We start from the raw sequence: 112041 nt of genomic DNA on the forward strand, positions 1-112041 counted from the left end.
ACTCTCGACTCTCACGTCTCTGGGACGTGCCGTGCGCGCGTCGGATCGAGGGGTTGTATACGGTATCGGCCGCGGTTTCGGTGCTCCGAGTGCTTCGTCTCTTCGTCGCTCTCGTCGCTCTCGTCGCGATCGCACTCGGGATTGTCGGTGTCGTCCATCCGAAGCGCCTGCCTGTGCGTTGGTCACCGACCGCCGCCGAGAATCCCCGAAGGACCGATTTCGAGGCGCTCCTCTGTCGACTCTGGGGGCTCTTTGCGATATTCGCCGGCACCTACCTGTTGTACGGATGGATCTTCTCCAATCCATCCGCGTGAATCGATTCGTCAGTGGGTGTATCGTAGCGTCTGCAACTGACCGCTCATCCGATCGAACGCTGTCGTACGATCGAGTGGTGAGGACGTGCAAACGCTACGATACTAGTCTCGGTCTTATTCGCGTCGCGTCCGACAAGGTGAGGTTGCTGCGGCCGCAAGCCCACGGCAATGACCGACGACACCCGACGCGAGCACGGAACCGACGGCGGGCTCTTCGAGCTGACCCGCGATAAACTCCTCGTGGCCGCGCTGCTCTTCGTCGGCATCGCGGGCTCCGGCGTCGCACGTCGACTGCTCGGCGAACTCGGCTACGACGGTCTCGGTGCGGTCGTCTTCGTACTCGGCTACGGCGGGATGATACTCACGATCTGGTACGCGTGGATCCGGCCGATGGAGATCACTGGCCCCAACTGATCCGGACGCGACGCTGACCGAGCGCTCGCCACGTCCACGAAGAACGGAACTTTAATACTCGATTCGCGCCGAACCACCGCATAAGGATGCTCCCCCTACAGCTCGTCGACAGTTTTCTGCTCGATTATCACGTCGGGCACGCGCTCCTGCTCGTTTTCGTGTTAGCAACAGTGGGTGTGCTCCCCCTGAAATCCCAGAAGGTACTGGCGATCAACACCATCACGTTCGGCGCGATCTTCGCGCTGACGCCACAGTCGCTCGTGCCGATTCAGTTCCTGTTCTTGGGCCTCGCGCTTCTCGTCATCGGCCCGCTCCTGTACACCACCGCGAGCAAGTGAACGGCCCGATCACTACGTTTGCGCGCGGATACCCGATTCACCAGAGAAGTCGAGAGCGCGACGTTTAACCGCCGGCGTCGACAACGACGGGTATGGCACAACCGCAGGTTCCGGGTGACGGCGGTGAGACACTCGAGTTACCGTGCGGCGAGACCCGGTCGGTCCGGTCGTTCGATCTGGGGATGCGAGAGTTCGAGTGCGCCTGCGGGGAGCGACACGCGATCGTGATGGACGCCCATCCCCCCGAGCGATTCCTCCCCGAGTTCCTCGTCTCGGTGCTCCAAGAGGCAGTCGAGACGACGAGCGAGGAGATGCCGGAGTTCGGCACCGCGCACCTCCTCGGCATCGTCCTCGAAGAGTTCCCTCAACAGGTCGCCTCCGCCGACGTGAGCGACGACGGCGACGTCGGCGCGGGAATCCTCTGGGTGACCGACTTCGACTCGCGGCGGCTCCACGAGATCATCGTCGAGCTCGTCGTCGAGCTGATGGAGCACGCCGTCAGCCACGCCGACGACGAGTCGGCGGTCTCGGCGTTCGAAACGCAGATGCTGGATTTCGACGTTCGCGAGTTCGTCGCGGAGTACCGCGCCGAGCGAGACCTCTCCGAGGACGACGTGTACGCGTGAGACGTTGTCTGACGTCCGTCGCACTGAAACATAAGCGCCGCCGCCGCGTACTCGTGGTATGATCGCGACCCGGCCACCCGGGTTCGAGCACCTCCTCGACGTCCTCGCCGACGCCGACGGGCCGCTCACCGCACGGGAGATCTGCGACCGACTCCACGAGCGCGACGTCGACGACTTCGAGACGCCGTATCGGGTCGCGACCGTCCTCGGACAGGTCGTCGAACGCGGCGGTCCGATCGTCGTCGTCGACGGGAGCCCGTACCGCTACCGACTCGCCGCGCCCGAGGGCGGGCACTAACGCTTCGGGCGCGAGCATTACGCCTCCGATGCAAGCACTAGCGCATCTGACGCGGACACTGACGTCTCTGATACGAGCACTGACGCTCCGGGTTGTGGCCTTCTGACGCTCTGGGTCGCCACCGTCCGCCGTTCGCTACGAATTTCGAAATCGACTTTCGCATCTCGTAGTATTTCGCCGGGCTTATTACGATGTACGGACTTCGTCTCACTGATGACTGACGAGGACATCGCGACAGACGGTGGTGCAGCGTCCGAAGACCGGACGATACTGCTCATCGGTAGCGGACCCATTCAGATCGGACAGGCAGCCGAGTTCGACTACTCCGGCGCGCAGGCCTGCCGAGCGCTCCAAGAGGAGGGGGCGCGAGTCGTCCTCGTCAACTCGAACCCCGCGACGATTATGACCGATCCCGAGATGGCCGACCGGGTCTACATCGAGCCCATCACGCCCGAGGCGATTTCGGAGATCATCCGCGATGAAGAGCCCGACGGCGTCATCGCCGGGCTGGGCGGACAGACCGGCCTGAACGTCACCGCCGAACTCGCAGAGCAGGGAATTCTCGAAGAGTACGACGTCGAAATTATGGGAACGCCGCTGGACACCATCTACGCCACGGAGGATCGCGACCTCTTCCGCCAGCGGATGGAAAAGATCGGCCAGCCCGTCCCGTCGTCGACGACGATTTCGCTCGACGAAGGCGAGGAGGTCCAGAGCCTGACGGAGGACGATCTCCGCGACCGCGTCGACGACGCCGTCGATTCCGTCGGCGGTCTTCCCGTCATCGCACGCACAACGTACACGCTCGGCGGCTCCGGCTCCGGCGTCGTCGACGAGAAGGATGAACTGTACGAGCGCGTCCGCAAGGGGCTGCGTCTCTCGCGCAACAGCGAGGTACTCATCACCGAGTCGATCTCCGGCTGGGTCGAACTGGAGTACGAGGTGATGCGCGACGCCGACAACTCCTGTATCATCATCTGCAATATGGAGAACATCGACCCGATGGGCATCCACACCGGCGAGTCCATCGTGGTCACGCCCTCGCAGGTCATCCCCGACGAGGGCCACCAAGAGATGCGCGACGCCGCGCTCGAAGTGATCCGCGAACTCGGCATTCAGGGCGGCTGTAACATCCAGTTCGCGTGGCGCGACGACGGCACGCCCGGCGGGGAGTACCGCGTCGTCGAGGTGAACCCGCGCGTCTCCCGCTCCTCCGCGCTCGCCTCGAAGGCGACCGGGTACCCGATCGCTCGCGTGACCGCGAAGGTCGCGCTCGGCAAGCGCCTCCACGAGATCGAAAACGAGATCACCGGCGAGACGACCGCGGCGTTCGAGCCCGCGATCGACTACGTGGTCACCAAGATCCCGCGGTGGCCCAAGGACAAGTTCGACGACGTCGACTTCACGCTCTCGACGGCGATGAAGTCGACCGGCGAGGCGATGGCCATCGGGCGGACCTTCGAGGAGTCGATGCTGAAGGCGATCCGCTCGACGGAGTACGAGCCCGCGACCGACGTCGAAGACGTCGCCGACGAGGTGCTCGAAACGGAGCTTCTCGCGCGGCCGACGCCCGACCGCACCTACGCCATCTTCGAGGCGTTCGACCGCGGCTACTCCGTCGACGACGTGCAGGAACTGACCGGCATCAAAGAGTGGTACCTCGAACGCTACCAGCGCGTCTCCCGTGCGATGGACGCCGCCCAAGAGGGTGACTTCACCACCGCCGCGACCGCCGGCGTGACGAACGCCGAGATCGCGACCTCGACCGGCAACGCGGTCGGCGAGGTCGAGACGGCGGTCCCCGGCCGGACGTACAAGCAGGTCGACACCTGCGCCGGCGAGTTCGCCGCGCAGACGCCGTATTATTACTCCTCGCGCAAGCCCGAGTTCTACAAGGGCCCCTACGAGGGTGACGCCGCCGCGGGCGAGCTCCGCGTCGACCGCGACGTCGAGAGCGTGGTCGTCGTCGGCGGCGGCCCGATCCGTATCGGCCAGGGCGTCGAGTTCGACTATTGCTCGGTTCACGCGGTGCAGGCGCTGCGCGAGATGGGCATCGACGCCCACGTCGTGAACAACAACCCCGAGACGGTCTCGACGGACTACGACACCTCCGACGGCCTCTTCTTCGAGCCCATTACTGCAGAAGAAGTCGCCGACGTGATCGAGGCGGCCGACGCCGACGGCGTAATGGTCCAGTTCGGCGGGCAGACCTCCGTCAACATCGGCCACCCGCTCAAATCCGAGATCGACCGCCGCGGCCTCGACTGTGAGGTCCTCGGGACGAGCGTCGACGCGATGGACCTCGCGGAGGACCGCGACCGCTTCAACCGCCTGATGGACGACCTCGGCATCCTCCAGCCGGAGGGCGGCTCCGCGACCAGCGAGGAAGAGGCGCTCGAACTGGCGAACGACCTCGGCTACCCCGTGCTCGTCCGCCCCTCCTACGTCCTCGGCGGTCGCGCGATGGAGGTCGTCCACTCCGACGCGGAGCTGAAGGAGTACATCGAGGAGGCGGTTCGCGTCTCCCCCGATAAGCCGATCCTCATCGATCAGTTCCTCGCGGACGCGATCGAACTGGACGTCGACGCCGTCTCCGACGGCGAGCGCGCGATCATCGGCGGCGTGATGGAGCACGTCGAGAGCGCGGGCGTCCACTCGGGTGACTCCGCGTGTATGATCCCGCCGCGCTCGCTCGACGCCGACACGCTCGAACGCGTGCGCGAGGTCACCGAGGACATCGCGACCGCGCTCGACACGGTCGGGCTGATGAACGTCCAGCTCGCGGTCAAGGATGGGGACGTCTACGTCCTCGAAGCCAACCCGCGCTCCTCGCGGACCGTCCCGTTCGTCTCGAAGGCGACGGGCGTGCCGATCGCGAAGCTCGCGGCGAAGGTGATGGCCGGCGAGACGCTCGACGACCTCGCGGTCGAAGAGCAGATCCCCGAGGACATAAGCGTCAAGGAGGTCGTCCTGCCGTTCGACCGCCTGCCGGGCTCGGATCCGCGCCTCGGCCCCGAGATGAAGTCGACGGGTGAAGTGATGGGGACGGCCTCGACGTTCGGGAAAGCCTACGACAAGGCTCAAGACGCCACGGGGAAGGCGATTCCGGAATCCGGCACCGCGTGGGTCGACCTCTCCGCCGACGAGTTCCCCGACCCGGACACGGAAGACGGGCAGGCGCTGACCGCCGGCTTCGACGCGCACTTCGATCTCGTGGAGTTCGACGACGAGGAAGACCTCGTCTCGGCGATCCGCGCCGGCGAGATCGACCTCGTGGTCTCTCGCGACCGCGACGCGCTGGAGATCTGCGTCGAAGAGGAGATCACGTACTTCTCGACGACCGCCTCCGCGTTCGCCGCGCTGGAAGCGCTCGACGCGAAGGACGACCCGATCGACGTCGAAGCGGTCTCGGACCGCCCGCGCCGCGTCCAGCAGTGGGGCGCGCCCTCGGACGACTAGCTCCGCGAACTCCCTTCTGACTGCGTTTTCTCTGCCGATTTCTCGCCAGCCGAGGGTTTATATCCGAACCCGCGGCCAGACGCGCCGTGAGCTAACGACAGCCCCGCGTCGCTTTGCGGTTGCTCGGCACTTCGACGCGGGGACAAAGACGACGCCGAGACGGGGACGTCGTCAACGGCGGTGTGCCGACTGTTCGCCAACGAGATAGCCGCGGCGCTGCGATGGTGACCTGTCTCAGCGAGTCGACGGCTGACCACAGAACCGCTTGGGTGGGAGTCCGCGAGTGGAACGAGCGGGAGGTCGATGGACGCGGAGCGTCCATCGGAAATGGAAGGGGCCGCGCGCTCGTCAGCTGAGACGACGTAAGCACTGCAGGAGCGAACGGAGTGAGCGACGAAGCGCGCAGCGAGTCGCAAGCAGCGAGGGATCCGGATCCCTCTGGCAGTCGGCGCTTAGCGCCGCCGACGACGAGCGCGCGGGGGCTTCCGAAGTGTCCATAGTCGTGACGTCGGCGTCGACGGACTTCGCTGAAAAGCATCAGTCGTAAACGCGTGTCATTCAAGTTCCGTCGGTCCTAGGAGCCGATAATGAAGCTCCGTCAGAACATCCGCCACTTCGCGGCGAAGAAGGCGCTGACGATGCCGGTCGTCGGCGACATCGCGACGGACAAACTCGTCGACCTCCACGTCCGCGTGTTCGGCGAGAAGGCCGACCCCGAGCACCGCGAGGAGCGCGAGCCACATATGGCGACGTTCTTCGAGTTGACGTTCGACACGTACGTCCGCGCGCTCGAAGAGGGATACACCGAGGCGGCCGCGCGCGAGATCACGCACGTACAAGCGAACTTCGACTTCTACAACCACGGCTGGACGGAGATGATGGAGTTCCCGGTCGAGGAGCTCGAAGCGCACTACGAGCGCTACGAGGAGTTCTTCGAGCGCTACGACATCGACATCGCGAACCCGCTCGGCGATTTCCGCACGAAGGACGTCCCGGACGCGCCCTCGACGCCCGAGCGGCTGGACGATCCGGGACACCCGCACGCGGAGGGCGGCTTCGCCGACGACGTCTACGTCGAAGACGAGAACGGAGAGCTCCGCGTCGGCGGCCGCGAGGAACCCGACGACGTCGACGTCGGCGTCGCGCCCGGCTTACAGGACGTCGAAGGCGACGCCGAGACCGACGAGTCGGAAGCCTGAATCACTGGTCCGCGACCGGCACGCTACGGCTCCGCCCCGCCCGCGAGCGACGCGTCGATCCGGTCGGCGACCTCGTAGCCCGCGACGATGCCGCCGTTGAGCGACCGTTCGGGATACTGCGCCGCCGAGGCCATCCCGGCGTAGTAGACGCCCTCGCCGACGTCTTCGTCGAGGTGGTACGGCACGACGAGATTCCGGTAGCCGCACTCGTAGATCGGCGCGGCGCGGGGGTTGCGCGCGACGCGGAACTGGGTGATCGAAGCGCGGTCGAAGTCGGGGAACATCGACTCGATCTCCGCGAACCACGTCTCTCGAACCTCGTCGTCGTCCATCCGCCAGAGCTCCTCCTCGGCATCTTGGACGTACGACGCGACGTAGAGGAGGTGGTCGCCGCCGTAGCGCTCGCGTTCGATAAAGTTGGTGTGCTCGATGAGTGCGCCGAACGGCGCGTCGTGCGCGACGTTCAGCCAGTAGGTGTCCAAAAGCGATTCGTCCATCGTGGCGAGTCCGCAGATCGCCCCTTGGAAGTCGATCTCGCAGGAATAGCCCGTCAGCGACTCCAGTACGTTCGGCATCGTCGCGACGACGGCGACGTCGACGTCGTGGGTGGTTTCGCCGGCGTCGTCCCCGTCGTCGCCTCCGCCGACGGTCAGCGACCGCACCCGGCCGTCTTCGACCGTGAGGTCCGTCACGAACGCCCCCGTCGTGATGTTCTCGCGGCCGACCGCGTCGACGAGCGCGTCCAGCAGGACGCCGAAGCCACCGTCGAAGTAGCCGAGGATCTCCCCGCGCAGGAGGTCGCGCTCGCCGCGGAAGCGGACGCGGCCGAGGAACCACGCCGCGGAGATGTCGCCCTTCCGATCGCCGTATTTCCCGTCGAGAAGGGGATCGACGAAGTTCTCGTAGACGCTTTCGGTCGTGTGCTCCTCGACGAATTCTCTTACTGTTACGTGCTCGTACTCCGCGAGGTCGTCGTAGGCGTCGAAGTCGGGAACGAGGCCGCGGACGTCGATCCCCTGCGTGAGCATTCCCAAGCGGAACTTGTCGTAGAGACTCATATGCGGGTACGCGAGGATCTCCCACGGGGTGTCGAGCGGGTGGACCACGCCGTCGACGTAGTAGCCGTTGGTGCCGACGCGCCACTCGATTCGGTCGCCGAGTCCCAACTCCTCGGCGAGTTCGACGATCGTCTGCTCGGATTTCGAGAGGTGATGATAGAACTGTTCGATGTCGTCGCCGGCGGTCTCGTACGTGGCCGCGAGCCCCCCGAGTCGGTCTGCGGCCTCGAACACCTGTACGTCGTGCCCGCGCTGCTGCAATCGATAGGCGGCCGCGAGTCCCGCGATCCCGCCGCCGACGACGCCGATCATACGCGCCCTACACGACTTGCGGGAATAGTGCTTCTGTTCCTGTTCGGACGATCCCCGCGCACCCTTACTGCTCCCTCGTTCGCTACCTTTTTACCGCCGTTGGGCAATCTGACGCGTATGCAGACGGTCAGGGCCCCGGCGACGAGCGCGAATCTCGGCAGCGGATTCGACGTGTTCGGCGTCGCCCTCGATCGTCCCGCCGACGTCGTCCGCGTCGAAAAGGCCGAGCGGACGACGATCGAGATGACCGGCGTCGGGAGCCAGTACATCCCCGAAGACCCCGAGAAGAACGTCGTGGGCGCGGTCGCGGAGGCGCTGGACGCGCCGGCACACATCGAGATCGACAAGGGCGTCCGTCCGTCCTCCGGACTCGGCTCGTCGGCGGCGAGTTCCGCGGCGGCGGCGGTCGCGCTGAACGCGCTCTACGACCGCGGGCTCTCCCGGGAGGAGCTCGTCCCGATCGCCGCGGAGGGCGAGGCAGTCGTCTCCGGCGAGGCCCACGCCGACAACGTCGCGCCGGCCCTCCTCGGCGGCTTCACGGTCGCCCGCGGCGACGCGGTCACGACTGTCGACGCCTCGATACCGCTCGTCGCCTGTCTCCCGGAGATCGCCGTCTCGACCCGCGACGCGCGAGATGTCGTCCCCGAATCGGCGTCGATGGAAGATGTCGTCCACACCGTCGGGTCGGCGGCGACGCTCGCGATCGGGATGTGCCGGAACGACCCCGAACTCGTCGGCGTCGGAATGGACGAACGCGTCGTCACGCCCGCCCGCGCGGAACTCATCACCGGCTACGACGCGGTCCGCGAGGCCGCGTTCGACGCCGGAGCGACGGGTGTCACCGTCTCCGGCGCGGGACCCTCGATCCTCGCGCCCTGCGGGGAGTCGGACCGGCGGCACGTCGCCGCCGCGATGGTCGACGCCTTCGCCGACGCGGGCGTCGAATCGCGCGCGTACCAGACGCGCGTGAGCCGCGGCGCGACGCTGTACGAGTAGTCGGACTGCGGAATCCCGCGGCTCGAAGCACCGAGCGCGTCGGAACAAACCGCGAAAATATGGTTTCTGACCGAGCCGTCGCGTCCCGGAGTTAGACGCCGCGACCCTGCAGCTTCTCCTCTTCGGGCAGGCTCGTGTTGGCCTCGCCTTTCATCCCCGCGCCGAGGTTCGAGGCGATCGCCGCGAGCTCGTCGGGGTCGTCCCAGTTGTTGACGGCCTCGACGATCGCTCGGCCCATCGCCGGGGGGTTCTCCGCGCCGAAGATCCCGGAGCCGACGAAGATGCCGTCGCACTCGTGGTGCATCATCAGCGCCGCGTCGGCGGGCGTCGCGATGCCGCCCGCCGCGAAGTTCACGACCGGCAGCCGCCCCATTTCGGCGGTCTCGTGGACGAGCTCCGCGGGCGCTTCGTGCTCGCGGGCCCACTTCTCGCGCTCCTCGTGGGTCTTGCCCTCGAGTTCGCGGATCGCGCCCTTGATGTTGCGCTGGTGGTGAACGGCTTGGTTCACGTCGCCGGTGCCCGCCTCGCCCTTCGTCCGGATCATCGCCGCGCCCTCGTCGATACGGCGGAGCGCCTCGCCGAGGTTGCGTGCGCCGCAGACAAACGGCGCGGTGAACTCGCGCTTGTCGATGTGATAGCGCTCGTCGGCGGGGGTGAGCACCTCGCTCTCGTCGATCATATCGACGCCGACCGACTGGAGGATCTCGGCCTCCTTCGTGTGACCGATCCGGGATTTTCCCATCACCGGAATCGAGACGGATTCGACGATTTCTTTGACGTCCGCGGGATCGGCCATCCGCGCGACGCCGCCGCGCTTGCGAATGTCCGCGGGGACAGCTTCCAGCGCCATCACCGCGACTGCACCGGCCTCTTCGGCGATTTTCGCCTGCTCGGCGTCGACGACGTCCATAATGACGCCGCCCTTCTGCATCTGTGCGAACCCGCGCTTGACGAGGTCGGTCCCGCGGCGGAGTTCGGAGAGATCGGTCGCTTCGGACATACTGGTGAATTGCGGTCGGATGCACTTAAACCGTTTAGTCACGGCCGCGTCGGCGGTTCGGGCGTCGCTTGCTCGGGCTGTCCACGCGTCGCCACGGAACCGATGTCGCTTCTCCGCTCGTCGCGCTCGGATCACGAACCGGCACCACTTTTTCGTCTGCATCCGAGCGTCGGGTATGGCATCGTCTCGCGCGCCGTCGACGCTCGGCGCACTCGTCTCAGGCGACGGACTGCCGGAGCCCGAGAACCTGCCGCGGTGGCTCGCGCCGCTGCCGACGTGGGTGGAGAACGCCGGCCTCCGGCTCGTCTGGGCCGTCGTCGCGATCAACCTCCTCGGCACGGCGTTCGGCTTCTGGTATTACGGCTTTCACCCGCTGCCGCTTTCAGATCCGCTCATCACGTGGCAGTTCGCCGCCGAGCCGATCGTGATGTGGCCGCTCGTCCCCGACAGCCCGATGGCGACGCTCTTTATCGCATTGGCCTTCGCGAGTTGGAAGCTCGGACGGACGAACGAGTACCTCGCGGCGCTCGCGTTCTTCGGCTGCTGGAAGCTCGGCCTCTGGACGCCCTACGTGCTCGCGGTGTTCTCGGACGCCTTCCTCCGGACGACGTGGCTGCCGCTCTACGTCTTCCTCTTCGTGAGCCATCTCGCGATGGTCGTGCAGGCGTTCGTCCTCCACCGGATCGCCGATTTCCCCGTCCGCGCCGTCGCCGTCGCGCTCGCGTGGTACGCGCTCAACGACCTCGTCGACTACTTCGTCCCGATCGTCGGTGATCCCCATCACACGTCGCTGCCGCTCGCCGATTCGACGGTCGTCGACGTCGGCGGCGGGACGACGGTACTTCTACTGGCTGCGGTCGGAGCGGTGCTTCTCACCTTTGCGGCGACCTTCTTCGCGCTCTCGACGCGCGTGAAGAAGTTGGAGCTTCGGCTGCGGACGGATTGATCGGACTGGAGTTGTGACTTTAGGCGGACTGTCAAATGGCCGCTGCGGGCGGATCGATCGAACGGCGACTGCGGACGGATCGGCCGTCGGGTCCGACCCGCCACACCGACTACCCACGCTTTTCCCGCCGCCGCCCCACCTACTACGCGATGAGTGATCTCTTCGACGCCATCGCCGACCTGCCGCTGTCGATCGAATCAATCGACCGAACGCGGCGCGAGCGCGATACTTCGAGCGGTTTCGTCCGGGCGACGACCACGGTTCACCTCTCGGGGCCGGTTCTCGGGGACGCGGACGCGAGAGACGAACCGCACGTCGGCCGCGGCGAGGACGTCACCTACGACACTGAGGACCACGACGCCCTCGCGGACGCGCCGCCGTTCGATCTCGCGGGCGAGTACACGTTCGCCGAATTCTCCGCGCATCTCGACGACGTCGAGCTGTTTCCGACGAAACCGCCGGAGCGCGAGGCGTCGCGTCACTACCGCCGCTGGGCGGTCGAGTCGGCGGCGCTCGACCTCGCACTCCGGCAGAACGGTCTCTCGCTCGGCGAGGCCGTCGATCGAATCCCGGACCCGATCCGCTTCGTCGTCTCGACGCGGTTGGGCGATCCGCCGACGACGGAGCGCGTAGCGGCGATTCTCGACGCGTACCCCGACACCGAGTTCAAACTGGACCCCACGTCCGAGTGGAGCGAGGCCCTCGTCGAAGACGTCGCGGCGACCGACGCCGTTCGGATTCTGGACCTGAAGGGACTCTACGAGGGAACGGAAGTCGATGCCGAACCCGATCCCGACCTCTACGCGCGCCTCCTCCGCGCGTTCGGTGACGCCGTGATCGAGGACCCGGCGCTGACGGAGGAGACGCGCCCGCTGTTCGACGGCGAGGAGGGGCGCGTCTCGTGGGACTACCCGATCACGGGCGTCGAATCGGTCGAGGCGCTGCCGTTCGAGCCCGAGTGGTTGAACATCAAACCCTCCCGGTTCGGCACCGTCGAGTCGCTCTTCGAGACGATCGAGTGGGCCGAGGCGCGCGACGTCAGCCTGTACGGCGGCGGCCAGTTCGAGTTGGGCGTCGGTCGCGACCAGATCCAATTGCTCGCCTCGCTGTTCTACCCCGACGGGCCGAACGACGTCGCACCCGGCGACTACAACGACCCGGACGTCGTTTCCGGGTTACCGACCAGTCCGCTCGACGCGCCCGAAAACGGGGTCGGACTGGACTGGGCGTAGTTCCCGGACGCGCCCGGCCACGTCCTGTCGGGAGTCGAACCCTACCGCGGCTAGCGTGTCTATACTAACGACAACGTCGACCATACGGAACCGTATGGCGAACGTACAACGGGCCGCGGCGGAGTACGAGATCCGTCGCTACTGTCCCCGAGACCGGGCCGGATTCCTGTCGCTGTACGAGTCGGTCTGGGGACGACCGAAGGGGCGCGCGTGGTTCGACTGGCGCTTCGAGTCGAACCCCTACGCCGACCGCGTCGAAATCATCGTCGCCGAACACCGCGGGACGGTCGTCGGCGCGGAACCGCTACTCGCGTTCCCGCTCGCCACCGACGAGGGATCGATCACGGCCAGACAGCCGGTCGACTGGATCGTCCATCCCGATCACAGACGCAGGGGCCTCTTCACGCGGATGACCGAGGAGTTGCTCTCGACGGCGGCCGAGCGGACGCCGCTGCTTTTCAACTTTCCGAGCGCTCTCCTCCGACCGGGACTCGAAAAGTTCGACTGGACGGAGCTGGGCTCTGTGCCGACGAGGTATCGGCTTCACAACCTGACCCGCTTCGCGCCGGAGGACGGGGGGCTCGTGCCGCGGGCGATCGGCGTCGCCGCCCGGGCCGGCTCCCCGGCGCTTCGGACCTGCCTCGGCGCAGTCGAACGGGCGACCTCGCGATCGACAGCCGTCGACGTCGACCGGGTAGACAGGGTCGACGTCCCGGCGGTCCGCGCGGTCTACCGCGACACCCGCCCGGACGCGATTCACGTGCCCCGCGAGGAGCCGTTTCTCGCGTGGCGGTTCTCGAACCCTCGGTGGGAGACGACGACCTACGTGGCCCGGGAGGGCGAGCGACCGGTCGCGACGATCGTCGCCGCGACGGAACGGGTCGACGACTCGGTGCTCACACGAATTCTCGACGTCCAGCCGATGGGGGGCGACGGAGAGCGGGCGGCAGCGTTCGAAGCCGCGCTCTGCGCCCTCGTGAGTGATCACACGGCCTCGGACTGTCTCGAAGCGGCCGCGACGCCCTTCCCGGAGGTCTTGCGCCGCCACGGGTTCCTGAGCGACGCCGGATTCCCGCTCGCTCACGTGTCGACGCCGACGACGCACGCCGTCCGTCCGCTCACCTCGGACGTCGACAACGCGCTCGGGTGCGACGTCCTCGACGCCGAGGAGTGGATTCTCGCCATGGGCGACCGCGACGTCGCCTGATATCGTGACAACGCCCGGCGCAGCGGACCTCTCTCCTGATCCGTTTCGCCTCGTTTACGCGTCCTCGAACCCGTCCTCGAAGACGAACGTGCCGTTTCGCTGGACGGTCTCGCCGTCGACTTCGATCACCGAATCCTCGCTCATATCGACGATCATATCGACGTGCTCGGCGCTCTCGTTGCGCTCGTTGCCCTCGCCGACGGTCTCCGGGTACGCCGACCCGACGGCCATATGGACGGTATCGCCCATCTTCTCGTCGAAGAGCATATTGTACGTGAACCGGTCGATCGCGCGGTTCATCCCGATTCCGAGTTCGCCGAGGTAGCGCGCGCCCTCGTCGGTCGCGAAGATCCCATCGAGGACTTCCTCGTTTCGCCCCGCGCTGTAGGACTCGACGCGACCGTCCTCGAATCGCACGCGGACGTCCTCGATCTCGCGTCCCTGCCGGTACAGCGGCATATCGAAGTACACCTCGCCGTCGACCTCGTCTCGCACGGGCGCGGTGAACACCTCGCCGCCCGGGAGGTTCTTCTCGCCGAAGTCGTTCAGCGTCTCGTTCCCCGCGAGACTCATCGTCACGTCCGTCTCCTCGCCCGAACGGATGCGGATTTCGTCGGCGTCGTCGAGGATCTCGACCATCCGCTGTTGGTGCTCGCGCTGGGCGTCCCAATCGAGGCTGACGGCGTCCCAGACGAAGTCTTCGTAGGCCTCTGTGCTCATCCCAGCGAGCTGGGCGTTGCCGCTTGTGGGAAACTGCGTGAGACACCACGTCTTCGAGAGCCGCTCTTGGAGCACTGGCTGCATCGCCCGGCGGTACGCCGCGTTGCGCTCGGGGTCGACGTCGGCGGTCTCGGTCGCGTTGACGTCGCCGCGGACGGCGATGTAGGCGTCCATCTCCTCGTACATCGCGAGCAGGTGCTCGGGCGTCTCGAAGTCGCCCTCGCGGTTCCGAAGGAACGCGCGGGTCGCTCGGGAGTCACTGTTGATCGACACCGGGTGTGCGCCGCGCTCTGCGCACTCCTCGTGGAGCGCGACCACCAGATCTTCGGCGGCGGCCGGCGCGCTGATCACGACGCGGTCGCCGGCGTCGATTCCCGTCGAATGGTCGGCGACGATCCGTGCGTGTTCGCGGATTCGCGGGTCCATACTCGAAGATCGGCGGTGCGGACCAAACGCCTTTCGCCACGCCGACTGCTGATTTCTGTCGCGGGGGCGGTACTCGAACCTTGATATGTAGGGCGGTTCGCTTTATGACTCCAGTGCGTTCTTCCGAGAGAGGCACCCTATGATGACCAACCACCCTGATCACCAGCCCGTCGACGACGCCGACGGCGACTCACTCGTCGATTCGGAAACCGCCGTGTACACTCGTGACCCCGACGAGACTCCTTCCACGAGCGTTATCGAGGCAGTCGCCGAAGCGACCGGAACCGACGCCATGGCCCTCCCACCGCTCTACGATTCGATCGACACGGACGCGATCGACGATCTCCTCGGCGGACGCTCGGAGCCACGCACCGCCGGGCACGTCTGCATCACGTTCCGATTCGCCGACTGCGACGTCGCCGTCTACGCCGACGGGCGGACGATCGTCTCGGAATCGACATCCGAATATCGGTAATCGCCACTGACGCTTCGGTCGGCGGAGTGCCGACTGCGCTCTGGGCGTTGATGAACTCTGGCCGTCGGTGCGCTCTCTCAGTCCGACGCCTACTGCGACCCCGCGAACAACGTGGTCAGGAGCTTGCGCTCGGCGGCGTGGATGTGCTCCGAGAACGTGGCCGACGTGATCCCGAGTTTTTCGGCGACCGCTTGACCGGTGGTCTCTCGCGGCCAGTCGTAGTACCCGGCATCGAATGCGGCCTCGATGACCTGTCGCTGTCTGTCGGTCAGGACGTCGTGGAGAATCTGCTGATACCCCGACCGGGTAAACATCGGCGAAACGCCGTCTTTCTCCCGCTTGCTCGCCAGTTCGACGTCCGGATGCGTCGCGAGGAAGGCGTCGATGATCGGCCTCGGATCGTACTGCGCTGGGATCTCAGCGACGATTCGCCCCTCGCCGTCCTCGCCGCGAACGGTGCGTGGGAGCGCGCCCAGTTCGGCGAGGTGGTACGCCGGGCAGTCCCCGGAGACGGTGAACTCGAAGAGGCCGCCGTCCTCGTAGGTACTGAGTAACGCAACATCGGCCGTCTCGTGCTCCGAAGCAAGCGCAGTGATGCGCTCTGGGTCGACTCCCGTCACGTTAAAGAACTCCGCGTACCGGCCGTCACCGCGATCGATCATCTCGGCGAGCTCGAAGGTACACGATTCGGCCTCCGAGAGCCGGACGAACGGGTATCGAGCGCTTCGGAGGGAGAATTCGACTTCCAGCACGGAGTCGTCCCGCTCGCGGTGGGCTTTCTTGGACATCGCTGCTCCCCTGGTACTACCTCGTTTTCGGCTATGAAGGTTTGGTGCGAGGAAGATTTGGTGCGAGCGGCTCCAATCGTCGCCGACGCCACCGGCGGACTACTTCGACCAGTCGCGCTCGCCGGCGTGAACGGCGGTTTCGAGCCAGTTCTCTTCGGGCGGGAGCGGACACGAGAACGCCTCGCTGAACGCGCAAAATGGCGTGTACGCGAGGTTGAAGTCGACGACGACGCTCTCATCGTCGGCGAGACCTCCGTCGGGGTGCAGCTCCAGATAGCGACCACCGCGGTATGTCTCCTGCCCGGTCGTCTTGTCGCGGAACGGGACGAAGATCGGTTCGTCGGCATCCTCGGGGCGCTGTTTGTACCCGTGGAGCCGACGCTGTTGATCGTCGTCGTCGAACGCGAACTCGAAGGTGACGACGCGAACGTACCGGAGCTCCTCGCCGGTGTTCGTCTCCATCGGAACGGGTTCGGGATCATCGTGTTTCGTGACGCCCGCCTCGACGCGGTAGGCGGGGTCCGGTTCGAAGTAGTCTAAGCCGTCGAACCCCTCTCTATCCGCCGGCGGTATCGGCGACTGCGAGTGCGAGCCGAAGAAGTCGTCTTTCTCTCGGCGGTTCGCGCGGAGCGTCTCGACGTAGTCGTCGTCGGCTTCGGTCATACTCGGTCAATTCACGCCGCGCCGTAACGTTTGACGGTTCGCGCCGGTGCGGTTTGATGGGTCGCACCGCACGGTTTGACACTCCGCCTCGGCACGTCCGCTTCTGCGGACTGCCTACGGAACGGCGTCGCCGCCGCGGTTCCCGTAGCCGTGTCCCAGCAGGAGTGCGACGACGTTCGCTCCGAGGAGCGCGAGAAAGACGGTCGGTTCGCTCCCTTCGAGCCCGCCGAGGAGCAGCGGCACGTACAGGAAGGGGAGGGTGACCGCCGTCCAGAACGCGACGAACCGGAGCGGGGCGGCGAGGGCGGTTATCGAGGGCGCGACGGTCGACGACGCTGTGAGTCGTTCGCGAGCGCTGGCGACGCGCTCGGAGCCGAAGAGGTCATGTAAGTTCGACATAACGGGGGGATTCTCCATATTGGACTCACGGCGGTATCCCTCATATAGCCGCCCGAGCGTTGGCGTCGATTCACGTCCGTTCACGGCGTCGAAACGGCGTTAGGCACCTGATTTCGACGCGATTAACGGCGTCGATATCGTTTATCGCGCCCGCTAACGCTTTTTCACGTTTATTGTCATATATTCGACTATATCGGACGCACACGACGTCGCAACCGTCTCGTCTGTCGACGCGTGATGTGCTCCCATCCGTCGAAGCGACGTGCAGTCCAGCGGCTTTTTGTGGTGCGGGGATAAGTCCTCAATGTCTATGACAGACGACGACGTCCCGACGGCGCGGTCGGTCGACAGCAACCTCTTTATCACGGTTTCGGGACCGCCGGGCTGCGGCGCGACGACCCTCTGTGATGGGCTGTCGGCCGCGCTCGACTGCGGGTACGTCTCCGGTGGGGACATCTTCCGCGAGCTCGCCGACGATCGGGATATGTCCCTGTCGCAGCTCATCGCGAAAACCGACGAGACCGACGAGATCGACCGCGCGCTGGACCGTCGCCTCCGAACGATCGCCGAAAAGTGGGGCGCGGCGAACAAGCCGTTCATCCTCGAATCCCGGCTGGCGGGCTGGCTCGCCGGCAACCGCGCGGACCTCCGGATCTGGCTCGACGCTCCCGAGGAAGTGCGCGTCTCGCGAACGCGGGACCGCGAGGAGATGGAAGCGGAGATGCGCGTCCGCGAGGTCAGCGAGGCCGGCCGGTACAAGTCGTATTACGACGTCGACGTCTCCGATCAGTCGTTCTACGACCTCTCGGTCAACACCGCACGCTGGAGCCCCGCGGCGACCTTGGAGATGATCCTCACCGCCATCGAGGAGTACGATCCGGAGGTCGACGAGGGCGCGTTCCGGACGAAAGACATCGAGCTTTAACGGCCAGTTACCGAGCGATGGGGCCCGTGCTACGGTCGCGACACCATCTTCCGGAGCCGCGGCACCTCCGCGCGGATCGCCCGGCGCTTGAGGAGGAGAAAGCCGACGAAGATGACGACGAAGCCGACGACGGTGAAGGCGGTCGGCACCTCGTCGAGGACGACCCAGCCCGCGAGCGCCGCGAAGACCGGCGCGACGTAGGAGACGAGATTTATTTCTATCGCGCCCAGCCGATCGAGCAGATCGAAGTAGATGAGGAAGCCGAGCGCGCTCGCGACGAGGGAGAGATACGCCAGCGCCGCCACCGACTCGACCGTCCAGACGGCGTCGGCCATCGACTCGCCCATCCCGGCGCTCACGCCGTGCATAATGAGCGCGCCGCCGATCATCGACCACGCCTCCATCGTCTCGATCGGGATATCGGCGTCGACGCGGCGGGTGAGCACAGAGCCGAGTGCGAACGCCGCCGCCGCGCCGAAGATCAGGAGCTTCGCGACCGCGCCGCCCGTCAAGAGGTTGTTCGGATCGGGGTTCGAGAGGATCACCACGCCGACGAGGCCCAGCAGTAGCCCGGCGACCCCGACGGCCGTGAGCCGCTCGTCGGGGAGAAACAGACGCGCGAATCCGCTCGTCAGGACGGGGCTGAGGCTCACGATGACCGCCGCCGCCGCCGAGGTGACGGCCGGGTCGGTCTCGCCGATGAAAAGCAGCGTGTGATAGCCGGCGATGAGCAGCGTCGCGCCGATGGCGACGACGGTCCACTGCGCTCGGGTCCGCGGGAGCGGGTCGTCGGTGGCGTAGAACGCGTACGCGAGCATCAGCACGCCCGCGATGTCGTAGCGGAGCGCGGCGAAGAGCACCGGCGGGATGTACGCCAGTCCGGCCTTGATGGCCATGAAGGCCGACCCCCACGCCGCGGCGAGGAGGGCGAATAAGAGGAGATTTCGGTACCGAGTCACAGCGAAACTGTCGCGGCGGTCGTCCTGAACGTTTCGTTACGACGACGCGTTCGGTGGGCGACTCGAGCGCTTCAGACGCTCGCTCTCGCGATGCTCACTCGGCGTCGCCCGCTCGCCGCTGGTCACGAACCGCTCGGATGACGTCCTGCCGGGCGACGATCCCGACGAGTTCCCCGCCGTCGACGACCGGCAACCGGTTGATGTCGCGCTCCTCGTCGGCGAGGAGGTCGAGGATCTCGTCCAGCGACGCGTCGGGTGCGACGGTGACGACGTCGGCGGTCATCACCTTCCGAATCGGTTTGCTCGTGTTCCGCAGCAGGTCGATCCCGAGGTCGAGGTCGTCCCACGAGACGTCGACCGCGTAGGTGAGCGTCTCGAGGAACGGCGGGAAGCCGACCGGGATCCACAGCGTCCGGTCTTTCGTCTGGAACAGTTCGACGAGGTCGTGTTGGGTGACGATCCCGACCACCCCGCCGCCGTCGTCGACGACGGGAAAGCCGTTGAAGTCCGCGCGGGCGAGGCGACCGAGCACCTCGCTCACGTCGTCGTCGGGAGAGACGGTCTCGACGTCCGTCGTCATCAGATCACGCGCTGTCAGCGATGTGATATTCGCCATAGCCGACCTTCGTCGTCCGGCGGCCTAACGATTGTGGCGATGTAACTCGATAGCGTTCCGACAGACTGCGGCACCCTCGGCTGAGATATCTTTATGATCGTCCGCCGATTAGCGATGGTATGGCCGCTCACGGCCGTCCGACCCTCCGTGACCTGTTCGACGACTCGCCGACCCCACACATCGCGCACCCGCCGCGCACTCATCACCGACACTTCTACGTCGCGACCGACGGGTCCTATCGCCGGAACGGCGGCGACGGCGGCCTCGGCGTCGTCATCGAGACGCGGGGCGGAACGCGCGTCGCGCGGGTCTCGCTTCCCGACGTCCCCCCGAACAACAACGTCGCGGAGTACCGCGCGCTGCACCTCGGTCTCGACGTGCTCGCGGCCCGGGCACCGAAACACGCGCGCGTCGGCGTCCTCGTCGACCACGACGATCTCGCGGCCGCGATCAACGGCGAGGTGTTGGTCGACGCGAGTGGGGACACCGGCTGGCGACCGGGTGACGGGCCCCGGATTCCCGCCGGTAGCGAGTCACACTGGCGCGGTATCCGGGCGCGCATCGCGGGGTTCGCCGAACTGCGGGCGGCGCGGATCGACAGTCGGGACAACCCCGCGCACCCGCTCGCGAACGCGCCGGAGGCCTACGCCCACGTGAACCGCAGTGCGGACCGCTGCATTCTCCCGGATCCGACCGACGGCGTCGACAACGTGACCGGCCCGACGGGTGCGGACGCCGAGAGCGCCGATCCGCAGTTCCCGCCGCCGTCGCGGTTCGAGGGTCGCGCGAGCGATTAGCGGATACGACCGCAAAGCGAAAGCGAAACGATCGAAACCGAGCGGACTCTCACTCTTGGGCGTCGACGACGGCGACCCCCGCGAGGTTGACGATGTCCTTCACTTCGTCGCCGCGCTGGAGGACGTGCACGGGTTTGTCCATCCCGACGAGCATCGGGCCGATGGCCTCCGCGCCGCCGAGGCGCTGCAGCAGCTTGTAGCCGATGTTGCCCGCTTCGAGGTTCGGGAAGACGAGGACGTTCGCGGGCTCGTCGAGCTGTGAGAACTCGTAGGTGCCTTCGAGGATGTCCTCGACGACGGCGGTGTCGGCCTGCATCTCGCCGTCGACCGGGAAATCGACCTCGCTGTCGCCGTGGAGCGTCGAGACGGCGTCGCGGATCTTGCGCGTCCCCGCGTTGTCGACACTGCCGAAGTTCGAGTACGACAGCATCGCCGCGCGCGGTTCGACGTTGAACCGGCGTGCGAGTTCGGCGGTGTGTTTGGTGATCTCCGCGAGCACGTCGGAGTCGGGATCGAGGTTGACCGTCGTGTCGGCCGCGAAGATGATGCGATTCTTGAACGTCAGCAGGTAGACCCCGGCCGCGTAATCGGCCTCGGGCGCGGTGCCGATGATCGATAGTGGCGGGCGCAGTGCCGAAGGGTAGTGGTGCGTCAGCCCCGTCAGCATCGCGTCGGCGTCGCCCTGCTCGACCATCACGCTGGCGAAGAAGTTGCTGTCGCCGCGGATCAGCTCGTGGGCCTCGTTCTTCGTGATGCCCTCGCGCTGTCGCAGCTCGTAGAGGCGATCGGCGTAGTGGTCCCAATCGCCGCTGCGCGGGTCGACGATCTCGGGGTCGAAATCCAGCCCGAGCGATTCGGCCGTCCGCTGGATCTTCTTCGCGTTCCCGACGAGAACCGGGTTGGCGATCCCCTGCTCTTGCATCTGGTAGGCCGCGCGGATGATCTTCTCGTCGCCGCCCTCCGAGAGCGCGACCCGTTTGGGATCGGACTTCGCCTTGTTGAGGACGACGCGCATCATCTCGCGGGACTTCCCGAGTCGGGCCTCCAGCCGTTCCTCGTAGGCGTCGGGGTCGACCTCGGTGCGCGCACAGCCCGAGTCCATCGCCGCCTCGGCGACGGCGGGCGCGACGGTGAAGAGCACCCGCGGGTCGAGCGGCTTCGGGATGACGTAGTCGGGGCCGAACTGCAGCGGCTGGTCGCCGTAGGCCTTCACGACCGCGTCGGGGACGTCCTGTCGCGCGAGATCGGCGAGCGCCTCAGCCGCCGCGCGCTTCATCTCCTCGTTGATCTCCGTCGCGCGCACGTCGAGCGCGCCGCGGAAGATGAACGGGAACCCGAGGACGTTGTTCACCTGATTCGGGTAATCGGATCGCCCGGTCGCCATGATGACCGTGTCGTCGCGTGCGGCCTTCGCGTCCTCGTAGGTGATCTCGGGATCGGGGTTGGCCATCGCGAAGACGATCGGGTTCTCGGCCATCGACGCGACCATCTCTTGGGAGACGATCCCGCCGACGGAGAGGCCGACGAACACGTCTGCGCCTTCGAGCGCGTCTTCGAGCGTGTCGTCGTCGGTGTCGGCGGCGAACTCCGCTTTGAACTCGTTGAGGTCCTCGCGGTCGGTGCCGATGACGCCCGAGGAGTCGCACATTACGATGTTCTCGCGCTCGACGCCCAGCGAAGTGTAGAAGCGGGCGGTCGCGATCGCGGAGGCCCCGGCACCGGAGAAGACGACGTCGAGGTCCGAAAGTTCCTTGTCGACGACGTCGGCCGCGTTCAACAGCGCCGCGCCGGAGATGATCGCCGTGCCGTGCTGATCGTCGTGGAAGACGGGGATGTCGACCTCCGACCGCAACCGTGACTCGATCTCGAAGCACTCGGGCGCTTTGATGTCCTCGAGGTTGATGCCGCCGAAGGTCGGCTCCATCGCGCGCACGGTGTCGACGATCTCGTCGGGGTCCTCCAGATCGAGTTCGATGTCGAAGACGTCGATGTCGGCGAAGCGCTTGAACAGGACACCCTTCCCCTCCATCACTGGTTTCGACGCCTGCGCGCCGATGTTACCCAGTCCGAGCACGGCGCTGCCGTTCGAGACGACGCCGACGAGGTTCCCCTTCGCCGTGTACTCGTATGCGCGCGCGGGATCGGCGTCGATGTCGCGGCACGGCGCGGCGACCCCGGGAGAGTACGCGAGTGACAGGTCGCGCTGGGTGTTCGTCGGCTTCGTCGTCGAGATCTCGATCTTGCCGGGCGGCTCCTCGCGGTGATACTCTCTCGCGTCGTCGTCTAGTCCCATAGCGGCGGCTTCCTCACCGGCACAAAAAAAGCTATCTGTCGAATCCTCATTCGACAGACGACGAACTAGCGTTCGACGTTGAAACTATAGTAGCGTCCGACGTCGACTCTTCGGATCGATCTACGCACGGAACGGTCGTCTAGTCCCAACGAGTTACCTCCGAAAGAGCGATTCAAGTAGCTCCGCCCCCGACGTGCGCGTATGGACGCGCGTCTCCGACGGTTCGTCGGCGTTTCCGCCGCGCTCACGGGTATTCTGATGGTGCTCGGCGTGTACACGGCCTCGACGGGTGCAGGACTGACTTGCGCCGGTCGCTGGCCGTTCTGCGACGGCTTTCTGGGGCTGTTTCCCGCGAACTGGAGCAGCTTCATCGAGTGGTTCCACCGGCTCGTCGCGATGATCACCGGCTTCGTCGTCCTCGGTACGACCGTCTCCGCGTGGCGGCGGGATGCGGACCGGCGCGTCCGGCTCGCGCTCGCCGGCGCGACGATCCTCCTGCCCTCCCAGATCATCCTCGGCGCGCTCACCGTGACGACCTACGAGTGGGCGATCCTGCTCGCACACTTCGGAACGGCGGCGATCATCTTCACCGGCGTCGCACTGGCGTTCGCGTGGGCGTACGAGCCCGCGAGCGGAACCGACACGATCGATCGGATCCGCCGCCCGCTCGTCGTCGCGTCCGTTCTGCTACCCGTGATGCTCGTGTTAGCGCCTCACGCCTTTGTCACGTTCGGGCCCGAGGTCCAAGCGACGTACTACTCCGCCGGGCTCACAACGTACGCCGCGCTGCTCGTGGCGGCGGTGTGGATTGCGCCGGCCGCAGGAACCGCCGGCACCCGACCGCGCCGACTGATCCGTCGACTGAGCTCAGTCGCCGCGGTCGCGGTCGTCTCGCTGTTGGTCGTCGGCCGATTGGTATATGGCGGGACGCTCCAGTACGTCTCGATCGGCGGCACGGTCGTCGTACTCGGCCTCGTGGCCGCGGTATGGGTCGCCGCACGCAGTGACGGTGTGGCGGCTGACGCCGGGACGGCTTTCGGGAGCGACTGACGCCCGGCCGGCTTCTGAGAGCGATTGACGCGCGCCGCGTCCGGAAGCGATTGACGCGTCTGTGGGCTCCGCGGTGCCGCGTTAGGGAGAGCCAAACCGGCCTCCGAGGCCCGTATGCGACGTGTGACGGGTGGAAAGACGCAAATCGAAACGACACGTTGTTATATGGCTCTCTATTACGGGGCGATGTTATGGACAGACGGACCTACGTGAAGACCGGCGCTGGCGTGCTCGCTGGCGGTCTGCTCGCCGGATGTACTGGCGGCGGAGACGGCGATCAGACTGCGGAACCGACGACCGAGAGCGGCGATTCCGGCACCGAGTCGACGGAGACCGAAGCAGCGACGACCGAATCGGTCGTTCCCTCGAACGTCGTCATCGGCTCGGACATCCCGTACCGTCCGTTCGAGTATGAGACGACCTCGGGCGAGCTCACCGGGTTCGACGTCGACATCGCGGCGGCGATCTTCGAGGAGCAACTCGGCGTCGACTACGAGTTCAAGCCGACCAGTTTCGACTCGATCATCCCCTCGCTCAACAACAACAACTTCCGGATCATCATGTCCGCGATGACGATCAACGACACGCGGGCCGAGGAAGTGGACTTCTCCGACCCGTACTTCACGGCCTACCAGACCGTCATCGTCCGCGACGACGGCGAGATCTCCTCGAAGGAGGACCTCCGCGGTAACCCGGTCGGCGTCCAGAAGGGGACGACGGGAGCCGGCGCGGCCGAGGAACTGCGAGAGGAGTTCGACGGCGAACTCGACATCAAGAGCTACGACCAGATCAACGGCGCGTTCCAAGCGCTGATCAACGGCCAAGTCAACGCCGTCATCAACGACAACACGGTCAACGCGGGATTCGCCGAGGACCGCGACGACGTCGTCTTCCTCGAAGGCGACGGTGCCGCCGCCGAGAGCGACCAAGAAGCGCCGCCGTACCTCACGCTGACGATCGAAAACTACGGTATCGCCTTCCGACAGGACGACGACGAGTTCCGCAAACGCGTCAACGAGGCGCTCGCCGCCATCAGAGAGGACGGCACGTACGACGAGATCTACTCGGAGTACTTCGCCGGATAATATAACTCGGTTCCGTCCCACAACTTCGCAACTATGGCTGATTCATACTCCGGTGCATCGCCCGAAGCCAACGCAGCCGCTGACGGGCTCTTCGACGATCAGACGCTGAAGTACCTCGGCGTCGGCCTGTCGAGTCTCGTCGCGCTCGGGATCGCGCTGCTCGTGCTGTACATTCTGGCCGTTCAGGTCGATTACGCGCTCATCCCCACGGTCCTGCCGCAGTTCATCGACGCCTACGTATTGGTGCTCGGCATCGTCGTCACGGCCAGCGTGCTGTCGGTGACCTCGGGAATCTTCGTCGGCCTCGCGCGCGTCTCGAAGACGTCGATCACGAGCGGGATCTCGGCGGCCTACGTGCAGTTCTTTCGCGGGACGCCACTGCTGTTTCAGATCTTCGTCGTCTACTTCGGCATCCCGACGCTGTGGCCCGGAACGTTTCCGATCTCGAACTGGGGCATCCCGACGGCGATCATCGCGCTGACGCTGAATCACGCGGCCTACGTCGGCGAGGCGGTCCGGGGCGGAATCGGCGCGGTCCACGACGGCCAGATGGAAGCCGCTCGTTCGCTCGGGATGGGCTACGTCCAAGCGATGCGGGAGGTCGTCATCCCGCAGGCGTGGCGCAACGCCTTGGCGGCGGTCGGCAACGACCAGATCATCTTGGTGAAGGACACCTCGCTTCTGACCGTCATCGCGGTGCCGGAGCTCATCCAGCAGTTCCGCGACGTCAACAGCGCCACGTTCGACCCGTGGACGCCGCTGGTGCTCGTCGCCATCGCGTACCTCTCGATCACGATTCCGATGGGCCGACTCGTGGAGTACCTCGAAGACCGCGCGGACTGGGGCGGTGATTCACAATGACCGACGCGACGCAAACCGACGGCGACGGAGAAACTGCCGGCGACGGGCGAACCGACGAACACGCGCTGCTCGAATTCGACCACGTGGACAAGTACTTCGGCGAGACGCACGTCCTCAAGGACGTCTCGCTCGACATCGAAGATGGCGAGGTGTGCGTCGTCGTCGGTCCCTCCGGTTCGGGCAAATCGACGCTGCTGCGGTGTGCGAATCGGCTCGAAGAGATCCAGAACGGTGAGATTCGGCTGGACGGCCGATCCATTTCGGACCCCGACGCCGACATCAACCGGCTCCGTCAGCGCATCGGGATGGTCTTTCAGTCGTTCAACCTCTTCCCGCACAAGACGGCGCTGGAGAACGTGACGCTCGCGCCGCGGAAGGTCCGGGGAATCCCCGATGCAGAGGCCCAAGATCGCGCCGAAGAACTCCTCGACGACGTCGGCCTGCTCGATCAGGCCGACTCCTACCCGAATCAGCTCTCCGGCGGCCAACAACAGCGCGTCGCCATCGCTCGCGCGCTCGCGATGGACCCGAAAGTGATGCTCTTCGACGAGGTCACGAGCGCGCTGGACCCCGAACTGGTCGGGGAAGTGCTCGAAGTGATGCGCGGACTCGCGGCCGACGGGATGACGATGATGGTCGTCACCCACGAGATGGGCTTCGCCCGCGAGGTGGGCGACCGCATCGTCCTGATGGACGAGGGCCGGCTCGTCGAGAGCGGCGATCCCGAGTCGTTCTTCGACCATCCCGAAACCGAGCGCGGCGAGCAGTTCCTCTCGAAAATCCTCTGAGCTGCGGCGCTATCGCGTTCGGTTCCGTTCGTCGTTCCCGACAAAGCACTTACCAACCGTCCGCGTAGCCCCGCCCGTGACAAACGTCCCCGGGATGGGCTTCGTCGTGCTGCTCGCGATGATCGCGGCGCTCGTCGTCCTCCCCCTCTTGGCCGCGGTGGGCCTGCTCGTCGCCCGAGCAACCGGAATACGGATCGAGTGGACGCTGGTGGGAACGAACGCCCTCGCGATCGTCTGCGGCGTCGCGATCGCGGTCGCCAGCCCGCTCGGGCTCGACGAGTTCACGGTCGGCGCGCTCGTCGGCCTCGCCAAATTCACGGCGGGCGTGCTCGTCGCGGGGCTGTTCTTCGCGACGGTGTTCGAGGGAATACCTATCGCGACTGGGGCCGCGCTGACGGTCGTGTTCCGCGACGTGTCGTGGTCCAGCGCGCTTCAGTACGCGACCGCGGGATACGCCCTCGGCGGGATCGGCGGCGCGCTCGCGGGACTGGTACTCACGAACGCCGCCGAAGCGGCGGCGCTCGGTGCGCTACTGGCAGTTCCCGGCGCGCTCGGGAGCGTCCTTCTGGTGATCGCTCTCTCGAAGTTCCGAGGGGAACGAAGCGTATCGACTCCTTAAACGTCGCCCTCGCGTTTCGCCGCGATCTCACATAAAGTCCGAGAGCCCGGACTGACCGTCGTCCGCTTCGTCTTCGCCCTCGATATCCGCCGCCGACTCGTCGTCTCGGTCCAACACGTCGGCGTCGAGGGTCTGTTGGTCCTCGCTGTCGTCCTCACCGTCGTCGCTCTCGGTACCGGCGGCGTCCGCCGCGTCGACCCGTTCTCGCCCGACGAACGCGTCGCCCGCGTGCGCTTCAACCGCCTCGGAACGGAGTTCGCCGGCGTCCTCGACGATCGATTGGACCTTATTGGTCGTCTCGCCGCTGCCGGTGACGTAGGAGACGGCCGCCTCGTCGAGGTCGTACCACGCGGCCATCGCGACGGTCAGCTTCCGGGGCTTGCAGTGGTGCGTCATCGCCGAGAGAAACGGCAGGACGTCGAGACGCGCGGTCGTCATCGAGAAGCCGCCGGACTCGGCGATCGAGCGGACGACGTCGTCGCGGGTGCTGTCCCGCGTCGAGCGGTAGGGCGCGCCGCCGTACTGCGTCCAGCCGCCGCGAGTGCGATCGCGCGCGGCCGCGACGCCGCCCGCGAGGTTGTCAGTCGCGTAGCGCCACCACGAGTAGTCGAAATCCGTCGAATACACCCGACTCGTCCAGACCTCGGCGTTCGAGAGGAACTCGTAGGCGCGGACGAGCTCCTCGCCCTCGTACACCAACGACACCTTGTCCTCGACCCACTGGAGCAGGTCGTCGGGCGTCTCGTCGACGTCGTAGGCGGTCCGCAGCGCTTCCTCGGCTGACTTCTCCTTCAACACGGCGTCGAGGAACTCGAAGAGGCCAACCGCGCGGTTTCGCGACCCGGTCGTCACGTCTTCGAGCGTCACCTTCTGGCGGCCCTCGGTGGTCGCTTGGAGGTCTTTCACCGCGGCGCGAAGGTCGCCGCTGTTCGCCTCGGCGATGCGTTCGAGCGCCTCCTCGTCGAACTCGACTCCCTCCTTTCGGAGGATGTCCCGCAGGACGGGGACGATCGAGCGCGCGGAGACGTCGCGGAACTCGATCTCGCGGGCGGCGTTGCGCAGCCCGTTCGACATGTCGTAGTACTCGTTGGCGATCAGGACGATCGGCTGGCTGGCCTCCTTCAAGAGACTCGTGACCGCGCGCTTGCCGCCGCGATCGTACTGGTAGTGGATGTTGTCCGCCTCGTCCATAATGACGAGTTGGCGACCGCCGCCGTTGCCGCCGAGCGACCCCGCGAGCGTCGCGTTGCGCGAGGCGCGCCCCGCGAAGCGCTCGATGGCGTCGGCGGTCCGCTCGTCGGAGGCGTTGAGTTCGACGACTTCCCAGCCCATATCGTTCGCCAGTGCGTGCGCCGCGGAGGTCTTGCCGACCCCCGGCGCGCCGTGGAGGACGACCGGCTCGCGGTGCTCAGACCACGTCTCCGCCCACTCCTTCAGGGCGTCGCGGGCCTTGTTGTTACCGCGGACCTCCGAGAGGGTGGAGGGACGATACCGTTCGGTCCAGTCGGTCATTGTCGGGTGAAAGAGCGAGGCCCGTTTAGCTTCTGCGGGTCTCCAGTCGGTCCTGTTTAGTTAGGAACGAACTGGTCGAGATTGATACAGAGAAGGTGACGGAAGCCCCCGCGCTCTCGACTCCCAGAACTCGCTGCGGTCCTCGGCGCTCGCGGTGCTCGCGCCTGCGGTCCTTACGTCGTTCGGGTTCGTCGAGAGCGCGGCCCCTTCCAATCCCACCCATTGGCGGTTTTTTGGCCTGCCATCGCTTAACTAAACACGACCCTCCAGTCGCTGCGTGCGGTGACCGAAGCTGCCACCCCTCCCCCTGCTGCTCGGCTACCACTTCGTTGCGCATACTCGCATTTGTTCTACTTGAGCGACAGTTTAACCGTTCACAGCGCAAACGACGAGTATGACCGACGACGAGAGCGCCGTCGTGCTCGACGACGAAGAAATCGACGAACTGCTCGGGACCGGCGGCGTCGGGGTATTGGCGCTCGCCGACGAGAGCGATCCGTACGCGATTCCCGTGTCCTACGGTTACGACGCCGACCAGCAGGCGCTGTATCTCCGACTCGGCTTCGGGGACGACTCCGAGAAGGAGCGGTACCTCGAACGGTCGGATCGGGCAGCCCTCGTCGTAACTACCGAGGGTGTCGAGGGCTGGGCGTCCGTCGTCGCCCGCGGTCCCCTATCAGAGATTCCGGAGGCGACGATCGACGGGACGGTCGTCGAGGCGATCCGCTCGATCGACATCCCGTTCGTGACGATCTACGAGGACGCGCCGCGGGAACTGGAGTACCGCCTGTACCGACTCGATCCCGACGAACTCACCGGCCGCCAAGAGAAACCGCGAGTCGGCGTCGAATGACAGAGGTCTGAAGCGCTTCGGGAGTAACCAGAAAATACCTATGTGGGCGTGCCGACCTCGCAACGATGTCACGCCCTGAATCGACGACGTCGCGCGGTGGAATCGCACCGAACGGCCGAACGCTCGGTACCGCGACCGTGGCCGGGGTGCTCTCGTATCTCGTCACCTACGCGCTCACCTACGCGATGACCGGGCAGCAGATCGCGAACTCGCTGGCGGCGCGCGTCCTCGAACTCGCGACCGGCGATCCTGGCACGTGGAAACTCGTCGGCTGGGTGTTCTACAGCGCCCACTACGTCACCAGCGAGATCCCCGGCCTGTTCGGATCGACGTCCGTGAACCTCATCAGTCGCGGCGACGCGTTCTCGCCGGCGCTCTTCGTCCTCCCGCCGGTCATCCTCTTGATCGCGGGCGCGCTCGTCGCAGTCGCGGCGCGCGCGGAATCGCCGCTCTCGGGTGCGGTCGGTGGCGCGTCGGTCGCGTTGGGGTATCTCCCGCTCGCGATCGCCGGCGCGCTCGCGTTCTCGATCTCTGTCGGCGACTCGAACGCGGGGCCGACGCTCGTGACTGCCGTGCTGTTAGCGGGGATCGTCTACCCGCTGGTGTTCGGCGGCGTCGGCGGCGCGCTCGGATCGCTCGCATCGAATCGCTGACCGGTCGAATGCCGGTTTTTCCCCGCTTTCCCTCTGTCGTCCGACTACAGTTCTCTGGCGACCATCTCTCCCCAGTGCTCGAAACCGTACCGGCCGTAGAACGCCCGTGCCCGGTCGTTCTCGCAGTCGACGTCGAGCACTAGCCGATCGAGCGGCAGGTCCTGCGACCGGGCGCACGCGAGGACCGCGTCCATCAGGTCGTCGGCGACGCCGGTCCCTCGGTAGTCGGGCGCGACGAAGACCTCGTTGAGGACTGCGGCGTCCCAGACGAACGCCAGCGATTCGGGAAGGACGAAGGCGTAGCCGACGAGGTCGACGTCGGGCGCTCGATCGTCGATCGGTGTCGTCTCCGCTCCCGCCCCGTCGACGGCGACGATCACGCACCCGGGGTCGTCCTCGACACAGCGGTCGACCCAGTCGAGCCACCGCTCGCGGTACCCCGACGTTAGCTTCTCCTCGTAGACTGTGCCTTTCTCGTCGCCGCCGGTCTTCGCGCCGATTCCCAACTCGAAGCCGCGTTTGAGCCCCCAGAGCCCATCGGTGTCGCTCTGTGTGTCGAACGGGCGGACTATAACCGCCGAATCCGTCGAGCGTTCGGTCATCGATCGGTCTCCGGGCGCAGTCGACAAGAGCGCTGGTATCTCGTGCGGGCGACGATTCCGCCCGAGGAGGCGGACACTCCCGCTCCGATATCGGCGTTCGTCGAACCCCTTCTTCGATACGCTTTTGCGGCCACCTCACCCAGATGGGACAGAAATGGACCGAGAGAGCCCGGTTGCCGGGGGCGTTCGAGTATGACGACGGTGCCGAGAGAGGATCTCGCGCGGCGAATCGCCGGAGAAATCACGTTGAGTGACGATCCCGGCGCGACGCTCCGGAAGTGGCGAACCGACTTCGACGTCTCTCAGACCGCACTCGCCGAGCAGCTGGACGTTTCCTCCTCCGTGATCTCCGATTACGAGAGCGGCCGCCGCGAGAGCCCCGGTATCGGCGTCGTCCGTCGGATGGTCGAAGCGCTTCTCGACATCGACGAGTCGCGCGGCGGCGGCCGGATCCGCCAATACGCCCGCGTCATCTCGGCGGGCTTCGAGAGCGACATCGTCCAAGACCTCCGCGAGTACCCCACGTCGATCCCGCTGGAGACGCTCTACGAAGCGATGGACGCGACCGAACTCGTCCGCGGCGATCAGGACCGGATCAGCGGTCACACGGTCATCAACAGCATCGAGGCGATCACGCGGCTCTCTTCGGAGGAGTTCTACCGCCTCTACGGCCAGTCGACGTCGCGCGCGCTGGTGTTCACGGGCGTCACCCGCGGGGAGTCACCGCTGGTGGCGATGCGCGTCGTCAACCCCACGCCGAACGCCGTCATCCTCCACGGCCTCACCGAGGAAGACCTCTGGGAGCACGCCCCGGCGCTCGCGACGATCGACGGCTTCTCGCTGGCGATCTCGAATCGAGACTTAGACGAGATGTTGGAAGACCTCCGGCGACTGCCGTAAGTTGTTCGACGTCGGGGCATCTCTCTCTTTCCTCAACCTCTCTTCTACCTCTCTTCCCACTCGCTCGCTCAGCAGGGTGAGACCTCGGTCCCGTCGAGACGCCGCGTTTCGTTCTCGCTCACGAGATATTTCGCCTCCGACCCGACATCCGCTTCCGTTTCTGCCGTCGAGTACCAGAACGGTTGGCTCACGTCGACGTACACGCCGGCTGACGTCTGATTGATCACCGCGGCTTCTCGCTCGACGCCGGTGTAGGACTCCAGCCCCCAGTCTTCGACGCAAGAGGCGTTCTCGAACTGATCGATGACGTGCGCCTCCTCGGCGGCGAGCGCCCGCTCTTTCGCCTCGTTTGTCGTTATCGAGGATCCGCCGAGACAGCCAGCCGTTAGCAGCATCGCTACGAGGGCGAAGTGTACGGGTTTTCGGGCGTGGAGGGCCATTATGCCAGACTCTGGACCGTTGAGTAAATGCCTTCTGTCGGTTGCTAGATCACAGCCTCGTCGTGTACCTACGGCCTACTCGATGTACTCGTAGCGCCGCTCGTTCATCCGGCCCCAGCCCGTGAAGACGAACTCCGCTGCGGGTTGCGTGAACTCCTCGACCTCGACTTCCTTCTCGTGGTTGTGCACGTCGTGGACGAGTTCGTACTCGTCGTACGAGAGGTCGTACCGGCCGTCGAGTTGGTCGTCGACGTCGACCGCGTCGACGGCTTCTCGCCAGCCGTCTTGGACGGTCTCGGCGTGGATCTCCGCCTGTGCGCCGGAACCGTACGAGCCGACGAGCAGCTTCTCGCCCGCGAGGTCGACGTCCGCCTCGGCGGCCGCTTTCAGCGCCGACAGCCGCGCGACGTGCACGGAGCCGGTGTACCAGTTGCCGACCTGCCCGGCGATCTGGATCGTCGGCTCGATCGCCCGCTCGTACCACTCGCGGTAGCGACGCGTACCCTTCAGTTCGTCCATATACGCGCGGATCGCCTCCTCGTAGTCCTCCCGCGAATCGAAGTCGTCCTCGCGGGGTTGCATCCCGATGTCGTCGGCGAGGATGTCCTCGATCTCGGTGTCGCGCGTGATGTGACGGTAGCCCAGCAACGCGGCCTTGCGGACCATTCCCGGGTACGGCGTGTGGAACGGGAAGTAGACGAAGTCGTCGGGGTGGGTGTCACCCGCGACGGACTCGTAGTCTTCGAGGGCCTCGCGCATCCGCGCGAGGTACACTTGGATCGAGCGCTTGCCGTCGACGCTCGGGAACTGTTGATTGGGCTTCAGAAAGTCGGTCTCGTCGGCGCTGCCGTACCCCTGCTCCGTCGAGAGCGCGACAATATCGGGGTCCTCGTCGATGAGCATCGCGACCGCACCGGCACCTTGGGTCGCCTCGCCGGGGTCACCGCGCTCGTACAGCGCGGTGTCGGTCGCGACCACGAGCGCCGCGCGCCCGCGGTTGCGACCCGCGCGGATCCAGTTGTACGCGTCGTCGATGACTTGCGTTCCGGAGAGACAGGCGAACTTCCGCTCGCCCTTGTTCGCGTGGTGGAAGTCGCCGTCGTAGATTTGCTCTAAACAGCCGGCGATATAGGTGGAAACGGGTTTGGAGTTGTCGAAGGCGGACTCGGTCGCGACGTCGATGCGGCCGATGTCGTCCGGCGTGAGGCCCTTTCGGTCCAGCAGGCGCTTGGCGGCGTTCGCGCCCATCGTAACGATGTCTTCGTAGACGTCCGGCAGCGAGGAGTTCTCGATGCCGATTCCTTTCGTGTACTTCTCGGGGTCTTCGCCCTTCACCGGTGCGAACGTGTCGGCGAGATCCAGCCGGAGCTTTCCGGTCCGGAACTCGATGGCGTCGATGCCGACGGCTGTCATACCTGCGGTATCCCGCGTCGGGTTTATGTCTTTGTCGATGGCTCGCTCGACGATCGTCTACACCCCCGATCGCCGTCGGCTGTCATCCCGGCAGTGCCCCAAAACACCCCATCACTCATCTGCGCCGGAATCGACGACAGCCGCGGGGGCCCCACACCCGAGGCGCGTCAGGACTGTTCGAAGTAGAACGTCTTTCGCGTTCCGTCGGACGCTTCGAGGATCACGTACAGCTCCGCGGTCGACGTCGACGAGTCGGGAGCGTACTGGAGCGTTTCGAGCGTGCCTCTAGCGACGTTGTCCCCGTTGCCGTCCTTGAGCCCTCTGAACTCGACTGCTGGCGTGTCACCCGGGATGATGGTCGCGTTGACGTCGAGCGGATGGGTCGTCCCATCAGCGACGTACGGTCCGCTGTCGGCCTCGCCGTTTCCGAGGCCGAGTTCCAGTTGGTTGCCCGCGTCGAGCGTGTCCACGAGCGTCCCGCCGACGCCGAACTCAACCACCTCGACGTCCGTGCTACCGACGTTCTCGATGCCGAATCTGAACCGTCCATCGTTGCTGCTCTGGATCGTCCCGTTCCCGCCGAAGGACAGCTGATCGGCGCTTCCCGTCCCGTCGCCGTCGCCACCGCCGCCTCCGCCGCCTCCACCGCCACCGCCGGCCTGCACGTCGAGGTCGTACTGGACGTTCTCGACCCTGTCGCCGTCGAAGTCGCCGCCCCCCACGTCGTATGCGGGGTCGCTCGAGCCGACGCGGGAGGTAACCTTCACCGAGTCGTCGCCGGCCGTGCTCGGCGCGGTGTACTCGTATCGGTATCGACCGGGCTCGACGACGACGCCGTCGGAGACGGTCCCGCGGATCGCCCCTGCCTCGACCGACGTCCCGATCGGGTTGTTGTACTTGTCTCGGGACTCGACGGTGAAGGGGTACGCCCGATCGGTGAACGGGCTCGCGGGCGGGTCCTCGACGCTCGTCAGGTACGCGGGTTCGGTTCCCGTGACGTTCGCGCCGACGCCCACCTTCGAGAGTTTGAGCTGATAGGTCGTCCCCGGCTCGAAGAACAGTTCGACGCCGTCGGGTCGGTCGGCCACCCGGTAGACGTACGCGTCGTTCGCCGAGTCCGCGCTCGGATCGTACGCGCCGCTTCGATCGAGGAGGTCGCGCCAGTCGTCGGCCCCGAGTCGAGAGGGGACGTACACCGAGACGTTCTCGCCCGCGTCGGTGACGCTGACCGTTCGGGTCGAGACGCTCACCGCCCGAGGGTCGACCGACAACGTGGTGCTACCGCCGCGAGAGAGTTCTCCGGAGAGCGCGACGAGCGAGATGCGCTTGCCGGCGACGAGCGGCTGGCCCGTCTGCGTGACGTTCCCGCCGTCGAAGCGGTTGTACACGATGCCGTTCTCGTAGACGGTCGTCGGCGCGGCGACGTAGTTCGCGTAACTGGGGCGGTACGAGAGCGTCCGCGTCTCGTAGGTGCGCGTCGTCCCGTTCCAGAAGTCGGCCGTCTCGGGGGAGTCAACCCCCGGAGTGGTCGTGTCGTCGGCCGTCGCGTTCCGCACCTCGATCGATCCCAACGCGTTCGTCGATAGCGTTCCGCCCGGTGGCGCGGGGTTGACGGCAACGGTCCGTGTGGGGTAGCGCGTCCCGAGTTCGATTCCGACGGGTGCGCCCGATCCCGTCGCGGCGACGCCCAAAATCGCGTTCCGCAGTTCGACGAGATCCGACTGAACCTGCTGGTTGTGCTGGAACTCCACCTGCCGGTTCTCCGCGGGGACGACGGTGGCTTGATACAGCGACAGCGAGACGACGAGAAAGCCGAGGAGGAGCACCGCCCCGATCTGGACGGTCACGCCCCTGTCGTCGCCTCGGAGCATCATACTCCGGATTCCGCAGGTCCCGGATAAAAACGTGCCGCCGTGGGGTGTCGAACCGGGGCCGGTGGAGGGGTGTCGGTTCCGCGCGCGCCGGAGGTTCGCGGTTCGATCGCACCCGTCTGAATCCGTCGGCCCGCTGCGCCTGCTCGCTCGGCGGGCGCATCACGGCGAGGGTTTCTCAGTCCTCTTCCTCGACGACTTCGGGGTCGCTCATCGCGCTCTGGAGGCTGTCGAGGCCGTTGACCCACTCGGAGACGAGGCCGTATTCGAGCTCCTCGGCGACGGTCATATCGAGCTCGTCGCCGGCGATGATGCGCGTCCCGGCCTGCACGAGGTAGCCCAGCGCCGCGTCCATATCCTCGTCTCGCTCGGCCGCGGCGGCGGCTTCCACGTACTCTTCGAGGGGCGCTTCCTCGGCCGCGCCCGCGACGATGTACTCCTCGGCCGCGTAAAAGACGCAGACGAGGCTCGTCTGAACGCCGTCGATGAGCATCGCCTTGTCCGCTCTCGCGTCCTCGTCTTCGATATCGAGTTCGGGCTCCGAGAGGACGATCGTCCGGACGCGTTCGAGCTCCTCGATCGCCTCCTCGTCGCCGAGTCTGCTCTCCTCGTACGCGGAGACGATCTTCGCGACCGCGATGGCGGCGTCGTCCTGCAGGTTCAAAAGCAATCGCGCGGAGTCTTCGTTCTCGGGGTCGAGCTCCTCTTCCTCGACGCGCGCGAGCCAGTTCTGCCAGCGGTCTTCGGTGTAGTAGGTCTCCTCGGCCTCGGTCATACACCACCATTCCCGCCGGGATTCAAATGCCTTTCTTGTCGGTAGCCACGTGACGGATGCCACCGGATGCCGCACCGAACGCGAATCTGGACCGTTTCCACGCGTCCGCGACGCCCTCGACCGCCCCGATCACCGCGACAGCGTCGCTCGCGTGTCGATACCGTAGACTCGCTCCGGCGTGTCGACGTGCGCGCGCTCGACCGCGTCGTCTCGGCCCTCGTCAAGTAACCACCGCACGCGACGCGGCACGGTCTTCGGTCCGAGCACCGCGCCTGGTCGGTCCGGGTCGTCGACGAAGTCCGTTTCCATCAGGAACGGCTCGCCCGCGTCGGCCGCGGTGAGCAACCAGTCTTTCTCGCTCATCACGCTCGGCGTCGGCCCCGCGAGCGTCCCGCCCGCGTAGTGCTTGACGACCCGGTGCGCCGGCAGTCCGCGGTCCTCCGCCCACTTGGCCACCTCGCGGAGGTCGTCGGTCGCCTCGGTGTGCAACTGGACGGCGCAGTCGAGTTCGGCACCCAACTCGAAGGCGTGTTTCATCACGTCGTTGGAGGCGTCCCACACCGCGTCGGTCACTTCGTAGTGCGGGCGACCGGATTTCAGCGCGAGCGCGTCGTCCCCGCGAACGAACTCGGCCGCGCAGTCGAGTCCCGCCTTCATCAACTCGCTCGCTTCCGCGGGCGAGAATCCGCGGTCGTCGACGAGTCGGGAGACGAGTCCGGGGTGGACGCCGAGGACGGGCCACGCGCGGCCGGGGAGGGGCCCGTTCGCCTCGCTGACCACCTCGCAGGTCGTCTCGAAGACCGGGCGAAAGTCCGCTCCGGAATCGGGTTCGACCCCGAGGAGCCACGAGGGCTTGTTCACCACGAGGAGGTGCGTGCCGCCGAGGCGAACGAAGTCGTCGACGGCGTCGATTCCCCTGCCGTGTTCGGGATCGAGGTGGAGGTGGTTGTCGAGCACCGGCGTACCGAGGTCTTCCATAGGCGCTGTGACGTGCGCGACGCAAAAAGTCCGCCCGCTTTCAGCGCGGTCGTCTCCGGCTCACTCGGTGGGAGTCGATTCAGCGGTTCGCGCTTGACTCAACCGCCCGTGCCCTACTATTCGTCGTAGCCGACGAGCGTGGGACCGTCATCGTCGCGCTCCTCGATCGTGATCTCCTCGGTCGCCGCGTTCCGCAACGCGTCCGAGCGACCGAACTCGCCGGGCGCGATCGCGAACGTTCGGCAGCCGTAGGCGTTCGCGGTCTCGATCGCGGGCTTGAAATCCGTGTCGCGGGAGGCGATGGCGATGACGTCCGCGCGGTCTTCGATCGCGAACTGGGTCACGTCGATCGCTAGACGGACGTCGACGTCACCGCTCGTGACGACGACCTCGAACCCCCGCGCCTCCGCGGCCTGAATCAGCCCCGGGGTCGCGTGCTCGTCGAGGTACAGTCGGAGCGCCGTGATCTGTCCCGCGGTCGCGCCCGCCTCGCGGACGTCGTCGAGATCGACGTCGAACTCGTCGCGGAGGACGTTCGGCCCGTCGACGAAGAGCGCGACGCGCCGCTCTCCGTCGTGGCCGCCGTCCGCGACGAACTGGCGTCCCTGTGGATCCATACCCCCACTCATTCGGGCGAGGGCATAACGCCGACGAATCAGGTTTGCGGGTTAGTGGCCCGACGGGATACTCGTTGAGCAATGGTGAAATTTCATATCGCACTATATAATTTATTAGTTCTCGAAACGATCCGGGTTCACGCCCGACATACCAAAACATTTCTTGCCGTAACCCCACGCTCCGAGTATGGCCCTTCGGAAGCCGCCGCTGTACGACGTGTACGCCGCGGACGCGAGTTTCACCGACTTCGGCGGGTGGGAGATGCCCGTCGAATTCGACTCGATCCGGGCGGAACACGCGGCCGTTCGGGAATCAGTCGGCATCTTCGACGTGTCGCATATGGGCGAGATCGTCGTGCGTGGATCCGACGGGACCGCGTTGATGCAGCGGCTCACGTCGAACGACGTGACCCGTCTCTCGCCGGGGGAGTCGCAGTACTCGACGATCACCGACGAGTCGGGGATCATCATCGACGATACGATCGTCTACCGGCTCCCCGGCGAGGGGGACGCGGAGTACCTCTTCGTCCCGAACGCCGGCCACGACGAGGAGATTCATCGACGTTGGGTCGACCACCGCGACGAATGGGGGCTCGACGCCGACGTCGACAACGAGACCGAGGCGTGGGCGATGGTAGCGGTACAAGGGCCAGACGCGGAATCGACCGTCGCGAAAACGACCGAGACCGACGTCGCGTCGCTGTCGAAAGGTGACGTGGTCGACGCCGACGTCGCAGGGGCGGACTCGCTGGTCGCCCGAACGGGCTACACCGGCGAAGACGGCTTCGAGATCCTCTGTTCCACCGAGGACGCCGAAGCCGTCTGGACCGCCTTCGCGGACGACTGCACGCCCTGCGGGCTCGGATCGCGGGACACGCTCCGGACCGAGATGGGCTATCTCCTCTCGGGACAGGACTTCGACTCCGAGGACGAACCGCGAACGCCATACGAGGCCGGTATCGGCTGGACCGTCGCGCTCGACACCGAATTCGTCGGTCGCGACGCGCTGGCGGAGATCGAAGCCGAGGGCGTTGCGGAGACCTTCGTCGGCCTCGTCCTTCGCGAGCGCGGAATCGCCCGCCACGGGTACGACATCGTCGCCGACGGCGAGGTCGTCGGGCACGTGACGAGTGGGACGATGAGCCCCACGCTGGGCGAGGCGATCGCCCTCGGCTACGTACCGACGTCGCTTTCGGAACCCGGAACGGAGCTTTCGGTCGTCGTTCGCGACCGAGAGAAGCGCGCTGAAATCGTTTCTACACCATTCATCGAGGACCACTAATGTTCGAAGTACCAGAAGACCGCAAGTACCTGGAATCGCACGAGTACGCAACCACCGACGGCGAGACCGCGACGATCGGCATCACCGACTTCGCGCAGGACGAACTGGGCGACGTCGTGTTCGTCGAACTGCCGGAGGTCGGCGACGAGATCACACAGCACGAGGAGTTCGGCGTGGTCGAGTCGATCAAGGCCGTTTCGGACCTCTACGCGCCGATTTCGGGGACGGTCACCGCCGTCAACGAGGCGCTGTTCGATCAGCCCGAGTTGGTCAACGAAGACCCATACGGCGAGGGTTGGTTGCTCGAAGTCGAGGTCGCCGACGCGTCGGAGTTCGACGACCTCCTCGGGCCCGAGGAGTACCGCGAGCAAACCGAGTGAGTGGCCGTGAACGGGAACGCCGCTTCGCCGGTAAACCGAGTCGAAACCGTTCGATCGAGGGGAGCGATACATGACTGATACGTCCAGACACGAACACAGCGACGGAAGTCCGTACGCGCCGCACACACCCGACCAGACCGAGGAGATGCTCGCGGCCGTCGGCGTCGAGAGCGAAGCAGACCTCTTCGACGTCCCGGCGGAAGTGCGGTTCGACGGCGACCTCGGAATCGAATCACGGAGCGAGCGCGAACTCCGCGCGGAGCTGTCGGAGACCTTCGCGAAGAATCAGAACATAACGGAGTTCCTCGGTCGCGATCACCACTCGCACTACGTGCCGTCGCTGGTCGACGACCTCTCGCGGCGCTCGGAGTTTCTGACCTCCTACACCCAGTACCAACCGGAGATCACGCAGGGGTTCCTGCAGGCGCTGTTCGAGTACCAGTCGCTGCTCGTCGAGCTCACGGGGCTCCCGGTCGCGAACTGTTCGATGTACGACGCCGCGACGGGGCTCGGCGAGGCCGCTCGTCTCGCCGGACGCGTCCGGCAGGCGTCGGGAACGACGGTGTTGATCCCCGAAATCCTCCACGAGAACAAGCGCGGAGTATTGGAGAACTACATCGACGGCACCGACTTGGAGATCAGAACGTACCCGATGGACGACGGCAACGTCGATCTCGACGCGCTCGCGGATCTCGCCGGCGAGGAGACGGTGATGGTCTACGCGGAGAACCCCACCGTCCGCGGCACGATCGAGGAGCGCCTGACCGAAATCGGCGAGATCGCCGACGAGGCCGACGCGCTGTTCTGTCTCGGGACCGACGTCGTCGCGCTCGGCCTGCTCGAAGTGCCAGAACGCGTCGGTGCGGACGTCGTCGTCGGCGAGGCCGACGCGCTCGGCCTTCCGACGGCCTACGGGATGGGGCTCGGCATCTTCGCCACCCGCGAGACGTTCCTCAGACAGGTTCCCGGACGGCTCGTCGGCGCGAGCGAGGACGCCGCCGGCAAGCGAGCGTTCACGCTGACGCTGCAGACGCGCGAACAGCACATCCGGAAGGAGCGCGCGACGTCGAACATCTGTACGAATCAGGCGTGGGTGGCGCTGCGGACCGCGATGCACATCGCGTATCTCGGGCCCGACGGGCTCGTCGATCTCGCGGGGCAGTGCGTCCGCGAGGCCGAGTCGCTTTCTGACTCTCTGAGCGACCTGCGCGGCGTCAAAGCGCCCGTTCACGACCGACACCACTTCCGAGAGTTCCTCGCGCGAACCGACCAGCCAGCCCCGGCGATCGCGCGGGATCTCGAAGCGAGCGGCTTCGCCGTCCACGTCGTCGACGACCACCTGCTGCAGGTGTGCGTAACCGATGTGAACGCCGCTGAGACCGAGGCCCTCGTCGAGGCGTTCGAGGAGGCACTATGAACTACGATCAAGCGCGCTACGGCGACGAGGACCGATACGAACCGCTGCTCTCCGAGAAGGATACGACGAGCGTCGACGTAGTCGGACGCAGTCCGACAAGCAACCAGAACTCTTCAAGTTCTGGTGACGTCGGCGAGACGTCGCCGCTGCCGGACGATCTGACCCGCGACAGCCTCGAACTGCCGGGGCTCTCAGAGCCCGAGCTAGCCCGCCACTACACGCGACTCTCGCAGATGAACTGGAGCGTCGAGAGCGGGCCGTACCCGCTCGGATCGTGTACGATGAAGTACAACCCCTCGTTCACCGAGGACGTCGCGGCCGATCCGAAGGGTGCCGTCCACCCCGACCGCTCGGACGGAACGATCCAAGGGACGCTCGAACTCCTCTACGACCTGCAGGACTACCTCGCCCGAATCGGAGGAATGGACGCGGTGACGCTGCAGCCGCCCGCCGGGGCCGCCGGCGAGTTCACAGGCATCCTCGTCGCGAAGGCGTATCACGAGGCCAACGATGACGAGGAGCGCTCAGAGGTAATCGTGCCCGCATCGGCGCACGGGACGAACTTCGCGAGCGCCGCGATGGCCGGCTACGACGTCGTCGAGTTGCCTTCCGGCGAGGACGGCCGCGTCGACCTCGATGCTCTCGATGCCGCTGTCTCCGAGGAGACCGCGGCGCTGATGCTGACGAATCCCAACACCGTCGGCGTGTTCGAGCGCGACATCGAGGAGATCGCCGACATCGTCCACGACGCCGGCGGACTGCTCTACTACGACGGCGCGAACCTCAACGCGCTGCTCGGACAGGCTCGCCCCGGCGACATGGGCTTCGACGTGATGCACTACAACGTCCACAAAACCTTTGCGACGCCGCACGGCGGCGGCGGGCCGGGAGCCGGCCCCGTCGGCGTCACCGAGGAGCTCGCCGAGTTCCTCCCCAGCCCGCAGGTCCGCGAGCGCGAGGGCCACTACGAGCTGTACGAGCCCGATCGGAGCATCGGGAAAGTCCACGGCTATCAGGGTAACTGGCTCGTGTTGGTGAAGGCGTACGCCTACATCGCTCGGCTCGGCGATTCGGGACTGAAAGACGCCTCCGCGAAGGCCGTGCTGAACGCGAACTACCTCGCCTCACAGATCGATTACGAGATCCCGTACGGACCGTTCCACCACGAGTTCGCGGCGACGGCGGGCGATCGCGACGCCGCGGACGTCGCAAAGAGAATGCTCGATTACGGCGTCCACCCGCCGACGACGAAGTGGCCCGAACTCGTCCCCGAGGCGATGCTCACCGAGCCGACGGAGGCTGAGAGCCTCGATTCGCTGAACGACCTCGCGGCCGCCTTCGATAGCGCGATGGCTGATTCGGACGAGGAACTCGAATCCGCGCCCTCGAAGACGACTGCGGGCCGGATCGATCAGGCGACCGCCGCGCGAAACCCGCGGCTCTCGTGGCGCGCGCTGGGTGAGGAAGAATAACGTTCCGTCTGCGACTTATGCTTTTGCGGTGCTGATTCCGTTGATCTCGATGAAGCCGTAGCCGCACTCGTTGCAGCGCCACTTCGTCTTCGTGCCGAGGTGGATCGTCATCGACGCTGTCTTCCAGAAGCCGTCGTGTCCGCACTCGGGGCACTCGTCGTCGCGTTCGAGGCTCATACGCGAGCACTTCGCGTGGAGCGTGTTGAAGATACTGATTTGGGAGACCGACAGCCTTTGATATATCTTATACCGCGATATCAATACTATCTGCATTGCGACGAGAGCGAATAGGATCGTGAATCGGCTGCGCTTTCCGGTCGCCGCTACACTTTTGTTGAATAATTGCGATTTTTCTATATGAGCTCGTTTACCGATGGCGTCGCGATCGTCACGGGCGGCGGATCTGGAATCGGCGAGACGACGGCGATAGAATTCGCCGAGCGCGGGGCCAGCGTCGTCGTCGCCGATGTCGACGTCGAGGGCGGCGAGGCGACCGTCGAGACGATCGAGGAGGCCGGCGGTGACGCCCGGTTCGTCGAGACCGACGTCACCGATCCCGACGCGGCGAGAGGGATGGTCGACGTCGCGGTCGACGAATTCGGTGGGCTCGATTACGCGTTCAACAACGCCGGTGTCGGCGGCGCACAGACGCCCATCACCGACTACGACCCTGAGGATTGGCAGGCCGTCATCGACGTGAATTTGCTCGGCGTGTTCAACTGCCTGAAACCCGAAATCGAACAGATGCAGGAACAGGAAAGCGGTGCGATCGTCAACAACTCCTCGATACTGGGGCACGTCGGCTTCGAGTCCGCATCGGGCTACGTCGCGGCGAAGCACGGTATCTTGGGGTTGACGAAGACCGCCGCCTTGGAGAACGGTGAGACCGGGGTCCGTATCAACGCCGTCTGTCCGGGATTCATCGAGACGCCGCTGTTGGAGGAAGGCGGAATCACGTCCGATCCGGAGCTGCGGAAACAGATCGAGAGCCGCCACGCGATGAACCGACTCGGCACGCCACAAGAGATCGCCGACGCGGTTTGTTGGCTCTGCTCTGCGGAGGCGTCGTTCGTCACCGGCGAGGCGCTCGGCGTCGAGGGCGGCTATCTGAGTCAGTGATCGTCCGCGTTTCTCGTCTTCGCGATTCCACGCGTCGGCGCAGCCTACTCTGTGTTCACCGTTGGCCGTTCAGTGTTCCCCGTTGGCCGCTTCTCTGAGTTCGATCGCCCGCTCCGTGGCGATTTCGAGGTCGGGGACCGGCGTCGGCTTGTTGTCGTCGTCGATCGCGACGTAGATGAAATGCGACTCCGTCGTGAGTTCGGTCTCGCCGGAGAGCGGGTCTTCGCTGAAGACCCGGAGGTAGACGCTCACGCTCGTCGTGCCCGCGTCGTAGACGTAGGACTTGATCAACGCCGCGTTGCCGCGGGGGATGGGCCGGTGAAAGTCGACGCTCTCCATATTCGCCGTGACGACCGTCTCGCCCGCAAAGCGCATCGCGGACATCGCGCCGACCTCGTCCATCCACTTGACGACGTTGCCGCCGTGGGCAGTGTCGTTGTTGTTAGTGTCGTTGGGCTGGACGAGCACGCGGTTCTCGATGTACGTCTCTTCGAGCGAAATCATTACCTGACGTTCCGCGAGGCCCGTAATTGATCTGTCGTCTCGAAATGGCCGCCGCTGCCGACTGCCGACTGCTGACTGGATGCCGATCGTCACGCCGGGACGCTTACGGTTCTCGACCGCCCTTGTTCACTCGTGGACGAAGACGGACTCGTCATCGGACTCACCGCGGTACTCGCCGGGACGACGGTGCTGTTCGTCGTCCTCGGATTCGCGTACCAGCCGCTGCTGTTGCTGTTCGCGACGATATTCGGGGCGGCGACGTACTCCCTGTGGTACCACGCGAGCGGACGGCTCGGCGAGCGGGTGGAGCGGACGGCCGCGAGCACCCGACGCGGTCGTCGACAGCGCGCCAACGCGGCGGGGCGCGGTCCGCGGGAGTTCCAAGGCTTCGGTCCCGGGCGACGTGCGTCGGCCGAGGGTCGGCGTCGACAGCGAGGCCGGACGGCCGGCGGCCAAGGACGCGCCGACCGATCGCGACGAGAACCGAACGAACCGACGCTCGCGGAGGCGTACCGGACGCTCGGCGTGGACGCCGACGCCGACGACGCGGCGGTGAAAGCGGCCTACCGCGAACGAGTGAAGACGACGCACCCCGACACTGACGATGGCGACGAAGAGCAGTTCAAGCGCGTGAACCGCGCGTACGAACGGATCCGAGAGTGACATCCTCCCGGATCTGAACACGATGCCTCCGCGACCCGAACCGTCGCCGCGGCGTCTCTACGAGTACTGTGACACGGTTACACACACCACGAAAAGGGTTTTAGCGGGTCGTTCCCTACCCGCGGCTATGAGCGCTGATCGGGCCGTTCTGGAATCGGCCCTCGAGCGCGGCGAGGAGGAGGGCGGCAACGTCGAGTTCAAAGAGCGGCTCTCGCGAGAGCTCCACCTCGCCGACGGCCGCTTGGAGAGTCTGGCGGCGCAACTGCGCCACCGCGTGCTCTCCGGCGACGGAACGGCGACCTACGTCGTCGGCGTCACCGACGACGGCGGGATCGCCGGCATCGAGCCCGACGAGTTCTCCGAGTCGATGGACGTCCTCTCAATTCTCGCAGAGGAGGCTGGCGCACACATCGAAGACGCCGAGACGTGGGGCGTCGGCGACGGCGGCGACCGCGGACTCGTCGGCGTGGCGACCGTCCAAGAGGGTGCGATGCTCGACGTCGACGAGGACCACATCGTCGTCGGGACCGCCGGTCACGTCGATCACGGGAAATCGACGCTCGTCGGCTCGCTCGTCACCGGCACCGCCGACGACGGGCAGGGCCAGACGCGCGGTTTCCTCGACGTCCAGCCCCACGAGGTCGAACGCGGGCTCTCAGCGGACCTCTCCTACGCGGTCTACGGATTCACCGAGGAGGGACCGGTCCACATGGACAACCCGCACCGCAAATCCGACCGCGCGCGCGTCGTCGAGGAGTCCGAGCGGCTGGTCTCGTTCGTCGACACGGTCGGTCACGAGCCGTGGCTGCGGACGACGATCCGCGGGCTCGTGGGGCAGCGCCTCGATTACGGCCTGCTCGTCGTCGCCGCCGACGACGGGCCGACGAAGACGACGCGAGAGCACCTCGGCATCCTGCTCGCGATGGAGTTGCCGACGCTCGTCGCGATCACGAAGGCCGACGCGGTCGAGGCGGATCGGCTCGCCGCCGTCGAGCGCGAGGTCGAGCGGCTGCTCCGGGACGTCGGGCGGACGCCGCTGCGGGTCGATCGCCACGGCGTCGACGCCGCCGTCGAGGAGATAAGCGATTCCGTCGTCCCGGTGCTCACGACTAGCGCGGTCACGATGGACGGCCTCGGCGACCTCGATTCGATGTTCGAACGGCTTCCGAAGACGACGCGAGAGTCCGGCGCGGACTTCCGGATGTACATCGATCGGAGCTACTCGGTGACGGGCGTCGGCGCGGTCGCCTCCGGCACCGTCAACGCCGGAAGCGTCGAGGCGGGCGACGAACTCCTGTTGGGGCCGATGCCCGACGGGGACTTCCGCGAGGTCGAGGTCCGCTCGATCGAGATGCACCACCACCGGGTCGATCGGGCGAAGGCGGGGCGGATCGTCGGCATCGCGCTGAAGGGCGTCAGCGAGGCGGAGATCGAGCGCGGGATGGCGCTGCTCTCTCCGGCGGCCGACCCCGACGCGGTCCGCTCCTTCGAGGCGGAAGTAATGGTGTTGAATCACCCGACGCGGATCCGCGAGGGGTACGAGCCCGTCGTCCACCTCGAAACGGTGAGCGAGGCGGTCGTGTTCAAGCCCGAGGGCGGTCAGTTGCTCCCCGGTGACACCGGGACTGCGGAGGTCGAGTTCAAGTTCCGGCCGTACTTCGTCGAGGAGGGCCAGCGGTTCGTCTTCCGCGAGGGGCAGTCGAAGGGTGTCGGCACCGTCGTCGACGTCGGCGACGAGATACACTGATTGGAACGACGCCGCGACGTTGAAGTCCGCTCGGGTCCGACGGTCCGGTAATGGTATCTACGGCCGCGTTCGCGCTCGTCGCTCTTTTGGGGGGCGTACAGCTTCTCGAGACGGTCCTCGACCGGCTGAACCTCCGGTACGGCGCTCGCGCCGTCCGCGAGGCCGACGAGTGGGTCCGCTCTGCGCTCGACGTCGACGACCCCGAGGAGATGCTGGCGTATCAGCGCTCGAAAACGGTTCTCTCCAACCTACAGTCGTGGCTCGGCGTCCTCGTCGTGCTGGCGGTCGTGGTGTCCGGTCTCTACGGCGACATCGCGACTGCGCTGTCCGAGACCGGACTGCCGAGCGTCGCACAGGGCGTCTTGCTCCTCGCCGCTGCCGTGGTGGCAGGCCGACTGTTCTCCGTTCCCTTCGACCTCTACGAGACGTTCGTCATCGAGGAGCGCTTCGGGTTCAACAACCAGACGCCGCTCCTGTGGCTGCGGGACCTCCTCGTCGGAACGGTCGTCGCGCTCGTCATCGGCGGTGTCGTCGCCGGCGCTGTGCTCCTCGCCGTCGAGTCGCTTCCCGCGCTCTGGCCGGTCGTCGGCTGGGCGCTCGTGGTCGGCTTCTCGCTCCTGATGATGGTCGTCTACCCGCGCGTCATCGCGCCGCTTTTCAACGACTTCGAGCCGATCGAATCCGGCGAGCTCAGGGAGGCCGTCGACGACGTCTTCGAGCGCGCGGGCTTCACCTGCGAGCAGGTATATGAGATGGACGCCAGCCGTCGATCCTCGCACTCGAACGCGTACTTCGTCGGCTTTGGAAAAACGAAGCGCGTCGTCCTCTTCGACACGCTCGTCGAGCAGATGGATCGGGAGGCGATTCAGGCCGTGTTAGCCCACGAACTCGCCCACTGGAAGCGAAACCACATCTGGAAGCAACTGGCCGCTTCGGCCGTCCAGATGGCGGTCGTCTTCGCGTTCCTCTGGTGGGTGACGACCTCTCAGTGGGTGTACGCGGCGTTCGGCCTGCCCGCGGAGACGTACGCCGCGCTGGGGCTCGGACTGCTGTACGCCGGGCCGCTGCTCTCGCTTTCCGCGCCGCTGACGAACCAACTGTCACTCGCGCACGAGCGCGAGGCGGACGACTTCGCCGCGGGGACGATGGGCGAGATCGCGTCGATGACGCGCGCCTTAGAGACACTCGCCGGCGAGAATCTCTCGAATCCGTTCCCGCATCCGGCGTACGCCGCGTTCCATATGACGCACCCGCCGATCCCCGAGCGCATTCGTCGGCTGCGAGAGCAACACGATGGCGATGGTGCAGATCCCGATGTCGATGTGCCGCCGTCGGCGACGTAGCGAATGTCTCTCGCCGATCGCCCCGCTATTCGACCCGCACGTAGCCGCCGTCACGCTCGTCGGCGAGGTCAAGCAGAATCGCCCACCCGAGGATGCGCTCGACGCGCTCGCGCCAGATATCCCGCCAGTCGCCGGCGGCGCGGTGGGTCTCCCAGACGGGGACGCGTTCCTCGAATTCCTCGAACACCTCGTCGACGGTGCGGGGTTCGTCGCTCGCGAGGCTGTCGAGCACTTCGCGCGCGCCGTAGACGCGGTCTCGAAACGCCTTTCTGATCCCCTTCGGCGTCGGCTCCGTCGACTCCCGAACGAAGCCCGAGGGGGTTTCTTCGGCGAGTTCGAGCGCGCGAAGGAAGGTGAGCCACGTTCGCGCGACGTCGCGACTGGGGAAGTCGAGCCGGTGCATCAGACGCGCGCAGCAGTCGTCTTCCGTGCCGGGAACGAGCGGGACTGCGCGCTGGGCGTCGGCGACGAACTCGAGCGAGTCCGGCGGTTCGGGGAGGAGTTTGAAGCGCATCGTGCTCATCACCCGCTACGATCGGTAGCCGAAGGAGTCCGCCAGCAGTTCCTCGCTTTTCTCGCCGAGGACGTACGTCGGGCCGTCGACGACGTCGACAGTCACCTTCGCGGGCGCGAAGATCGTCTCGGGGACCTCATAGAAGTCCCAATCGGCGTCGTCGAAGATCTGCTCGAACGGCGTGCCGTACTCCTCACGGGCGCTCGACGGCACCTGATCGAACTCCTCGAAGTCCTCGGCGACGGTGAGATGCACTTCGCCGCCGTAGGCGACGGCGTCGTTCGTGCGGGCCATCGCGACGCTCTCGTCGTAGCTGACCGGCGCGATCGGCGCGGAGCCGAACGCCGACTGGACGTTGCGGACGTCGTAGCCGAGCTCGAAGAGTCGGAAACACGCGAGTTCGGCCGCACGGGCCGCTCCCGTGACGCTCCCGACGGTCGAGCCCGTCGCGTACGCGGGGAGGAAGACGGCGCTGGGTTCGACGCCGGCCTGTTCGGCGACGTGCTCGGCGATCTGATCGCCCGGGAGGTCGATGCTCTCGACGGAGAGGACCGTGAGGTCGAACTCGTCGAAGTACTCCATCGCGTGGAACTCGTCCTCCTCGGCGACGAGCGCGCGGGCGGGACCGGAGCCGAGGCCGTCGAACGGCGGCTCGGCGAAGGTGAGCTCCCAGCCCGCCTTCTGCGAGCCCAGTAGCGAGAGCGCGGGGTGATCGGTCTGCAGTTCGACGTATGGGGTGGGCGCGCCCGCGACGTCGTCCATCCGGGTTTGGACGGTCGAGAGGCCCGCCGTCTGGATCTCCGCGAGCAGCATTCCGGCCTCGACGCCACCTGGCGAGTCGACGCCGAAGTCGAGGACGGTCGCCCCCGACTCCAGTTCGTGTGGTACGACGCGGAGCTCCTCCGCGAAGTCGATGGCCTCGTCGACGAGTTCGATGGCCATCCGGTTGATCGAATCCATACGCGGTGGTTGGGCGTGATGAGGTAAAGACGTTGGTTGTGTGTCGGTGAGATTGCGCCGTCGGATCTACAAAGGGCCAAGGCGAATGCCCGGGGCTTGACCCCGAGGTCGGGTGACTCCGACTACAACCTCAGCTTACCGCATCGAATCGGTCTGGTACCCGTCGAAACCCACATTTCTCGGGGGATACGACCCCGTCTCCGCTCGCTGCGTTGTGACGTAACGTCGGCTTACGCGATCGTGAGCGGGACCGGGGGTGTCCTCCACGGGTGAACTGCGTCCATTACAAATACGCTCTCGGTGGTGTCGTATCCTATGGCACGCACGATGCCACACACAGCACAGGAATGGGTCGCGTGGTTGAGTCCCGGGATGATGATCCTCGTCGGTGCGATCCTGTTTTTCATCCCCGCGCCGCCGACCTCGCTGGTCGGAATCGCACTGATCATCGTCGGAGGAGTCCTCTGGCTCGTCGACTACTTCGGCGGCGACGAACCCGACGAGCGCGAGACGATGGGAGGCGGGATGGAAGGCGAAGACATCGAAGCCGAGTAGGCGGAGCCGCGCGGTCGGTCAGCCCGCAGTCACTCATTCCTCGGAATTCGCGAGGTTGTCGAGGAGGCGGTCGCCGAACAGGAGCACGAAGAGCGCGCCGACGAGGTCGAACACGAGGTCGAGGATGGTGTCCCGCTTGCTGTAGACGACGAGGATCGGTTCGACGCCGAGGCGCTTTGCGACCGCGTGGATCGCGTACTCGACCGCCTCCCAGAGGAGGCCGCAGCCGAGGACGACGCCGAGGACCCGCGGGCGGGGATCTCGCCCGCGACGCTCGGACGCCGCGAAGGTGATCCCGCCGAGAACGCTCGCGGAGAGCGCGTGCGTGAGGTGATCCCACCACGGCACGTCGTCGTACGGGCCGAGCATCCCCACCGCGTGGGCGATCATCGCGGTATCCACGTACGCGCGCTGCCACGGCCTGCACTCGACGTCGCCGACGCGCTCGGCGACCGCGGGGAGGTACGTCCCGGCGAGCGCGAGGAGCGCGTTCGCGACCGCGCCGGGGTTTCGATCGCGGACGCCGACGAGGAACACCGCGAGGAGGACCTCCCTGCTCCGGCGATCGATGTCTCCGTTTGTGGGTGGCCACACGGGTTTGTCACTGGCTCCTACGGGACGGAGGATCGCGGCCGGAAAAATAGGTTGCGTTCGTTCGGTGGTACTGTTTAGTTAGGGGGAAAATAGACGAGAGTACGACATCGACCACGTCTTCACGTTCGACCACGCCGACTTCCACACGCTCGGGTTCACCGTCGTCCCCACCGACGTCGAGATCGCGTGACTCGCCACGAACGGATCAACGCTACTGTCGGCCTGTGGGTCGAGTTCGTTGACGAGCGCGGACGCAAGCGGCCGGTCCTTCACGGCGGGAGCGAGACCGTCGATTTTTCCAGTAGTATCTCTCGGGATTCTGTGGACGATCGAAACCCCGCGTCGGCGTGGCGACGAATATTGGCTAGACAAAATTTATATCCTATTGCACATATTCAGATAGTGTCTGATATGAAGAAACGAGATATAAAAATCTGCATCGACGCCTATCCGACCACGGAGGGTACTATCTTTCGTATTCGGGCTGCAGACGAGATACTCCGGTTGTTGGCCGATGCACACGAGACGGAGTTCACGATTCCAGACCTCGTCAACGCAACCGAGGTCAGCCGATCAACGGTCTGGCGGGCTGTCGAGCTCTTAGATGACATCGGCGCGCTACAGATCCGGGAGACTCCACAGCGAAACTACGTCTCGATCGATCCGACTCGACTGCAGAAAGACGATCCGATACTCGCGATCGAGCAATCGGAGTTCCACGCGCCGCTCCGCGCGTTTGTCGAACGGGCCCAAACGGCACTCATCGATATGTCCGATGTCGATGCAGTGCTCGGAATCACTGTCTTCGGAAGTGTCGCTCGCGGTGAGGCAGACCGTCAAAGCGATATCGACGTGTTCGTCGTCGTCGAGGGGGACCGAACGAGCGCCCGGCGAGCGATCGCGGACGTCTGTGCCGAGCTCCGCACGGAGCGCTTCGACGGGGATCGGTTCGAATTCGAGCCGTACGTCGAGTCGGTGAACAGTGCGCGCCGGGCCGGATCAAAGCTCCGCGAAATCCTGACCGAGGGAGTAACCGTGTACGGGGGCCCGAAGTACCACACCCTCCGAAAAGAGGTGTTGGCAGATGAGTAGTACGGAGGTCGATCACCTCATCGCGGAGGTGCAAGCCGCATTCGACCGACGACCGGAAGCGATCGAACCCGAACTCGACGTCGGGGACGCTGCGCTGCTTCAACTGCGGAAAGCGTGCCGATTGCTCGCCGGTGCCGGAGCACTTCGCGATGCGCGCTACGACACGCTCGTGATCGAAGCGTCCTTCGTGGCGATCGAACGGACAGTCGAGTTCCGACTGCTGGAACGCGGGACGATGCACCCAGACGATCTCCCGGGCACCCACCCGGGAGTCTACCGCGAAGCCGCGGCCGTCGGTATCTTCAGCGAATCGACCACCGAAGACCTCGCTGATCTCTGGCGAGAACACCGGGCAAAGACGTACTATCAGGACGGGCTCGCCTCAGGGGCCCGTGCCGAAGCGCTGTACGCACTGGCCAGCGAAATACACGCCTACATCGGTGGACGGTCTCGACAGGGCTACGAGTGTGTCTGCGGAAACTGACCCGTCGGCACCGCGTACGTTCACCGCCGTTCTCAGCGTGGCTCGTCGATCTCGGTGTCGTCGCGGTGGATCAACTCGTCTGTCGTCAACGACCACTCGGACGACGGACCGACGACGAACGCCCGCACGCGGGCCCGCGAACGAACAATATTCACCCCTGACGTCGCCCGCGATTCTTCCCGCCAACGCCCTCGATCATCCCCGGAATCGCCGCTATTCAGTGTGTGAACAATTCTCACAGAATTCGGGCTTTTAGCGCACTCTCGCGGCCGATTAGCGTCTGACGACTACACAAAGTATTTACCGGACGTGGTACTTGGTTGTCCCGTACCCCTACCCATGGTGGCATCAGCGAGTACTGCGGACCACCCGATCGGCCTTTGGGCCGAGTTCCGGTGCGCGTAAAACTGCTGTCGCCGAACGTGGTAACACAACAAACTATGACAGGAAATACAAACAAGTCCCGCGCGGTGTTCCTCGCGGTGCTGATGGTTCTCAGCGTCTTCGCTGGAACCGTGGCATTCACGGGGAGCGCGGCTGCGGATGCGGAATACGCCGGTGGTGCTGTTGAATATAACAACAGTACTGACTGGATCATTGAGGTACCGATTGAAGATGGCGCAGTCGACCCTGCTGATGTCGACCAAGACAATATCACTCTCCTTGACGGTGGTGAAGATATTAACGACGAATCTGTCGACAATATTTACACCACCAACAACAACGGAACCGTCGTCCTCACCCTGAGTGAGAGGGTTTCGTCTAATGATCTGGAGGTTGAATTCGACGATACTTTCAGTTCGAGCCTTGAGGGAACCTACTCGGTCGCCTTCGCGGCTGAGTCGTACGATCTCACGTCGCTCGGTGGCGACAATAACACGTATCAGGGAACCACCGTCGCCTTCTACAATGACTCCAACGAGGAAGACTTCGAAATCGAAGGTGACGACACCAACTACTTCCAGAGCTATGGTACCGGTACGAACAGCAGCGTCTTCTACGTTGACACCGGTGACCTCGAACTGGACACCTACGATCTGAACGGTGAAGCGAACCTCACCGTTCGCGACCTCGGACTTAGTGTTGAGGTCGACGACGTGAACGTCACAACCGAAGAAACCATCGATGGGACTGTTGAGGCCAGTGCTTCCAACAGACCGGTTACCATCGAGTTGCTCGATAGCAACGATGAAGAAGTCGCAAACCAGACAACCACCCTCAGCGGTCAAGGTAACTACGACTTCAGCTTCTCCGCGGTTAGCGAAACTGGCGATTACACCGTCGAAGTGACTGACGACAACTCCGGTGTCACTACCGAGTCGTCAACGATCACCGTCAGCGAGGCTGCTGATGATGATGCCGACTTCGTCGAGAACACGATCACCGATCAGCGCGGTGACGTCGCCGAGGTCTCTGTCGAAATGGACAGTACTGACACGGCAACTGTCACACTCGGTACGTCTAGTCAAGGTGTCGTCTCCAACGTGACCGTCGAAGACGGTGACAACGATGGAGAGGTCACTTTCTTCGTGAACACGTACCAGCTCCAGCAGACGGAAACGACTAGCGGCACGCTGGGCGAGAGTGACGGTTATAACATCTACAGTGTCGACTCTGACAGCGATGATGAGATCGTCGCATCTGATCTCACCACCAACGTCTCGAATCTGATCGACGCTGGTGAGTACGACCTCGAAATCACCGCGGGCGATAGCGCCACGGCCGATTCGACGGGCGTCGGAACGCTTATCCTCGAAGAACGCGACACAACCGAGTTCCGTACGTGGACCGCACCTGACGGTGCTTCCATCTCGGACCTCGAAGACGTTAGTGAAGCAGTCGAAGACGGTGAGCTGACGCAGTCCTCTGAGATCGCCAACGGCGATGTCGTTGTTCACGAGCTGCAGGCCTCCGGATTCGAGGGTGCCCTCGGTGCGCAGTCTAACGAGGACGTTACTGATACGTTCTTCAACAACGTTGGACCGAGCAACGGCATCTACAATCTCCAAGTTGAGCAGACCGATGCTGGTGCAAACCAAGAGCCGTGGTCGGTCAATGTTGGCTCTGATAACACGACTGTCGTCGCTGACGGGGACAACGACACGTACTACGTGTTGTTCGACACCGACAACGTCAACCTGACTGGCGAAGACGCTCCGAGTAGCGGTATCCCGGACGACGAGAGCCTAACGGCCAACTTCACGGTCTACGACAACTCGTCGACTGACTTCCTCGCGGACGATGCCGACGAGGATCAGTCGACGACCGTTGATTACGATGTTGTCGAACCCACGCTCTCGGTGAGCGCACCGTACAACGTCACGAACGCGGCCGAACAGGATGTGGGCGGTACGACCTCGCTCGCACCCGGCACGGAACTCAGCCTCCGCGTGCGCAGCACGGACGGCACGAGCCCGAGCTTCCTGAAGACGGCCTCCCCCGTCGTGCAGCCTGACGGCACGTGGAGCGCGTCGCTCGACTTCAGTGAGCAGAGCGTCGGCGACACCTACGAGATCGTCATCAACGACGGTTCCGGTGGCGCTGAGGAAGTGACCGAAGACGGCGAAGTCGTCGAATCTGTCGGCACGGTAACGGACGAGCCGACGACGGAAGAGCCGACGACGGAAGAGCCGACGACGGAAGAGCCGACGACGGAAGAGCCGACGACGGAAGAGCCGACGACGGAAGAGCCTACTGAGGGCGACTCCGACGGAGACTCCGACACGTCCACGCCCGGCTTCGGTGTCGTCGTTGCGCTGACGGCACTCCTCGCCGCGGCACTTCTCGCTACGCGTCGCAACTAAGCGACTGAATCACCGGACCTAGTCCGGCTTTCGACTTCCCATTTCTTTCGACGCGCTACGCTCTGAGCGACGGTGTTAGCGCGGAATGCGTCCTCAAACGCAGATTTGATCAGTGTAGATTCAGCAGAAATCGATTCACTGCGAAATTCCACGAAGAAAAATATTTACTCCTCCGGTTAGCTGGTTGTAGTATCCCTACAAGGGGGGCCTAACCTAGCGCAAAATGGGGACCGTCCATAGTGCTGGGTGGGGAAATACTACTATGACAGATAATACGACGAAGCACCGTGCGGTGTTCCTCGCGGTGCTAATGGTTCTGAGCGTTGTCGCCGGAACTGTAGCATTCTCGGGGAGCGTCGCGGCGGTCAACGATCCGCGGACGGACGGCGGCAGTATCACGAATACGACCGTCACTGAATCGAGCACCAACACGCATTCGGTCCAGCTCAATGCGACGCTCAATACGTCGAACAGCTCTTACGTGAATTACAACCTCTCGTTCCCCAATTCGGCGGATTTCGATCTTTCGGGTGCTGACAACAGCACGGTTCAGGTCAACGACGGGACCAACGTCGCCATCGAAAATACGGCGATCGACGACGGGAACAACAATTTCACCGTTAACGTATCGACGAGTGGCGGTGGGCTCGACGATGAGCAGATCAACCTCACGTTCGATCTGACAGGGGTGACCGCTCCCTCCGTTTCGAGCGATCAGAACTACCCCGTCGCGTTCGCGCTCGACAACGGAACGGACGGAACAGTCGAAAGTTCCACAACCATCGGGACGCTGACGGTCGAAGACACGGCCGCTGGTGAACCGGAACTGAGTAGTGCAGTCCATTACGTCGACACCGGTGACGAAGGTGCGGGTGTCGAACTCGTGTTCAGCGAGCCTGTCAACATTCCCAACAGCGACGACGTCACGCTCTACGACGACGGGAGTGAGGTCACGGGCACGTCGCTCTCGCCTGCACCGGGCAGCACGGCCAGCCGCTACTTCCTCAACACGAGCGGAGCGGTCGTGACCGGCAACGTTGAGGTTAGTCTCTCCGGTGACATCGAGGACGCCGATAACAACGCGCTCACGAACTCCGGCAACAACTCGGTCACTGTCGCGCCGGTCACAGTGCAGGAGAACGACGACAAGAGCACCTACAGGGGCGGCAACACAGCGATCGTCAGCGACGGAACCGACGACTCGGTCGAAATCGAAGGCCCTGACGGGTTCTACTTCGACGGATCGACCGGCGCGAACAGCGAGGTGTTCGTGTTCAACACGAGCGGCCAAGCGCTCGGTGACTACGAAGTCAGTATCGACGGCAGTACCATCGGAGACACGCAGTTCACGCTGTATGAACTCGGACTCGAACTGACCGTCGACGACACCGAAGTCACGACAGCCGACACGATCGAGGGAACTGTCACGGCCCGCGATTCCAACCGCGACGTGACGCTCGAACTGCTCGACAGTAGCGGCGACACCGTCGAGGGATCGACCACCAGCGCGACCCTCAGCGGACAGGGCGAGTACGACTTCAGCTTCGATACGTCCAGTTCGGGACTCGGTCTCGACGCAGACAACTACACCGTCCGCGTGATTGACGACTTCTCCGGCGTCGAGGCCGAATCCGACGAAATCGTCGTCACCGAAGCTGACGACGAGGACGCCGCGTTCGCAGAGAACGTCATCTCCGATCAGCGCGGTGACGTCGTCGAATACACCGTCGAGATGCAGCAGACGAGCACGGCGACGGTCACACTCGGCAGCGAATCTCAAGGTATCGTCTCCAATGTGACCGTCGAAGACGGTGACGGCGACGACGAGGTGACGCTGTACCTCAATACGACTGCGCTCTCAGACGCCGAAGCGACCTACGCCGACGGCGGGAACGTCTACTCGCTTGACGCCGACAGCGACGACGAGATCGTCACTGCCGATGTCGGCACCAACGTCTCGAATCTGATTGACGCGGGCGAGTATGATCTCGAAGTTAGACCCGGTGAGGACGAGACCGCGTCGTCGACTGACGTCGCGACGCTCGCTCTCGAAGCACGCGGAACGACCGGAATCAGCACGTGGACGCTCCCAGCTGACGCTACTCCCTCGGATCTCGAAGACATCAACGAGGCCATCGAGGACGGAGAGCTGACACAGACGTCCGAGATTGCTAACGGCGACAAGGTCGTCCACGCGGTCGAGAGCACCGGCCTCGAAGGTCTGCTCGACGCACAGAACAACGAAGGAATCACCGAGACCTTCCTCGATAAGAGCGCAGCGGGTACCGTCTACAATTTCTCGATCGAACAGACGAGTCCCGGTGCGAACCAAGAGGCGTGGGCACTCAACCTCACGGAGCAGAACACGACCGTCGTCGCCGACGGTGACAACGACACGTACTACGTGATCGTCGACACCGGCGAGGAACTGACGTACGACGGGGAATCGATCCCGGACGACGAGGGCCTGACCGCGAACTTCACAGTCTTCAACAACGACAAAGACTACACCGCTGAGGATCTCGACAGCGACGAAAACGAAGAGACACTCGTCGACTACGAGATCGTCGAACCCACGCTCTCAGTCACCGAACCGTACAATGTCACGAACGCGGCCGAACAGGATGTGGGCGGTGCGAGCTCCCTTGCACCCGGCACAGAACTAACTCTTCGAGTGAGCAGCACGGACGGCACGAGCCCGAGCTTCTTGAAGACGGCAGCGCCTGTCGTGCAGCCTGACGGCACGTGGAGCGCGTCGCTCGACTTCAGTGAGCAGAGCGTCGGCGACACCTACGAGATCGTCATCAACGACGGTTCCGGTGGCGCTGAGGAAGTGACCGAAGACGGCGAAGTCGTCGAAGCCGTCGAGACGCCGACGGCAACGGACGAACCGACGGACGAGCCAACCGACGAGCCGACAGATGAGCCGACGGATGAGCCAACCGACGAACCGACGGACGAGCCTACTGAGGGCGACTCCGATGGCGACTCCGACACGTCCACGCCCGGCTTCGGTGTCGTCGTTGCGCTGACGGCACTCCTCGCCGCTGCGCTCTTGGCAACCCGTCGCAACTAAACTAAGCGACTGAATCACCGGACCTAGTCCGGTCCTTTCGACTTCATTTCTTTCGACACGCTACAACAAAGAGCGGCAGCGCTGATGCCGCAAACCCGTCGATGAAGCACCCGCTACGCTGGATTTCGAGAATTGATAGAGTCGTGGCCCGCGGACTCCCTATTCCGAATCGTCGTCGGACTCCTCGCGCCCTTCGATGATCTCTCTCGCGACGTCCGCGACGTGCCGTCGGTGCGCGGCCGACGTCCCGACGCTCTGAGCCGCGTCGAGCTGGTCGTTGACGATGGCGTTCTGCTGTGGGCCCCACGTCTCCGGCGGTTCCGACTCGATGTATAGTAGCATTTGCAACTGATCTCTCATCTGATCGCACGCAGTCGTGCGATCGAGTGAGTGGAGACTTGCAAATGCTACTATATTCGACCCAGCGCTTGATCGCCTCGATGCACTGCTCGCGGTTTCGTTCGTGCTTCGCAGCCAAGCGCTCACGCGCGTTTGAGTTGCTCATATTCCGCCTCGACGTCGAGTCGCGTTACCAACGAGTCGAGTGGATGGTCATAAGAATATGTGCAAAATGGAAACCACTGTTAGAAGTGCCCGGGGTGGGCTCCGAACCCACGATCTCCGCATGTCCCAGGTCCGAGGCTCGGCGGGCCCCGTGGGGAGCGGGCGGAGGCTTCCAAGGCGTACCGCACCGAATCTCAGGAAACCCTATGAGTGCGGCGCTATGTCCAGCTAAGCCACCCGGGCTCATCTCCTCGTTGGCCGATGACGTTCTTAAACCTTCGCAAGTCAGACGACGGCGCGGCCGTCGACGGATCCACGCGGTACCGCACACGACGACGAACTCACGCGCCTTCGGCGTCCGCTTCCGCCTCTGCTTCCGCCTCCGCCTCGACGGTCGCCTCACTACCGATCGACGCCGCTGTCGTTCGCACCGTCCGTACGCTCACCCGCCTCGTCGCCGTAGCGATCACAGTACCACTCGTAGGCGGTCGGTCCGACCAAGAGCGCGGCGGTCGCGCCGGCGGCGACGACCACGCGGAGGTCGAACACGTCCAGTACGTCGCTCGCGACGAGCGACTCCGCGGACGCGCCCGCGAGCACGCCCGCGACGACCCACGGGATCTCGCCGATCGCCGTTCCGAGGAGGAACGTCGAGAGCCGAACGCCCGCGATGCCGGCGGCGACGCTCACGACGTCCGAGGGCGCGGGTACGAGGCGGCTGGCGACGACGCTCCGGACGCCGCCCGTGTGATCGACGAACGCCTCGCCCGCGTCGGCGAGCTCTCCTACCCGCCCGTAGCGCCGCGCGAGCAGAAACGGCGGGACGCTGGTCAGCGTGACGAGCGCGAGCGCGAGGGGGAACCCCGCGAGGCCGAGGCCGTAGCCGAGCAGGACGGCCAAAAGCGTCGTCGGCCACGCGAGGAGCGGCCGCACGGCTGCGAGCGCGATGGAGGCGAAGATGAGGCGCACTGGATCGGCGACCAGCCACGCGGCGCGCGCGAGCACTACGTCCGGCGAGGCGACGACCGCGACCGCGACGACGGCGGCGATCGTCCCCCCGAGCGCGACGCGCACGCGCAGGCGGGAGCGGTCCATCGTCTCCCCGTCGCCGCCCCGCGGGCATAACAGTTATTTTGTCGCTGTGGCTCCGAGAGAGGGTCAGACCGTGGCCGACGACGAACAGCGAGATCTCGCGGCGTTCGACGAGGACGGTAGCGAACGCGACGCCGAGATCGACGGCGAACGAGACTCTGAGAGCGACTGCACTGTCCCTGGAGCCGACAGCGACCCGGCCATCCCGAGCGAGGGCACACCCGTCGCTGAACTCGATCAGCGCGAACGCGTCGAACTCGGCGTCGACCTCCTCGCGCATATCGAAACCGAGTCGCTCTCGCTTTCGGACGCCGTCGACAGAATCGAGTCGGTGACGACGAACCCCTCGCTCACGAGAGAAATTCTCGATACCGCGGAAATGCGGGGAATCATCGAACGCGAAGAGGGACGCCTTCGGACGCGACGCGGCGGGACCTACGTCAGATTCGAGCAACAGGTCGTCGAGCGCGACGGCGACTTCGAGTGTCGGCGCTGCGGAGCGAGCCTCTCGACGGGGCACTTCGTCCGGTTCGAGGCGGGTGAACTCGGCCCGTTCGGCCCCTCGTGCGTGCGGAAGATTCTCGGACGGGAGTGAGGGATAGTAGCGTTTGCAACTGATTATCCATCTGATCGCACGACAGCGTGCGATCGAGTGGGTGCAGACTCGCAAACGCTACTATAGCTACCGCCCGCGACGGAGTTCTTCGATGAGCTGTTCGACCAACTCGCGCTGGGCCCGCAGTTCGGCGTTCTGCCGCTCGACCGTCTCTCGGAGCTCGGAGAGCGCTTCGAGCATCTGCTCGTCGGCCGTCGGAGCGGCCGCCTCGAAGCCCGAACCCGCGAATCCGGGATCGGGGGATTTCGACTCGCCTTCGCCGGTCGCCTGCGTCCGTTCGAGCGCGTCTGCCGTCTCGGACCCGTCGTCGATCGGTTCAGTCAACTCCGATTCCGGCGGTTCAGCGCCCGAAGCGGACGGGTCGACACTTGCGTCAGTGGCATCGGCGTCGACGCCGGAGTCGCGCTGGGGGCTTCCGCCGCGAGTCTGTACCGGTTCGGGATCCGCGCCCGCGTCCGCCGGTCCGTCTTCGGGGGGCCGCTCGACCTGTTGGGCGAGCGCGTCGACGTCCTGTCTCGTCGGTTCCTCCGACGGCGACGCTTCGGCCTCACGCGTCGCGTTCGACGGCAACTGCTCGGGCTCGTCGGGATCGGCGATCAACGGATCGGGGCCGTCGCCGAAAGTGACTTCCTTGCTCTCTGTGTCGTCTGCGGTCTCTGCGTCGGCCTCGTCATCGTCGGGCTCTGCGGCGGCCCGAAGCTCCTCGATCGAGTCGACGTCCCAGTAGGCGAGAAGCGTCGTCTCCAGGGCGGCGCGAACCGCGCGCGCGTCGTCGTTGGGCGCTTTGAACCGCTCCTGCCGGCCGTTGACCGTCAGGACGACCGACGTGGCGACGCTGCCGTCCTCGAACGTGAGGTCGGTGACGTCCCCGAAGTGATACGACTCGAAGTCCTCGTCCCACAGGTTCGACCCGATGTGGCGCACGACGCGCTCGCCCGCGATGGCGACCGTGAGATCGCTGAAGCGGAAGAGCCGCTCCATCGGTTCGTCGGGTTCGAGAACCGCGTTGGCCTTGAGCACGCCCTCGACGATCGGGTGGAGGGCGCGTTCGAATCGCTTCGCGGGAAGCGAGATGGTCTGTTCGCCGTCGAGACCGTAATCGAGCGTCACCTTCGCCTTGCGGCGGCCCTCCGAGACCGTGATTCGTTCTGCCTCGTGGGAGTACTCCTCGACGGACTCATCGGAGAGCAAGCCTTCCGCGCGATAAAGCAGCGTCCGCGTCGGCGTCACGTACAGTTCGTCCTCGCCGCCGAGGTCGACTCGTGCGACCACGTCCTCGTCGGCGAGGTCGGTCTGGACGATCTCCGGTTGGCTCATAGATCCGTCCACCGCCCGTTTCGTCATAAATCCGTGGGTCTTTCCGGCGGTCATCGCCGATCGTACCCACGCGATCGGTGGTCTATCTTGTCGCCGTGGGTGCAACGGATTTGCACGGCCGATACTATCGTAGCATTTGCAAATCTTCACTCACACGATCGCACGCTGTCGTGCGATCGGATGAACAATCAGTTACAAATGCTACGATAGTCGCGTGCGACGAAGGTCTCTCACGCCCCGTTCGGTACCCGGTATTTATTCGAACGGGGGCGCAATGAGCGGTCGAGATCTTCGAATGCGGGAACTTCGAGACATCAGAGGGTTGCATCCACGGAACCTGACGCAGCGACAGCGGTTGCTAGTGATCTTCGTCACCGGACTCGCTGCCGTCGTCCTCTTTTACACGGTCATCTACAACTGGGGGATGGAGACGCTCGAAAACCGGCCGCAGTCGATCTTCCGGTCGTTTCAGACGGTCGTCGAGACGATGACGACGACGGGATACGGCGCGGACTCGCCGTGGACGACCCCGGTGATGAATGTGTTGATGGTGACGATCCAACTGACCGGCGTCGTCATCGGATTCGTCACGCTCCGCGTGCTCGTGATCCCGCTGTTCGAGCGGACGCCGTTGAACCTCGACGACCGCCTCACGTCCAAGAACGACCACGTGGTCATCGCGGAGTACCGCCGTGACACGTACGTTCTCCTCGACGAACTCGAAGAGTTAGACGTCGAGTACGTCCTCATCGAATCCGACGAGGAGGAGGCGAAACGCCTCTCCGACGACGGATACCAGGCGATCAACGGCGATCCCGAGGAGCGGGCCGACCTCGACCGTGCGTCGATCGAACGGGCGTCGCTTCTCATCACCGACGCCGGCGATCGGACGGCGAGCATCGTCCTGACCGCACTGGAGGCGAACGAGGACCTCCGGGTGATCAGCTTCACCGAATCAACGCGACGAAAGGCGGCGCTCGCGGAAGTCGGCGTCGACCGGAGCGTCGCCCCCCACGCGCTGATCGGCGAGCGGCTGGCCGAAAAGGCGACGACGCCGGTCGCCGTCGGTGCGTCGCCGGAACCCGGCGACGTCGACATCCGAGAGATACTCGTCCGTCGGGACAGCCCGCTCCACGGCGTCCGCGTTCGCGATTCGCCGATCGCCACGCATCCGAACCTCACGCTCGTCGCGGGGTGGTTCGACGGCGAGCTGCGGCTGCCGCCGTCGCCCGATGAGCCCCTGACGCCGAACACCGTCTTGGTCGTCGCCGGTCCCGGCGGGGAGATCGACGAGATGGCCACCGAGATCTCGGGGATCCGCGCGCGACGCCTCGTGGCACCCTCCCGGGTGATCGTCGCCGGCCTCGGCGAGGGGGGCATCGCGGCCGTCTCGACGCTCCCCGACGACGTGGCAGTGACGACCGTCGACGAGTCCGCCGAACGGGATCCGGACTACGTCGGCGACGTGAGCGAACCCGAGACCCTTCGAGCGGCCGGTATCGAGGAGGCCTCGGCGCTGATCGTCACCGTCAGCGACGATTCGATCGCGCTGTTGACGATCGCTATCGCCCGGTCGCTCTCCGACGATGTCGAGATCCTCGCGCGCGTCACCGAAGCGGCGAAGACGAGAGCGGCGTTCAGAGCCGGCGCGGACTACGTCCTCTCCACGCAGCGAGTGTCCGCCCGACTCGTCGCTTCGGAGGTCCACGGGGAGCGGGTGATGGATCCGACGAGCCAGATCCGCATCGTTCGCGCGGAGGCCGCCCCGTTCGCCGGCGAGACGCTCGGGGATGTCCGACAGAACGGCGAACGCGGCTGGACCGTCGTCGCCGTCTCACGCGACGGTGCCGTCCTCACCGACGAGCGGACCGCTATCGAGCGTGACGACGAAGTGTTCGTCGCGGGGAGCGACGACGGAATTCAGGCGTTCGATCAGACGTTCCGACCCGGCTAAGGCGACTGTCCGCAGACGCTCAGTCGTCTGCGACCGGGTGACTGCTCTCGACGCCGGCCCCCGTCATCGCGAGGACGTCGTCGAAGAAGCCCAGCGAGTCGTGCGGGCCGGGGTGGGCCTCGGGGTGGTACTGCCGGGTGATGACGTCGAGGTCGTCGTTCGCGAGGCCCTCGGCGGTGCCGTCGTTGACGTTGACCTGCTTGACGTCGAGCTCGTCGCCGGGGTCGCCGACGGTGTAGCCGTGGTTCTGCGTCGTCATCACGACCTGTCCGGAGTCGAGGTCGCGGACGGGCTGGTTGACGCCGCGGTGGCCGAAGTCCATCTTTTCGGTGGTGCCGCCGAGCGCGCGCGCGACGACCTGCTGGCCGAGGCAGATGCCCGCGATGGGGACCTCGCCGACGTACTCTTCGACGAGCGTCTGGGCGGCCTCGAAGTTCGCCGGGTCGCCCGGGCCGTTCGAGATGAACAGCAGGTCGGGGTCGATCTCGGCGAGTTCCTCGGGCGTGGTGTCATAGGAGAGCACGTCGACGGTCGCGTTCCGCTCGACGAGCGACTCGACGATCGACAGCTTCGCGCCGCAGTCGATGAGCGCGACGTCGATGTCGCCGTCGCCGTAGGTCGTGTGCTCGACGGTGGTGACTTGCTTGCCGATGTCGACGTGTTCGCTCATCCCCTTGCACTGCTTCAGTTCGGCTTTCGCATCCTCGGGGGTCACGTCCTCGCCGACCGCGATACCGCACTTCATCGCGCCCTCCTCGCGGATGGAGGTGACGAGATCCCGCGTGTCGATGTGATCGATCGCGGGCACGTTCTCCTCGCTCAGCCACTCGGCGACGTCCTCGGTGAACTCGTGGGCGACCGCCGCGCGCGGGTGGACGCGGTCGGACTCGAATCGCTCTTCTCGAACGCCGTAGTTTCCGATGAGCGGGTACGAGAAGGTGAGGACCTGTTCCTCGTAGGAGGGGTCCGTCAGGCTCTCTTCGTAGCCGGTGTACGCAGTCGTGAACACTAACTCGCCGCGGGTCCGTCCCGGAGCGCGTCCGCGGGCCTCGATTACGCGGCCGTCCTCCAGGGCCAGATAGGCGTCCGACATTACGAGAAACGCACGGTATCTGGGGGTATAAGTGTTACTTTCGTAGTTCAGTTACGATTTTCGTAACCGGTAAGCCCCCAGCGCTCGTTGGGTCCGTATGGACGACCTCGACCGGCAGATCCTCGACATCCTGCGACGGGACGCGCGGACGCCCTACACCGAGATCGCCTCCCAGATCGGGACCTCCGAGGGGACGGTCAGGAATCGCGTCGAGCGGCTGACCGAGGACGGCGTCATCGAGCGGTTCACCGTCTCGACACGGACAGGAAATATCAAAGCGATGATCGAGGTCTCGGTGAAAGTCGACGTCGACACCACCGAGATAACAGACCAAATGACTGAGTGGGAGCAGGTCGACTTCGTCTGGCAAGTTTCGGGAGAAGAGGACGTCGTCCTCGTGGTCGACGCCGCCGACACGCGCGCGGTGAACCAACTCATCACCCGCGCGCGCGAGCTCGACGAGGTGAAGAACACGAAGACGCGACTCATCCTCGACGAACAACTGGGGCGGTCGCCGTAGGCATCGATTGTGCAGTCTCGCGGGCCCGGAACGAATCGTTTTAGTGCTCGCTGGGGGAAAGAGGGGATATGGCGATCAAACCCAAATACGTCAAACAGCTCGGAAAGCTGCTCTTAGAGAAGTACCCCGAAGCGTTCAACACGGACTTCGAGACGAACAAAGAGAGCGTCGCGTCGCTGACGAACGTCGAATCGAAGGGCGTCCGCAACCGCATCGCGGGCTACATCACGCGAAAGAAGGCCGGCTCGGCTGCCGCTGCCTCGGCGTAATTGGATATCCGATTCTTGGTAGTTGTCGACGTTGCGAGCGACAGTGCTGGTTCGCTGGATGTCAATCCCCTCGCAACGATTCATTCCGAAACGAACTCGACGTCGGTGATCTCGAATCGCGCGCCACCGGTGGTCCCGTCGACCACTCGAAGGCTCCACCTGTGGGCGTCGGCCACCCGCTGGACGATGTGCAGGCCGAACCCGGTTCCCTCCGACGCGGTCGAGTACCCGGGGTCGAACACGCGATTGCGCTCCTCCGGCGGAATCCCTTCGCCTTCGTCTTCGATGTAGAAGCCCGACTGGAGCGATCCCAGCGTCACGGACACGTCGTGGTCGCCGTGTTCCACCGCGTTCCGATAGAGATTCTCCAAGAGCTGCTGGAACCGGAGCCGATCGGCGCGGATCGATCGATTCGTCTCGATCGTGAGCGTCGCGTCGGCGGTCGCGACGTTATTCCAGCAGGTTTCACCGAGGTCGGCGAGATCGATCGTCTCGACCTCCGTCGTCCGGTCGCCGTCCCGTGTATCGGTTAACAGCCCTGAGACCAGTTTCTCCATCCGCGCTAAGGCGTCTTCGATGGACTCGTGGTGATCGCTCGGGGCTTCCGCCTCGGCCAGTTCGAGATAGCCCTGTGCGACGCTGAGCGGGTTGCGGAGGTCGTGGGCGACGACGCTTGCGAACTCGGCCAAGCGTTCGTTCGTCCGCTTTCGGTTCTGTTCTCGCTGCCGGCGCTCGGAGACGTCGCGAGTGTTGACGACGTAGTACCCCTCCGGCGTCGGATCAGCCGAGGCGACCGATTCGACCCACGTGTACGACCCGTCCGCCCGCAGGTGGCGGTACTCGACCGGTTCGACGGTGTGGATATCGCTTTCGACGACGCGCCGAAACGCGTCGACGACTCGCTCGCGGTCGTCCGGATGGAAGTAGTCTCGGACCGCGTCACCGACTAACGCGTCCTGATCGTATCCGTAAATTCGTTCGATCGACGGGCTTTCGTAGGCGATTGCCCCGTCCGCGTCCAGTACCGTGAGCAGGTTCGTCGAGTGAAGCGGTATCTCTTCGAGCGGGACGGCGGCGTCGGTGTTGGAGTCGATGTTGGCATTGGCGTCGCTCGTCGACGGCGATTGGGACCCGCTGTCGTCGACCATACCCAGTGCTTCACATGTCGTGTCTTATGTCTTTGTGCGGCGGTGTGCTTTCGATGCCGACTTCTCAGAAGCGCTCCGCTCGCGCCGCGGCCGTCCACTTCTCTCGCGGCGCGCCGTCGGGCACGCGTCGGAGGCGACGCCCACTTGTCACCTCGACGCGCCCCGCGAAGGTCCATTTCTCGCCGTTCCACGAATCTCCGGATCTGGCGGCCGCGGCGACTGCGGCGGCCGCCCGTTCGCCGTCGGCAATGTGCGCAGCCACGGCGACGGCGATGGCGGCGGCCTCCTCCTCGTCAGCGTCGTCAGGGATCGACAGGCAGTCGGCGAGGTCGGCTCCCTCGCCGGACTTGTCGACATTCTCGTCGACGACGTCGATTTCCTCGGCGGCGACTTTCTCTTCGACCATCGGCGATCAGATCGGGAGGTTCCCGTGCTTTTTGTCCGGGAGCGACTCGCGCTTCGAGCGGAGCAGTTCCAGATCGGAGACGAGCCGCGCGCGCGTCTCCGGCGGTTCGATCACGGCGTCGATAAAGCCGCGATCGGCGGCGGTGTAGGGGTTCGCGAACTCCTCTCGGTACTCCTCGATCAGCTCCTCGCGGCGCTGTTCGGGATCGTCGGCCATCGCGAGTTCGTCGCTGTAGAGGATGTTGACCGCGCCCTGCGGGCCCATCACGGCGATTTCGGCGGTCGGCCACGCGTAGTTGACGTCGGCTCCGAGATGCTTCGAGGCCATCACGTCGTAGGCCCCTCCGTAGGCCTTCCGCGTGATGACCGTCAGAAGCGGAACCGTCGCCTCCGAGTAGGCGTACAGGAGCTTCGCGCCGTGGCGGATGATCCCCTCGTGCTCTTGGTCGGTTCCGGGGAGGAATCCGGGCACGTCGACGAAGGAGACGATCGGGACGTTGAACGAGTCGCAGATCCGGACGAACCGGGCGGCCTTCTCGGAGGCTTCGATGTCGAGCGTCCCGGCGTTGACGCGCGGCTGGTTGGCGACGACGCCGACGGAGTGACCGTCGAGGCGGGCGAAGCCGACGAGGACGTTCTTCGCGAAGTTCTCGTGGACCTCGAAGAGGGAGCCCTCGTCGAGGACGCCGTCGACGACGTCGCGCATGTCGTAGGGCTTTCTGGGTTCGTCGGGGACGACAGAATTCAGCGACTCGTCGGCGCGCTCGGGGTCGTCCCACGGCTCGACGCGCGGGGGGTCCTCGACGTTGTTCGGCGGGAGATACGAGAGGAGCCGCCGGATGTCGTCGAGGGCCTCCTCCTCGCTCTCGCAGGCGAACTGCGCGACGCCCGAAGTCGAGGCGTGCGTGACCGCGCCGCCGAGGTCCTCGAAGCTGACCTCTTCTCCAGTTACGGTCTTGATCACGTCGGGTCCCGTGATGAACATGTGGCTCGTATCTTTCACCATAAAGGTGAAGTCGGTGAGGGCGGGCGAGTAGACCGCGCCGCCGGCGCAGGGACCCATAATCGCCGAGATCTGGGGCACCACACCCGACGCCTCCGTGTTCCGGCGGAAGATCTCGCCGAATCCCGCGAGCGACTGGACGCCCTCCTGAATGCGCGCGCCCGCGGAGTCGTTGAGCCCCACGACCGGCGCGCCGACCTCGACGGCCTTGTCCATTACCTTCGTGATCTTCTCGGCTAAGACCTCACCGAGTGAGCCCCCGAAGACGGTGAAGTCGTGCGCGAAGACGAACGTCTTTCTCCCGTCGACCTCGCCGTAGCCGGTCACGACGCCGTCGCCCGGAAGCTGTTTTTCCTCCATCCCGAAGTTGTGGTTTCGGTGGGTCCGGAGCTGGTCGATCTCGCTGAACGTCCCGTCGTCGAGGAAGTAGTCGATCCGCTCGCGGGCGGTCATCTTGCCCTTGTCGTGTTGGGCCTCGATGCGCGCCTCGCCGCCGCCTTTCAGCGCGCGCTCGCGCTTCTCGCGTAGCTCCTCGATACGGTCCTCCATCGTCACGTCGGACCACCTCCGATCATCGTCCCGTACGTACCGACGGGAGGCAAAAGGGTTTCCGCAATCCGATAAGGGAAGGTTCGTCGAACGTCGATAATTCTCGCGAGAGCGGCAATTACAATTAAAAAATGATTATATTTATCGGGATGGGGATCGTGGTAGACAGTAGCACAATGGCGAGCGCGTACAGATCTCCGTTCGAGCGGCTGAAGACGCGGTACAGCGATGTCGACCTCGTCTGTCCGAAGTGCGGCTACGACGACGACGACGGCGAGTGGCAGGCCGTGACGACGGGTCACGTCGTCCAGTATCGTCACATCTGCCCGAGTTGCGGCGCGATCCGTCGGCGGACCATCTCACTCGGGCACTGACAGTTCACCGCGCCGCGGTACCCCGCCGAAACACCGAAGTCGATCGGATGTATACACCGATGTATAAATGGCTGATAAAACTATTCGAGTGTCCGAGAAGACGTGGCGAAAACTCCGGGCACGAAAGCGGGGAGATGAGAGCTTCGAGGCGGTGATCGAGCGAGAGTTAGAAGACGACGATCCACTCGCTGGTTTCGGCGCGTGGAGTGACACCACCATCGACGAGTCGGTCCGAGCGGTCAAGCGAGAGATGGACGAAGATTTCGAAGCAGGGCCGTGAAGGTTCTCGACAGCAGCTTCTGTGCCGATTTCCTTCGCGGCCGAGAGTCAGCGAAAGCGTACCGTCTCGACCACCGCGACGAGAGTATGATTCTCACGTCCATCGGCTACTACGAACTGTATCACGGTGCGGTGAAAGAAGGCCGCAACCCGGCGCTCGTCGAGGACGATCTCCCGTGGGTCGACTACCTCGAATACGAACGGTCACACGCGCTCGAAGCCGCGCGGATCCGTCAAGAACTGGAATCGAGCGGGCAGCGGATCCAGCATCCCGATATGATGATCGCCGGTGTCGCCCGATCGCTGGACGTTCCTGTCGTTACTGCCGACGGTGGGTTCGAACACATCGACGGGCTCGACGTCGAGAACTACCGTCGGCTCTGATCGCTACTAAAATCCGCGTCGGTTCTTCGATCTACGATCTACAGATAAACAAGGCGAGTGCCTCGGGGTCGTCCGAAACGGCGTAGCCGTTTCGTGATGACGAGAGACTGTAGGTCTCTCGAACCACTTGACCCCGAGGCGGTTCACACCAGCGACCGATCGGTCCGGACGCCGAGGAACGCCGCGGCACCGACGAGGACCGCGACGCCGACCGTGGGCCAGAAGCCGATGCTCGCGTCGACGCCGAACGTCGTCAAGAGCGTGAAGAGGAGGAAAATCGGGAGCACGACGCCGGCGGCCAAGAGCCACGGCGTCGCGAGCGCGTCCGTCAGTCCGCCCGCACCGGAACGGAGCTCCGCGACGGCGTCGCGACCCATCACCCAGCCGACGAAGACGAGCACCGCGGCCAGCCCGGCCGTCAGCAGGGTGTCGACGAGCGGCCCCGCGACGAAGCCGAAGACGCCGACGCCCGCGACGGTGGGGTTGATCGCGCAGATTCCGCCGGTCACGACCACCGCGACGGTAACGAGCGTGACCGCCTGCGGCCGCGAGAGACCGTACTCGTCGACGAGGAACGAGACGGGAATTTCGAGCATACTGATCGACGAGGAGAGCGCCGCGAGCACGACCACGCCGAAGAACGCCGTCGCGACGAGCGCGCCGGCCGGGAGTTGGGAGAACGCGCCCGCGAGACCGACGAACAGCGCGCCGGGGCCGGGTGCGGTCTGCGTGGGGTCGACGCCGAGCGAGAACAACAGCGGGAAGACGACGAGTCCCGCGAGCACGCCGACGAGCGTGTTGAGGACGGCGATGACGGTCCCGTCGAACGGCAGCGAGCGGTCCTCGTCGATGTACGAGGCGTAGGTGATCATCGTCCCCGCCCCGAGCGAGAGCGTGAAGAGCGCCTGTCCGGCCGCGGGCGCGAGCACGTCGAAGAAGTTCGCGCGGACCGTCGCGACGTCGAAGCTGAGGTAGAACGCGTAGGCCTCGGCCGCGCCGGGACGCGTTCCGGCCCAGACCGCGAGGCCGATCAGGAGCGCGAGTACCGCGGGCATCATCACTTTCGTCCCGAATTCGATCCCGCGGCGGACGCCCGCGTAGACGACGAGCGCGGTCAGTCCGAGAAAGAGCAGATGAAAGCCGAGCGCGTCGAGTCCGGCAGAAGCAGCGCCGAAGTAGGCTCCGGGTTCGGAGAAGTACGCGGGCTGTGCGCCCGCGAGTCCGAGCGCGCTCTCGCCGAAGTACCGGAGGATCCACCCGCCGACGACGCTGTAAAACGAGATCAGCGCGATGGCGGTGACGACGTAAAAGACGCCCCAGAGCCCCCACGTTTTGGAGCCAGAGAGATCCCGTAACGCGCCGACGGGGCTCTTCTTGCCGCGTCGACCGACGACGAACTCCCCGAGTAAGCCGGGGACGCCGACGAGCAGTACGATGCCGAGATAGACTAATAAAAAGGCGCTGCCACCGTTGTCGGCGGTCACCCACGGGAATCGCCAGATGTTCCCGAGGCCGACCGCCGATCCCGCCGCGGCGAGGATGAAGCCCGCGCGCGTCGCCCACGTCTCACGTGTCATTTCCTCTCAGTCCACCGCTCGCGAGTAAGTGACTTTCGGACCGCATCTCTCTCAAATGGCCGATAGGACGGACGTTCGTGACGAATTCGACGGATCGTCTCGAAAAATCGATAGCTGTCTCGCAAATTCGGCGAGTCGATTCATCCCGAATATCGACGTCACGAGGGCGTCGAGACGACCCGCTGTGCGTCGCCACTTGAAGACCATCAGTTACTCGGGTGGACGCTTATTCTCTCCCACTATAATGAACAACTATGACTGATGCGGAGCACGTCGTGATCGCCGGGAGCGGACGAGTCGGACATCGGGTCGCACAGCACTTCGCCGACCGCGGGCGTGCGGTGACCGTCATCGATCCCGACCCGAACGGGGCGATCGAGGGCGAAGAAGTCGAACTCATCGAGGGCGACGCGACGAAGCCGTCGGCGCTCGAAGCGGCCATCACTGATCGGACGGGCGTCGTCGGCGCGCTCACAGACAGTGAAGACACGAACCTCGTGGTCTGTATGGCCGCCAAGCGGTACGCGACGGGGCTCCGGACCGTCGCCCGTATCGAAGAGCGCGCCGGCGACGAGTACGAGGAGTTCGTCGACGAAGTGTACTTCCCCGAGCGCGCCAGCGTCCGCGCGGCGGTCAACGCACTCACCGGCAGCGACGTTCGTACGTTCGAGGAGGTGACTGGCGAGCTCGAAGTCCTCGATATTCGAATCGATTACGACGCGCCCGCCGCGGGGGAAGTCGTCTCGGACGCGCTCCCGGAGGGCTCGGTCGTCATCGCCGAATCCGGCGGGCACGTCGCCGTCCAACACTCGACGACACTGGTGAACGGACGTCGCTATCTCATCGCTGCGGACCGCGACGTCGTCGGCGAGGTCATCGAGCAGTGTCGTGGCGAGCGTTCGTAGCACGACTGCGATTCTCCGGAGGAAACAGTCGGTTGCGGCCCGCTTACAGCGGCGGGACGATCGCCGGACTCTCCGCGAAGAACAGCGTCTGGACGCCGAGCGCCAGCGTGAGAACCACGCCGAGGACGACGACGGTCCGAACGAGCCACAGCCACGTGAGGCCGACGCCGCTCCCGACGGAGGAGCCCGAGAGGAGTTCCTCGACGGCAGGGCGACCGTACACCCAGCCGATGAAGAGGAGAATTCCGAGCACCGACAGCGGGAGCAGCAGTTGGTACGCGAGGTTGTCGAACCACGTGAGCCACGCGGTGTCCCACGCCGAGGGGATGCCGAGCAGGAAGATGAGGCCGCCGAGCGCGGCGGCGACCTGCGGGCGGTTCGCACGGTAGTTGTCGACGACGTAGGAGGTGACCACTTCCAGCAGGCTGATCGCCGACGACAGCGCCGCGATCAGGACCACCGCGAAGAAGACCGCGCCGACGAGTCGGCCGGCCGGAAGCTCCGCGAACGCGGTCGCGAGGCTGACGAACAGCGCGCCCGCGCCGCCGCTTCCGGGCTCGATGTCCTGCACGAACAGCAGGGGGATGACGACGAGGCCGGCGAGGACGCCGACGGCGCTGTTGAACACGACGACGGTGATGCTGTCGCCGAAGAGGCTCTGATCCTCGCCGACGTAGGAGGCGTAAGTGATCATCGCGCCCATCCCGAGCGACAGCGAGAAGAACGCCTGACTCACCGCGAAGGGGATGATCTCCGTGAGCGGGCCGCTAAAGGACGGGAGCGGGTCGAAGGAGACGCTCAAGCTGAGCTGGGAGAGGTCGGGCGAGAGGAAGTAGCTGTAGCCCGGTCCGGCCCCCGGAAGGGTGAACACCCAGACGGCGAGCACGCCGAGAATGACGACGATGCTCGGGACCATCAGCTTCGTCGCCTTCTCGATTCCGTCCTTGACGCCGCCCGCGACGATGGCGATGACGAAGGCCATAAACACCGCGTGTAGCGCGAGCGCTTCGGGACCGGCCGAGACCTGTCCGAAGTACTCCCCCGGAGCGGCGAAGTACGCGCCGGTGAGACTGCCGCCGATGTAGCGGAGCACCCACCCGCCGACGACGCTGTAATACGACAGGATCCAGAAGCCGGTCGCGACGCCCAACACCCCGACCCACTTCCAGCTGCGGTGTCCCAGTTTCTCGAACGCACTGATGGCGTTCAGGTTGCTCTTTCTCCCGATGACGAACTCCGCGAGCATCGCCGGGAGCCCGATTCCCAGCGCGGCGACCAGATAGACGACGAGGAACGTCGCCCCGCCGTACTCGGAGGTTTTGAAGGGAAACTGCCAGATGTTTCCCAGTCCCACTGCCGAGCCGACGGCCGCGAGGATGAAGCCCGCGCGCGTCGCCCACGTCTCTCGTTGACTCATATCGGCTCCGACTAATCAGTGGGGAAGTGATAAGACACGCGATTATCGGCCGCGACCGGCGTGAAAAGTGTACACACACGTCTCAGAACGAACAGTTCTGTACGTTCGTCGAGAGTGGTTCAATAGGTTTCCCTATCACCGCCGCGTTTCGAGGGAAGCGAGATCAACGGCTGAGATACTGGTTCAGCTCACGGAATTGATCGGACGAGAGAATCACCTCAGTCTCGAATGCATCAAATCTCTCGAAGTCGTCATCAATCGTCAAGACAGTATTTACACCCTCCTCAATCGCTACTCCCGCGTAGTAGCCGTCCCACCCGCCGACATTCGCATCGCTGGCTTGGGAGAACGCGTTTCGGACGACAGTGTGGGTGATTTCGTCGTGCCAATGGATCCGTTTCGCATCCAAGAAATTCTGCAAAAGTCGAGACGCCTCCGCATTCGAGCGTCCGTAGTACGTCGTCAAGACGTTATGGGCCCCGATTACTGCGGGATTTGGAACGACAACATCAATCTCACCGAGGATTCCCGCTTGGACGTATTCGAGTGCAGCATCGCGAACTGGGGCGTCCGTGTGAGCGAGCGCGATTACTCCAACGTCGAAGAGATACGGGCCATCCAACTCACTCATCGCCGTCTCGCTCCGCACCGCTTCGAACAGCGTCTCTGTGTCTCTGGGCGATCGGATCGAGATCTGCATCGAGTGGTCTGGTCTCCTCACTCGCAGGCGAGGTATCCGCAACGAGCTCTTCCATTCGCTCGATGATCTCTTGGGGGTCGTCTTCCGGTTCGACGATCGCTTTCCCGTCCTCCTCGTGAACCGTCACCTCGGTCCCGGGATCGATACCGAGCCGCTCCCGCACGCTCTGTGGGAGGACGATTCGCCCTTTTGAATCCACTTTTGCCATATTCCCACTTACGGTGGGAATTAGTATAATTGTGTTGCTCAGAGCGACTAGACACCCGTCGCCTCCGCAATCGTAGAAATCGAAGCGTATCGGTCTTCCCCAAAGCGAACCGTCTACGGCGTGACGACCAATTTCCCGAGGAAGCTGTCTTCCAAGACGGCACGCTGCGCTTCGGCGGTCTCGTCGAGGTCGTACGTCTCGTAGATCACGGGTGCAACTTCGCCGCGTGCGCAGAGATCGCCGAGCCGTGCTAACACCGCGCCGATGTCGTCGGCGTTGTACATCGACATGAACTGATAGCGGATCTCCTTGCCCTTCGTGATCCCGATGTCGTCGAACGAGCCGTTGGAAGTGTCGTTGCCGATGCCGACCACGCGCGCGGCGGGGTTCGCGACGTTCGCGTTGAATTGGAGGTACTGATCCATATGCAGGTCGATGACGACGTCCGCGCCGCCGGCGTCGACGACGGCCTCTTCGAGATCGTCGCGCGAGTAGTCGAACACCTCGTCCGCGCCGAGGGATTCGAGGTCCGCGGCGTCTTCGGGCGAGGCCGTCGCGTGGACGCGCGCGCCCATCGTCTCCGCGAGTTGGATGGCGACGTGGCCGACGCCCCCGCTGCCGCCGTGGACGAGCACCGTTTCGGCGGGCTCGGCCGCGGCGTGGTGGACGAGCGCCTGCCACGCGGTCGTCCCGACGAGTGCGAGTGCCGCGGCGGTCTCGAAATCGACCTCGTCAGGAAGATGTGCGAGGTTGCCTACGGGGGCCGCAACGGCCTCCGCGTACGAGCCGGGACGGCCGTTCCCGAGTCCCGTCCCGAACACGCGGTCGCCGACCGCGAACGCATCGACGCCGTCGCCGACGGCGTTGACGACGCCCGCGACGTCCGAACCGCCGATGAACGGGAGGTGGGGCACGGGATATTCGCCCTCGCGGAAGTACGTGTCGACGGGGTTGACCGCGGCGGCCTCGACGTCGACGACGACCTCGCCATACGCTGGTTCGGGCTCGTCTACCTCGTCAACCGTCAGTACCTCGGGTCCGCCGTGCTCGTGGAATCTGACTGCGCGCATATGGTGCGGCGTTCGGGCGGCCGGCGATTAAATGGGCCGGAACCGGACGGACGTCGCGGTCATCCTCCCTCAGTCATCGCGCTCGGTCGTTCCGTCGGTCTGTCGAAAAAGGGCGTCGCCCGCGTCTGTTGGCGTCGTGTCCTTCCACTCGCGACGTCCCGATGTTGCGGTTTCCAGTTTCGCGCTCGGCTTTGGATTGATTGTTAGTATCGACCCGACGAGCGTCGCGGGGATCTCGTCATCTGGTTCGATTCCTAACTGCTCTTGGATCCCCTTCGGGAGCGTAATCCGTCCTTTGTCATCCACTTTGAGTCTGAGTTGCTTCTCGGGATTTGTACTGGACGACGCTTTTCCCATATTTACTCTCCTATTTTTCATTCAGATGCGCGGATATATTCAACGCGCCTCGGCCGGTGATTCGATTGAAATCGCCGTCGCACAGAGAGCGAAATCGACGGGCTTTATGCGCGCGCACGCCGCATTCTCGGACGATGCGCTTACACGAATACCAGGCGAAGCAGGTCTTCGCCGACGCCGGTATTCCGGTACCCGAATCGCACCTCGCGACCACTGTCGAGGAGGTCGTCGAGGCGGTCTCGGAGATCGGATTCCCGGCGGCGATCAAAGCACAGGTGCACGTCGGCGGACGGGGCAAGGCCGGCGGGATCAAGATCGCGACCAGCGAGGAGGAGGCCCGGCAGTACGCCGACGAGATTCTCGGGATGGACCTCAAGGGGTACACCGTCGAGAAGGTCCTCGTCGAGGAGGGAGTCGACTTCGAGAACGAACTCTACGTCGGAATCACGATGGACCGCGGCGAGGGCGAGCCCGTCGCGATGGTCTCTACTGAAGGTGGGGTCGACATCGAGTCCGTCGCCGAGGAGACGCCCGAAGCGATCGCCCGCGAGCACATCGACCCCGCGTTCGGTCTCCATCCCTATCAGGCGCGGAAGGTCGTCTACGACGCCGGGATCCCCCGGGGCGTCGCCGGCGACGTCGCCTCGATCCTCTCGACGCTCTATGATCTCTACGAGTCGAGGGATGCTTCGGAGATCGAGATCAACCCCGTGATGATCACCGCGGATCGGGAAGTGGTCGCCGCCGACGCCGTGATGAACATCGACGAGGACGCGCTCTTTCGGCAACCGGACCTCGCGGAGATGGAAGACGAGGCCGCCGCCGACGAGCTCGAGGCGAAGGCCAACGAGTACGGCTTCGACTACGTTCGACTCTCGGGGAACGTCGGCATCATCGGCAACGGCGCGGGCCTCGTGATGACGACGCTCGACCTCGTCGATCACTTCGGCGGGAAGCCCGCGAACTTCCTCGACATCGGTGGCGGTGCGAAGGCCGAGCGCGTCGCGAACGCCCTCGATATGGTGTTCGCCGACGAGAACGTCGACGCGGTCGTCTTCAACATCTTCGGTGGTATCACCCGCGGCGACGAGGTGGCGAAGGGGATCAACGAGGCGCTCGAATCCTTCGATGAGATCCCGAAGAAGGTCGTCGTCCGCCTCGCCGGCACCAACGCCGAGGAGGGGATGGAGATCCTCAACACCGATCTCGTCGAGGTCGAATCGACGCTCGAAGACGCGGTACAGCGAGCGGTCGAGAACGCACAGGAGGCAGGACAATGAGCATCTTCGTCGACGACGACACGCGCGTTGTGGTACAGGGAATCACCGGTGGGGAGGGCAAGTTCCACACCGAGCAGATGATCGAGTACGGCACGAACGTCGTCGCGGGCGCGGTCCCCGGCAAAGGCGGCCAAGAGGTCGCGGGCGTCCCCGTCTACGACACGGTCGATCAGGCCGTCGAAGCCGAGGACGCCGACGCCTCGGTTGTGTTCGTCCCGCCGGCCTTCGCCGGCGACGCGGTCTTCGAGGCCTTGGACACCGATCTGGATCTCGCCGTCGCCATCACCGAAGGCATTCCGACGCAGGATATGGCGAAGGTCAACAAGCGTCTTTCGGAGGTCGATACCCGTCTCATCGGTCCGAACTGTCCCGGGATCATCACGCCCGGCGAGGCGAAGTTGGGCATCCTCCCCGGCAACATCTTCGAGTCCGGCGACGTGGGGCTCGTCTCCCGCTCGGGGACGCTGACCTATCAGGTCGTCTCGAATTTAACTGAAAGAGGCATCGGCCAGACCACCGCCATCGGCATCGGCGGCGACCCGATCATCGGGACGTCGTTCGTCGACGCGCTGGAGGCCTTCGAGGCCGATAGTGAGACAAAGGCGGTCGTGATGTGCGGCGAGATCGGCGGCGAGGACGAAGAGCAGGCCGCGAAGTTCATCGCCGAGAATATGGACACGCCCGTCGCGGGCTTCATTGCCGGCCGCACCGCGCCGCCGGGCAAGCGGATGGGGCACGCGGGCGCGATCGTCTCCGGATCGGGCACTGGGACTGCAGCGTCGAAGATCGACGCGCTCAACGACGCGGGCGTCCCCGTCGGCGACACGCCGAACGAGGTCGCCGACTACATCGAAGACTTCCTCTAGCGACGGGATCTCTCGCAGAACGGCCGTCCTTTCGCTGCTTCTGTTCTTTTCTCTCTGCACTCTCAGACGCAGAAGCACCGCGAAACCGAAGATCTACTGCGACGTCACGAAACCGTCAGCGACGCGCTTTCGGACTCGAAGAACGCGGTCTCGTAGCCGTCGTGGCGAGCGATTTGGGGAACGGTCGTGATCGAGAGCGTCACCTCGTCGCCGTCGCGGAGGTCGACGCCGAAATGGGGTGCGCCGTAGTGATAGCCGACCTCCGGATCCAGCGTCGATGCGAGCGCCTCCTCGAAAACAGTGTCGCCGCCGCGCGCCACCGTCGCCTGTACGCCCATCATCGGGAGGACGATCCCGTTGTGGGGCGTCCGCGCGACGGCGTAGAAATAGGGATCCGATCCGAAGCGAGACTCGGTCTCGCCCCCCGAGGCGATGACTCCGTCGAAAACGACGTCGCCGACGCGGACGCGTCGGAGGTGTCGACCCGGGAGCGACGCCATCTCGACGGCGCGTCCGACCGGAACGTCCCCCATCTCCATCGGCGGGATGGCTCCCCGCTCGCCGGCGTTCTCCGGTTCGGAGATAGAGATGTCGGACAGCTGGGCGGGATCGAACTCGAAGGGGATCACGGCCGTCTCTGCAGACTCGAACGCCCCCGCGAAGCCGCCCGTGCATCGCAGCGAGACGCCGCCGATTTGCACGTGCGCTTCGTACTCGCCCGCACCGTCGAGCGCGTAGTTGTCGCCGTAGTGCATCCCCATCTGCTGGGAGAGCATCGGATACGCGATCTCTTGGGTGACAGTCTCCCCGCTCTCGTTCCGGATCTCGATCGTCAGCCCCGAATCGATCGGCAGCGCCATCCCCGTCTCGGTGTCCCACAGCGACGCCATCAGGTGGACGTCGTCGTCGGCCTCGACGACCGTCTTCGACGTCTCGCTGCCGGTGAGCGTCCAGAAGCGATGCGGATAGGAATACATAAGCGCGACGCCGTAGCGACCGGCCGTCGTTCGCCCGTACATCCCCATTCCCTCCGTGACGGCGGGCACGTAGACGGCGTCCGGCCGGTCCGAGGCCAAGGGCGGGTCACGCCACGCGGACTGCCGCTCGAATCCGAGCGTCTGGAGGCACCCGGCGGTGCCGACAAGTCCTCCCGCCGCGAGCGTTCCGAGAAACGCGCGGCGAGTCGGACCCGCCCCCGACGACGGCTGTGGAGAACCTCTCATTTCTCGATGCGACGTTACGCCCCGACAGTGATGACGGTTCCGACGGTTCCCGTCCACGGGGAATTCTCCGGAGCAAGTCCGTCGTTTCCGGAGCAAATCTGTTGTCGCCGACCCCGACTACACCGAGGTCGTTGCCGACGGAGAATCTACTTGTTATCAGTTCGGGTTAGCTCGCCCGGGCAACGTCAGTCTCGACCGTCGACGCGGTCAACCGCTGGGTTTCGTCGGTGCTCCCGCTCGAATCGTCAGTGCTTCCGGAGCCGTCGGTCGAGCTGTCCGATGAGCCGTCGTCGGTCGAGCCGTCGTCACCGGAGCCGCCGCCGATCTGCAGCTCCTGTTCGTTGCGTTCGAGTTCGACACTCGTGGTGCCGTCCTCAGCGCCGTTGACGTCGCCCTCCGAGACCGAGAGGTTCGACTGGTAGGTGACGATCGAGCCGTTCTCGAACTCCCCGGGCGAGGAGATCGTGTACGGGCCGGTGGCGCGAACGCTGACGTTCGTGTAGCCGTTATCGGGTCCGTACTCGTCGTAGCCGGTCGTCGAGTACGGCAGCGTCATCTCGAAGTTACCGTTCTCGTCGGTTTCGGCGCGCTGGGTGTAGGTGAACGTCGAGTTCGTGTTGGGGATGCGCAGCTCGGTCTGGGCGGTGACGTTGGTGTTCGCGGGCGCGCCGCTGCCTTCGACCGTCGCCCCGGGCACGCGCTCGAACGTCTTCACCCACGCGGGGTTACTCGGCACGGTCGCCTGCGGGTTGATGCCGGCGACCTGTGAGTCCTGTGCGGTCGTTCGGAGGATCGAGTTGGCTCCGGAGGTGTCGCTCACGTGCGCGAGGCGGTAGTGTTCGAGCGCCTCCACGCGCTCGGTCGGGTACTGTCCGACGCCGCCGATCTGCGCGGAGCCGTCCTCTTCGACGTACGCCTCCGCGGCGCTCATATTGTCGAACGTTCGGACGAAGGTGTTCTCACCTTGGGCGTTGGCCGGGACGGTTATCGAGTCGCCGCCCTGCGTTTGGACCTCTCGCTCCTCCCAGTCGAAGACGATCGGCGAGGGTGAGCGAGCGCTGCCGTGGTAGTAGTACAGCTTCGTCATCGTGCTGTCGTAGAAGCGGTCGGTGCGCATCGAGGTCGTCCCGACGAACCGCCCCTCGTTCTCGTCGTCGAAGCGGTACATCGTCCGGATGAAGTCCTCGCGGGAGACGTTCTCTTCGGCGTCGTAGAACACCGTCGGCGCGCCGAACTTCGAGCCCGGCGTCGCCATCTGCCAGTCGACCATCACGTAACGGGTCTGGTCGCCCTCGGTGCTCTGGGAGGTGAGGACCTCTTCGGATTGGGTCTCGTTCGGCGCGAGCAGGAAGTTCGCGGCCTCAGTCGCACCCTCTTGGAACGGGTTGGCGTTCGGGATGCGCTCGCCTTCGACGGTGATCCAGTGGCCGTAGTCCCACCACGACATCACGCCGTAGGCTCCCTCGGGGTACTCGAAGTCCTCGGTTCGCTCGTAGGTGCCGTAATAGTCGAGTTGGTCGGCGTTACCCGCGCCGCCGAGGTTCCCCTCTTCGGGCGTGTTGCCCTGCATCCACTCGAGGGACTCGTCCCAGACGGTGACCGCGCCGGGGCCGTTGTTCTGGGCGGACTCCCACGCGGGCGACGTCTGGGTGTTGCCGACGGAGATCGGGATCGCGAGCGCGGGACCGAGAATCAGGAGGACCGAGGCGACGATCGCCAGCACTTGGTAGCCGTCGATGTCGTCGACGGCCTCGCGCGCGGACGTGTCGAGGTCGACCCACGAGAGGATCTGCCCGAAGAGGTACGCGTTGAACACGGCGACGACGATCGCGAGGTAGTAGTTGAAGCGAACTTGGGTGAACGCCATCGCGGTGATGAACACCGCCCAGACGACGAGGAAGAGGTGTTCGGATTCGTATTTCGTGATGAAGGTCGCGCCGACGATGAGCGCCGAGACGATCAGGAGTCCGGCGACCTGTTCGTCGATGCCGGTGACTGACTCGATTCCGTCGGGGATCGCCGGGATGAGGAACAGGAGTGCCACAATCGCGAGTGAACCAGCGATGTAGCCGTACGCTCTGGTGGTTCCTTTCTTGGCGAGCGGCTTCGCGTGGAGCCAGATCGCAGCGAGGAGTCCCGTGAAGAACGTCAGGCCGTACTCGATGGAGATCCGGCCAGCGGCGTCGACGCCGTAGCGCTGGAGGCTGCTCGGCGCGATGAACGGTTGCGCCTCGCCGATGGTTCGGGTGGCGGCGTTGGCGGAGAAGCCGACGATGCGGAGGAGGTTGTTGACCGTGTATCCGACAATGTCGATCGGGAGAAGTATCAAGATTCCAATCCCGATCACGCTGAGACCACTAACCGCTACAGGATAGAGGGTAGTATCGAGATCGGTAGTTTCCCAGACACGTGCGAGCCACGATAGGGCGATGACGGCAGTAGCCACACCAAAAGCCGCCCCCGGCTGAAGCAACGATGGGATTGTCGTATTCGGATCGAGCTGATCGATAACGAGAAGCGACATTACCGTCACGACGAGCATACTCGTCGCGACGACGAATGCGGTGGGTTCCGGCGTTTGATCGTTGACTACGGCGCTCGTGATCTTCACGAGCGCGAAAACGCCGATGATGCCGATCAAAAAGACCGCAGGAGGCCACGTCCAAAGATAGATCCCGATAAGGAATCCGGCGAGGAGGCTCCATTTCAGCGGCTCTCCGATCGTATCGATTTCTTGGTTTTCGATGATTTCCTCGTAGATCACTTCCCAGACGGGCATCGACTCTTTAGCTCGCGCGAGTGCGATGACGAATGCGGCGACGGACAATCCCATCGCCAAGGGTTCGATCCCGTTGTGATCGGCGACGCCGACGAGCGAGCGACTGAGGAACGAGCCGGGCAGAAGCAGGAGGACGACCGCTCCGAAGATGCCCGCGAAGCGTCCCGAGAGTCGCTTACCGATGAGGTACACAGGAATCGCGGTGAGCGCTCCGGCCACCGCAGGAGACACGAGAAGGGTCTTGGCGACCAACTCTTGGCTAGGAGAACCGAGACCGATAATCAGCGCGGCGGTAGCGACAATCTGGTCGTAAAGCGTCCCGAACTGGCCGACGAACGTTCCGTAGGGGAAGTTCGTCCACGGGTCGAACGGCATCGTGGAGGGCCAGTTCTGGACGGTGTACACCGTGGCTCTGAAGTGATACCACGCGTCGTTGCCGGAGAAGAACACCTCTCCGTCACGGATGAAATTACTGTACGACTGGAGTCGGATGGCGAGCATCGCCACCACTACCACGACTAACGCGGGGACGTGGTACCAGTCCTCGAGAATATCGAGTACTGACTGCGAGGGTATACCCTCGCTATCATCGTTGTCTGCACTCATTGGTGTGGACGTCTTGGAAAGAGCGAATAAGCCTTGTGAAGTGAGGTTTCACTCAGCGCCACGAACGGTGAGGGTTATCTGTCGTCGTACCAGTCAACGAACCGTTCGATTCCCGCAGCAAACTCTACTTGCGGCTCCCAGTCTAACTCTTCACGGGCGCGAGAGATGTCGGAGACGTACACTTTCTGGTCTCCTTCCCGCCACTCGTCGAACGAGAGATCCGGCCGGGACCCGGTCTTCTCTTCGAGGAGATCGAGAAATTCGAGCAGGCTCGTCGTGTTTTCTTCTCCCCCGCCGATGTTGTACACTGCGGGCTTTCCCTCGGGATCGGAGAGGAACGCGTCGTACGCTCTGATCAGATCTTTCACGTAGAGCACGTCTCTTACCTGCTTGCCATCTCCGAAAATCGTGAGCGGCTCGTCGCGTAGTGTACTAATCGCAAAGTGTGCGACCCAGCCTTGGTCTTCGTTTCCGAACTGACGCGTTCCGTAGATGCAACTCATTCGGAATGCGGCCGCGTCAACCTCGCCGCGCTCAGCGTAATCTTGAACGTACAGATCCGCAGCGAGTTTCGACACGCCATACGGCGTATGTTCGCAGTCGTCGATGGATAGCGTCTCGGGAATCCCCCGGTCGTACTCCGGGTCGTCGTACCAGTAGCGACTGCCCTCCTCGCGAACCGGGATCTCGTTCACGTTGTCGCCGTAGACCTTGTTGGTGGATGCGAGAACGACAGCCGGGTCGCTGTCTGCTTTTCGCGCCGCTTCGAGTACGTTAAACGTTCCCTCGGCGTTAACCTCGAAATCAGTTCGCGGATCGGTCAGCGAGGCGGTCACGGCGACCTGTCCGGCCGTGTGGACGATCGCGTCGTGTCCTTCGACGACCGACTCCAATCGCTGCTGATCGCGAATGTCCGCTTCGAGGAGCGCTACCTCGGGGTAGTTCTCTTCGATATACTCCCAGTTGTACGCGGCCGTATTTCGGGTTTCGTCGGCTTTTTCGAGGGTTTCAACGCGGCTCAGATTATCGAGTGCCGTCACATTTGCGCCACGTTCGGCGTAGTATTCGACTGCGTGGCTCCCGACAAACCCCGCGCCACCCGTCACTAGAACGTTCTTGGGATTGCTCATACGTATGCCTCAGACAAGTGCGTGAAATCAGTTTCTCATCAGTCTTCGCCGACGAGCCCCTTCGCTTCGAGTTCGGCGTGTGCCTCCTCGAATCGGTCTTCTGCATCCCGTTTGCGTCCCCACTCCACCAGTTCGCGCATCCCCTGCTCGAAGCCGACCTCGGCCTCGAACCCGAGCTCATCGGCCGCGAGCGACGGGTCCGCGAAGCAGTGGCGGATATCCCCCTGTCGGAAGTCGTTGGCTATCTCAGGAGACAGTTCGTCTTCCTTCCCGTACAGTTCGATGAGCGTCTCCGCGATTTCGTTGATCGAGACGGGACTTCCGGTTCCGATGTTGACCGCGACGTCCGACGCGTCGGATTCCATCGCGAGTCTGTTCGCCCGTGCGACGTCGCTCACGTGGATGAAATCGCGCGTCTGCTCGCCATCCTCGAAAATGAGTGGTGGGTTATCGTTCTTGATGCGGCTCGAAAAGATCGCACAGACGCCCGTGTAGGGATTGTCGAGGGACTGCCGGCTCCCGAAGATGTTGAAATACCTGAGCGCGACGGCGGGAATGTCGTACGCGCGGCAGACCGAGAGCGTGAGCTCTTCTTGATCCTTCTTCGAGATGGCGTAGACGCTCGTACTCTCTCGGGGTTTCGACTCCGTCGTCGCAACGGGCTCCAATTCCGCGCCGCACTCGGGGCAGATATGCTCCCACTGCCCTTGCTTCATCTGTTCTTCTTCCCGTAGTGACGGATGTCTGAGTTCGTCCTCCTCGGAGCACCGATACGTTCCCTCCCCGTAGATCGACATCGAGGACGCGACGACGACCTTTTCCAGCTCTATCTCCTCGTTGACGATGATATCGAGAAGCCGTGCGGTCGCCAGTGTATTGACCTCAACGTACTCTTCGATCTCGTACATCGACTGGCCCACGCCAACCGCGCTGGCCTGATGGTTGAGGACGTCGGCATCTTCGAGTAGCTCTGTCATCAACTCTCGGTCGCGGACGTCGCCCCAGACGTACTCCGCCTCCTCGTTGAGATACTCGGGCTCACCGTCGTGGACTTGTTCGGTGAGATTGTCGACGACTGTCACGTCGTACCCTTCGTCGACGAGTTCGTCGACGAGGTGACTCCCGATGAAGCCCGCGCCACCAGTGACAAGGACGTTCGTCATACCTACGCCTCCGGAGGCATCATTCAAAAAGGCACTCTTCTAGCCTACGGGCGGCCGCTATTTTGATGAGCTGTCGGACGCTAACTGCGGGTTCAGTTGGTTTTCGAAGTAGGGAACCGTTCGTTCGAGTCCCGTTTGTAGCGAAACGGTCGGTTCCCAATCAAGCATCGCCTGCGCTCTGGAGATGTCCGGTCGTCGGACTTCCGGGTCATCTTCCGGGAGTTCCCTGTAGGTAATCTCCGAGGCAGTATCGACGACTTCGAGGACGATCTCGGCCAATTCTCGGATCGTGATCTCGTTGGTATTACCCAGATTAACCACGTTGCCAGCCGCCATCCCTCCCGGGGCGTCGGCGAACGCTCGAATCCCATCAATCAGATCCGAGACGTAGCAGAAGCTTCGCGTCTGAGAACCGTCACCGTAGACCGTCAGATCGTCACCGGAGAGCGCCTGTGAGAGAAAGTTCGGAATGACGCGCCCGTCGTTCGGACGCATTCGCGGCCCGTACGTATTGAAGATGCGGACAGTTCGGATGTCCATCCCGTACTTCCGCTCGTAGGCCACGGCGAGCGCCTCCGAGAACCGCTTCGATTCGTCGTACGGAGCGCGGGGCCCTCTGATGTTGACGTTTCCGTGGTACGTCTCCGTTTGCGGATGTTCCTCTGGATTTCCGTACACTTCGCTCGTGGACGCGATGATCGATCTCGCGCCATATTCACGAGCGCACTCCAGCGCGTTCTTCGTCCCCTCGCTGTTGGTCAACGCAATTTCGACGGCGTGGGTACCGAAGTCCTCCGGGCTCGCACGCGACGCAAGGTGGTAGACGATATCGACGTCATCGAACGCCGGGAAGGGTTCTCTGACGTCGTGGTTTTCGATCGCGATGTCGGCAGTCTGCAGGTGCGCGAGATTCTCCGGCCGTCCGCTTCCGTAGTTATCCAGAACAGTCACCCGATAGTCGTCTTCCAGCAGATCGTCGACGAGATGACTGCCGAGGAATCCGGCTCCCCCTGTGACAACTGCGTGTCTCATTAGTATAGTAGAATTACTTGGTACGTTTCGTTCTATCGGTTCTAGAGATTGATGCTGCTGTTATCCCCGATGTTGAGGTGGTTAGGCTCTCCGTCTACCTCAGCGTTGCTCCCGACGATGCTTTCCTTGAGGTTTACTCCTTCAAGAGCGGCATCCTGTCCGACGATGCTGTCGGTCACAATACTCTGTTTGATCGTCGTCTTGTCGTCGATACTCACGTATGGTCCAACGACGCTGGATTCGATCGAGACGTCCGAGCCGATGTCGACCGGGGGGATCACGACAGAACTATCGGTTCGATCGCTCGACTTGGACTCGTTTCGCTCCAGCAGTACTCGATTCGCTTCGAGCAACGTGTCTGGACGGCCGCAGTCGTACCACTCTTCGACCTCGAACGTTCGAAGTGAGCTTCCCCCCTCGATCATCCGCTGGAGTGCGTCGGTCAGTTGGTACTCGTCTCCCGCGCCACGGTTATCGTTTCTGACGAGGTATTCGAGCGCGTCGAACAGCGCATTCGAATTTTCGACGACATACACACCGCTGATAGCGAAGTTCGACGGCGGGTCGTCGGGCTTTTCGACTAACTGTACGATCTCCCCGTCGCCGTTCTTCTCGACGACGCCGTAGTGGCTCGGTTCGGCGACGCGCTTCACCCCGATGCTTCCGTCGGTCTCCGGGAGCGCATCGTGCGCCTCGAGGAACGTGTCGTATCCGTTCTCGAAGAGCATATCGCCGAGCGCGATGAACAGCTCGTCGCCGCGAGCGATCGATTCGGCTTGGTAGATGCTGTGGCCTAGGCCCTCGGCCTGTGTTTGTTCGACGAATTCGAGCTCGAACTCTCCGGTGAATTCGTCTTCGGCGTACTCGACGATCTGGTTCTTCATCGCCCCGCCGACGACGATTATCACCTCGTCGATGGGGGTACTACCAATGCTCTGAAGGATATGCCCGAGAATCGGACGTCCCGCCAGCCGAACCATCGCCTTCGGCTTCGTGTGCGTCTGCGGGTAGAGCCGTGTTCCCTGCCCCGCGGCGGGGATTATGGCCTTCATAGGCCGGAGGTCACGTTGACCCATCTAAAACCCTCCGCATTTTTGACTTATCGATTTTTTCGATCCATCAATACAACAAGGCTTTTGAATAGGCTTTTGGATCATACTGTCAATGAAGGTCTCGCTGGTGGTCCCCGCACACAATGAGGCGGGGAATCTCAATCGCTTGGTCGAGCGTATCGTTTCTACTCTTTCCTCGCCCGAGTTTCCGCACGAACTCGAGATCGTCTTAGTCGACGACAACAGCACCGACGACACCCCGACGATCGTCGACCGGCTGGCCGCAGATTACGACGTGGTTACAGCCGTTCATCGAACAGGCGACGGTGGTTTCGGAAAGGCGATCAAAACGGGACTTCAGTACGCGTCGGGAGACGTGCTTATTCCATTTATGGGAGACCTCTCCGACGACCCGGCGGACGTTCCGAAGTTGGTGGAAGCCATCGAAAACGGATACGATGTCATCTATGGCTCCCGGTTCGCGAAGGGGGGATCAGTCGAGGGATATCCGCCGCTCAAACTCCTGTATAACCGCGCATTCAACAATTTAATCCGTCTCTCGTTCGGAATCCGCGCTCGTGACGTCACGAACGCCTTCACCGCCTATCGGCGGGAAGTGATCGAGGAACTCGATGTCGATACGCTCGATTCGGAGAGCTTCGACCTCACCGCGGAACTTCCCCTTCGAGCCCACATCCTCGGTTTCAGGAGTACGGAGGTCCCCGTCTCGTGGCGAAGCCGCGACGAGGGAGTGAGTAAACTCGACGCGACGCAAAAAGGGCCGCTCTATCTCAAGCGACTGGTCCATATGTTCGTTATCGGCAACGGCGTCGCGTTGAAGGACCTCTTCGATTCGATCGTCAGCGGATCGGTCGCAAGGATCGTCGGTGCGGCGGCGCTCGGAGTGTTTATTTTAGTCGCTCTGTTCTCGCTATCCGGCTTCGAGGGGGTCTTCGAGGAGATCACGAACGCGAACGTGGGCTGGTTGGCGGTCGGTGGGGCCGCCTATCTCGCCTCCTTTACATTCAGGACGTGGCGCTATCGGGTTCTCCTGCGAGCTGCTGACTCTCTGGCCTCTAGAGGCGGCGTATTCAGGAGCATCCTCGTCGGGTGGTTCGTGAACTTTATTCTCCCCGCCCGTGCGGGCGACGCTGCACGAGCACTCGCGCTCAAATCTACGGAGGATGTTCCCATCAGTACCGGTGGGGGACTCGTCGTCGTCGAACGGGCATTCGATATGTTCGTTCTCGGCAGTGCTATGGTCTTCGTCTCTCTCTTGTTCGTCGACGTCCCGCGTGCAGGATATCTCTCCGGAGCCGCATTCGCGATCGCAGCCGTCCTCATCCTCGGACTCGTCGTGCTAGCTTACGCGGGAGACAGCCTCGTGGATCGGTTCAGCGATCGGATTCCACGGCTCGCAGAGGGCCTCCTCAACCTCAGGCAGATGCTCCGGAAGTTGGCGACGAACCCGTTTGCGTTGGTCCTCTCCGGGATGTTGTCGATCCCCGTCTGGATCCTCGAAGCGAGCACGATTTACTTCAGCGCTCGTGCGGTGGGATTGGATCTGACCGCCGTTATCACGGTGACTACCGCAGTCGGAGCGTTCGTCGCACAGGCGGTTCCACTCACACCCGCGGGAATCGGGACGTACGAGGCGACCATTACTGCGATTCTATCGCTGTTCGGCGTTCAAGCTTCCACTGCGACTAGCCTCGGTCTGGTGGATCACTTCGTCCGCGTCGCACTCATTTACGTCGTGGGTGCGATAAGCCTCGTTCACGTCGGATTCCGTTCACGTGCCTACTTTCGAGACCGTGACGACGACCACACTCGGACGCAGGTTTCGGGGGACCGATAATGCGGAAACACTGGAACGCACTCGCCAAAGAAACGCGTTGGGTGATACTGCTCGCCGTCGGGTTTGTCCTGTTTCGGGTCGGTATCGCGTCACTGTCCGGGTTTGGCTTTCACCAAGGGTGGAACGAAGGCCACTACGCGTTGATCGCATCCGGCTTTCTGGATCATCCCTTAGTTCCGCGGTACGGTGACAATTTCGTCTACAACGTCCCACCGCTATTTCCGTATGCAGTCTCCGCTTCGTTCCTGCTGTTCGGCGAATCCGTGTTAGCGGCTCGACTTCCGAGTATTCTCGCTACCGGCGGACTGATCATAGCGACGTACGAGCTCGGTCGGGAGGTGTTCGGAGATCGATCCACCGCTTTGGTTGGGGCGCTCATCTTTGCCACGCTCCCGTACGTCCAACTGTTCGGCGGACGAGCGCAGACGGATATGCTGATGGTGTTCTTCGTCACTACTTCGGTGACAGCGATCGTTAAAGGATATCGGCGTCAGATATACTATCGACGTTGGATAGTTGTCGGGGCTGCGTCGTTCGCCGCCGCTGTGGCGACGAAACAGCCCGCGCTTGCTGTGTCCGGGATCGTCTTTTTCTGGTTACTGGGTAATCGGCGATTTGACAGGGATGCGATTCGACGAACTGCACTTTTGATCGCTACAAGCGCAATCTGTTTACTTCCTGTTGCTGGATGGTTCTATCTGAATTACGTTACTGCGCCAGCAGCGTTCGTCGCAGACTGGGAACACGAGCTCCTCTCGCGAACACCTCCCTTTGCCAACGTGCGTCTCCTCGTAGCGATCGCATTTGGACTCGGTGTCACTCCGCCCGTGATTTTTGCTAGTACAGTCGGCTTCTTTACCGATATTCGTGATGCGTTTGAAGGATCCCGAATAAACCTCACTGGGGATAAGGGGCCATCAATCCTACTTTGGTGGCTTCTCTTTTACGGAATCTTTGTCCTTGTGCGAACGCCTCACGGTCATCAGTATTACGCGGTCATTCTCACTCCCCCGATTGCATTAATCTCTGCGCAGGGAATTCAAGCAATAGCAACTCGATTTGATGGTCTGAAAGGCTATGGTCGCAAATCTGTTCGAGTTGTATTGATCGTATTTGTTCTCTCCTCAACGGTTGCTGGTACCGTGGTGCTATTCGAACTGTCTGGAGAGTTTTCCGCTGCGAATGGAGGGGGAACGACCATCGCTTCAGAGGCAGGCGATTTTGTGATCGAAGAAACTGCAAGTGATGCCACCATTCTCGTTTCCAATGGATACGCCCCACCGCTGAAATGGTATGTCAAAGACGACCGCTCTGTGGAACAAGTTGAAGCATATCACGTTTCTTCGTTAACTAAACAGAGGATACAATCAACAATTTCGGAGAGTGAAGGTGCTGTGTACGTGGTCTTACCCTCTCCCTCTTGGGGGAAACTCCCTGCCGAGAATTCTGAGGAAATATATCATACTGCTCCGTACCGATTTACGCTTGCATCTTACGTGGGCGATTACGTTGCAACCGACTCAAAATTCACTTTCTATCTTAACGATCGTCGGCTTGTGATCTACAGGGTGGAATAGCTACCCTATCCAGTGGATACTGAGTCACAGTTTCAGCAAATCACGAAGTGGTTCTATAGTAGCGTTTGAACTGATCGCTCATCTGACCACACGCTGTTGTGGATCGAGTGAGTGAAGAGATACAAACGCTACTATACCTATTTCAAGGAGTGGGGGAATTCGGACTTATCGTATCTTTCACATCAGGAATTGGTTTATTTTTGACTATTGCCTCAATGAGCAGATCAATATCCTCGTTTCCGGGAATGAGCTGGCTGTGCGTTGGTGCAATCGGGCGGAAGTCACCATCTACCGTTTCGTAGTATGGGAATTTGATATGACGCTCGATAAATAAGTAATGTGCATACCGTTTCGCAAGTTCATGCTTTTTGGCACTTATATCTAGATTACTTTTTAATAACAACTGTTTATATTCATCGTCATCAACAGGATCGAACGTAAATCCATATCCTTTATAATGCGTGTCTCCACTCACGATAACTGGAATCCCGAGATATGACATTTCTAAACCGGTAGTTGAGTTCCAAACAAGTCCTCGATCAAGTTTCCGCATAAATTCATAAGGATTAATACCCGTATCTGGACTCATTAGCTCGATATTTTCTGGAAGAGAATAGTTACTAGTAATCCACTCATAGAACGATTCATTCGTAACTCGAAGAACTTCTGCTGGGTGGGTTTTGATATATAGCTTTAGTTGTGGATTCTCTTTGAATATCTCAATTGTCCGATCAACCCAAGTAAAAACATTATTAAATGCCTTCTTTTTGGTCGCAGTCAGAGATCCATCCCAAGGAAGATTAGTAAAAGCACCGTAGACTGTACTATCTGATGAAGACTGGAAGGAACCACTACCAAGCTGCGCATGGTTGAATCTGACATCCTTTCCACTCATTCGATCCTGCATAAATTTCTCAAGTGTAGAACTTTCTTCATCCGACAGTGGCCTGTTAAGACGCTCACTGGCTGAATCACGATTCGGAAATGTTGGGAGTGAACTTCTGTTATTCATATTCCCACAGAGTATTGATTGGCTCCTAAATCCTACATCGATATCCCAACTGGGGGTATCGAATTGATTACCAACACTAAGGAATACCGCTCCTACCAAATATGCTGAGTTGTTCGAGAGAACTGCGTCATAATTATGCCGTTGAAAGAGCTCAAATGCAATATCTGTAAGTAGTTTAGCTGATTTTTTGAATCTATTATATATTTCCTCTGATTTCGGGTGTTTGTCGAGGTTATATATTTTTAAATATGCTCTTGTGGAGGCAGTTGCAATTCCATCGATATCGACACCACGATACGTGTCACCAGATGAGGTGTGTGTTTTAGTAGTTGTCTCAAATTCTGAGATTGGAGTGTACTCCAATCCAAACCTGCGCAAAAATTCACCTCCCATAAAATTGCAGATCTCGCACGCAGCACTCTCGCTTGACATCCACTGTTTTGCCAAACACATATCCAAGTCGTGGTCACATAACAGAAGCGTTGGTTCGTATCCACGAACCCGAAATGCATGGGCCAGTATTACATCAAGATACGTCCCAAAATCATTCCTCCCCATTACCAATGGTATGAGCACTTCCCCTCTTTTTTCGCCTGTATTAGAATACTCTCGTATTTCCTTTTCAATATCTGGTATTTTGTCAATATTGAATGTTAAGTCGTATATTCTTGCGAGGGGTTTGATAATATTCAGCTTATCTGCAAACTCTACTCCGAAATTTTGTAGCCTCTTTTTTTGTTCTTCCATATTCTCGATATAGTTAACTGATTTCAGTGTCGATCCAATTCTTGATTGCTGTATGAATTGTTTCAGCTTGGTTAGTACGTGGAGTTGTAGCTTTTGTTAATTTCCCTCGATATCCAATTGAAAGTATCGATTTTACGAATTCTTCTAACGTTTTTGGATCTGTAGTGGTTGGTTTCCCAATTAGTTCCAAAGCCTGCTCAATATCTTCATACGTTTCGACGTCATAAACATTCGGCGCATCTCGATACCATGGCGAACCAAAGACTAGTGCTGCAGTTCCTCGATTTATAGCTTCCCAACCTGCTGTCCCTGTGATAGTTGCTACTGCATCAGCGTTGTCAATAAGTGTATATGCATTTGCATCAAGTGGGATAAATCTAACACTATCGTGCGAATATAGGTCATCATATTCCCAACTAGTTCTTCCTAATTGACCCTTCAGTTGGGGATCAAACTGCGACGGATGTTCTTTAATATATATTAATTTATCATCTGCGCAATTAGAGAGGAGTTTAATAGCCAATGTTTGGTCAACATAATGATTCCCTTCCGGAGATGTAGTCCGCTCAGGTTGGTAGTGGAGTGGAAAATAAATATAGTCTTCTTCCAACGACACAGATGCTACCTTTTTTTCGTAGTCATTTCTCAATTTTTTTAGATAATAGCGAGATTTGATAAGATAGTACATCCACTGTGTCCAAAGAATTGCTGAATTTTCTATTTTATTGGATCCAAATTTCATATCTACTGGAACTTTCCATCGAAGAAAGTCCCTACTAAATACCAATTCTTTCAAACGTTTCTTAGAAGATGGGATAAGATGATTTCTAAACGATTCAATTACAGATTTCACACCCGTATCCGTGGTAGTATTCCGCATATATGATGGTTTACTCACCGAATAATCCATTTCCAATTTGTTTAAATATGATTGAATATCATTTGGGATGCTCTGATCAGTTATCCCCTCACTTGCTGAGAAATCAGTAGAATCAAAGATGCTACTTCTTAAATAGAATGTGTCAGGTAAGGATGTAGGTGTGAAAATGATGGTTTCTACACCATTTCTTTCAGCAACTAAATAGAGAATATAATCACTCACTAGATGAGGAGTACTCCCAAAAATAGCTATATCTGGCCGCAAATAGTCAAATATATTACTCCAATAGGAGAGTAATCGATAGTAATGCCGAACTCGTTCGTTGTATCCAAAAGATTCGCTCTGAATAACATTACCAAGATCGATACGATCCATCATCTTGAGTGCAAGAAGCTGTCCACTTGCTAAATCTTCAATTAGGCTTGAATCGATAGGGTACTCGAATGGAGAGTCAAGATTCAAATCACGCGGTGGTACTCCTTTGGTGGCGTTGACTGATTTGTGAGCAATTGTCTCTGGGAACGATTTTTCAATATTAGACTTCAAGTCTGTAGGACATTCCCAATATGTTGGCCTAATACCACACTCTTTTTTGAGTTTCTCTGCTGCCAGTACCCAATTTTTATGGGGAGTAACTGCATAAATCGCACTTCGTGAAGGTGGAGTAGACATTATTATATTAGTTGTCTTTAATCAATTGGCAATTCCAACCATCAAATATATTTTCACTTCCCCCATATATGCCCAGCGGTACTGATCTTATAACTATTAGAGGAATTTAATTCCTTCATATATGTTCACAAATTTCACACTTAATCAAATTATTTCAGGCAATTGCGGGCCTTATTTCTCCAAACTTTCCTTAAATTATTGTCCTCCGGTCTGATTCGTGAACCTGAATACTACCATATCAAAACACAAAATATTGAACTCCCTCTATCCCAACATCAATAATATGAAAGCTGTCGTCCTCGCTGCCGGAGAAGGAATGCGGCTTAGGCCGCTGACCCGGACCAGACCGAAACCGATGCTTCCGATTGGGAATCAGCCACTTCTTGAACACGTGATTGAAGCCGGTAGAGAAGCGGGAATTGACGAGTTCGTTCTTGTTGTCGGTTACAAACGTGAACGGATACAGAGTTACTTCGGTGAAGGTGACGACTGGGATGTCGACATTGAGTATGCTGTCCAAGAGACTCAACTCGGGACTGGCCACGCGCTGTTGCAGGCGGAGTCATACATTGATGGCAGTTTTATCGCGCTTAACGGCGATCGGATCATTGAACCGAGCGCAATCACTGCTGTAATTCAGGAGCGTCGAGAGACTGGCAGCCCTGTGATGGCTGTAACCCGGCACCGGAGTCCTGAAAACTACGGTGTCGTCGATATTGACGGTCAGCGTGTGCGTTCGATCGAAGAGAAGCCGCCAGCACATACAGTTCGGACGGATTACATCAACGCCGGTGTTTATGGCCTCGGGGGGGCGATATTTGATGAGATTCGGAGGACTAACGCCGATGGAGAACTGGCAATCACGACCGTTCTGCAGGCGTATCGGGACTCACTGCGCCCAGTTCGGTTCGACGGCCTCTGGCTCGACGTCTCGTATCACTGGGACATCTTGGCAGTCAACAATCGGATGCTCGATCGAACAGATTCTCCCCGTGCTGAGACGGCATCTATTCACGAGCGGGCGACAGTCGTCGACGTGGCAGCGGTCGCCTCAGATGTGCGTATCCGGCCGGGGGCAACGGTGCTTCCCGGAACGTCGCTCGGCGAGAACGTCGAGGTCGGGTCGAACGCCGTCCTTTCGAACTGCGTCGTGCTCGCAGACGCAACGGTCGGCGACGGAGCTGTCGTCCGAGATTGCGTCATCGGCGAGAACGCTATTATCGGACCAAACGCAACGATCGAAGGAGGAGATACTGACGTCGTGGTGGACGGGGTCGTTCATTCTGACGTCCGTTTAGGTGGGGTTATCGGAGATAACACAACGATTAGCGGCAACGTGACCGTCTCACCGGGGACGGTGATCGGGAACGATGCAACCGTTGAGTCGGGCTCAATCGTGAGCGACTGGATCGAGTATAACGCGATCGTGCGGAGGGGGTAAGATGTGTGGAATCATCGGCTACTCTGGATCATCAGACGCACTTCCGATCCTCAGAAATGGAATCTCAAACCTCGAATACCGCGGGTACGATTCTGCGGGAATTGCCTTGGGTGGCGACAGAATTGAGGTCTACAAACGCGCAGGGAAATTATCAGCGCTCACCGAGGTACTTCCCGAAGCATCGTCGGCGACGATAGGTCTCGGCCACACGCGGTGGTCGACCCACGGCGAACCCACAGATGCGAACGCACATCCCCACACGAACGAATCCGATAACGTCGCAGTCGTCCACAATGGGATCATCGAAAACTACGACGCGTTGCGGTCTGCACTGATAGAACGCGGCCACACTTTCACGAGCGATACGGATACCGAGGTCGTCCCACACCTCGTCGAAGAGGAGTTGGAATCCGGTCACGATCTCGTCGACGCGGTCTCTGCTGTCGTCGAGAAACTGGAAGGGAACTTCGCACTCGGAGTCGTCGCCGCGGGCCACGATGGTATTGTGGCAACGCGTCGCGGGAATCCCTTGGTTCTCGGATACGCCGAACACGGGGCATTCATCGCAAGTGACGTCCCGGCGTTCGTCAAGCATACGCGGCGCGTCAGTTACGCCGAGGACGGTGACGTAATCCACCTCTCTGAATCGGATGTGTCGGTATATGCTGACGGCGAGGCGGTTTCCCGAGATATCCAAGAAATTGAGTGGGACGCCGAAGCCGCGGAGAAAGGTGGATACAAACACTATATGCTCAAGGAAATCCACGAGCAACCTTCGGCGCTACGACAGGCGATTTCTGGGCGCATCGATGAAATGAAAGGCGAGGTAGACCTAGAGATCGACCTTCCTGCAGAGTATCTGAACTCACTTCAGGAGATCCAGTTTATCGCCTGTGGCACCTCCTATCATGCCGCGTTGTACGCTGCAGACCTGTTAGAAGAGCACGCAGACGTCAGAGCCTCCGCGGAAATTGCTTCGGAATACGAGTTCCGCGGTGGGCGCGATCCGTGGCGAACGCTCGTTGTCGCGGTAACGCAGAGCGGTGAGACCGCTGATACACTTTCGGCGTTGCGGCGAGCGAAGCGAGCCGGCGCCCGGACACTCGCAGTTACGAACACGCTTGGAAGTACGGTGACGCGGGAGGTTGATGATACCATCTTTATCCGGGCTGGCCCCGAGATCGGCGTCGCCGCGACGAAGACCTTCTGTTCGCAAGTCGCAGTATTGGGGCTTCTCTCGATCTACATTGGCCGTGCCCGGGATGTGATGTCGTCGAGCGATGCCAGAAAATTGCTCTCTGATTTGCGTGGACTTCCAAGTGCAGTACAACAGGTGTTGGATCGAGAAAATCAGGTGCGCGTTGCAGCCGAGGAGTATGGTGGCGGCGACGCGTTCTTTTTTATTGGGAGGCGTTTGGGCGCTCCTGTCGCGTTAGAGGGGGCATTGAAGCTAAAGGAAATTTCGTACGACCACGCTGAAGGCTTTGCAGCGGGAGAGTTAAAGCACGGTCCTTTGGCATTAGTGACATCAGAAACACCGGTATTGGCAGTGCTTACTGCGGAATCGAACGCTTCTGAAACGCTGAACAACGTCAAGGAAGTCGAATCACGAGGTGCACCGGTGATCGGATGTGCATCGAACGGCATAGACGCAGAGAAGTTTGTAGATGAGGTGTTTGTTGTGCCCGAACTAGGGACGTTCGAACCTCTTGTAGCCAACGTGTTCTTCCAATTGTTCAGCTACTATGTGGCTGATTTGAAGGGGCGATCGATCGATAAGCCACGAAATTTGGCGAAGAGCGTGACGGTGGAATGATTTGTTACAGCAACTACACGCGGACCACGGGGATTTTTGCCCCGGTCGTCGAAGGGGCCCTTATGCGAAGACTCGTTCGCGGACTCGTCGGAGCCGTCGCGACGCTGGTGTCGCTGACGGGACTCCCCTACGCGATCTACCTCCTCCTCGCGAAGGCGTGGAACCCGCAGGGTTCGCCCGCGCAAAAGCAGCCCGCGGAACCGACGGTGAGCATCGTGCTGCCGACATATAATGAGGAACGGATCGTCGAGAACAAACTCCGAGACATCGTCTCGCTCGACTACCCGATGGAGAAGGTCGAGGTGGTCATCGTCGACTCCTCAGACGACGACACGCGAGAGATCATCCGGTCGTTCTTTGCAGATCGACAAACGCCCGAATTGACGCTCTTGGAGGAAGACGAACGGCGCGGCTTGGCCCCCGCGTTGAACGACGCCTACGCGGCCGCGTCGAACGAGATGGTCGTCAAGACCGACTGCGACTCGAAGGTCGCCGCCGACGCGCTCCGAGAGGCCGCGGCGAATCTGGCCGATCCGGACGTCGGCGCGGTGACTGGACGCAACGTGGACGTCCTCGGGGGAAGTGACGTCGAAGAGGGGTACCGCGACGTGCAGGCGACGATCCAGACGCTGGAGTCGCACTTGGATTCGACGCTCATCTTCCACGGACCGTTTTCGGCGTTCGAGAACAGGGAGATCGTTCCGATCGACCCCGATTCGATCGCCGATGATACAGAATTGGCACTGAAGATCCGGCGAAACGGCAAGCGGGTCGTCTTCGACCCCGCAATCAGATACAAGGAAGCGTCGCACTCGGCGTTCAACAAGCGCCGGAGTCAGAAGGATCGGAGAGCGATGGGGTTGATTCGGCTGTTGCTTCGGAATCGAGATATGCTGGGGCGGTATGGATTGTACGGAGGAGTGGTGTTGCCCTTCAACTGGTGGTTTATGCTGATCTCGCCGTGGCTGATGGCGGTCGGGATCGGACTGGCGACGATCCTCGGGTTAGTCGTTGCCGGGCCGTTTGGGTTGGTCGTGCCCGCGAGCGTGGGAGCATTCACGCTTCTGGGATCGCGAGACAAACTTGGTTCGTTGCAAGCGGTGTACGCCGTGTTTGATACGCAGGTATCGCTGCTCTTTGCGGCAGTGAAACTGTGGCGCGGCGAGGGATCGGCGGTGTGGGACGTCGACGAGGAGTTGCGGGACTTGTATGAGTGAACGCTCGGTGATGGACGAATGAGAGTCCTGCAAGTGACGCCGCGGTATCCACCCCAGTCGGGGGGCGTCGAAACCCACGTCAAAGAGATCTCCGAGCGGCTCGTCGATCGCGGCCACGAGGTGACTGTCGTCAGCGCGGACGCGGGGATGGAAGGCGAGAGACGAGAGGTGCGCAACGGGGTCTCAGTGCGGCGGTATCGGAGTATCGCGCCGGGTGATGCAATGCACGTCTGCCCGCAGATCGTGGCGGCCGTTCGGCGGGCTGACGTCGATGTCGTTCACGCGCACAACTACCACTCGTTCCCGCTGTTCTTCGCGGCGCTCGGCGTGGGAGATCGGAAGTTCGTGGTGACGACGCACTACCACGGTGGAAGCGCGAGTTCGGTGCGAGATCGGTTGTTGTCGCTGTATCGACCGTTCGGTCGTTGGGCAGTTCGACGGGCTGATGAGGTTATCGCGGTGAGCGAATGGGAAAAAGAGCAGTTGGCGTCGGATTTCGAAGTGGAGGCAACGGTGGTCCCGAACGGCGTAGACGTGGAACGGTTCGCCGAGGCTGAGCCGGTGGAACGAGAGCGGCCGTATATTTTGACAGTCGGCCGCTTAGAGGAGTACAAAGGCGTCCAGCACGTGATTCGGGCGATGGGAGAGCTTTCGGAGTATGACTTGTTGGTCGCCGGGAGTGGGCCGTATCGAGCCGAGTTAGAGCGGATCGCTCGCGAGGAAGGGGTGGCGGATCGCGTAGAGTTCTTGGGTTACGTTGATGATGACGAGCTGCCGGGATTGTACGCCGGTGCAGAAGTGTATGTGACGATGAGTGAGTTCGAAGCCTACGGGATGACCGTTGCGGAGGCGTTGGCTGCTGGGACGCCGTGTGTTGTTCGGGATGTTGCTGGATTACAAGACTGGGCGGATATTGGTGGAGTATACGGAATAGAAAGAGTCTCTCTAGATACACTGAGAAGTCTGATCAAGTCCAAGGAAGCTGTACCAAGGCGATCGATCAGTGAGCGATCGTGGGAAAGTACAACTGATAAAATCATACGACAAACATACACTGGGCGTTGTTTAGACGCGTGATTTCACCGGGCTGACCCCTCGATTGCGCGTTCGATGTTTCTCACCGCCGATTTCATAACAAGTTCACGGAATTGGCCGAACCACGTTCTCGCCGAAAACCGGGGTCACGTTTCGGAATTAACGGTGTGACACTTTCAGAACGTAACTTCGTCCGAAGTGCTTCCCAGTCGTATCCTTTATCCGCCGCCACAGCCGTCAGATCGTCGATATTCCGCACCAGTACTTGTCAGCCGATCTGTGTATCGTGTGGTTGTTTCGTAGAGCAGTGTATAACTAGTATCGCACTTGTTTCGCAATCGACGAGCAGCGTGGTCTTCACCGCTTCGAACGTGTAGTCTGTCCGTTTCGCGTAGTGCTGGCTCGCTTGGACACGATCCATTCCGGTTGCGTCGATCGCTTGAACATCACCGAGATCGTACATTTCAACCGACGCGTCGAGCACCGCTCGCCACCGCTTCATCGGAATATCTTGCTTCCGCGCACAGGTCGTCGAGAAGTAAGGAAGCGTCTCAACCTTTAAATCGAGTGATACTGTAACTCTCGGCATTTCTCGCAAAACATCCATCAGCTTTCTGTAATCGTGATTGAGATACTCTTTGAACCCTTGAACGGCGAGAATTACCCAATCGGCATACCCGTCTGTTCCGGGTCGGTATGCCGAAGCTGGCTCGCCAGCGACGGCTTTTTTGGCGAGCGATACAATTATCTCTGCGAAGCGGGAGGTCTTGGTTTGTACACCCAATCCGTCCCGCTTCAATCCTAGTAAATTTGTCACTTCTATAGAGTAGATAGAAAGCAGATACTAGTGAGACACCCCATCGGACTAACCGAGTCTAACCGTCTAAACAAGGCCCAATTAATGTTATTGGGTAGAGGGTTAACAAAACAAGTCGAAATTAGAAGGAGAGATTACCTTCATCTAAAATAGATTGTCTCTTTTACTCATTTCCACCAATATTTGAAACGATACTGAACTTTTGTAAAGCCCTAACCATTAGAGGGGGAGACTTTCACCGCCACCTCTTGATCAGTATAGTGTACTCAGATCTCACCATTATTTCCAAGCTTACTGCCGAAATTAACAACGTGTTTTTACAAAAGAGCGATATTTGAATTTCTCAGTACCTTAGCAGCCGACTAAGACCATTATGATCTCTACCAGGATGTGTCCACATTTCCTTGTGTTCAGGCCAATCATCAGGCAGGGGTTCACTGGCGGGAGCAAAAACGAACTGGATAATATCTCGTGAATGTCCCGGCTCTGGAACACCCGCACGATGTTCTTGGAGTGAAACATTTACCAGTGCAGTACTTCCAGTGGGTCCAGTAAATTTAATTGGTGTAACCTTTTCCTCAACCACATCTATATTACCCTTATGCTTGAATGAACTCATCTTTACAATTTCGCTAGATTCCTGTGCTGGAATTAGATGGAATGGGCCGTCGACTTCGCTAGTGTCGTCCAAATAAACAAATAGTTTGAGATGATCGATAGTATGTGCATCGGTGTGATATCTGTTGGAATATATATCGGACTCCTCTCGAATCTCTTGAGGAATATGGAAATTCCGGTAGGCGGTAACTCTGACTGGCTTGAAGTAAGAGCCATAGGAATCTTGTACAGTCTTTATTACCTCGTCATTAACGAGATCGGCAAATGCTGGCATATGCTTGGCAAAATCAAAATTTGGGCTGTCAAGCCGATAGCTGTATATGTTCCCATCATATTCAAGTGTCGATGAGTGGTTTTCGTCTTCTATAACTTCATTATACTGTGTTTTTACCTTATTGAGGGTTTTCTCTTCATATGGTATCCCAAGATGTTTGAACTCTGAAACATCTGGACGGCCTTCAGTTGATAGTTGGGGATTTGACTTTTCTTTAACTTTCTTAAGCGCTATCTGGCCAGCAAGATTTGCTCGAAAAGTAGCAGCATTCCGATAAATTTTACACCCTCCTTTTCTATCAACTGCTTGGACTTTTCGTCTTACCCAACCTGCCAATTCATTAGGATTTGACAAAGCAGTCTTGACCTTGCTTGGTATAGAGTGTCTAATCATAACGTGGCATTCTTTTCTTTTCAGATACATATATTTAGTGTTTCGCGCGGAAGTGCTGTGAGGTTCGTCACGACTCCTTAAGAGAGGGACACTCTTCGCTTACGCCATACGCGGCACTCAACACCTCGCAGAAGAAAGATATAGCTACAGAAACAAACGGTTCAAGATACACATATTTGTTGCTGTTAGTCTTAGCAAGCGTTCACCATATTAATCAGCGTAACGACTACAAAAGAGACAGGGTTGGCGCTGTTGTAATTTATTTATGGGCAGCAATACGGTAAAGCTGTCCCTGTTCACCGTCAATTTCAAATTCCCGTCTGTCAAATCTACTTATATTAAACCCGAGAGAGCGAAGCTTGTCCTCTAGATCTTCAGAAGATGTCCCAAAATCACTTAGGAGGTACTTATGCACTTCTACGAAGACCAAACGACACTCTTTGCTTGAAAGAGTGTTTCTCAATCCTTGTATTACATCAACCTCTGCACCTTCTACATCAATAGAAATTATATTGGGGGCGGGAATCTCTTCTTTTTGAATAAGATCGTCTCCTTTTTCTGATTGAACCTTTATTTTCTTTTTCTTATCATTCCAAAAATGAGATATAGACTGTTTATCTGTTGATAGAGAAGCATTTGTGTAACCTGCACCTATATTTTCATCTGGAACAGCAAATTCCATCTCTCCACTTGTATTTGAGAGTGCGCACTGAAATATGTCCCCATTTAACGAGTTTTGATCAAAATTTCGTTGAATAGCCTCGAAATTTGCCGGCAACGGTTCAAATGCATAAATTTTACCTTCATCTATATGACTTCCAATTATGCAGGATATCGTTCCAGTTCCAGCACCGATATCAAAATAGACATCATCGGAGTTCAAATTATCAATCATATTATTCAAAAGTTTATCTTTAAATGAAGTAGGACGTTCAGTAGAGGAACAGATTTTAAACTCGACAATTTCACCTCTATATTCGGTTTGATAAACATATGGATATGGATATATCTCTGAAAAGATATTAGATAATACCGGATCTAATCCAATTCTTATTGATAAGTCACGCACTTCTTCCTGATATATCCGTCTTATATTGTTTAACAATCCGCGATATAGACCTAACACTGATTTATATATATCTTGTCCTTTATTATCCATACTGCAAATATTTGTTGAGAGAAAATAAAAGCTTGGAAATATGATCCAAGCATTGTTCAGATTAGCTGATTGAAGCAGACGGCAAACGCTTGCAACTACGTTCACCCTCTGTATTCAGCAGGCTATTTATCTCAACTTTTGAGCGTTTCAACAGGGCCCATACACTGTATAATAGCATACATAAATTGACAATATTTTTATAATATAGATATTCAACTATTAGCGAATATAAAGTAAAACCGCGATCATAAAACATTCACGCCATCGTGACGAGTTGAGATATAATGAATCAGCAGATCGCCGCTGTCATTCAAGCTCGAATGGGCTCAACTCGACTTCCTGGGAAGGTTATGCTTCCTTTAGCTGGTGATCACGTCATTACCCACGACATCCAACGCGTGAAATCCGCGGAACATGTAACAGAAACCGTTGTGGCCACATCTAAACAAACGGCCGATGATATCGTTGCACGATACGCGTCACGAGCTGGGGCAGAGGTATTCCGCGGTAGCGAATCAGATGTCCTCGCTCGGATCTACAATGCGGCTCTCTCTGTAGACGCTGATGTCATTGTCCGTATCACCGGAGATTGTCCGCTCATCGATCCGGAGGTAATCGACGCAGTTGTTCAAGAAGTCACTGACACTGAAACACAATACGCTGCCAACATTTTCGAACGCTCCTTCCCTCGGGGCCTTGATGTAGAGGCATTCACGTTCGAGAGCCTTGAGCAGGTACACGAGACGGCAACCGAACCACGCCACCGAGAGCACGTGACTCTGTACTATCGAGAGAACCAAAATTCATTTACCACTAGAAACATCAGTTCAAATGAAGTATATGATGAATCACAATTCCAGAACCGAAACGATCTCCGGCTAACTCTCGACGAAGCAGATGATTATGAGGTGTTGCGAAACATCTACGAGAACGTTCCGTTCGATAACATAGTTCCGATTCGAGATGCGATTCGCTATGTTGACGAAAACGACCTTATGGATCTAAACGCAACTGTAGAACAGAAATCTCACTGATGCAAATTGTTGTGCGCGCCGATGGTGGCCCAGAAATCGGATACGGCCACCTAGTCAGAACTGGTGCACTCGCTAGCTATCTTCTTGATCACGGCCACCAAGTTACGTACGCGACAACGGCTCCGGAACTGGTCCAAGAAGTCTGCCCAATCGGTATAGACACAGTAAAAATCTCTTCCAGAGATGATCCGGAGTCGGTACGCGAGTTCGTCCATAATCACGCAGATGTCACTGTCGTGGATTCATACCTCGCAGACCAGACATACCAAAAGCGACTGCGAGAGGTCTCGCCGCTGGTTGTCATCGCTGACGACTCCCGCCACCAAATCACCGCCGACGTCCTCGTGAACGGGAACCTCTACGCATCCGAACTAGAATACGACGTAATCGGATCGGAACCACGGTGGTGCCTCGGTCCGGATTTCCTCCTCCTACGACAGGAAATTACGGAGTATGCTTTGAGGGAGCCACCGTGGCGCGAGATGCCGACCCGTGCGATCGTCACGATGGGTGGGAGCGACATCGCGGGGCTGACTCCTACTGTAATTCGCGCCTTCGACGGATTGGATATCCGTGTGGATGCTATTGTCGGGCCGGGGGTTTCGACAGAACAGGAGGAGAAGATCAGAGAGGCAGCCGAGAACGTGAGTGCGGATGCCAGTGTCGTTCGTGATCCAAACGATCTTCCGGAGCGAATGTTCCGAGCGGACTTTGCCGTGACCACCGCCAGCACGACCACCTACGAACTCCTTGCGCTTGGTACGCCAGTCATAAATCTTCCCGTCGTCGAAAATCAGAGATTGATCGCGGACGCACTACGAGAGCACGACGCTGCGACGGTACTCGAGAATACTGCTGATATGACTGCGTTTTCCGATGCGATGGGTGAATACGTGAGTGACCCATCCCTCCGACGTAAACGACGTGAGATCGGACGAGATCTCGTTGACGGTCACGGTGTGAACCGTGTGTATCGGGAAGTTCTTTCAGCCGGTGTTTCCAACCGGAACGTATGAGTACCGATATCGATGTCGTCTTTCTCGGCGTGAATGACGCCGGTATGCGAGTATACGAATGGCTCTGTGAACGTTCCGAGGTGTTCGTTCATTCTCTCCTCACTACGGAGGAGCAACTGACCGTGATCAAAGACGCGGAGCCCGATATCGTTGTCTCGTGTGGCTACCGTCACATCGTACCGGAGTCGATCCTCGGCGTTCCGGAGATGGGCTGTCTAAACCTTCATCCAGCGTACCTTCCATACAATCGCGGGGCGAATCCTAACGTCTGGAGCATCGTTGAAGGGACGCCAGCGGGTGTGACGCTTCACTATATGGATTCATCCTTGGACACCGGCGACATCATTGCGCGTCGTGAGGTCGAACCCGACTTCGCGGACACCGGAAAAGATCTCTATCAGCGACTCGAGGACGCTCAAGTCGATCTGTTTAAAGAGAATTGGCCGGACGTGATCAATGAAGACACCTCCGTTCTTGAACAAAAAGAAGATGAAGGAACGTACCATCGAACTAATGAATTCGAAGAACTGTGTGAAATCGATGGAGAGGAGATGGTCCGAACGAGAGAGTTCTTGGATCGACTCCGTGCTCTCACTTTCCCGCCCCACGACAACGCGAGGATCGAAATCGACGACGAGACGTACTATATCGACATCGATATTCGGCGTGAATAATTAGTCTCGATTGATGTCATCCCAATTGATACCGGTACCCTGTGGAATGTCACGTAGCGCAGTCGTGCCGACGAGTTCGTCGTAGAATTTTGGATGGAGGCCGGACTCTTGTTCTCCCGGACGTAGTACTTTCATATTCTCTTCAGTTAACTCCTCTCCGGCGTCTATATCCCTGACCGTATGGATCGCGCGGCGCGCCTTCTCGTGGAGTTCCTGTTCCACCTCCAGAACTCGCTTTTCTCCGGAGCCGAGAGAGGCCTCTGTGTCGCGGATCGCGGTCACCATCTGATCCAGTTCGTCAGGTTCAAGTGCGAACTCGTGGTCCGGCCCCTCCATCGATTTGTCCAGCGTGAAGTGCTTCTCGACGACACTGGCCCCAAGCACGGCAGCAGCCGACGGGGCAGTCACAGGATCAAGCGTGTGATCGGAGAGGCCTGTCGGAACGTCGAATTCATCTTGGAGCGTTTTGACGACGCTGACGTTGATCTCAGAGATCGGCGTCGGATACGCGGCGACACACTGTAACAAGACGAGCTTGGAGGCCCCCGCTTCACGGAGCGCCGTTACCGATTCCGCCACCTCTTCCAACTCGTGAGCACCCGTAGACATAATGATCGGTTTGCCGGTGTCTGCGAGATATTCGAGAAACGGAATATGGCTGCTCGTGTAGGAAGCTACCTTCCACGCGGGAACGTACTCTTCGAGTTCTGCGGCGGATCGCTCGTCGAACGGCGTCGACATAAACTGGATCTCCCGATTGAGACAGTAGTCGTGTAGTTCAGGGATCCACTCGTAGGGCATTTCCATCGACTCGATGATCTCGTAGATACTCCGATCATCGTCGAGGTACTCGACCTCGCCGCTCTCCTCGACGTACAGATCTTTCGCTCGGAACGTCTGGAACTTCACCGCGTCGGCTCCGGCATCGACGGCGACGTCGATGAGTTCCTTCGCAATATCAAGATTCCCATTATGGTTCGACCCCGCCTCCGCGATCACGAACGCTGACTCATCTGGTCCGACGGGTTTGTCTCCGATGTGAAACTCGGCCATACGGTTTTTGCCACGAGCAAACGAATAAAACCATCTGGTCAGATTATAACGCCTCGATACTTCGATCTCGAAGACAAATAAGCCATCAAAAATGCTTTTTCAGTCTGTCACGCGTGGTATTCGTGTAATCGGTGCACAGCTGTGATCACATCCTCAACGTCTTGGTCGTCCATCTCTGCGTGGAGGGGGAGACTCACCAACCCCTCATACACACTCTCTGTCTGGGGAAATTGCCCTCGTTCGTATCCGAACTCTTCTTGGAAGTACGGATGGTAGTGAAGGGGAACATAATGGACTTGTACCCCTAGATTGTCTGCGTGCATCGCATTGACGAACTCCTTGCGGTCACATCCGAATTCCTCGCCGATTTCAACGGCGTACAGGTGATACATCGGATCCGCGTTAGTCGGCTCTGGTGGCGTTCGGAGTCCAAGGACCTCAGAGAACGCCTCATCGTATGCTGAGATAATCTCGTAACGACGAGTCTTGAATGTTTCAAGCCGATCTAGTTGAGCAAGCCCGAGCGCCGCTTGGATATCCGTAATGTTGTAGTTGTACCCGACGCCTTCTACCACTTGATACCAAGGCTCGTTATCGTGGCCCTCTGGATTGTAGTCCATCTCGAACGACCGTAGTCGCCGTAACCGTTCTGCGAGTTCCTCGTTGTCTGTCACGACCATCCCCCCCTCTCCAGTCGTAATATTCTTTACTGGATGAAAACTGAAGACAGCCATATCACGCTGCACGCCGATCGGCTCACCATTCCATATGCCGCCGAATGCGTGACAAGCGTCCCAGATTACGGTCAGGTCGTGTTCATCGGCGATGTTAAGGAGTCCCTCGATATCCGCCGGATGTCCCGCATAATGCATTGGTATGATCCCCTCGGTATCTGGAGAGGTTTGTCCACGAACCGCCTCTGGGTCGAGCGTTCGTCGGTGCGGGTCGATATCAGCAAATACTGGTGTCGCTCCACAGTACGTCGCCGCGTGTGCTGTCGAGACGAACGTTAGGGGGGTCGTGATTACTTCATCCCCGAGTCCGAATCCGGCCGCACGCCCCGCAAGGTGAAGCGCTGTCGTCCCAGATGTCGTCGCAATCGCGTGGTCAACACCAACGAGATCTGCCACCCTTTCCTCGAAAGCTTCGACGGTCGGTCCACGCGTGATGTAGTCGCCTTCTATCCCTTCAACAACTGCTTGCTTTTCACTCTCGCTGATGCTCTGTGAGCCGTACCCCAACAATTCGTCACGGATCGGTTCACCACCGTAGAATGCCGGCTCTTCTCCCGTCATCCAGACATATCCTCGCGCTCGCGTAGCCATTTCCGGAGGCGGGAAACCCCCTCTTCCAGTGTGACCTCTGGTTCCCAATCAAGTATTTCATTCGCCTTTGAGGGGTCACAAAGCAGCTTTTGTACCTCACTCTGCGGGTGATGATGTTCCACGTGGGTGATTTCTGTCCCATCAGTCGCAATCAGCTCTGCAAGTTCGTTGATCGATACGTCAGTTCCTGTACCTGCGTTGATCACTTCACCGATTGTCTCGTCGCTGAACGTTCCCTCAACGATGAATCGAGCGCAGTCGGTCGCATACAGTAGATCCCGTGTCTGGGTTCCGTCACCAAATATCTTTAGAGCATCTCCTCGGATGTCTCGGCTGGTGAAGATTGATACGACACCACCCGCCATCCCTGTCTTCTGGTACGGGCCATAGGTGTTGAACGGACGCAGTATAGTGATCGGAAGATCATACCCGTGGGAGTAGCCCTCAGCCAAGTCCTCAGCAGCTAACTTCGACCCGGCGTATGGTGAGGCGGGCTTCGTCGGATGGGTTTCGTTGATCCCGACCTTGGAGTCGGTCATATCGTACACCATACAGGTACCAACGAGTCCAAGTCTAGTATTAGTTCTCCGACATACTTCGAGAACGTTCTGAGTACCGATCACGTTCGACTCGAAGTGTGCCTCTGGATCTTCTAGACTCTCTTGTACATCGATCTCAGCTGCGAGATGAACACACTTGTCCACGCCGTGTTCGAATAGTTGACTAATATCGGATCTGGATCGAACGTCGCCCTCGTTGATATGGAACGCCTCATTGTCTCGGAACTCTTCGATGTTACGTTCGGAGCCATTCGAGAAGTCATCAAGTCCGTAGACCGTGTGTCCCCGATCGAGGAGCTCCGCTACGACCCAACGACCGATGAATCCCGCAGCACCGGTAACCGCGACTGTTTCACTCATTGGTTTTCTCGATAGAATCATCCGTCTCTAGGAGTGAGATGATTTCGCTTTTCGATAGCATATTCTCGTCCTTCGAGGATAGAACGACATCGTCTACTTCCTCGAACCCCTCTGGCGGGTCCGGTGTCCGAGTTTCGGTCGCCTCCGGGAGGATCGCATACATAGAGCCGTTTTCGTAGGCGCGCCGGGACTCGCGTTCGGTCATAATTTCCTCGTGGAATGTTTCGCCCGGACGGGGACCTATTACCTCTATATCGATATCCTCTGGCGTGTAACCATACCGCGGTGCGAGAGTCTCAATCATCGCATCTGCCAAGTCTGGGATCCGGATTGCCGGCATCTTGTAAACAAACACCTCACCACCCGCCGTCTTTTTGGCTGCCCCGGTGACGAGATCGAATACATCATCGTACGTGAGGAAAAACCGGGTCATACGTTCATCAGTCAGGGTGACTGGGCCACCCTCTCGGATTTGTTCGGTAAAGAGCGGGATCACAGACTGTGAGGACTTGATCACGTTCCCGAACCGAACCGACGCGAGATCGATGTCACTCTCACCGCTGTAGGTGTTTCCGGCCGTGACGAGCTTCTCTCCGAGCAATTTCGTGGTCCCCATCGTGTTGGCCGGATGAACTGCCTTGTCACTGCTCGTGAATACGAAGCGGTCGACATTCGCATCAATGGCCGCATCCACGACGTTTTGAAGTCCGACTGCGTTTGTCTTTACCGCCTCAAAAGGATTGTATTCACAGATATCCACATGTTTCATCGCGGCCATATGTATGACTAGATCTACACCATCCATTGCTCGTGAAAGACGATCACTATCCCGAATATTTCCGGCAAAGAACCGACAGCGGTTGTCAGAAACGTCAGATTTCAATGATGCCAATCCGGGTTCGCTGTTGTCAAGGATTCGGAGAGACTGTGGATTTCGGTCAAGTAACTGCGGAACGAGGGACCGACCTACCGACCCCGATCCACCGGTTAACAGCACGGTGTTGTCGCTAATCATCTACCCCATATCTTTGAAACGGTACGTATCAAGTTATTGAATTCGTTTGCTACCTCATAGTAATGTTTTGTTTGGAGTATGAATCCGGCATCATATACTAGTACTATACTTCGGCTGTTTCAGGCCTAACGTTGCTGAGTAAGTACGCGAATAGTGATCTGCGATGTTTGAATTCTTGAGAAAGAGAAACATTTCGTTGACAGTGCCGTTTTTTAGTTGACGGTGCCCCGTGGCTGCAGGCAGCCAAGCGTTTTAATTTGCATTGATTCCAACACCTTACCTATGGGAATCGGAACACGGTTAAACGCGCTTTCAAAGTGCTCCAACGTCGACCCCCCGAAAATTTTGCTAACTACTTTGGACCACATTCAGACAGATACCGTAGATCAGATTCGCTACTGAGATCCGTTTAAATTATACTCTGTCGGTGATCGATCCGATTATGAACTTGCGAATGGGAGTTATCAAGGATCATCTCTCTAGACACCCGTGGACGGCTGTGACGCGGAACCGCCGACAGTCCCTCCACCAATGAGAATTGGCCAAACCTCCTTCGTCGTCTTCGCGTCGAAGCTTGTCGGCTCCGCGCTCGGCTTCGTGGCCACATTGTACTTCGCGCGGACACTCGGTGCCGCGGTACTCGGCCAGTACGCGCTCGTCCTCGCACTCGTCGCGTGGCTCTCCTTAGCTGGCAATCTCGGCATCTCCTCGGCGATAACCAAACGGATGAGCGAGGGGACAGACCCCGACGCGTATCTAGCCGCCGGAGCGACGGTCATCGGTGCGCTCGGTCTCGGTCTCAGCGTTCTCGTCCTCATCTTCGCCGACGCGGTAAACGCCTATGTCGGCGAACCGATCGCGTCGCTCGTCGTCGCGCTCCTCCTCGTGGGGCTCTTCCGAGCGCTCACCAGCGCCGCACTCAACGGCGAGCGGAAGGTCCACCTCACGGGGCTACTCTCCCCGATCTGGATCGCCGTCCGGAGCCTCGTCCAGATCGGACTCGTCGTCGTCGGCTTCGGGCTCGTCGGGATGCTCGCGGGCTACGCGGTCGCGACGCTTCTCATCGCCGTGATCAGCCTCGCGCTCGTGTCCGCCGGACTCGTCCGCCCCGCCCGAGAGCATTTCGAGAACCTCTACGAGTACGCGAAGTTCTCGTGGCTCGGGGGCCTCCAGTCCCGCTCGTTCAACGACGTCGATGTCCTTCTTCTCGGCGTCTTCGTCCAGTCCTCGCTCGTCGGCGTCTACTCCGCGGCGTGGAGCGTCGCACAGTTTCTCACCCTCTTCGATTCGGCGGTAAGTTCGACGCTCTTCCCGGAGCTCAGTCGTGCCGACGCCGAAGATAACCGGCGGGCCGTCGCCGACCTCGTCGAACAGTCGCTGACGTACGGCGGGCTCATCCTCATCCCGGGGCTCTTCGGCGGCGTCCTCTTGGGTGAGCGAATCTTGCGGATCTACGGCCCGGAGTTCGTCCAGGGGGCGTCGGTTCTCTGGATCCTCGTCCTCGCGACGCTGGTGTACGGCTACCAGAAACAGCTTCTGAACGCGCTGAACGGCATCGATAAACCAAAGGCTGCGTTCCGGATCAACGCCGCGTTCATCGCGACCAACGTCGTCTTGAACGTCGTGTTGATTTCCGCGCTCGGCGTCGTCGGCGCGGCGATCGCCACGGCGCTGTCGGCCGGCGTCGGGACGGCGCTCGCGCTCTCGACGCTGCGCTCGGAAGTCGACTTCGCCGTCCCCTCCGGCGAGATCCTCCGACAGTTCGCCGCGGCGACGACGATGGCGCTCGCGGTCGTCGGAAGCGAGACCGTCATCGAAACGGCGACCGGCCTCAATCACAACTTCGCGACCGTGGTGCTCCTCGTGGTCGTCGGCGCGGGGACCTACTTCCTCTCGCTGCTCGGCATCTCGGAGACGTTCCGGACGACGGTTCGCGAGAACAGTCCACTGTGATCGTCCCGTGGCGGTTACGGGCCGCTACACCGGAACAACGCTCACAGTGTTATCGGTAACCCGGTGGAAAGAGTTACCTATCTATCGACCGGATCTTCCGGTATGTCCACCGCAGTAAAGGTCGATGAGGGGGCGAAATCCCGGTTGGAGGAGCTGCAGGCCGAGATACGCCTTCGAACGGGAACGAAGGTCACCCAGCAGGAGCTCCTGACGCGTTTGATCGACGACGCCTACGAATCTCGTGAGGACGTCATCGATTCCTTCCGGCGATCGACTGTCCCGCTTTCCGACGCCGAAAAAGCGGCAATGCGGAAGGGACGTATCAGTTCGGGAGTCGAAACTGACGAGGACGATATCGACGAGATACTGTACGGATGACGGTCCTCGTCGACACAGGAGTTCTATATGCCGAACACGATACCGATGCGACGAGACACGAGACGGCGGCAGACGCGCTCGAAACCGTCTACGACGGCGAGCTCGGCCATCCGTATATCAGCGACTACGTGTTCGACGAGGCGATCACGCTGGCACGCAGGCGAACGGGGTCGTTCTCCTCGGCAAAGCGACTGAGCGATCGACTCCGCGGTCGAGATGTGTATCCTCGCGTGTTCGAGATGCAGTACGTCACGGCGGCAGTCTTTGCCGACGCGGTGAACGTCTTCGAGCAGTACGACGATCAGCAACTGAGTTTCACGGACGCGACGATTGTCGCGTTGGTCGAACGGTACGACATCGACCGAGTCTTGAGTTTCGACGGCGATTTCGACGGTATCGTCGATCGGATAGATCCAGCCGACCTGTAGACTCTCGAGTAGGTGGACGGTTACGTTACTGCTCGACGTCGCGCAACACCGTCTCGCCCGGCGGGATGCCGGCTCCACTGGCCACTTTCACGCCCGCGTTCAGACTCACGTTGATACCCGTCTTCACGCCGTCGCCGAGGACGACGCCCAGTTTTCGACGGCCCGTGTCGACGCGCTCGCCTTTCACGGTCATCTTCACCGACGAGTCGTCGTGGCGCAGATTCGCTACCTTCGTCCCCGCGCCCAGATTCACGTCCCGACCGAGCACCGAGTCGCCGACGTAGGACAGATGCGGCACCGTCGCCTCGGAAAAGAGGATCGAGTTCTTCACCTCGACGCCGTGACCCACGCGCGCATCGGGACCCAACACCGTC

Annotated in this window: 108 protein-coding genes, 1 tRNA gene and 2 pseudogenes (2 of these 111 running past the window's edge); 57 read left to right on the forward strand and 54 right to left on the reverse strand. The window is 61.7% G+C overall.

What is annotated here, in order from left to right; all coding sequences use genetic code 11:
* The 7 genes from U5919_RS12715 to U5919_RS12745 form a co-directional block, all read left to right on the forward strand.
* A protein-coding gene (locus U5919_RS12715) for a hypothetical protein (RefSeq protein ID WP_336024782.1) crosses the window boundary here: on the forward strand, positions 1-314 show its 3' portion. It extends 241 nt beyond the left edge of the window; 314 of the gene's 555 nt are visible here — the last part of the coding sequence; the start codon falls outside the window, past its left edge; the stop codon is at positions 312-314.
* Between the two features lie 168 nt (positions 315-482).
* Positions 483-728, forward strand: coding sequence for a DUF7996 family protein (locus U5919_RS12720; RefSeq protein ID WP_336024783.1), 246 nt, complete (start codon positions 483-485; stop codon positions 726-728).
* Positions 729-814: 86 nt separating this feature from the next.
* A complete protein-coding gene (locus tag U5919_RS12725) occupies positions 815-1066 on the forward strand; it encodes a DUF8006 family protein (protein ID WP_336024784.1) in 252 nt (83 codons plus the stop codon).
* Between the two features lie 92 nt (positions 1067-1158).
* Positions 1159-1692 carry a DUF5815 family protein gene (locus tag U5919_RS12730; RefSeq protein WP_336024785.1) on the forward strand — a complete coding sequence of 178 codons (534 nt, stop codon included), beginning with the start codon at positions 1159-1161 and terminating at the stop codon, positions 1690-1692.
* Positions 1693-1750: 58 nt separating this feature from the next.
* Positions 1751-1990, forward strand: coding sequence for a hypothetical protein (locus U5919_RS12735; protein ID WP_336024786.1), 240 nt, complete (start codon positions 1751-1753; stop codon positions 1988-1990).
* Positions 1991-2203: 213 nt separating this feature from the next.
* Entirely contained in the window at positions 2204-5449 is a 3246-nt protein-coding gene (carB, locus tag U5919_RS12740; RefSeq protein ID WP_336024787.1) for a carbamoyl-phosphate synthase large subunit, read from the forward strand.
* A 587-nt stretch (positions 5450-6036) separates the two neighbouring features.
* On the forward strand, positions 6037-6648 hold the full coding sequence (locus tag U5919_RS12745) for a DUF6149 family protein (RefSeq protein WP_336024788.1): 612 nt from the start codon (positions 6037-6039) through the stop codon (positions 6646-6648).
* Positions 6649-6671: 23 nt separating this feature from the next.
* Here U5919_RS12745 and U5919_RS12750 read toward each other — a convergent pair whose 3' ends face one another.
* Positions 6672-8018, reverse strand: coding sequence for an NAD(P)/FAD-dependent oxidoreductase (locus tag U5919_RS12750; protein ID WP_336024789.1), 1347 nt, complete (start codon positions 8016-8018; stop codon positions 6672-6674).
* Between the two features lie 117 nt (positions 8019-8135).
* On the opposite strand from U5919_RS12750, the gene U5919_RS12755 reads away from it, so the two are divergent.
* A complete protein-coding gene (locus U5919_RS12755) occupies positions 8136-9014 on the forward strand; it encodes a homoserine kinase (RefSeq protein ID WP_336024790.1) in 879 nt (292 codons plus the stop codon).
* 91 nt (positions 9015-9105) lie between these two features.
* Here the strand turns inward: U5919_RS12755 and pdxS are convergent, their stop codons facing one another.
* Positions 9106-10014 (reverse strand): pyridoxal 5'-phosphate synthase lyase subunit PdxS, encoded by a 909-nt coding sequence (gene pdxS, locus U5919_RS12760; protein WP_336024791.1) that lies wholly within the window; start codon positions 10012-10014, stop codon positions 9106-9108.
* 175 nt (positions 10015-10189) lie between these two features.
* On the opposite strand from pdxS, the gene U5919_RS12765 reads away from it, so the two are divergent.
* The 3 genes from U5919_RS12765 to U5919_RS12775 all read left to right on the forward strand — a co-directional run bounded on the left by U5919_RS12765 (position 10190) and on the right by U5919_RS12775 (position 13399).
* Positions 10190-10960 carry a DUF1405 domain-containing protein gene (locus tag U5919_RS12765; protein WP_336024792.1) on the forward strand — a complete coding sequence of 257 codons (771 nt, stop codon included), beginning with the start codon at positions 10190-10192 and terminating at the stop codon, positions 10958-10960.
* Positions 10961-11109: 149 nt separating this feature from the next.
* Positions 11110-12192, forward strand: coding sequence for an enolase-like domain-containing protein (locus U5919_RS12770; RefSeq protein WP_336024793.1), 1083 nt, complete (start codon positions 11110-11112; stop codon positions 12190-12192).
* Positions 12193-12286: 94 nt separating this feature from the next.
* Entirely contained in the window at positions 12287-13399 is a 1113-nt protein-coding gene (locus U5919_RS12775) for a GNAT family N-acetyltransferase (RefSeq protein ID WP_336024794.1), read from the forward strand.
* 54 nt (positions 13400-13453) lie between these two features.
* Here U5919_RS12775 and U5919_RS12780 read toward each other — a convergent pair whose 3' ends face one another.
* Positions 13454-14545 (reverse strand): aminopeptidase, encoded by a 1092-nt coding sequence (locus U5919_RS12780; RefSeq protein ID WP_336024795.1) that lies wholly within the window; start codon positions 14543-14545, stop codon positions 13454-13456.
* Between the two features lie 139 nt (positions 14546-14684).
* Here U5919_RS12780 and ddfA point away from each other — a divergent pair, with 139 nt between their 5' ends.
* A complete protein-coding gene (ddfA, locus tag U5919_RS12785) occupies positions 14685-15020 on the forward strand; it encodes a DdfA family disk-determining factor (protein ID WP_336024796.1) in 336 nt (111 codons plus the stop codon).
* Between the two features lie 89 nt (positions 15021-15109).
* Here the strand turns inward: ddfA and U5919_RS12790 are convergent, their stop codons facing one another.
* The 3 genes from U5919_RS12790 to U5919_RS12800 form a co-directional block, all read right to left on the reverse strand.
* A complete protein-coding gene (locus tag U5919_RS12790; protein ID WP_336024797.1) occupies positions 15110-15808 on the reverse strand; it encodes a helix-turn-helix domain-containing protein in 699 nt (232 codons plus the stop codon).
* 99 nt (positions 15809-15907) lie between these two features.
* Complete coding sequence (locus U5919_RS12795) at positions 15908-16471, reverse strand: DUF1684 domain-containing protein (protein ID WP_336024798.1); 564 nt, start codon at positions 16469-16471, stop codon at positions 15908-15910.
* A 114-nt stretch (positions 16472-16585) separates the two neighbouring features.
* Positions 16586-16888 carry a DUF8028 family protein gene (locus tag U5919_RS12800; RefSeq protein ID WP_336024799.1) on the reverse strand — a complete coding sequence of 101 codons (303 nt, stop codon included), beginning with the start codon at positions 16886-16888 and terminating at the stop codon, positions 16586-16588.
* Between the two features lie 292 nt (positions 16889-17180).
* Between U5919_RS12800 and cmk the strand changes: the two genes are divergently transcribed.
* On the forward strand, positions 17181-17795 hold the full coding sequence (gene cmk / locus U5919_RS12805) for a (d)CMP kinase (protein WP_336024800.1): 615 nt from the start codon (positions 17181-17183) through the stop codon (positions 17793-17795).
* A 29-nt stretch (positions 17796-17824) separates the two neighbouring features.
* Here the strand turns inward: cmk and U5919_RS12810 are convergent, their stop codons facing one another.
* Together U5919_RS12810 and U5919_RS12815 are read right to left on the reverse strand one after the other, a co-directional pair.
* Complete coding sequence (locus U5919_RS12810; protein WP_336024801.1) at positions 17825-18754, reverse strand: DMT family transporter; 930 nt, start codon at positions 18752-18754, stop codon at positions 17825-17827.
* 94 nt (positions 18755-18848) lie between these two features.
* Positions 18849-19370, reverse strand: coding sequence for a CBS domain-containing protein (locus U5919_RS12815; RefSeq protein WP_336024802.1), 522 nt, complete (start codon positions 19368-19370; stop codon positions 18849-18851).
* 119 nt (positions 19371-19489) lie between these two features.
* On the opposite strand from U5919_RS12815, the gene U5919_RS12820 reads away from it, so the two are divergent.
* Positions 19490-20167 (forward strand): reverse transcriptase-like protein, encoded by a 678-nt coding sequence (locus U5919_RS12820; RefSeq protein ID WP_336024803.1) that lies wholly within the window; start codon positions 19490-19492, stop codon positions 20165-20167.
* 49 nt (positions 20168-20216) lie between these two features.
* On the opposite strand, the gene U5919_RS12825 is transcribed toward U5919_RS12820, so the two are convergent.
* The gene (locus tag U5919_RS12825) at positions 20217-22460 is read right to left on the reverse strand and encodes an NADP-dependent malic enzyme (protein ID WP_336024804.1); all 2244 of its coding nucleotides are present in this window, start codon (positions 22458-22460) and stop codon (positions 20217-20219) included.
* Between the two features lie 201 nt (positions 22461-22661).
* Here U5919_RS12825 and U5919_RS12830 point away from each other — a divergent pair, with 201 nt between their 5' ends.
* The 5 genes from U5919_RS12830 (at position 22662) to U5919_RS12850 (ending at position 26863) form a co-directional block, all read left to right on the forward strand.
* Positions 22662-23510, forward strand: coding sequence for a COX15/CtaA family protein (locus U5919_RS12830; protein ID WP_336024805.1), 849 nt, complete (start codon positions 22662-22664; stop codon positions 23508-23510).
* Between the two features lie 191 nt (positions 23511-23701).
* Positions 23702-24595, forward strand: coding sequence for a transporter substrate-binding domain-containing protein (locus U5919_RS12835; RefSeq protein ID WP_336024806.1), 894 nt, complete (start codon positions 23702-23704; stop codon positions 24593-24595).
* A gap of 33 nt (positions 24596-24628) precedes the next feature.
* Complete coding sequence (locus U5919_RS12840; protein WP_336024807.1) at positions 24629-25456, forward strand: amino acid ABC transporter permease; 828 nt, start codon at positions 24629-24631, stop codon at positions 25454-25456.
* The gene (locus U5919_RS12845) at positions 25453-26244 is read left to right on the forward strand and encodes an amino acid ABC transporter ATP-binding protein (protein ID WP_336024808.1); all 792 of its coding nucleotides are present in this window, start codon (positions 25453-25455) and stop codon (positions 26242-26244) included. Before U5919_RS12840 ends, U5919_RS12845 begins: the two co-directional genes overlap by 4 nt.
* Positions 26245-26320: 76 nt before the next feature.
* Entirely contained in the window at positions 26321-26863 is a 543-nt protein-coding gene (locus U5919_RS12850; RefSeq protein WP_336024809.1) for a hypothetical protein, read from the forward strand.
* A gap of 27 nt (positions 26864-26890) precedes the next feature.
* Here U5919_RS12850 and U5919_RS12855 read toward each other — a convergent pair whose 3' ends face one another.
* Positions 26891-28375 (reverse strand): replication factor C large subunit, encoded by a 1485-nt coding sequence (locus tag U5919_RS12855; RefSeq protein WP_336024810.1) that lies wholly within the window; start codon positions 28373-28375, stop codon positions 26891-26893.
* A 394-nt stretch (positions 28376-28769) separates the two neighbouring features.
* On the opposite strand from U5919_RS12855, the gene U5919_RS12860 reads away from it, so the two are divergent.
* Positions 28770-29228, forward strand: coding sequence for a pyridoxamine 5'-phosphate oxidase family protein (locus U5919_RS12860; protein ID WP_336024811.1), 459 nt, complete (start codon positions 28770-28772; stop codon positions 29226-29228).
* A 65-nt stretch (positions 29229-29293) separates the two neighbouring features.
* Positions 29294-29881 carry a DUF7978 family protein gene (locus U5919_RS12865; RefSeq protein WP_336024812.1) on the forward strand — a complete coding sequence of 196 codons (588 nt, stop codon included), beginning with the start codon at positions 29294-29296 and terminating at the stop codon, positions 29879-29881.
* 44 nt (positions 29882-29925) lie between these two features.
* Here U5919_RS12865 and U5919_RS12870 read toward each other — a convergent pair whose 3' ends face one another.
* Positions 29926-30483, reverse strand: coding sequence for a GNAT family N-acetyltransferase (locus tag U5919_RS12870; RefSeq protein ID WP_336024813.1), 558 nt, complete (start codon positions 30481-30483; stop codon positions 29926-29928).
* Positions 30484-30675: 192 nt separating this feature from the next.
* Between U5919_RS12870 and U5919_RS12875 the strand changes: the two genes are divergently transcribed.
* Positions 30676-31383 (forward strand): helix-turn-helix domain-containing protein, encoded by a 708-nt coding sequence (locus tag U5919_RS12875; RefSeq protein WP_336024814.1) that lies wholly within the window; start codon positions 30676-30678, stop codon positions 31381-31383.
* A 68-nt stretch (positions 31384-31451) separates the two neighbouring features.
* Here the strand turns inward: U5919_RS12875 and U5919_RS12880 are convergent, their stop codons facing one another.
* The 6 genes from U5919_RS12880 to U5919_RS12905 form a co-directional block, all read right to left on the reverse strand.
* Complete coding sequence (locus U5919_RS12880; protein WP_336024815.1) at positions 31452-31823, reverse strand: hypothetical protein; 372 nt, start codon at positions 31821-31823, stop codon at positions 31452-31454.
* 75 nt (positions 31824-31898) lie between these two features.
* On the reverse strand, positions 31899-33236 hold the full coding sequence (gene hmgB, locus U5919_RS12885; RefSeq protein ID WP_336024816.1) for a hydroxymethylglutaryl-CoA synthase: 1338 nt from the start codon (positions 33234-33236) through the stop codon (positions 31899-31901).
* 167 nt (positions 33237-33403) lie between these two features.
* Positions 33404-35110, reverse strand: a complete 1707-nt coding sequence (locus U5919_RS12890; RefSeq protein ID WP_336024817.1) for a hypothetical protein — start codon at positions 35108-35110, stop codon at positions 33404-33406.
* Between the two features lie 175 nt (positions 35111-35285).
* On the reverse strand, positions 35286-35882 hold the full coding sequence (locus U5919_RS12895; protein ID WP_336024818.1) for a DUF2150 family protein: 597 nt from the start codon (positions 35880-35882) through the stop codon (positions 35286-35288).
* A 129-nt stretch (positions 35883-36011) separates the two neighbouring features.
* On the reverse strand, positions 36012-36860 hold the full coding sequence (locus tag U5919_RS12900; RefSeq protein ID WP_336024819.1) for a TatD family hydrolase: 849 nt from the start codon (positions 36858-36860) through the stop codon (positions 36012-36014).
* Between the two features lie 116 nt (positions 36861-36976).
* Entirely contained in the window at positions 36977-37477 is a 501-nt protein-coding gene (locus U5919_RS12905) for an NYN domain-containing protein (protein WP_336024820.1), read from the reverse strand.
* Positions 37478-37664: 187 nt separating this feature from the next.
* Here U5919_RS12905 and gcvT point away from each other — a divergent pair, with 187 nt between their 5' ends.
* From gcvT to gcvPB, 4 genes are all read left to right on the forward strand, one after another.
* Positions 37665-38759 carry a glycine cleavage system aminomethyltransferase GcvT gene (gcvT, locus tag U5919_RS12910; RefSeq protein WP_336024821.1) on the forward strand — a complete coding sequence of 365 codons (1095 nt, stop codon included), beginning with the start codon at positions 37665-37667 and terminating at the stop codon, positions 38757-38759.
* Positions 38759-39139, forward strand: a complete 381-nt coding sequence (gene gcvH, locus U5919_RS12915; RefSeq protein WP_336024822.1) for a glycine cleavage system protein GcvH — start codon at positions 38759-38761, stop codon at positions 39137-39139. Before gcvT ends, gcvH begins: the two co-directional genes overlap by 1 nt.
* A 70-nt stretch (positions 39140-39209) precedes the next feature.
* Entirely contained in the window at positions 39210-40556 is a 1347-nt protein-coding gene (gcvPA, locus tag U5919_RS12920) for an aminomethyl-transferring glycine dehydrogenase subunit GcvPA (protein ID WP_336024823.1), read from the forward strand.
* The gene (gcvPB, locus tag U5919_RS12925; RefSeq protein ID WP_336024824.1) at positions 40553-42028 is read left to right on the forward strand and encodes an aminomethyl-transferring glycine dehydrogenase subunit GcvPB; all 1476 of its coding nucleotides are present in this window, start codon (positions 40553-40555) and stop codon (positions 42026-42028) included. Before gcvPA ends, gcvPB begins: the two co-directional genes overlap by 4 nt.
* Positions 42029-42043: 15 nt before the next feature.
* On the opposite strand, the gene U5919_RS12930 is transcribed toward gcvPB, so the two are convergent.
* Entirely contained in the window at positions 42044-42205 is a 162-nt protein-coding gene (locus U5919_RS12930) for a DUF7838 family putative zinc beta-ribbon protein (protein WP_336024825.1), read from the reverse strand.
* Positions 42206-42385: 180 nt separating this feature from the next.
* Here U5919_RS12930 and U5919_RS12935 point away from each other — a divergent pair, with 180 nt between their 5' ends.
* Entirely contained in the window at positions 42386-43147 is a 762-nt protein-coding gene (locus U5919_RS12935) for an SDR family NAD(P)-dependent oxidoreductase (protein WP_336024826.1), read from the forward strand.
* Positions 43148-43216: 69 nt separating this feature from the next.
* Here U5919_RS12935 and U5919_RS12940 read toward each other — a convergent pair whose 3' ends face one another.
* Entirely contained in the window at positions 43217-43651 is a 435-nt protein-coding gene (locus U5919_RS12940; protein ID WP_336024827.1) for an acyl-CoA thioesterase, read from the reverse strand.
* Between the two features lie 132 nt (positions 43652-43783).
* Here U5919_RS12940 and U5919_RS12945 point away from each other — a divergent pair, with 132 nt between their 5' ends.
* The 3 genes from U5919_RS12945 to U5919_RS12955 all read left to right on the forward strand — a co-directional run bounded on the left by U5919_RS12945 (position 43784) and on the right by U5919_RS12955 (position 47404).
* Positions 43784-44314 carry a DnaJ domain-containing protein gene (locus U5919_RS12945; protein WP_336024828.1) on the forward strand — a complete coding sequence of 177 codons (531 nt, stop codon included), beginning with the start codon at positions 43784-43786 and terminating at the stop codon, positions 44312-44314.
* 127 nt (positions 44315-44441) lie between these two features.
* Entirely contained in the window at positions 44442-46061 is a 1620-nt protein-coding gene (locus tag U5919_RS12950; protein ID WP_336024829.1) for a GTPBP1 family GTP-binding protein, read from the forward strand.
* A gap of 50 nt (positions 46062-46111) precedes the next feature.
* Positions 46112-47404, forward strand: a complete 1293-nt coding sequence (locus U5919_RS12955; protein WP_336024830.1) for a M48 family metallopeptidase — start codon at positions 46112-46114, stop codon at positions 47402-47404.
* Positions 47405-47429: 25 nt separating this feature from the next.
* Here the strand turns inward: U5919_RS12955 and U5919_RS12960 are convergent, their stop codons facing one another.
* Positions 47430-47918, reverse strand: coding sequence for a double winged helix-containing putative transcriptional regulator (locus U5919_RS12960; protein ID WP_336025588.1), 489 nt, complete (start codon positions 47916-47918; stop codon positions 47430-47432).
* A 15-nt stretch (positions 47919-47933) separates the two neighbouring features.
* Positions 47934-48878, reverse strand: coding sequence for a methenyltetrahydromethanopterin cyclohydrolase (gene mch / locus U5919_RS12965; RefSeq protein ID WP_336024831.1), 945 nt, complete (start codon positions 48876-48878; stop codon positions 47934-47936).
* Positions 48879-49193: 315 nt separating this feature from the next.
* Here mch and U5919_RS12970 point away from each other — a divergent pair, with 315 nt between their 5' ends.
* Complete coding sequence (locus U5919_RS12970; RefSeq protein WP_336024832.1) at positions 49194-49433, forward strand: hypothetical protein; 240 nt, start codon at positions 49194-49196, stop codon at positions 49431-49433.
* 33 nt (positions 49434-49466) lie between these two features.
* Here the strand turns inward: U5919_RS12970 and U5919_RS12975 are convergent, their stop codons facing one another.
* Positions 49467-50027, reverse strand: coding sequence for a DUF2238 domain-containing protein (locus tag U5919_RS12975; RefSeq protein ID WP_336024833.1), 561 nt, complete (start codon positions 50025-50027; stop codon positions 49467-49469).
* Between the two features lie 411 nt (positions 50028-50438).
* Between U5919_RS12975 and U5919_RS12980 the strand changes: the two genes are divergently transcribed.
* Together U5919_RS12980 and U5919_RS12985 are read left to right on the forward strand one after the other, a co-directional pair.
* Positions 50439-51119 carry a nucleotidyltransferase domain-containing protein gene (locus U5919_RS12980; RefSeq protein ID WP_345786348.1) on the forward strand — a complete coding sequence of 227 codons (681 nt, stop codon included), beginning with the start codon at positions 50439-50441 and terminating at the stop codon, positions 51117-51119.
* Complete coding sequence (locus tag U5919_RS12985) at positions 51112-51603, forward strand: DUF8154 family protein (RefSeq protein WP_336024835.1); 492 nt, start codon at positions 51112-51114, stop codon at positions 51601-51603. Before U5919_RS12980 ends, U5919_RS12985 begins: the two co-directional genes overlap by 8 nt.
* A gap of 32 nt (positions 51604-51635) precedes the next feature.
* Here U5919_RS12985 and U5919_RS12990 read toward each other — a convergent pair whose 3' ends face one another.
* Positions 51636-51758, reverse strand: coding sequence for a hypothetical protein (locus U5919_RS12990; protein ID WP_336024836.1), 123 nt, complete (start codon positions 51756-51758; stop codon positions 51636-51638).
* Positions 51759-52043: 285 nt separating this feature from the next.
* Between U5919_RS12990 and U5919_RS12995 the strand changes: the two genes are divergently transcribed.
* Positions 52044-54407 (forward strand): DUF7827 domain-containing protein, encoded by a 2364-nt coding sequence (locus tag U5919_RS12995; RefSeq protein ID WP_336024837.1) that lies wholly within the window; start codon positions 52044-52046, stop codon positions 54405-54407.
* 262 nt (positions 54408-54669) lie between these two features.
* Entirely contained in the window at positions 54670-57483 is a 2814-nt protein-coding gene (locus U5919_RS13000; protein ID WP_336024838.1) for a DUF7827 domain-containing protein, read from the forward strand.
* A 159-nt stretch (positions 57484-57642) separates the two neighbouring features.
* On the opposite strand, the gene U5919_RS15940 is transcribed toward U5919_RS13000, so the two are convergent.
* From U5919_RS15940 to U5919_RS13015, 4 genes and pseudogenes are all read right to left on the reverse strand, one after another.
* Entirely contained in the window at positions 57643-57825 is a 183-nt protein-coding gene (locus U5919_RS15940; protein WP_336024839.1) for a DUF8150 family protein, read from the reverse strand.
* Between the two features lie 109 nt (positions 57826-57934).
* Positions 57935-57988 (reverse strand): annotated as a pseudogene (locus tag U5919_RS16005) (hypothetical protein); the annotation flags it as partial.
* An 86-nt stretch (positions 57989-58074) separates the two neighbouring features.
* Positions 58075-58230 (reverse strand) — tRNA-Met (locus U5919_RS13010).
* Between the two features lie 159 nt (positions 58231-58389).
* A complete protein-coding gene (locus U5919_RS13015; RefSeq protein ID WP_336024840.1) occupies positions 58390-59082 on the reverse strand; it encodes a TVP38/TMEM64 family protein in 693 nt (230 codons plus the stop codon).
* Positions 59083-59281: 199 nt separating this feature from the next.
* Between U5919_RS13015 and U5919_RS13020 the strand changes: the two genes are divergently transcribed.
* Positions 59282-59674, forward strand: coding sequence for a DUF5830 family protein (locus tag U5919_RS13020; protein ID WP_336025590.1), 393 nt, complete (start codon positions 59282-59284; stop codon positions 59672-59674).
* 87 nt (positions 59675-59761) lie between these two features.
* On the opposite strand, the gene U5919_RS13025 is transcribed toward U5919_RS13020, so the two are convergent.
* Positions 59762-61012, reverse strand: a complete 1251-nt coding sequence (locus U5919_RS13025) for a DUF7115 domain-containing protein (protein ID WP_336024841.1) — start codon at positions 61010-61012, stop codon at positions 59762-59764.
* A 295-nt stretch (positions 61013-61307) separates the two neighbouring features.
* Here U5919_RS13025 and U5919_RS13030 point away from each other — a divergent pair, with 295 nt between their 5' ends.
* Positions 61308-62966 (forward strand): potassium channel family protein, encoded by a 1659-nt coding sequence (locus U5919_RS13030; protein ID WP_345786358.1) that lies wholly within the window; start codon positions 61308-61310, stop codon positions 62964-62966.
* A gap of 19 nt (positions 62967-62985) precedes the next feature.
* On the opposite strand, the gene carA is transcribed toward U5919_RS13030, so the two are convergent.
* Positions 62986-64059, reverse strand: a complete 1074-nt coding sequence (gene carA, locus U5919_RS13035) for a glutamine-hydrolyzing carbamoyl-phosphate synthase small subunit (RefSeq protein WP_336024843.1) — start codon at positions 64057-64059, stop codon at positions 62986-62988.
* Positions 64060-64156: 97 nt separating this feature from the next.
* On the opposite strand from carA, the gene U5919_RS13040 reads away from it, so the two are divergent.
* Positions 64157-64579, forward strand: coding sequence for an Lrp/AsnC family transcriptional regulator (locus U5919_RS13040; protein WP_336024844.1), 423 nt, complete (start codon positions 64157-64159; stop codon positions 64577-64579).
* Between the two features lie 68 nt (positions 64580-64647).
* Entirely contained in the window at positions 64648-64848 is a 201-nt protein-coding gene (locus U5919_RS13045; protein ID WP_336024845.1) for a 30S ribosomal protein S17e, read from the forward strand.
* A gap of 80 nt (positions 64849-64928) precedes the next feature.
* On the opposite strand, the gene U5919_RS13050 is transcribed toward U5919_RS13045, so the two are convergent.
* From U5919_RS13050 to U5919_RS13060, 3 genes are all read right to left on the reverse strand, one after another.
* Positions 64929-65996 (reverse strand): sensor histidine kinase, encoded by a 1068-nt coding sequence (locus U5919_RS13050; protein WP_336024846.1) that lies wholly within the window; start codon positions 65994-65996, stop codon positions 64929-64931.
* A gap of 64 nt (positions 65997-66060) precedes the next feature.
* Positions 66061-66402, reverse strand: coding sequence for a DUF8022 family protein (locus U5919_RS13055; protein WP_336024847.1), 342 nt, complete (start codon positions 66400-66402; stop codon positions 66061-66063).
* A 6-nt stretch (positions 66403-66408) separates the two neighbouring features.
* Complete coding sequence (locus tag U5919_RS13060; RefSeq protein WP_336024848.1) at positions 66409-67953, reverse strand: acyl-CoA carboxylase subunit beta; 1545 nt, start codon at positions 67951-67953, stop codon at positions 66409-66411.
* A gap of 176 nt (positions 67954-68129) precedes the next feature.
* Between U5919_RS13060 and U5919_RS13065 the strand changes: the two genes are divergently transcribed.
* The 3 genes from U5919_RS13065 to U5919_RS13075 all read left to right on the forward strand — a co-directional run bounded on the left by U5919_RS13065 (position 68130) and on the right by U5919_RS13075 (position 68990).
* Positions 68130-68327, forward strand: a complete 198-nt coding sequence (locus U5919_RS13065) for an HVO_0649 family zinc finger protein (RefSeq protein WP_336024849.1) — start codon at positions 68130-68132, stop codon at positions 68325-68327.
* A 67-nt stretch (positions 68328-68394) separates the two neighbouring features.
* The gene (locus U5919_RS13070; protein ID WP_336024850.1) at positions 68395-68607 is read left to right on the forward strand and encodes an antitoxin VapB family protein; all 213 of its coding nucleotides are present in this window, start codon (positions 68395-68397) and stop codon (positions 68605-68607) included.
* Positions 68604-68990, forward strand: coding sequence for a PIN domain-containing protein (locus U5919_RS13075; RefSeq protein ID WP_336024851.1), 387 nt, complete (start codon positions 68604-68606; stop codon positions 68988-68990). Before U5919_RS13070 ends, U5919_RS13075 begins: the two co-directional genes overlap by 4 nt.
* Before the next feature lie 143 nt (positions 68991-69133).
* Here U5919_RS13075 and U5919_RS13080 read toward each other — a convergent pair whose 3' ends face one another.
* Positions 69134-70567 (reverse strand): sodium-dependent transporter, encoded by a 1434-nt coding sequence (locus tag U5919_RS13080; RefSeq protein ID WP_336024852.1) that lies wholly within the window; start codon positions 70565-70567, stop codon positions 69134-69136.
* Positions 70568-70821: 254 nt separating this feature from the next.
* On the opposite strand from U5919_RS13080, the gene U5919_RS13085 reads away from it, so the two are divergent.
* Positions 70822-71472 (forward strand): potassium channel family protein, encoded by a 651-nt coding sequence (locus tag U5919_RS13085; protein WP_336024853.1) that lies wholly within the window; start codon positions 70822-70824, stop codon positions 71470-71472.
* 43 nt (positions 71473-71515) lie between these two features.
* Here the strand turns inward: U5919_RS13085 and U5919_RS13090 are convergent, their stop codons facing one another.
* The 5 genes from U5919_RS13090 to U5919_RS13110 all read right to left on the reverse strand — a co-directional run bounded on the left by U5919_RS13090 (position 71516) and on the right by U5919_RS13110 (position 75224).
* Entirely contained in the window at positions 71516-72889 is a 1374-nt protein-coding gene (locus U5919_RS13090) for a sodium-dependent transporter (protein ID WP_336024854.1), read from the reverse strand.
* 163 nt (positions 72890-73052) lie between these two features.
* The gene (locus U5919_RS13095; protein ID WP_336024855.1) at positions 73053-73520 is read right to left on the reverse strand and encodes a type II toxin-antitoxin system VapC family toxin; all 468 of its coding nucleotides are present in this window, start codon (positions 73518-73520) and stop codon (positions 73053-73055) included.
* Complete coding sequence (locus tag U5919_RS13100) at positions 73513-73797, reverse strand: AbrB/MazE/SpoVT family DNA-binding domain-containing protein (RefSeq protein ID WP_336024856.1); 285 nt, start codon at positions 73795-73797, stop codon at positions 73513-73515. The genes U5919_RS13095 and U5919_RS13100 overlap by 8 nt, the downstream gene beginning before the upstream one ends.
* A 113-nt stretch (positions 73798-73910) precedes the next feature.
* Positions 73911-74867, reverse strand: coding sequence for an NADPH:quinone reductase (locus tag U5919_RS13105; RefSeq protein WP_336024857.1), 957 nt, complete (start codon positions 74865-74867; stop codon positions 73911-73913).
* Positions 74868-74936: 69 nt separating this feature from the next.
* Positions 74937-75224 carry an AbrB/MazE/SpoVT family DNA-binding domain-containing protein gene (locus U5919_RS13110; protein ID WP_336024858.1) on the reverse strand — a complete coding sequence of 96 codons (288 nt, stop codon included), beginning with the start codon at positions 75222-75224 and terminating at the stop codon, positions 74937-74939.
* A gap of 134 nt (positions 75225-75358) precedes the next feature.
* Here U5919_RS13110 and sucC point away from each other — a divergent pair, with 134 nt between their 5' ends.
* Together sucC and sucD are read left to right on the forward strand one after the other, a co-directional pair.
* Positions 75359-76504, forward strand: coding sequence for an ADP-forming succinate--CoA ligase subunit beta (gene sucC / locus U5919_RS13115; protein WP_336024860.1), 1146 nt, complete (start codon positions 75359-75361; stop codon positions 76502-76504).
* Entirely contained in the window at positions 76501-77370 is an 870-nt protein-coding gene (gene sucD / locus U5919_RS13120) for a succinate--CoA ligase subunit alpha (protein ID WP_336024862.1), read from the forward strand. The genes sucC and sucD overlap by 4 nt, the downstream gene beginning before the upstream one ends.
* 104 nt (positions 77371-77474) lie before the next feature.
* On the opposite strand, the gene U5919_RS13125 is transcribed toward sucD, so the two are convergent.
* From U5919_RS13125 to U5919_RS13150, 6 genes are all read right to left on the reverse strand, one after another.
* Positions 77475-78593, reverse strand: a complete 1119-nt coding sequence (locus U5919_RS13125) for a DUF7350 domain-containing protein (protein ID WP_336024864.1) — start codon at positions 78591-78593, stop codon at positions 77475-77477.
* 166 nt (positions 78594-78759) lie between these two features.
* Positions 78760-81978 (reverse strand): oligosaccharyl transferase, archaeosortase A system-associated, encoded by a 3219-nt coding sequence (locus U5919_RS13130; protein WP_336024865.1) that lies wholly within the window; start codon positions 81976-81978, stop codon positions 78760-78762.
* A gap of 74 nt (positions 81979-82052) precedes the next feature.
* Positions 82053-83108, reverse strand: a complete 1056-nt coding sequence (locus U5919_RS13135) for an NAD-dependent epimerase/dehydratase family protein (RefSeq protein WP_336024867.1) — start codon at positions 83106-83108, stop codon at positions 82053-82055.
* Between the two features lie 38 nt (positions 83109-83146).
* Entirely contained in the window at positions 83147-84271 is a 1125-nt protein-coding gene (locus tag U5919_RS13140; protein WP_336024869.1) for an SDR family NAD(P)-dependent oxidoreductase, read from the reverse strand.
* Between the two features lie 57 nt (positions 84272-84328).
* Positions 84329-85303 (reverse strand): NAD-dependent epimerase/dehydratase family protein, encoded by a 975-nt coding sequence (locus tag U5919_RS13145; protein ID WP_336024871.1) that lies wholly within the window; start codon positions 85301-85303, stop codon positions 84329-84331.
* Between the two features lie 41 nt (positions 85304-85344).
* Entirely contained in the window at positions 85345-86355 is a 1011-nt protein-coding gene (locus tag U5919_RS13150) for a sugar phosphate nucleotidyltransferase (RefSeq protein ID WP_336024873.1), read from the reverse strand.
* A 112-nt stretch (positions 86356-86467) separates the two neighbouring features.
* Between U5919_RS13150 and U5919_RS13155 the strand changes: the two genes are divergently transcribed.
* Together U5919_RS13155 and U5919_RS13160 are read left to right on the forward strand one after the other, a co-directional pair.
* Positions 86468-88213 carry a flippase-like domain-containing protein gene (locus U5919_RS13155; RefSeq protein ID WP_336024874.1) on the forward strand — a complete coding sequence of 582 codons (1746 nt, stop codon included), beginning with the start codon at positions 86468-86470 and terminating at the stop codon, positions 88211-88213.
* Entirely contained in the window at positions 88213-89790 is a 1578-nt protein-coding gene (locus U5919_RS13160) for an ArnT family glycosyltransferase (RefSeq protein WP_336024875.1), read from the forward strand. The genes U5919_RS13155 and U5919_RS13160 overlap by 1 nt, the downstream gene beginning before the upstream one ends.
* Positions 89791-89932: 142 nt before the next feature.
* Here the strand turns inward: U5919_RS13160 and U5919_RS13165 are convergent, their stop codons facing one another.
* The gene (locus U5919_RS13165) at positions 89933-91549 is read right to left on the reverse strand and encodes a capsular polysaccharide export protein, LipB/KpsS family (RefSeq protein ID WP_336024878.1); all 1617 of its coding nucleotides are present in this window, start codon (positions 91547-91549) and stop codon (positions 89933-89935) included.
* 13 nt (positions 91550-91562) lie between these two features.
* Positions 91563-93101 (reverse strand): capsular polysaccharide export protein, LipB/KpsS family, encoded by a 1539-nt coding sequence (locus U5919_RS13170; protein WP_336024879.1) that lies wholly within the window; start codon positions 93099-93101, stop codon positions 91563-91565.
* Between the two features lie 283 nt (positions 93102-93384).
* On the opposite strand from U5919_RS13170, the gene U5919_RS13175 reads away from it, so the two are divergent.
* From U5919_RS13175 to U5919_RS13190, 4 genes are all read left to right on the forward strand, one after another.
* Positions 93385-94542: a sugar phosphate nucleotidyltransferase gene (locus U5919_RS13175; RefSeq protein WP_336024880.1), complete on the forward strand. Its 1158-nt coding sequence runs from the start codon at positions 93385-93387 to the stop codon at positions 94540-94542.
* A 1-nt stretch (position 94543) separates the two neighbouring features.
* Positions 94544-96358 (forward strand): glutamine--fructose-6-phosphate transaminase (isomerizing), encoded by a 1815-nt coding sequence (gene glmS / locus U5919_RS13180; protein ID WP_336024881.1) that lies wholly within the window; start codon positions 94544-94546, stop codon positions 96356-96358.
* Between the two features lie 62 nt (positions 96359-96420).
* Positions 96421-97575, forward strand: coding sequence for a glycosyltransferase (locus U5919_RS13185; protein ID WP_336024882.1), 1155 nt, complete (start codon positions 96421-96423; stop codon positions 97573-97575).
* 18 nt (positions 97576-97593) lie between these two features.
* Positions 97594-98652 carry a glycosyltransferase family 4 protein gene (locus U5919_RS13190; RefSeq protein ID WP_336024883.1) on the forward strand — a complete coding sequence of 353 codons (1059 nt, stop codon included), beginning with the start codon at positions 97594-97596 and terminating at the stop codon, positions 98650-98652.
* 2 nt (positions 98653-98654) lie between these two features.
* Here U5919_RS13190 and U5919_RS13195 read toward each other — a convergent pair.
* The 3 genes and pseudogenes from U5919_RS13195 to U5919_RS13205 form a co-directional block, all read right to left on the reverse strand.
* Positions 98655-99409: pseudogene (locus U5919_RS13195) on the reverse strand (IS5 family transposase).
* Between the two features lie 361 nt (positions 99410-99770).
* Entirely contained in the window at positions 99771-100712 is a 942-nt protein-coding gene (locus tag U5919_RS13200; RefSeq protein ID WP_336024884.1) for a hypothetical protein, read from the reverse strand.
* 259 nt (positions 100713-100971) lie between these two features.
* Complete coding sequence (locus U5919_RS13205; RefSeq protein WP_336024885.1) at positions 100972-101871, reverse strand: FkbM family methyltransferase; 900 nt, start codon at positions 101869-101871, stop codon at positions 100972-100974.
* A 284-nt stretch (positions 101872-102155) separates the two neighbouring features.
* Here U5919_RS13205 and U5919_RS13210 point away from each other — a divergent pair, with 284 nt between their 5' ends.
* Genes U5919_RS13210 through U5919_RS13220 form a run of 3 tightly spaced genes read left to right on the forward strand, consistent with a single transcriptional unit; the run spans position 102156 to position 104595 of the window.
* A complete protein-coding gene (locus tag U5919_RS13210; protein ID WP_336024886.1) occupies positions 102156-102905 on the forward strand; it encodes a cytidylyltransferase domain-containing protein in 750 nt (249 codons plus the stop codon).
* On the forward strand, positions 102905-103921 hold the full coding sequence (pseG, locus tag U5919_RS13215; RefSeq protein WP_336024887.1) for a UDP-2,4-diacetamido-2,4,6-trideoxy-beta-L-altropyranose hydrolase: 1017 nt from the start codon (positions 102905-102907) through the stop codon (positions 103919-103921). Before U5919_RS13210 ends, pseG begins: the two co-directional genes overlap by 1 nt.
* Complete coding sequence (locus U5919_RS13220) at positions 103918-104595, forward strand: formyltransferase family protein (RefSeq protein WP_336024888.1); 678 nt, start codon at positions 103918-103920, stop codon at positions 104593-104595. The genes pseG and U5919_RS13220 overlap by 4 nt, the downstream gene beginning before the upstream one ends.
* Here U5919_RS13220 and U5919_RS13225 read toward each other — a convergent pair whose 3' ends face one another.
* From U5919_RS13225 to U5919_RS13240, 4 genes are all read right to left on the reverse strand, one after another.
* The gene (locus U5919_RS13225; protein ID WP_336024889.1) at positions 104596-105648 is read right to left on the reverse strand and encodes an N-acetylneuraminate synthase family protein; all 1053 of its coding nucleotides are present in this window, start codon (positions 105646-105648) and stop codon (positions 104596-104598) included.
* Between the two features lie 107 nt (positions 105649-105755).
* Positions 105756-106943, reverse strand: a complete 1188-nt coding sequence (locus U5919_RS13230) for a DegT/DnrJ/EryC1/StrS family aminotransferase (protein ID WP_336024891.1) — start codon at positions 106941-106943, stop codon at positions 105756-105758.
* A complete protein-coding gene (locus U5919_RS13235; protein ID WP_336024892.1) occupies positions 106940-107893 on the reverse strand; it encodes an NAD-dependent epimerase/dehydratase family protein in 954 nt (317 codons plus the stop codon). The genes U5919_RS13230 and U5919_RS13235 overlap by 4 nt, the downstream gene beginning before the upstream one ends.
* Positions 107886-108908 carry a polysaccharide biosynthesis protein gene (locus U5919_RS13240; RefSeq protein ID WP_336024894.1) on the reverse strand — a complete coding sequence of 341 codons (1023 nt, stop codon included), beginning with the start codon at positions 108906-108908 and terminating at the stop codon, positions 107886-107888. The genes U5919_RS13235 and U5919_RS13240 overlap by 8 nt, the downstream gene beginning before the upstream one ends.
* Before the next feature lie 531 nt (positions 108909-109439).
* Here U5919_RS13240 and U5919_RS13250 point away from each other — a divergent pair.
* From U5919_RS13250 to U5919_RS13260, 3 genes are all read left to right on the forward strand, one after another.
* Positions 109440-110861 (forward strand): flippase, encoded by a 1422-nt coding sequence (locus tag U5919_RS13250; protein WP_336024896.1) that lies wholly within the window; start codon positions 109440-109442, stop codon positions 110859-110861.
* Positions 110862-110963: 102 nt separating this feature from the next.
* Positions 110964-111239, forward strand: a complete 276-nt coding sequence (locus U5919_RS13255; protein ID WP_336024898.1) for a hypothetical protein — start codon at positions 110964-110966, stop codon at positions 111237-111239.
* Positions 111236-111667, forward strand: coding sequence for a type II toxin-antitoxin system VapC family toxin (locus U5919_RS13260; protein WP_336024899.1), 432 nt, complete (start codon positions 111236-111238; stop codon positions 111665-111667). Before U5919_RS13255 ends, U5919_RS13260 begins: the two co-directional genes overlap by 4 nt.
* 25 nt (positions 111668-111692) lie before the next feature.
* On the opposite strand, the gene glmU is transcribed toward U5919_RS13260, so the two are convergent.
* Positions 111693-112041 carry the 3' portion of a bifunctional sugar-1-phosphate nucleotidylyltransferase/acetyltransferase gene (gene glmU, locus U5919_RS13265; RefSeq protein WP_336024901.1) on the reverse strand. It continues 851 nt past the right edge of the window, so only the last 349 of its 1200 coding nucleotides appear in the window; its start codon lies beyond the right edge, outside the window; it ends in the stop codon at positions 111693-111695.

Origin of the sequence: Halobellus sp. LT62 (assembly GCF_037031285.1) — an archaeon.
Classification (GTDB): Archaea; Halobacteriota; Halobacteria; order Halobacteriales; family Haloferacaceae; genus Haloquadratum; species Haloquadratum salinisoli.

Excerpts from the sequence above, each read along its gene's own strand:
- U5919_RS12720 (WP_336024783.1), top strand. The coding sequence starts at position 483 with ATGACCGACGACACCCGACGCGAGCACGGAACCGACGGCGGGCTCTTC.
- U5919_RS12725 (WP_336024784.1), top strand. The coding sequence starts at position 815 with ATGCTCCCCCTACAGCTCGTCGACAGTTTTCTGCTCGATTATCACGTC.
- U5919_RS12730 (WP_336024785.1), top strand. The coding sequence starts at position 1,159 with ATGGCACAACCGCAGGTTCCGGGTGACGGCGGTGAGACACTCGAGTTA.
- U5919_RS12735 (WP_336024786.1), top strand. The coding sequence starts at position 1,751 with ATGATCGCGACCCGGCCACCCGGGTTCGAGCACCTCCTCGACGTCCTC.
- carB (WP_336024787.1), top strand. The coding sequence starts at position 2,204 with ATGACTGACGAGGACATCGCGACAGACGGTGGTGCAGCGTCCGAAGAC.
- U5919_RS12745 (WP_336024788.1), top strand. The coding sequence starts at position 6,037 with ATGAAGCTCCGTCAGAACATCCGCCACTTCGCGGCGAAGAAGGCGCTG.
- U5919_RS12750 (WP_336024789.1), bottom strand. The coding sequence starts at position 8,018 with ATGATCGGCGTCGTCGGCGGCGGGATCGCGGGACTCGCGGCCGCCTAT.
- U5919_RS12755 (WP_336024790.1), top strand. The coding sequence starts at position 8,136 with ATGCAGACGGTCAGGGCCCCGGCGACGAGCGCGAATCTCGGCAGCGGA.
- pdxS (WP_336024791.1), bottom strand. The coding sequence starts at position 10,014 with ATGTCCGAAGCGACCGATCTCTCCGAACTCCGCCGCGGGACCGACCTC.
- U5919_RS12765 (WP_336024792.1), top strand. The coding sequence starts at position 10,190 with ATGGCATCGTCTCGCGCGCCGTCGACGCTCGGCGCACTCGTCTCAGGC.
- U5919_RS12770 (WP_336024793.1), top strand. The coding sequence starts at position 11,110 with ATGAGTGATCTCTTCGACGCCATCGCCGACCTGCCGCTGTCGATCGAA.
- U5919_RS12775 (WP_336024794.1), top strand. The coding sequence starts at position 12,287 with ATGGCGAACGTACAACGGGCCGCGGCGGAGTACGAGATCCGTCGCTAC.
- U5919_RS12780 (WP_336024795.1), bottom strand. The coding sequence starts at position 14,545 with ATGGACCCGCGAATCCGCGAACACGCACGGATCGTCGCCGACCATTCG.
- ddfA (WP_336024796.1), top strand. The coding sequence starts at position 14,685 with ATGATGACCAACCACCCTGATCACCAGCCCGTCGACGACGCCGACGGC.
- U5919_RS12790 (WP_336024797.1), bottom strand. The coding sequence starts at position 15,808 with ATGTCCAAGAAAGCCCACCGCGAGCGGGACGACTCCGTGCTGGAAGTC.
- U5919_RS12795 (WP_336024798.1), bottom strand. The coding sequence starts at position 16,471 with ATGACCGAAGCCGACGACGACTACGTCGAGACGCTCCGCGCGAACCGC.
- U5919_RS12800 (WP_336024799.1), bottom strand. The coding sequence starts at position 16,888 with ATGGAGAATCCCCCCGTTATGTCGAACTTACATGACCTCTTCGGCTCC.
- cmk (WP_336024800.1), top strand. The coding sequence starts at position 17,181 with ATGACAGACGACGACGTCCCGACGGCGCGGTCGGTCGACAGCAACCTC.
- U5919_RS12815 (WP_336024802.1), bottom strand. The coding sequence starts at position 19,370 with ATGGCGAATATCACATCGCTGACAGCGCGTGATCTGATGACGACGGAC.
- U5919_RS12820 (WP_336024803.1), top strand. The coding sequence starts at position 19,490 with ATGGCCGCTCACGGCCGTCCGACCCTCCGTGACCTGTTCGACGACTCG.
- U5919_RS12825 (WP_336024804.1), bottom strand. The coding sequence starts at position 22,460 with ATGGGACTAGACGACGACGCGAGAGAGTATCACCGCGAGGAGCCGCCC.
- U5919_RS12830 (WP_336024805.1), top strand. The coding sequence starts at position 22,662 with ATGGACGCGCGTCTCCGACGGTTCGTCGGCGTTTCCGCCGCGCTCACG.
- U5919_RS12835 (WP_336024806.1), top strand. The coding sequence starts at position 23,702 with ATGGACAGACGGACCTACGTGAAGACCGGCGCTGGCGTGCTCGCTGGC.
- U5919_RS12840 (WP_336024807.1), top strand. The coding sequence starts at position 24,629 with ATGGCTGATTCATACTCCGGTGCATCGCCCGAAGCCAACGCAGCCGCT.
- U5919_RS12845 (WP_336024808.1), top strand. The coding sequence starts at position 25,453 with ATGACCGACGCGACGCAAACCGACGGCGACGGAGAAACTGCCGGCGAC.
- U5919_RS12855 (WP_336024810.1), bottom strand. The coding sequence starts at position 28,375 with ATGACCGACTGGACCGAACGGTATCGTCCCTCCACCCTCTCGGAGGTC.
- U5919_RS12860 (WP_336024811.1), top strand. The coding sequence starts at position 28,770 with ATGACCGACGACGAGAGCGCCGTCGTGCTCGACGACGAAGAAATCGAC.
- U5919_RS12865 (WP_336024812.1), top strand. The coding sequence starts at position 29,294 with ATGTCACGCCCTGAATCGACGACGTCGCGCGGTGGAATCGCACCGAAC.
- U5919_RS12870 (WP_336024813.1), bottom strand. The coding sequence starts at position 30,483 with ATGACCGAACGCTCGACGGATTCGGCGGTTATAGTCCGCCCGTTCGAC.
- U5919_RS12875 (WP_336024814.1), top strand. The coding sequence starts at position 30,676 with ATGACGACGGTGCCGAGAGAGGATCTCGCGCGGCGAATCGCCGGAGAA.
- U5919_RS12880 (WP_336024815.1), bottom strand. The coding sequence starts at position 31,823 with ATGGCCCTCCACGCCCGAAAACCCGTACACTTCGCCCTCGTAGCGATG.
- hmgB (WP_336024816.1), bottom strand. The coding sequence starts at position 33,236 with ATGACAGCCGTCGGCATCGACGCCATCGAGTTCCGGACCGGAAAGCTC.
- U5919_RS12890 (WP_336024817.1), bottom strand. The coding sequence starts at position 35,110 with ATGATGCTCCGAGGCGACGACAGGGGCGTGACCGTCCAGATCGGGGCG.
- U5919_RS12895 (WP_336024818.1), bottom strand. The coding sequence starts at position 35,882 with ATGACCGAGGCCGAGGAGACCTACTACACCGAAGACCGCTGGCAGAAC.
- U5919_RS12900 (WP_336024819.1), bottom strand. The coding sequence starts at position 36,860 with ATGGAAGACCTCGGTACGCCGGTGCTCGACAACCACCTCCACCTCGAT.
- U5919_RS12905 (WP_336024820.1), bottom strand. The coding sequence starts at position 37,477 with ATGGATCCACAGGGACGCCAGTTCGTCGCGGACGGCGGCCACGACGGA.
- gcvT (WP_336024821.1), top strand. The coding sequence starts at position 37,665 with ATGGCCCTTCGGAAGCCGCCGCTGTACGACGTGTACGCCGCGGACGCG.
- gcvH (WP_336024822.1), top strand. The coding sequence starts at position 38,759 with ATGTTCGAAGTACCAGAAGACCGCAAGTACCTGGAATCGCACGAGTAC.
- gcvPA (WP_336024823.1), top strand. The coding sequence starts at position 39,210 with ATGACTGATACGTCCAGACACGAACACAGCGACGGAAGTCCGTACGCG.
- gcvPB (WP_336024824.1), top strand. The coding sequence starts at position 40,553 with ATGAACTACGATCAAGCGCGCTACGGCGACGAGGACCGATACGAACCG.
- U5919_RS12930 (WP_336024825.1), bottom strand. The coding sequence starts at position 42,205 with ATGAGCCTCGAACGCGACGACGAGTGCCCCGAGTGCGGACACGACGGC.
- U5919_RS12935 (WP_336024826.1), top strand. The coding sequence starts at position 42,386 with ATGAGCTCGTTTACCGATGGCGTCGCGATCGTCACGGGCGGCGGATCT.
- U5919_RS12940 (WP_336024827.1), bottom strand. The coding sequence starts at position 43,651 with ATGATTTCGCTCGAAGAGACGTACATCGAGAACCGCGTGCTCGTCCAG.
- U5919_RS12950 (WP_336024829.1), top strand. The coding sequence starts at position 44,442 with ATGAGCGCTGATCGGGCCGTTCTGGAATCGGCCCTCGAGCGCGGCGAG.
- U5919_RS12955 (WP_336024830.1), top strand. The coding sequence starts at position 46,112 with ATGGTATCTACGGCCGCGTTCGCGCTCGTCGCTCTTTTGGGGGGCGTA.
- U5919_RS12960 (WP_336025588.1), bottom strand. The coding sequence starts at position 47,918 with ATGCGCTTCAAACTCCTCCCCGAACCGCCGGACTCGCTCGAGTTCGTC.
- mch (WP_336024831.1), bottom strand. The coding sequence starts at position 48,878 with ATGGATTCGATCAACCGGATGGCCATCGAACTCGTCGACGAGGCCATC.
- U5919_RS12970 (WP_336024832.1), top strand. The coding sequence starts at position 49,194 with ATGGCACGCACGATGCCACACACAGCACAGGAATGGGTCGCGTGGTTG.
- U5919_RS12980 (WP_345786348.1), top strand. The coding sequence starts at position 50,439 with ATGAAGAAACGAGATATAAAAATCTGCATCGACGCCTATCCGACCACG.
- U5919_RS12985 (WP_336024835.1), top strand. The coding sequence starts at position 51,112 with ATGAGTAGTACGGAGGTCGATCACCTCATCGCGGAGGTGCAAGCCGCA.
- U5919_RS12995 (WP_336024837.1), top strand. The coding sequence starts at position 52,044 with ATGACAGGAAATACAAACAAGTCCCGCGCGGTGTTCCTCGCGGTGCTG.
- U5919_RS13000 (WP_336024838.1), top strand. The coding sequence starts at position 54,670 with ATGACAGATAATACGACGAAGCACCGTGCGGTGTTCCTCGCGGTGCTA.
- U5919_RS15940 (WP_336024839.1), bottom strand. The coding sequence starts at position 57,825 with ATGCTACTATACATCGAGTCGGAACCGCCGGAGACGTGGGGCCCACAG.
- U5919_RS13015 (WP_336024840.1), bottom strand. The coding sequence starts at position 59,082 with ATGGACCGCTCCCGCCTGCGCGTGCGCGTCGCGCTCGGGGGGACGATC.
- U5919_RS13025 (WP_336024841.1), bottom strand. The coding sequence starts at position 61,012 with ATGAGCCAACCGGAGATCGTCCAGACCGACCTCGCCGACGAGGACGTG.
- U5919_RS13030 (WP_345786358.1), top strand. The coding sequence starts at position 61,308 with ATGCGGGAACTTCGAGACATCAGAGGGTTGCATCCACGGAACCTGACG.
- carA (WP_336024843.1), bottom strand. The coding sequence starts at position 64,059 with ATGTCGGACGCCTATCTGGCCCTGGAGGACGGCCGCGTAATCGAGGCC.
- U5919_RS13040 (WP_336024844.1), top strand. The coding sequence starts at position 64,157 with ATGGACGACCTCGACCGGCAGATCCTCGACATCCTGCGACGGGACGCG.
- U5919_RS13045 (WP_336024845.1), top strand. The coding sequence starts at position 64,648 with ATGGCGATCAAACCCAAATACGTCAAACAGCTCGGAAAGCTGCTCTTA.
- U5919_RS13050 (WP_336024846.1), bottom strand. The coding sequence starts at position 65,996 with ATGGTCGACGACAGCGGGTCCCAATCGCCGTCGACGAGCGACGCCAAT.
- U5919_RS13055 (WP_336024847.1), bottom strand. The coding sequence starts at position 66,402 with ATGGTCGAAGAGAAAGTCGCCGCCGAGGAAATCGACGTCGTCGACGAG.
- U5919_RS13060 (WP_336024848.1), bottom strand. The coding sequence starts at position 67,953 with ATGGAGGACCGTATCGAGGAGCTACGCGAGAAGCGCGAGCGCGCGCTG.
- U5919_RS13065 (WP_336024849.1), top strand. The coding sequence starts at position 68,130 with ATGGCGAGCGCGTACAGATCTCCGTTCGAGCGGCTGAAGACGCGGTAC.
- U5919_RS13070 (WP_336024850.1), top strand. The coding sequence starts at position 68,395 with ATGGCTGATAAAACTATTCGAGTGTCCGAGAAGACGTGGCGAAAACTC.
- U5919_RS13080 (WP_336024852.1), bottom strand. The coding sequence starts at position 70,567 with ATGACACGTGAGACGTGGGCGACGCGCGCGGGCTTCATCCTCGCCGCG.
- U5919_RS13085 (WP_336024853.1), top strand. The coding sequence starts at position 70,822 with ATGACTGATGCGGAGCACGTCGTGATCGCCGGGAGCGGACGAGTCGGA.
- U5919_RS13090 (WP_336024854.1), bottom strand. The coding sequence starts at position 72,889 with ATGAGTCAACGAGAGACGTGGGCGACGCGCGCGGGCTTCATCCTCGCG.
- U5919_RS13095 (WP_336024855.1), bottom strand. The coding sequence starts at position 73,520 with ATGAGTGAGTTGGATGGCCCGTATCTCTTCGACGTTGGAGTAATCGCG.
- U5919_RS13100 (WP_336024856.1), bottom strand. The coding sequence starts at position 73,797 with ATGGCAAAAGTGGATTCAAAAGGGCGAATCGTCCTCCCACAGAGCGTG.
- U5919_RS13105 (WP_336024857.1), bottom strand. The coding sequence starts at position 74,867 with ATGCGCGCAGTCAGATTCCACGAGCACGGCGGACCCGAGGTACTGACG.
- U5919_RS13110 (WP_336024858.1), bottom strand. The coding sequence starts at position 75,224 with ATGGGAAAAGCGTCGTCCAGTACAAATCCCGAGAAGCAACTCAGACTC.
- sucC (WP_336024860.1), top strand. The coding sequence starts at position 75,359 with ATGCGCTTACACGAATACCAGGCGAAGCAGGTCTTCGCCGACGCCGGT.
- sucD (WP_336024862.1), top strand. The coding sequence starts at position 76,501 with ATGAGCATCTTCGTCGACGACGACACGCGCGTTGTGGTACAGGGAATC.
- U5919_RS13125 (WP_336024864.1), bottom strand. The coding sequence starts at position 78,593 with ATGAGAGGTTCTCCACAGCCGTCGTCGGGGGCGGGTCCGACTCGCCGC.
- U5919_RS13130 (WP_336024865.1), bottom strand. The coding sequence starts at position 81,978 with ATGAGTGCAGACAACGATGATAGCGAGGGTATACCCTCGCAGTCAGTA.
- U5919_RS13135 (WP_336024867.1), bottom strand. The coding sequence starts at position 83,108 with ATGAGCAATCCCAAGAACGTTCTAGTGACGGGTGGCGCGGGGTTTGTC.
- U5919_RS13140 (WP_336024869.1), bottom strand. The coding sequence starts at position 84,271 with ATGACGAACGTCCTTGTCACTGGTGGCGCGGGCTTCATCGGGAGTCAC.
- U5919_RS13145 (WP_336024871.1), bottom strand. The coding sequence starts at position 85,303 with ATGAGACACGCAGTTGTCACAGGGGGAGCCGGATTCCTCGGCAGTCAT.
- U5919_RS13150 (WP_336024873.1), bottom strand. The coding sequence starts at position 86,355 with ATGAAGGCCATAATCCCCGCCGCGGGGCAGGGAACACGGCTCTACCCG.
- U5919_RS13155 (WP_336024874.1), top strand. The coding sequence starts at position 86,468 with ATGAAGGTCTCGCTGGTGGTCCCCGCACACAATGAGGCGGGGAATCTC.
- U5919_RS13160 (WP_336024875.1), top strand. The coding sequence starts at position 88,213 with ATGCGGAAACACTGGAACGCACTCGCCAAAGAAACGCGTTGGGTGATA.
- U5919_RS13165 (WP_336024878.1), bottom strand. The coding sequence starts at position 91,549 with ATGGAAGAACAAAAAAAGAGGCTACAAAATTTCGGAGTAGAGTTTGCA.
- U5919_RS13170 (WP_336024879.1), bottom strand. The coding sequence starts at position 93,101 with ATGTCTACTCCACCTTCACGAAGTGCGATTTATGCAGTTACTCCCCAT.
- U5919_RS13175 (WP_336024880.1), top strand. The coding sequence starts at position 93,385 with ATGAAAGCTGTCGTCCTCGCTGCCGGAGAAGGAATGCGGCTTAGGCCG.
- glmS (WP_336024881.1), top strand. The coding sequence starts at position 94,544 with ATGTGTGGAATCATCGGCTACTCTGGATCATCAGACGCACTTCCGATC.
- U5919_RS13185 (WP_336024882.1), top strand. The coding sequence starts at position 96,421 with ATGCGAAGACTCGTTCGCGGACTCGTCGGAGCCGTCGCGACGCTGGTG.
- U5919_RS13190 (WP_336024883.1), top strand. The coding sequence starts at position 97,594 with ATGAGAGTCCTGCAAGTGACGCCGCGGTATCCACCCCAGTCGGGGGGC.
- U5919_RS13200 (WP_336024884.1), bottom strand. The coding sequence starts at position 100,712 with ATGATTAGACACTCTATACCAAGCAAGGTCAAGACTGCTTTGTCAAAT.
- U5919_RS13205 (WP_336024885.1), bottom strand. The coding sequence starts at position 101,871 with ATGGATAATAAAGGACAAGATATATATAAATCAGTGTTAGGTCTATAT.
- U5919_RS13210 (WP_336024886.1), top strand. The coding sequence starts at position 102,156 with ATGAATCAGCAGATCGCCGCTGTCATTCAAGCTCGAATGGGCTCAACT.
- pseG (WP_336024887.1), top strand. The coding sequence starts at position 102,905 with ATGCAAATTGTTGTGCGCGCCGATGGTGGCCCAGAAATCGGATACGGC.
- U5919_RS13220 (WP_336024888.1), top strand. The coding sequence starts at position 103,918 with ATGAGTACCGATATCGATGTCGTCTTTCTCGGCGTGAATGACGCCGGT.
- U5919_RS13225 (WP_336024889.1), bottom strand. The coding sequence starts at position 105,648 with ATGGCCGAGTTTCACATCGGAGACAAACCCGTCGGACCAGATGAGTCA.
- U5919_RS13230 (WP_336024891.1), bottom strand. The coding sequence starts at position 106,943 with ATGACGGGAGAAGAGCCGGCATTCTACGGTGGTGAACCGATCCGTGAC.
- U5919_RS13235 (WP_336024892.1), bottom strand. The coding sequence starts at position 107,893 with ATGAGTGAAACAGTCGCGGTTACCGGTGCTGCGGGATTCATCGGTCGT.
- U5919_RS13240 (WP_336024894.1), bottom strand. The coding sequence starts at position 108,908 with ATGATTAGCGACAACACCGTGCTGTTAACCGGTGGATCGGGGTCGGTA.
- U5919_RS13250 (WP_336024896.1), top strand. The coding sequence starts at position 109,440 with ATGAGAATTGGCCAAACCTCCTTCGTCGTCTTCGCGTCGAAGCTTGTC.
- U5919_RS13255 (WP_336024898.1), top strand. The coding sequence starts at position 110,964 with ATGTCCACCGCAGTAAAGGTCGATGAGGGGGCGAAATCCCGGTTGGAG.
- U5919_RS13260 (WP_336024899.1), top strand. The coding sequence starts at position 111,236 with ATGACGGTCCTCGTCGACACAGGAGTTCTATATGCCGAACACGATACC.